This window comes from Cytobacillus sp. FSL M8-0252 (assembly GCF_038007345.1).
In the GTDB taxonomy this organism is placed as follows: Bacteria; Bacillota; Bacilli; order Bacillales; family Cytobacillaceae; genus Cytobacillus; species Cytobacillus kochii.
Window position 1 is genome coordinate 288,358 of the sequence record NZ_JBBOWZ010000001.1, and the last position, 115,343, is coordinate 403,700.

121 protein-coding genes, 3 pseudogenes, 5 riboswitches and 1 other annotated feature (2 of these 130 only partly in view) are annotated in these 115,343 nt (G+C 37.7%); of the genes and pseudogenes, 100 read left to right on the forward strand and 24 right to left on the reverse strand.

Going from position 1 to position 115,343, the window contains the following annotated elements:
* Both MKX83_RS01490 and MKX83_RS01495 read left to right on the forward strand, forming a co-directional pair.
* Positions 1-16: the 3' portion of a hypothetical protein gene (locus MKX83_RS01490; protein ID WP_307315807.1), read on the forward strand. It extends 350 nt beyond the left edge of the window; the window shows 16 of its 366 coding nt (coding positions 351-366); the start codon falls outside the window, past its left edge; its stop codon occupies positions 14-16.
* 508 nt (positions 17-524) lie between these two features.
* Positions 525-977: a helix-turn-helix domain-containing protein gene (locus tag MKX83_RS01495; RefSeq protein ID WP_307315870.1), complete on the forward strand. Its 453-nt coding sequence runs from the start codon at positions 525-527 to the stop codon at positions 975-977.
* A gap of 122 nt (positions 978-1,099) precedes the next feature.
* Here the strand turns inward: MKX83_RS01495 and MKX83_RS01500 are convergent, their stop codons facing one another.
* Positions 1,100-1,462, reverse strand: a complete 363-nt coding sequence (locus MKX83_RS01500) for a winged helix-turn-helix transcriptional regulator (RefSeq protein WP_095371054.1) — start codon at positions 1,460-1,462, stop codon at positions 1,100-1,102.
* A gap of 201 nt (positions 1,463-1,663) precedes the next feature.
* Between MKX83_RS01500 and MKX83_RS01505 the strand changes: the two genes are divergently transcribed.
* The 7 genes and pseudogenes from MKX83_RS01505 (at position 1,664) to MKX83_RS01535 (ending at position 8,170) form a co-directional block, all read left to right on the forward strand.
* Positions 1,664-2,875 (forward strand): MFS transporter, encoded by a 1,212-nt coding sequence (locus MKX83_RS01505; RefSeq protein ID WP_322910235.1) that lies wholly within the window; start codon positions 1,664-1,666, stop codon positions 2,873-2,875.
* Positions 2,875-3,703, forward strand: a pseudogene (locus tag MKX83_RS01510) (aldo/keto reductase). Before MKX83_RS01505 ends, MKX83_RS01510 begins: the two are co-directional and overlap by 1 nt.
* A 235-nt stretch (positions 3,704-3,938) precedes the next feature.
* Positions 3,939-4,634 carry a response regulator transcription factor gene (locus tag MKX83_RS01515; RefSeq protein ID WP_307315804.1) on the forward strand — a complete coding sequence of 232 codons (696 nt, stop codon included), beginning with the start codon at positions 3,939-3,941 and terminating at the stop codon, positions 4,632-4,634.
* A 3-nt stretch (positions 4,635-4,637) separates the two neighbouring features.
* On the forward strand, positions 4,638-5,573 hold the full coding sequence (locus MKX83_RS01520) for a sensor histidine kinase (RefSeq protein WP_322910236.1): 936 nt from the start codon (positions 4,638-4,640) through the stop codon (positions 5,571-5,573).
* 136 nt (positions 5,574-5,709) lie between these two features.
* Positions 5,710-6,633, forward strand: coding sequence for an ABC transporter ATP-binding protein (locus tag MKX83_RS01525; RefSeq protein WP_095371049.1), 924 nt, complete (start codon positions 5,710-5,712; stop codon positions 6,631-6,633).
* Positions 6,626-7,309, forward strand: coding sequence for an ABC transporter permease (locus tag MKX83_RS01530; protein ID WP_341053719.1), 684 nt, complete (start codon positions 6,626-6,628; stop codon positions 7,307-7,309). The genes MKX83_RS01525 and MKX83_RS01530 overlap by 8 nt, the downstream gene beginning before the upstream one ends.
* 372 nt (positions 7,310-7,681) lie before the next feature.
* Positions 7,682-8,170, forward strand: coding sequence for a GNAT family N-acetyltransferase (locus MKX83_RS01535; RefSeq protein ID WP_341053722.1), 489 nt, complete (start codon positions 7,682-7,684; stop codon positions 8,168-8,170).
* 229 nt (positions 8,171-8,399) lie between these two features.
* Here MKX83_RS01535 and MKX83_RS01540 read toward each other — a convergent pair whose 3' ends face one another.
* Positions 8,400-9,263: a LysR family transcriptional regulator gene (locus MKX83_RS01540; RefSeq protein ID WP_095371038.1), complete on the reverse strand. Its 864-nt coding sequence runs from the start codon at positions 9,261-9,263 to the stop codon at positions 8,400-8,402.
* Between the two features lie 199 nt (positions 9,264-9,462).
* Here MKX83_RS01540 and MKX83_RS01545 point away from each other — a divergent pair, with 199 nt between their 5' ends.
* The 6 genes from MKX83_RS01545 to MKX83_RS01570 all read left to right on the forward strand — a co-directional run bounded on the left by MKX83_RS01545 (position 9,463) and on the right by MKX83_RS01570 (position 16,090).
* Complete coding sequence (locus tag MKX83_RS01545) at positions 9,463-10,485, forward strand: AbrB family transcriptional regulator (RefSeq protein ID WP_095371037.1); 1,023 nt, start codon at positions 9,463-9,465, stop codon at positions 10,483-10,485.
* A 98-nt stretch (positions 10,486-10,583) separates the two neighbouring features.
* The gene (tcuA, locus tag MKX83_RS01550; protein WP_341053725.1) at positions 10,584-12,065 is read left to right on the forward strand and encodes an FAD-dependent tricarballylate dehydrogenase TcuA; all 1,482 of its coding nucleotides are present in this window, start codon (positions 10,584-10,586) and stop codon (positions 12,063-12,065) included.
* A gap of 424 nt (positions 12,066-12,489) precedes the next feature.
* Positions 12,490-14,127, forward strand: a complete 1,638-nt coding sequence (locus tag MKX83_RS01555; RefSeq protein WP_341053728.1) for an LXG domain-containing protein — start codon at positions 12,490-12,492, stop codon at positions 14,125-14,127.
* Positions 14,128-14,172: 45 nt separating this feature from the next.
* On the forward strand, positions 14,173-14,484 hold the full coding sequence (locus tag MKX83_RS01560; RefSeq protein WP_307315789.1) for a hypothetical protein: 312 nt from the start codon (positions 14,173-14,175) through the stop codon (positions 14,482-14,484).
* Positions 14,485-14,505: 21 nt separating this feature from the next.
* The gene (locus MKX83_RS01565) at positions 14,506-15,219 is read left to right on the forward strand and encodes a hypothetical protein (RefSeq protein WP_341053733.1); all 714 of its coding nucleotides are present in this window, start codon (positions 14,506-14,508) and stop codon (positions 15,217-15,219) included.
* A 580-nt stretch (positions 15,220-15,799) separates the two neighbouring features.
* Positions 15,800-16,090 carry a hypothetical protein gene (locus tag MKX83_RS01570; RefSeq protein WP_095371033.1) on the forward strand — a complete coding sequence of 97 codons (291 nt, stop codon included), beginning with the start codon at positions 15,800-15,802 and terminating at the stop codon, positions 16,088-16,090.
* Positions 16,091-16,110: 20 nt separating this feature from the next.
* Here the strand turns inward: MKX83_RS01570 and metE are convergent, their stop codons facing one another.
* Together metE and MKX83_RS01580 are read right to left on the reverse strand one after the other, a co-directional pair.
* Positions 16,111-18,411 carry a 5-methyltetrahydropteroyltriglutamate--homocysteine S-methyltransferase gene (gene metE / locus MKX83_RS01575; protein WP_341053735.1) on the reverse strand — a complete coding sequence of 767 codons (2,301 nt, stop codon included), beginning with the start codon at positions 18,409-18,411 and terminating at the stop codon, positions 16,111-16,113.
* Positions 18,412-18,559: 148 nt separating this feature from the next.
* Positions 18,560-18,739: riboswitch (cobalamin riboswitch) on the reverse strand.
* Positions 18,740-18,792: 53 nt separating this feature from the next.
* Positions 18,793-18,905, reverse strand: a riboswitch (SAM riboswitch).
* A 74-nt stretch (positions 18,906-18,979) separates the two neighbouring features.
* Entirely contained in the window at positions 18,980-19,267 is a 288-nt protein-coding gene (locus MKX83_RS01580; RefSeq protein ID WP_224938317.1) for a DNA-binding protein, read from the reverse strand.
* Positions 19,268-19,549: 282 nt separating this feature from the next.
* Between MKX83_RS01580 and MKX83_RS01585 the strand changes: the two are divergent.
* From MKX83_RS01585 to MKX83_RS01605, 5 genes and pseudogenes are all read left to right on the forward strand, one after another.
* Positions 19,550-21,061 (forward strand): annotated as a pseudogene (locus MKX83_RS01585) (glycosyltransferase family 2 protein); the annotation flags it as partial.
* Positions 21,053-22,294 (forward strand): nucleotide sugar dehydrogenase, encoded by a 1,242-nt coding sequence (locus MKX83_RS01590; RefSeq protein ID WP_341058536.1) that lies wholly within the window; start codon positions 21,053-21,055, stop codon positions 22,292-22,294. The pseudogene MKX83_RS01585 and the gene MKX83_RS01590, both read left to right, overlap by 9 nt.
* A gap of 65 nt (positions 22,295-22,359) precedes the next feature.
* A complete protein-coding gene (locus tag MKX83_RS01595) occupies positions 22,360-23,847 on the forward strand; it encodes a glycosyltransferase family 2 protein (protein ID WP_307315779.1) in 1,488 nt (495 codons plus the stop codon).
* Positions 23,837-24,076 (forward strand): hypothetical protein, encoded by a 240-nt coding sequence (locus MKX83_RS01600; RefSeq protein WP_095371029.1) that lies wholly within the window; start codon positions 23,837-23,839, stop codon positions 24,074-24,076. The genes MKX83_RS01595 and MKX83_RS01600 overlap by 11 nt, the downstream gene beginning before the upstream one ends.
* 19 nt (positions 24,077-24,095) lie before the next feature.
* On the forward strand, positions 24,096-24,335 hold the full coding sequence (locus MKX83_RS01605) for a hypothetical protein (protein ID WP_095371028.1): 240 nt from the start codon (positions 24,096-24,098) through the stop codon (positions 24,333-24,335).
* Between the two features lie 1,981 nt (positions 24,336-26,316).
* Here MKX83_RS01605 and MKX83_RS01610 read toward each other — a convergent pair.
* Both MKX83_RS01610 and MKX83_RS01615 read right to left on the reverse strand, forming a co-directional pair.
* Positions 26,317-27,003: a DUF1796 family putative cysteine peptidase gene (locus tag MKX83_RS01610; protein WP_322910241.1), complete on the reverse strand. Its 687-nt coding sequence runs from the start codon at positions 27,001-27,003 to the stop codon at positions 26,317-26,319.
* Positions 27,004-27,117: 114 nt separating this feature from the next.
* Positions 27,118-28,251 (reverse strand): CamS family sex pheromone protein, encoded by a 1,134-nt coding sequence (locus MKX83_RS01615; RefSeq protein WP_095371026.1) that lies wholly within the window; start codon positions 28,249-28,251, stop codon positions 27,118-27,120.
* Positions 28,252-28,418: 167 nt separating this feature from the next.
* Here MKX83_RS01615 and MKX83_RS01620 point away from each other — a divergent pair, with 167 nt between their 5' ends.
* On the forward strand, positions 28,419-29,183 hold the full coding sequence (locus MKX83_RS01620) for a hypothetical protein (RefSeq protein WP_180317028.1): 765 nt from the start codon (positions 28,419-28,421) through the stop codon (positions 29,181-29,183).
* Positions 29,184-29,304: 121 nt separating this feature from the next.
* Here the strand turns inward: MKX83_RS01620 and MKX83_RS01625 are convergent, their stop codons facing one another.
* Positions 29,305-29,691 carry a hypothetical protein gene (locus MKX83_RS01625; RefSeq protein WP_180317027.1) on the reverse strand — a complete coding sequence of 129 codons (387 nt, stop codon included), beginning with the start codon at positions 29,689-29,691 and terminating at the stop codon, positions 29,305-29,307.
* Between the two features lie 237 nt (positions 29,692-29,928).
* On the opposite strand from MKX83_RS01625, the gene MKX83_RS01630 reads away from it, so the two are divergent.
* A complete protein-coding gene (locus tag MKX83_RS01630) occupies positions 29,929-30,255 on the forward strand; it encodes a hypothetical protein (RefSeq protein WP_095371025.1) in 327 nt (108 codons plus the stop codon).
* A 17-nt stretch (positions 30,256-30,272) separates the two neighbouring features.
* Positions 30,273-31,028: a class I SAM-dependent methyltransferase gene (locus MKX83_RS01635; protein ID WP_095371024.1), complete on the forward strand. Its 756-nt coding sequence runs from the start codon at positions 30,273-30,275 to the stop codon at positions 31,026-31,028.
* Between the two features lie 50 nt (positions 31,029-31,078).
* Here MKX83_RS01635 and MKX83_RS01640 read toward each other — a convergent pair whose 3' ends face one another.
* Positions 31,079-31,792 carry a class I SAM-dependent methyltransferase gene (locus MKX83_RS01640; RefSeq protein ID WP_095371023.1) on the reverse strand — a complete coding sequence of 238 codons (714 nt, stop codon included), beginning with the start codon at positions 31,790-31,792 and terminating at the stop codon, positions 31,079-31,081.
* A 131-nt stretch (positions 31,793-31,923) separates the two neighbouring features.
* Between MKX83_RS01640 and MKX83_RS01645 the strand changes: the two genes are divergently transcribed.
* Genes MKX83_RS01645 through MKX83_RS01655 form a run of 3 tightly spaced genes read left to right on the forward strand, consistent with a single transcriptional unit; the run spans position 31,924 to position 33,511 of the window.
* The gene (locus tag MKX83_RS01645) at positions 31,924-32,400 is read left to right on the forward strand and encodes an NUDIX hydrolase (RefSeq protein ID WP_095371022.1); all 477 of its coding nucleotides are present in this window, start codon (positions 31,924-31,926) and stop codon (positions 32,398-32,400) included.
* Positions 32,393-32,938 (forward strand): hypothetical protein, encoded by a 546-nt coding sequence (locus MKX83_RS01650; protein ID WP_095371021.1) that lies wholly within the window; start codon positions 32,393-32,395, stop codon positions 32,936-32,938. The genes MKX83_RS01645 and MKX83_RS01650 overlap by 8 nt, the downstream gene beginning before the upstream one ends.
* A 15-nt stretch (positions 32,939-32,953) precedes the next feature.
* The gene (locus tag MKX83_RS01655; protein ID WP_095371020.1) at positions 32,954-33,511 is read left to right on the forward strand and encodes a DUF4256 domain-containing protein; all 558 of its coding nucleotides are present in this window, start codon (positions 32,954-32,956) and stop codon (positions 33,509-33,511) included.
* 5 nt (positions 33,512-33,516) lie between these two features.
* On the opposite strand, the gene MKX83_RS01660 is transcribed toward MKX83_RS01655, so the two are convergent.
* Positions 33,517-33,705: a hypothetical protein gene (locus MKX83_RS01660; RefSeq protein WP_224938304.1), complete on the reverse strand. Its 189-nt coding sequence runs from the start codon at positions 33,703-33,705 to the stop codon at positions 33,517-33,519.
* 60 nt (positions 33,706-33,765) lie between these two features.
* Here MKX83_RS01660 and MKX83_RS01665 point away from each other — a divergent pair, with 60 nt between their 5' ends.
* From MKX83_RS01665 to MKX83_RS01740, 16 genes are all read left to right on the forward strand, one after another.
* Positions 33,766-34,203, forward strand: a complete 438-nt coding sequence (locus MKX83_RS01665; RefSeq protein ID WP_328199829.1) for an HTH domain-containing protein — start codon at positions 33,766-33,768, stop codon at positions 34,201-34,203.
* 24 nt (positions 34,204-34,227) lie between these two features.
* Positions 34,228-34,542 (forward strand): antibiotic biosynthesis monooxygenase family protein, encoded by a 315-nt coding sequence (locus MKX83_RS01670; RefSeq protein ID WP_322910247.1) that lies wholly within the window; start codon positions 34,228-34,230, stop codon positions 34,540-34,542.
* An 82-nt stretch (positions 34,543-34,624) separates the two neighbouring features.
* Positions 34,625-35,323, forward strand: coding sequence for a hypothetical protein (locus MKX83_RS01675; protein WP_340977343.1), 699 nt, complete (start codon positions 34,625-34,627; stop codon positions 35,321-35,323).
* Positions 35,324-35,572: 249 nt separating this feature from the next.
* Positions 35,573-36,082, forward strand: a complete 510-nt coding sequence (locus MKX83_RS01680; RefSeq protein WP_341053748.1) for a phosphoribosylanthranilate isomerase — start codon at positions 35,573-35,575, stop codon at positions 36,080-36,082.
* Positions 36,069-36,266: a hypothetical protein gene (locus MKX83_RS01685; protein ID WP_322910250.1), complete on the forward strand. Its 198-nt coding sequence runs from the start codon at positions 36,069-36,071 to the stop codon at positions 36,264-36,266. The genes MKX83_RS01680 and MKX83_RS01685 overlap by 14 nt, the downstream gene beginning before the upstream one ends.
* Before the next feature lie 111 nt (positions 36,267-36,377).
* The gene (locus MKX83_RS01690; protein ID WP_191817413.1) at positions 36,378-37,733 is read left to right on the forward strand and encodes an IS1182 family transposase; all 1,356 of its coding nucleotides are present in this window, start codon (positions 36,378-36,380) and stop codon (positions 37,731-37,733) included.
* A gap of 210 nt (positions 37,734-37,943) precedes the next feature.
* Positions 37,944-38,327 carry a MerR family transcriptional regulator gene (locus MKX83_RS01695; RefSeq protein WP_340978640.1) on the forward strand — a complete coding sequence of 128 codons (384 nt, stop codon included), beginning with the start codon at positions 37,944-37,946 and terminating at the stop codon, positions 38,325-38,327.
* Complete coding sequence (locus MKX83_RS01700) at positions 38,320-39,825, forward strand: class I adenylate-forming enzyme family protein (protein ID WP_095371012.1); 1,506 nt, start codon at positions 38,320-38,322, stop codon at positions 39,823-39,825. The genes MKX83_RS01695 and MKX83_RS01700 overlap by 8 nt, the downstream gene beginning before the upstream one ends.
* Entirely contained in the window at positions 39,822-41,498 is a 1,677-nt protein-coding gene (locus MKX83_RS01705) for an acyl-CoA dehydrogenase family protein (RefSeq protein WP_322910252.1), read from the forward strand. Before MKX83_RS01700 ends, MKX83_RS01705 begins: the two co-directional genes overlap by 4 nt.
* A gap of 298 nt (positions 41,499-41,796) precedes the next feature.
* Positions 41,797-41,988, forward strand: coding sequence for a hypothetical protein (locus MKX83_RS01710; protein ID WP_340977348.1), 192 nt, complete (start codon positions 41,797-41,799; stop codon positions 41,986-41,988).
* 161 nt (positions 41,989-42,149) lie between these two features.
* Entirely contained in the window at positions 42,150-42,332 is a 183-nt protein-coding gene (locus MKX83_RS01715; RefSeq protein WP_095371010.1) for a hypothetical protein, read from the forward strand.
* Positions 42,333-42,342: 10 nt separating this feature from the next.
* Positions 42,343-42,663, forward strand: a complete 321-nt coding sequence (locus MKX83_RS01720) for a cytochrome C biogenesis protein (RefSeq protein WP_095371009.1) — start codon at positions 42,343-42,345, stop codon at positions 42,661-42,663.
* A gap of 218 nt (positions 42,664-42,881) precedes the next feature.
* Positions 42,882-43,127, forward strand: a complete 246-nt coding sequence (locus MKX83_RS01725) for a hypothetical protein (protein WP_095371008.1) — start codon at positions 42,882-42,884, stop codon at positions 43,125-43,127.
* A 133-nt stretch (positions 43,128-43,260) separates the two neighbouring features.
* Positions 43,261-44,688: an aspartate ammonia-lyase gene (gene aspA / locus MKX83_RS01730; protein ID WP_095371007.1), complete on the forward strand. Its 1,428-nt coding sequence runs from the start codon at positions 43,261-43,263 to the stop codon at positions 44,686-44,688.
* A 140-nt stretch (positions 44,689-44,828) separates the two neighbouring features.
* Positions 44,829-45,131: a hypothetical protein gene (locus tag MKX83_RS01735; protein WP_095371006.1), complete on the forward strand. Its 303-nt coding sequence runs from the start codon at positions 44,829-44,831 to the stop codon at positions 45,129-45,131.
* Between the two features lies 1 nt (position 45,132).
* A complete protein-coding gene (locus MKX83_RS01740) occupies positions 45,133-45,324 on the forward strand; it encodes a helix-turn-helix transcriptional regulator (RefSeq protein ID WP_095371005.1) in 192 nt (63 codons plus the stop codon).
* Positions 45,325-45,578: 254 nt separating this feature from the next.
* On the opposite strand, the gene MKX83_RS01745 is transcribed toward MKX83_RS01740, so the two are convergent.
* A complete protein-coding gene (locus tag MKX83_RS01745) occupies positions 45,579-46,835 on the reverse strand; it encodes a cytochrome P450 family protein (protein ID WP_095371004.1) in 1,257 nt (418 codons plus the stop codon).
* 181 nt (positions 46,836-47,016) lie between these two features.
* Between MKX83_RS01745 and MKX83_RS01750 the strand changes: the two genes are divergently transcribed.
* Complete coding sequence (locus tag MKX83_RS01750; RefSeq protein WP_095371003.1) at positions 47,017-47,550, forward strand: PadR family transcriptional regulator; 534 nt, start codon at positions 47,017-47,019, stop codon at positions 47,548-47,550.
* Positions 47,551-47,678: 128 nt separating this feature from the next.
* On the opposite strand, the gene MKX83_RS01755 is transcribed toward MKX83_RS01750, so the two are convergent.
* Genes MKX83_RS01755 through sigY form a run of 4 tightly spaced genes read right to left on the reverse strand, consistent with a single transcriptional unit; the run spans position 47,679 to position 49,049 of the window.
* A complete protein-coding gene (locus tag MKX83_RS01755; protein WP_340977359.1) occupies positions 47,679-47,993 on the reverse strand; it encodes a YbjQ family protein in 315 nt (104 codons plus the stop codon).
* A complete protein-coding gene (locus MKX83_RS01760) occupies positions 47,974-48,192 on the reverse strand; it encodes a hypothetical protein (protein ID WP_095371001.1) in 219 nt (72 codons plus the stop codon). The genes MKX83_RS01755 and MKX83_RS01760 overlap by 20 nt, the downstream gene beginning before the upstream one ends.
* Positions 48,179-48,538: a YxlC family protein gene (locus MKX83_RS01765; protein ID WP_307315724.1), complete on the reverse strand. Its 360-nt coding sequence runs from the start codon at positions 48,536-48,538 to the stop codon at positions 48,179-48,181. The genes MKX83_RS01760 and MKX83_RS01765 overlap by 14 nt, the downstream gene beginning before the upstream one ends.
* On the reverse strand, positions 48,492-49,049 hold the full coding sequence (gene sigY / locus MKX83_RS01770) for an RNA polymerase sigma factor SigY (RefSeq protein WP_322910257.1): 558 nt from the start codon (positions 49,047-49,049) through the stop codon (positions 48,492-48,494). Before sigY ends, MKX83_RS01765 begins: the two co-directional genes overlap by 47 nt.
* Positions 49,050-49,457: 408 nt before the next feature.
* Here sigY and MKX83_RS01775 point away from each other — a divergent pair, with 408 nt between their 5' ends.
* Positions 49,458-50,054 carry a hypothetical protein gene (locus tag MKX83_RS01775; protein ID WP_341053755.1) on the forward strand — a complete coding sequence of 199 codons (597 nt, stop codon included), beginning with the start codon at positions 49,458-49,460 and terminating at the stop codon, positions 50,052-50,054.
* Between the two features lie 410 nt (positions 50,055-50,464).
* On the opposite strand, the gene thiT is transcribed toward MKX83_RS01775, so the two are convergent.
* On the reverse strand, positions 50,465-51,043 hold the full coding sequence (gene thiT / locus MKX83_RS01780; RefSeq protein WP_095370997.1) for an energy-coupled thiamine transporter ThiT: 579 nt from the start codon (positions 51,041-51,043) through the stop codon (positions 50,465-50,467).
* A gap of 104 nt (positions 51,044-51,147) precedes the next feature.
* Positions 51,148-51,252, reverse strand: a riboswitch (TPP riboswitch).
* Positions 51,253-51,385: 133 nt separating this feature from the next.
* Between thiT and MKX83_RS01785 the strand changes: the two genes are divergently transcribed.
* Together MKX83_RS01785 and MKX83_RS01790 are read left to right on the forward strand one after the other, a co-directional pair.
* A complete protein-coding gene (locus MKX83_RS01785; protein ID WP_095370996.1) occupies positions 51,386-51,625 on the forward strand; it encodes a hypothetical protein in 240 nt (79 codons plus the stop codon).
* 23 nt (positions 51,626-51,648) lie between these two features.
* Complete coding sequence (locus MKX83_RS01790) at positions 51,649-52,623, forward strand: M23 family metallopeptidase (protein WP_341053757.1); 975 nt, start codon at positions 51,649-51,651, stop codon at positions 52,621-52,623.
* 898 nt (positions 52,624-53,521) lie between these two features.
* Here MKX83_RS01790 and MKX83_RS01795 read toward each other — a convergent pair.
* The 4 genes from MKX83_RS01795 to MKX83_RS01810 all read right to left on the reverse strand — a co-directional run bounded on the left by MKX83_RS01795 (position 53,522) and on the right by MKX83_RS01810 (position 59,039).
* Positions 53,522-54,493, reverse strand: a complete 972-nt coding sequence (locus tag MKX83_RS01795) for a phosphotransferase (protein ID WP_095370994.1) — start codon at positions 54,491-54,493, stop codon at positions 53,522-53,524.
* A 342-nt stretch (positions 54,494-54,835) separates the two neighbouring features.
* On the reverse strand, positions 54,836-56,890 hold the full coding sequence (locus tag MKX83_RS01800) for a HelD family protein (RefSeq protein WP_341053759.1): 2,055 nt from the start codon (positions 56,888-56,890) through the stop codon (positions 54,836-54,838).
* Between the two features lie 51 nt (positions 56,891-56,941).
* Positions 56,942-57,781: an AraC family transcriptional regulator gene (locus tag MKX83_RS01805; RefSeq protein ID WP_341058541.1), complete on the reverse strand. Its 840-nt coding sequence runs from the start codon at positions 57,779-57,781 to the stop codon at positions 56,942-56,944.
* 379 nt (positions 57,782-58,160) lie between these two features.
* On the reverse strand, positions 58,161-59,039 hold the full coding sequence (locus MKX83_RS01810) for a LysR family transcriptional regulator (RefSeq protein WP_095370991.1): 879 nt from the start codon (positions 59,037-59,039) through the stop codon (positions 58,161-58,163).
* A gap of 106 nt (positions 59,040-59,145) precedes the next feature.
* On the opposite strand from MKX83_RS01810, the gene MKX83_RS01815 reads away from it, so the two are divergent.
* The 10 genes from MKX83_RS01815 to MKX83_RS01860 all read left to right on the forward strand — a co-directional run bounded on the left by MKX83_RS01815 (position 59,146) and on the right by MKX83_RS01860 (position 65,606).
* Positions 59,146-60,147: a YeiH family protein gene (locus MKX83_RS01815; protein WP_095370990.1), complete on the forward strand. Its 1,002-nt coding sequence runs from the start codon at positions 59,146-59,148 to the stop codon at positions 60,145-60,147.
* 87 nt (positions 60,148-60,234) lie between these two features.
* The gene (locus MKX83_RS01820) at positions 60,235-60,648 is read left to right on the forward strand and encodes a hypothetical protein (RefSeq protein ID WP_095370989.1); all 414 of its coding nucleotides are present in this window, start codon (positions 60,235-60,237) and stop codon (positions 60,646-60,648) included.
* Entirely contained in the window at positions 60,645-61,922 is a 1,278-nt protein-coding gene (locus MKX83_RS01825) for a hypothetical protein (RefSeq protein WP_095370988.1), read from the forward strand. Before MKX83_RS01820 ends, MKX83_RS01825 begins: the two co-directional genes overlap by 4 nt.
* 7 nt (positions 61,923-61,929) lie before the next feature.
* Complete coding sequence (locus MKX83_RS01830) at positions 61,930-62,376, forward strand: DUF4275 family protein (RefSeq protein ID WP_341053762.1); 447 nt, start codon at positions 61,930-61,932, stop codon at positions 62,374-62,376.
* A complete protein-coding gene (locus MKX83_RS01835) occupies positions 62,373-63,146 on the forward strand; it encodes a Cof-type HAD-IIB family hydrolase (RefSeq protein WP_341053765.1) in 774 nt (257 codons plus the stop codon). The genes MKX83_RS01830 and MKX83_RS01835 overlap by 4 nt, the downstream gene beginning before the upstream one ends.
* Positions 63,147-63,160: 14 nt before the next feature.
* On the forward strand, positions 63,161-63,898 hold the full coding sequence (locus tag MKX83_RS01840) for a class I SAM-dependent methyltransferase (RefSeq protein WP_307315697.1): 738 nt from the start codon (positions 63,161-63,163) through the stop codon (positions 63,896-63,898).
* A 24-nt stretch (positions 63,899-63,922) separates the two neighbouring features.
* Entirely contained in the window at positions 63,923-64,045 is a 123-nt protein-coding gene (locus tag MKX83_RS01845) for a hypothetical protein (protein ID WP_307315695.1), read from the forward strand.
* Positions 64,042-64,611, forward strand: a complete 570-nt coding sequence (locus tag MKX83_RS01850) for a nucleotidyltransferase domain-containing protein (RefSeq protein ID WP_341053768.1) — start codon at positions 64,042-64,044, stop codon at positions 64,609-64,611. Before MKX83_RS01845 ends, MKX83_RS01850 begins: the two co-directional genes overlap by 4 nt.
* Positions 64,612-64,657: 46 nt before the next feature.
* Entirely contained in the window at positions 64,658-65,389 is a 732-nt protein-coding gene (locus tag MKX83_RS01855; protein ID WP_341058543.1) for a cytochrome c biogenesis CcdA family protein, read from the forward strand.
* 19 nt (positions 65,390-65,408) lie between these two features.
* A complete protein-coding gene (locus MKX83_RS01860; RefSeq protein ID WP_341053772.1) occupies positions 65,409-65,606 on the forward strand; it encodes a hypothetical protein in 198 nt (65 codons plus the stop codon).
* 90 nt (positions 65,607-65,696) lie between these two features.
* Here MKX83_RS01860 and MKX83_RS01865 read toward each other — a convergent pair whose 3' ends face one another.
* Positions 65,697-66,407: a hypothetical protein gene (locus MKX83_RS01865; protein WP_340977373.1), complete on the reverse strand. Its 711-nt coding sequence runs from the start codon at positions 66,405-66,407 to the stop codon at positions 65,697-65,699.
* A 1,310-nt stretch (positions 66,408-67,717) separates the two neighbouring features.
* Positions 67,718-67,993, forward strand: a binding site (T-box leader).
* A gap of 80 nt (positions 67,994-68,073) precedes the next feature.
* Here MKX83_RS01865 and metG point away from each other — a divergent pair.
* From metG to MKX83_RS01900, 7 genes are all read left to right on the forward strand, one after another.
* Complete coding sequence (gene metG / locus MKX83_RS01870; protein WP_341053774.1) at positions 68,074-69,714, forward strand: methionine--tRNA ligase; 1,641 nt, start codon at positions 68,074-68,076, stop codon at positions 69,712-69,714.
* Positions 69,715-69,775: 61 nt separating this feature from the next.
* The gene (locus tag MKX83_RS01875; RefSeq protein WP_341053777.1) at positions 69,776-70,639 is read left to right on the forward strand and encodes an aminoglycoside 6-adenylyltransferase; all 864 of its coding nucleotides are present in this window, start codon (positions 69,776-69,778) and stop codon (positions 70,637-70,639) included.
* Between the two features lie 112 nt (positions 70,640-70,751).
* Positions 70,752-71,000 carry a hypothetical protein gene (locus MKX83_RS01880; RefSeq protein ID WP_307315852.1) on the forward strand — a complete coding sequence of 83 codons (249 nt, stop codon included), beginning with the start codon at positions 70,752-70,754 and terminating at the stop codon, positions 70,998-71,000.
* Positions 71,001-71,025: 25 nt separating this feature from the next.
* Positions 71,026-71,487: a helix-hairpin-helix domain-containing protein gene (locus MKX83_RS01885; RefSeq protein ID WP_307315682.1), complete on the forward strand. Its 462-nt coding sequence runs from the start codon at positions 71,026-71,028 to the stop codon at positions 71,485-71,487.
* Positions 71,488-71,635: 148 nt separating this feature from the next.
* Positions 71,636-72,118 carry a VOC family protein gene (locus tag MKX83_RS01890; protein WP_307315680.1) on the forward strand — a complete coding sequence of 161 codons (483 nt, stop codon included), beginning with the start codon at positions 71,636-71,638 and terminating at the stop codon, positions 72,116-72,118.
* A 204-nt stretch (positions 72,119-72,322) separates the two neighbouring features.
* A complete protein-coding gene (locus MKX83_RS01895) occupies positions 72,323-74,803 on the forward strand; it encodes a peptidase G2 autoproteolytic cleavage domain-containing protein (protein WP_341053784.1) in 2,481 nt (826 codons plus the stop codon).
* Between the two features lie 77 nt (positions 74,804-74,880).
* Positions 74,881-75,270 (forward strand): DUF2283 domain-containing protein, encoded by a 390-nt coding sequence (locus MKX83_RS01900; RefSeq protein ID WP_341053787.1) that lies wholly within the window; start codon positions 74,881-74,883, stop codon positions 75,268-75,270.
* A gap of 20 nt (positions 75,271-75,290) precedes the next feature.
* Here MKX83_RS01900 and MKX83_RS01905 read toward each other — a convergent pair whose 3' ends face one another.
* Complete coding sequence (locus tag MKX83_RS01905) at positions 75,291-75,929, reverse strand: alpha/beta family hydrolase (RefSeq protein ID WP_341053789.1); 639 nt, start codon at positions 75,927-75,929, stop codon at positions 75,291-75,293.
* An 83-nt stretch (positions 75,930-76,012) separates the two neighbouring features.
* Here MKX83_RS01905 and MKX83_RS01910 point away from each other — a divergent pair, with 83 nt between their 5' ends.
* Positions 76,013-77,236: an MFS transporter gene (locus tag MKX83_RS01910; RefSeq protein ID WP_322910333.1), complete on the forward strand. Its 1,224-nt coding sequence runs from the start codon at positions 76,013-76,015 to the stop codon at positions 77,234-77,236.
* Between the two features lie 64 nt (positions 77,237-77,300).
* Entirely contained in the window at positions 77,301-77,696 is a 396-nt protein-coding gene (locus MKX83_RS01915; RefSeq protein WP_328198920.1) for a VOC family protein, read from the forward strand.
* 18 nt (positions 77,697-77,714) lie between these two features.
* On the opposite strand, the gene MKX83_RS01920 is transcribed toward MKX83_RS01915, so the two are convergent.
* The gene (locus MKX83_RS01920; protein ID WP_341053792.1) at positions 77,715-78,170 is read right to left on the reverse strand and encodes an SRPBCC family protein; all 456 of its coding nucleotides are present in this window, start codon (positions 78,168-78,170) and stop codon (positions 77,715-77,717) included.
* A 361-nt stretch (positions 78,171-78,531) separates the two neighbouring features.
* Positions 78,532-78,687: riboswitch (cyclic di-AMP (ydaO/yuaA leader) on the forward strand.
* A 130-nt stretch (positions 78,688-78,817) separates the two neighbouring features.
* Between MKX83_RS01920 and MKX83_RS01925 the strand changes: the two genes are divergently transcribed.
* The 32 genes from MKX83_RS01925 (at position 78,818) to MKX83_RS02080 (ending at position 110,940) form a co-directional block, all read left to right on the forward strand.
* On the forward strand, positions 78,818-80,080 hold the full coding sequence (locus MKX83_RS01925) for a cation:dicarboxylate symporter family transporter (RefSeq protein WP_095370971.1): 1,263 nt from the start codon (positions 78,818-78,820) through the stop codon (positions 80,078-80,080).
* A 119-nt stretch (positions 80,081-80,199) separates the two neighbouring features.
* Positions 80,200-80,388 carry a hypothetical protein gene (locus MKX83_RS01930; RefSeq protein ID WP_341053795.1) on the forward strand — a complete coding sequence of 63 codons (189 nt, stop codon included), beginning with the start codon at positions 80,200-80,202 and terminating at the stop codon, positions 80,386-80,388.
* Between the two features lie 168 nt (positions 80,389-80,556).
* On the forward strand, positions 80,557-80,697 hold the full coding sequence (locus tag MKX83_RS01935) for a hypothetical protein (protein WP_341053798.1): 141 nt from the start codon (positions 80,557-80,559) through the stop codon (positions 80,695-80,697).
* A 571-nt stretch (positions 80,698-81,268) separates the two neighbouring features.
* Positions 81,269-81,619 carry a GNAT family N-acetyltransferase gene (locus MKX83_RS01940; protein WP_341053801.1) on the forward strand — a complete coding sequence of 117 codons (351 nt, stop codon included), beginning with the start codon at positions 81,269-81,271 and terminating at the stop codon, positions 81,617-81,619.
* 15 nt (positions 81,620-81,634) lie between these two features.
* Entirely contained in the window at positions 81,635-82,636 is a 1,002-nt protein-coding gene (locus tag MKX83_RS01945; RefSeq protein WP_341053805.1) for a DUF1835 domain-containing protein, read from the forward strand.
* A 112-nt stretch (positions 82,637-82,748) separates the two neighbouring features.
* On the forward strand, positions 82,749-83,444 hold the full coding sequence (locus MKX83_RS01950) for a response regulator transcription factor (protein ID WP_095370967.1): 696 nt from the start codon (positions 82,749-82,751) through the stop codon (positions 83,442-83,444).
* Positions 83,441-84,793, forward strand: coding sequence for a sensor histidine kinase (locus MKX83_RS01955; protein WP_341053809.1), 1,353 nt, complete (start codon positions 83,441-83,443; stop codon positions 84,791-84,793). Before MKX83_RS01950 ends, MKX83_RS01955 begins: the two co-directional genes overlap by 4 nt.
* A 7-nt stretch (positions 84,794-84,800) precedes the next feature.
* Entirely contained in the window at positions 84,801-85,481 is a 681-nt protein-coding gene (locus tag MKX83_RS01960; RefSeq protein ID WP_095370965.1) for a PepSY domain-containing protein, read from the forward strand.
* Between the two features lie 106 nt (positions 85,482-85,587).
* Positions 85,588-86,151, forward strand: coding sequence for a PepSY domain-containing protein (locus MKX83_RS01965; protein ID WP_095370964.1), 564 nt, complete (start codon positions 85,588-85,590; stop codon positions 86,149-86,151).
* A gap of 219 nt (positions 86,152-86,370) precedes the next feature.
* Positions 86,371-87,267, forward strand: coding sequence for an NAD(P)/FAD-dependent oxidoreductase (locus MKX83_RS01970; protein ID WP_341053813.1), 897 nt, complete (start codon positions 86,371-86,373; stop codon positions 87,265-87,267).
* Between the two features lie 18 nt (positions 87,268-87,285).
* The gene (locus MKX83_RS01975; RefSeq protein ID WP_095370962.1) at positions 87,286-87,717 is read left to right on the forward strand and encodes an RrF2 family transcriptional regulator; all 432 of its coding nucleotides are present in this window, start codon (positions 87,286-87,288) and stop codon (positions 87,715-87,717) included.
* Positions 87,718-87,894: 177 nt separating this feature from the next.
* On the forward strand, positions 87,895-88,440 hold the full coding sequence (locus MKX83_RS01980; RefSeq protein ID WP_233435322.1) for a glycerol-3-phosphate acyltransferase: 546 nt from the start codon (positions 87,895-87,897) through the stop codon (positions 88,438-88,440).
* The gene (locus MKX83_RS01985; protein ID WP_341053816.1) at positions 88,437-90,038 is read left to right on the forward strand and encodes an aminotransferase class V-fold PLP-dependent enzyme; all 1,602 of its coding nucleotides are present in this window, start codon (positions 88,437-88,439) and stop codon (positions 90,036-90,038) included. The genes MKX83_RS01980 and MKX83_RS01985 overlap by 4 nt, the downstream gene beginning before the upstream one ends.
* A complete protein-coding gene (locus tag MKX83_RS01990; protein ID WP_322910273.1) occupies positions 90,035-91,876 on the forward strand; it encodes an LTA synthase family protein in 1,842 nt (613 codons plus the stop codon). The genes MKX83_RS01985 and MKX83_RS01990 overlap by 4 nt, the downstream gene beginning before the upstream one ends.
* Before the next feature lie 10 nt (positions 91,877-91,886).
* A complete protein-coding gene (locus MKX83_RS01995) occupies positions 91,887-92,174 on the forward strand; it encodes a DUF4190 domain-containing protein (protein ID WP_095370958.1) in 288 nt (95 codons plus the stop codon).
* 139 nt (positions 92,175-92,313) lie between these two features.
* Positions 92,314-93,129 carry a lipid II flippase Amj family protein gene (locus tag MKX83_RS02000; protein ID WP_095370957.1) on the forward strand — a complete coding sequence of 272 codons (816 nt, stop codon included), beginning with the start codon at positions 92,314-92,316 and terminating at the stop codon, positions 93,127-93,129.
* A gap of 17 nt (positions 93,130-93,146) precedes the next feature.
* Positions 93,147-94,178 (forward strand): S66 family peptidase, encoded by a 1,032-nt coding sequence (locus MKX83_RS02005; RefSeq protein ID WP_322910275.1) that lies wholly within the window; start codon positions 93,147-93,149, stop codon positions 94,176-94,178.
* Between the two features lie 576 nt (positions 94,179-94,754).
* Positions 94,755-95,024 carry a hypothetical protein gene (locus MKX83_RS02010; protein WP_340977411.1) on the forward strand — a complete coding sequence of 90 codons (270 nt, stop codon included), beginning with the start codon at positions 94,755-94,757 and terminating at the stop codon, positions 95,022-95,024.
* Positions 95,025-96,370: 1,346 nt separating this feature from the next.
* Entirely contained in the window at positions 96,371-97,549 is a 1,179-nt protein-coding gene (locus MKX83_RS02015) for an acyl-CoA dehydrogenase family protein (protein WP_251163015.1), read from the forward strand.
* 17 nt (positions 97,550-97,566) lie between these two features.
* Positions 97,567-98,046: a flavin reductase family protein gene (locus tag MKX83_RS02020; RefSeq protein ID WP_095370951.1), complete on the forward strand. Its 480-nt coding sequence runs from the start codon at positions 97,567-97,569 to the stop codon at positions 98,044-98,046.
* A 20-nt stretch (positions 98,047-98,066) separates the two neighbouring features.
* The gene (locus MKX83_RS02025; protein ID WP_340977412.1) at positions 98,067-98,855 is read left to right on the forward strand and encodes an FAD synthetase family protein; all 789 of its coding nucleotides are present in this window, start codon (positions 98,067-98,069) and stop codon (positions 98,853-98,855) included.
* A 34-nt stretch (positions 98,856-98,889) separates the two neighbouring features.
* On the forward strand, positions 98,890-99,846 hold the full coding sequence (gene hpaD, locus MKX83_RS02030; protein WP_224938239.1) for a 3,4-dihydroxyphenylacetate 2,3-dioxygenase: 957 nt from the start codon (positions 98,890-98,892) through the stop codon (positions 99,844-99,846).
* A gap of 20 nt (positions 99,847-99,866) precedes the next feature.
* Positions 99,867-100,724 carry an alpha/beta fold hydrolase gene (locus tag MKX83_RS02035; RefSeq protein ID WP_095370948.1) on the forward strand — a complete coding sequence of 286 codons (858 nt, stop codon included), beginning with the start codon at positions 99,867-99,869 and terminating at the stop codon, positions 100,722-100,724.
* Positions 100,725-100,784: 60 nt separating this feature from the next.
* Positions 100,785-101,579 (forward strand): 2-keto-4-pentenoate hydratase, encoded by a 795-nt coding sequence (locus tag MKX83_RS02040; protein WP_095370947.1) that lies wholly within the window; start codon positions 100,785-100,787, stop codon positions 101,577-101,579.
* Positions 101,580-101,644: 65 nt separating this feature from the next.
* On the forward strand, positions 101,645-102,934 hold the full coding sequence (locus tag MKX83_RS02045) for an MFS transporter (protein WP_095370946.1): 1,290 nt from the start codon (positions 101,645-101,647) through the stop codon (positions 102,932-102,934).
* Between the two features lie 142 nt (positions 102,935-103,076).
* Entirely contained in the window at positions 103,077-103,826 is a 750-nt protein-coding gene (locus tag MKX83_RS02050; protein ID WP_340977414.1) for an IclR family transcriptional regulator, read from the forward strand.
* A gap of 26 nt (positions 103,827-103,852) precedes the next feature.
* Positions 103,853-104,728, forward strand: a complete 876-nt coding sequence (locus MKX83_RS02055) for an acetaldehyde dehydrogenase (acetylating) (RefSeq protein WP_322910281.1) — start codon at positions 103,853-103,855, stop codon at positions 104,726-104,728.
* Between the two features lie 16 nt (positions 104,729-104,744).
* Positions 104,745-105,764: a 4-hydroxy-2-oxovalerate aldolase gene (gene dmpG, locus MKX83_RS02060; RefSeq protein ID WP_307315616.1), complete on the forward strand. Its 1,020-nt coding sequence runs from the start codon at positions 104,745-104,747 to the stop codon at positions 105,762-105,764.
* A 142-nt stretch (positions 105,765-105,906) separates the two neighbouring features.
* The gene (locus tag MKX83_RS02065) at positions 105,907-107,787 is read left to right on the forward strand and encodes a helix-turn-helix domain-containing protein (RefSeq protein ID WP_341053824.1); all 1,881 of its coding nucleotides are present in this window, start codon (positions 105,907-105,909) and stop codon (positions 107,785-107,787) included.
* A gap of 272 nt (positions 107,788-108,059) precedes the next feature.
* On the forward strand, positions 108,060-109,472 hold the full coding sequence (locus tag MKX83_RS02070; protein WP_341053826.1) for a catalase: 1,413 nt from the start codon (positions 108,060-108,062) through the stop codon (positions 109,470-109,472).
* Between the two features lie 75 nt (positions 109,473-109,547).
* Entirely contained in the window at positions 109,548-109,817 is a 270-nt protein-coding gene (locus tag MKX83_RS02075; protein ID WP_095370940.1) for a hypothetical protein, read from the forward strand.
* Positions 109,818-109,971: 154 nt separating this feature from the next.
* A complete protein-coding gene (locus MKX83_RS02080) occupies positions 109,972-110,940 on the forward strand; it encodes an LLM class flavin-dependent oxidoreductase (protein ID WP_341053828.1) in 969 nt (322 codons plus the stop codon).
* A gap of 358 nt (positions 110,941-111,298) precedes the next feature.
* Here MKX83_RS02080 and MKX83_RS02085 read toward each other — a convergent pair.
* A pseudogene (locus tag MKX83_RS02085) lies at positions 111,299-112,197 on the reverse strand (3-hydroxyacyl-CoA dehydrogenase).
* Between the two features lie 226 nt (positions 112,198-112,423).
* Positions 112,424-112,575: riboswitch (cyclic di-AMP (ydaO/yuaA leader) on the forward strand.
* 422 nt (positions 112,576-112,997) lie between these two features.
* Between MKX83_RS02085 and MKX83_RS02090 the strand changes: the two are divergent.
* Genes MKX83_RS02090 through MKX83_RS02095 form a run of 3 tightly spaced genes read left to right on the forward strand, consistent with a single transcriptional unit; the run spans position 112,998 to position 114,640 of the window.
* Entirely contained in the window at positions 112,998-113,228 is a 231-nt protein-coding gene (locus MKX83_RS02090) for a hypothetical protein (protein ID WP_322910286.1), read from the forward strand.
* On the forward strand, positions 113,182-113,313 hold the full coding sequence (locus MKX83_RS24565) for a hypothetical protein (RefSeq protein ID WP_416337107.1): 132 nt from the start codon (positions 113,182-113,184) through the stop codon (positions 113,311-113,313). Before MKX83_RS02090 ends, MKX83_RS24565 begins: the two co-directional genes overlap by 47 nt.
* Positions 113,294-114,640 carry a TrkH family potassium uptake protein gene (locus tag MKX83_RS02095; RefSeq protein ID WP_416337105.1) on the forward strand — a complete coding sequence of 449 codons (1,347 nt, stop codon included), beginning with the start codon at positions 113,294-113,296 and terminating at the stop codon, positions 114,638-114,640. The genes MKX83_RS24565 and MKX83_RS02095 overlap by 20 nt, the downstream gene beginning before the upstream one ends.
* An 11-nt stretch (positions 114,641-114,651) precedes the next feature.
* Here MKX83_RS02095 and MKX83_RS02100 read toward each other — a convergent pair whose 3' ends face one another.
* Positions 114,652-115,343, reverse strand: partial view of a MerR family transcriptional regulator gene (locus MKX83_RS02100; RefSeq protein WP_307315604.1) — the 3' portion only. The gene runs 22 nt beyond the window's last position; the window shows 692 of its 714 coding nt (coding positions 23-714); its start codon lies beyond the right edge, outside the window; it ends in the stop codon at positions 114,652-114,654.

A 115,343-nucleotide genomic window follows, 5' to 3' on the forward strand; every position in this document is an offset into this window, starting at 1 on the left:
CCGTCTTAAAAAGTAGTGACTTTCAACTTTTCTTAAGTTATTTATAATACACTTCAGATTAACTAATACTTTAAAAATCTTACTTAAGTAAATTATCCGAATGAAATAAAGTGTTAATTGATATTAAAGTTAATCAAGTGGTTTTAGTCATTTTAATTATTGCTGTGATTATGGTGCTTTATCATCTGCTCTATTGGTAAATATCAGGTGTGAGATGTTTGTAAAGATAAACTTATATAAAGCTATGATAGAAACGGTCACTTCCTTTTTTACTTTAGTGGTATAGGGGAATGGCCGTTTTCTTATACTGGAAATTTCCCCACGGGTATCTTCAAATAGAAAACAGCATAATAAGTATAAATGACAATGGGAAATGTAGGTAAAGTGATAGCTGATATAATATAACATGGTAAAATAACTACTCATTTTATCCCGCAACTATTCGTTTACATCGTTGCAACGACACGGTTCTTTACGTTTAGTTAGAGATGCAAATATACTGGAGTTGTTAGGAGATGAAGAAAATGGATTTCCCCCAAAAATTAAAAGAACAACGTTTAAAACATGAAATGTCTCAACAACAGCTCGGTGAATTACTTAAAATTAGTAGACAATCAGTATCAAAATGGGAACGTGGAGAAGGATATCCCAGCATTGAATCTCTCATTCAACTAAGTGAAATTTTTGATATTACCATTGATGAATTATTAAAAGGAGATGATCATTTGAAGGAGAGCATTATTGAAGATGGAAAGCAATTAGCGTATCCAAAGTTAAAGTTGTTTTTTGATCTTCTTCTGCTTGTTGGCTTATTTTTAGTTGTTTTCAAAATTCTTATCGCTGTGGGTAATAAATTTTTTGACTTGAATATAACGTTTTTCCAAGGTTCGATTCTTTATGCGTTTCTTCCATTCACTGCTTCAATCATTGGAGCGATTGGGAGTGAAACGTTGGCAAAAAAATATAAAACGGAGTAAGCAAATTTATTAAGAGAGGGAGAAGCTTCAGAGGGTATGCCATTGAAGCTTCCCTGCTATGTTTGGAGTTTAGCTATTACCTCTATAAAAATGTCCTGTTTTCAGCCAATTTATTACTTATCCTATTCGTTCAATATACTTTCTTCTAATACCGAGAATTTATCCCCATATAGCTTGGTCAAATGGTTCTCTCCCCAGGCACATAATGAAGTTAAGATCCCTTCTAAGCTTTGTCCGTATTCGCTGAGTTCGTATTCTACTTTTGGTGGAACTTGATTGTACACGATACGATTGATGACACCATCCTCTTCAAGCTCGCGTAGCTGTTGGGTAAGCATCTTTTGTGTGATGTTAGGCATGAGACGCTTTAATTCGCTTGTTCGCTTTTTGCCATGTGTGAGATGACAAAGGATTACACATTTCCACTTTCCTCCGATGACTTCTAAAGTTGCTTCAACAGAAATATTGTATTTCTTCTTCTCCATTCTTGTTTCCCTCCTTAGGAACTAAAAAGTACCTATATTACTTTTTTGTATCTATATTACTTTAAAGTGCGTACTTCTCTTTGTATTCTATATGTATCATAATAACATTTGCCGGCGGATTGAAACTATACTTTCCTTTAAAATTATTATGTTCGAAAAGGAAATTTTCCATTTATATAAAAGAAAAAAGGTGAAGAATATATGAATCTAAGCAGAAAGCAAAGCACAATGGCCTTGCTTACTTTGGCAGTAAGTGCCTTTGCAATCGGGACGACTGAATTTATCAGTGTTGGTTTATTACCCCTTATTGCAAATGATTTAAGTATTCCGGTAACTACTGCAGGGTTAACGGTTTCTTTATATGCCTTAGGGGTAACATTTGGTGCCCCTGTTTTGACATCTTTGACATCGCGAATGTCCCGCAAGACTTTATTACTTTGGATTATGATTGTTTTTATAATCGGGAATACGCTTGCTGCCTTTTCAACGACTATAGGGTTATTACTCGTTGCACGTGTGATCTCAGCATTTTCCCATGGGGTCTTCATGTCAATCGGGTCGACAATCGCTGCTGATTTAGTTCCTGAAAATCGAAGAGCGAGTGCGATTTCCATTATGTTTACGGGTCTGACGGTCGCTACTGTTACAGGTGTTCCATTTGGCACCTTTATCGGTCAACAATTAGGGTGGAGAGCAGCGTTTATGACGATTGTCATTATTGGTGTTATTGCTTTAATTGCTAATAGTATTCTCGTTCCATCACATTTACGAAAAGGGGTCAAAACATCCTTTCGTGATCAACTGAAACTTGTGAAAAATGGCCGGTTATTGCTCTTATTTATCATTACAGCACTAGGTTATGGTGGAACCTTCGTCGTGTTTACCTTCTTATCGCCATTGCTTCAAGATATCACTGGATTTGAAGAAGGAACTGTAGCAATCATTTTATTGGTTTATGGCATAGCGATTGCAATTGGGAATATGGTTGGCGGGAAGTTATCGAATCAAAATCCTATCCGCGCATTGTTCTATATGTTTATTGTACAGGCGGTTGTGTTATTTATTTTGATGTTTACAGCACCTTTTAAAGTGGCTGGATTGATAACGATTTTTCTAATGGGATTATTAGCATTTATGAATGTGCCGGGTTTACAAGTCTATGTGGTGATGTTGGCAGAGCGCTTTGTTCCGAGTGCAGTGGATGTCGCATCTGCCATCAATATTGCAGCATTTAATGCTGGTATCGCCATTGGCTCTTACTTAGGTGGTATGATTACGGACTCGATTGGACTGATTCATACATCTTGGATTGGAGCGCTTATGGTTTTAGTGGCAGCCGTTTTAACGGGGTTTAGCAGAGCTTTGGAACGAAAAGATCAAGAAAATAATATCACTTTGGAGGTTGAAAGATGATGGTCAAACATTTACAAGATACAACTACTTTGCATAACGGTGTAAAGATGCCTTGGTTTGGATTAGGTGTTTTTAAAGTGGAAGAAGGTTCTGAATTAGTAAACGCAGTAAAGTCAGCGATTAACCATGGATACCGCAGCAATTTATGAGAATGAAGTAGGTGTAGGTGAAGGTATCCGAAAAGGTATAAGAGATGCAGGGATTTCTAGAGAAGAGCTATTTGTCACTTCTAAAGTTTGGAATGCTGATTTAGGGTATGAATCAACAATCGCTGCTTATGAAGCAAGCTTAGAGAAGCTTGGTTTAGCGTATTTAGATTTATATTTGATCCATTGGCCGGTTGAAGGGAAATATAAGGATGCTTGGAGAGCTTTAGAAACGCTTTATAAAGAAGGTCGTGTAAAAGCCATTGGAGTGAGTAACTTTCAAACTCATCATCTGGAAGAACTAATGAAGGATGCTGAAATTAAACCGATGGTCAATCAAGTAGAATGCCATCCAAGGATATCGCAAAAAGAGTTACAAGTATTTTGTCAAGACAATGGGATTCAGCTGGAAGCATGGTCACCATTAATGCAAGGACAATTACTAGATAATAAAGTGTTACAGGAGATCGCAAACAAGCATCATAAGTCTGTTGCGCAAATTATTTTGCGTTGGGATTTACAGAACGGGATTGTCACCATTCCAAAATCAACAAAAGAGCATCGAATTGTAGAAAATGCAAATGTGTTTGATTTTGAATTAACGATAGAAGAGATGCAAATCATTGATGGATTAAATCAGAATCTTCGTGTAGGGCCAGACCCAGACAATTTTGATTTTTAATAAAGAACTTGTAGTGTAGGGATGCATACTTTCCCTACACTTTTTCATGTGTCCTGAATGAGAGAGGCAATCAGCTTTTATTTCAAATGAGACTAACGAATGAAAATCATCAGTCTTTTTTTATACCATCAGTTATATATTTTAGAAGGAATTATGCCCCCTTTATAGAAATAAAGGGAGAGTTAAAGGTGATTGATTCATTGCATGGTTAGTACAAAGGATTGGATGTGGAAGTATGCAAAAGCGTATTCTTCTTGTGGAAGACGACAGGGAGATTAGTGAATTAATAACAGATATTTTGAGACAGGAGAGTTTCGAGGTATTTACCGCATTTGATGGGGAGGAAGCTTTATCCCTTTTCCATAAGGAGGACTTTGACTTAATCTTGTTGGATTTAATGCTTCCGCAGTTAAGTGGTATGGATGTTTTAAAACGCATCAGAGAAGAGAGTTTAATGCCTGTGTTGATTATTTCAGCGAAGGATAGTGACTTAGACAAGGCGTTAGGATTAGGCTTTGGTGCCGATGATTATATAAGCAAACCGATTTCAATGATCGAACTAACGGCGAGGGTCCATGCGGCTATTCGTAGGGCAACGCAATATCGTCCTGCGGGGACTCCAGCTATATCTCATAACATTCATTTTAAGGAATTATCCCTCGATTTACATACCTTTTCTGTACAAATGAAAGATAAGGTTGTGCAGCTTACTTCTAAGGAATTCCATATTTTAAAGCTGTTTATGACCAATCAAAATCGAGTGTTTACAAAGGAACAAATATACCATTTTATTTGGGAAGATGATTATTACGGCAATGAAAATGTAATCAATGTTCATATAAGAAGGTTACGAGAAAAAATAGAAGAGAATCCGTCTCATCCAAAGTATATTCGAACCATTTGGGGAATCGGATATAAATTAGGTGAATAGTCTATGATGGTTACTTTAATTGTTATCATGGCCATTTTAATTGTAATGAATGGATGGCAATATTATTCTCTTAAAAAAACAAAGCAACATATAAATGAAATCAGTGATAAGTTAACAAATATTATCGAACAACAGACAGCTGAAAAAGTGTTACTCCAAACAGATCAAGAGGCCATTCAACTTTTACTTATTCAAATCAACCGAATGCTTGATAACAATCAAAAAGTATTTGCCGATTACGCCAAAACAAAAGATAGTTTAAGGAAAATGATAGCCAATATGTCACATGATTTGAAAACACCACTAACAGTTATTTTAGGTTATGTAGAAAAAATAAAGCTGGATAAAACGATGGCTAAGGACGAAAAAGAAATCGTCATTTTACGCTTGCACGAAAAAGTAATGAGTCTCGTTTCTTTACTTAATCAATCCTTTGATCTTGTTAAACTAGAATCCGATGATTACCTCATGCCGTTGAGTAAGGTTTCACTTAATGAGATTTGTAGAAAGAATGTATTAGAGTTTTATGATTTGCTTGTATCAAAAGGATTTCAGGTAGAGATAGACATTCCAGAGCGGAATTTTTATATTCTTGGTAATGAAGAGGCAATTAACCGGGTGCTAAGTAATCTTATCTCGAATGCGATTCGATATGGAAATGATGGGGGCGTATTAGGTCTCACCCTTCGAGGAGATGGGGAAACCATTGCCGTAGAGGTTTGGGATAAGGGGAAAGGGATTGCAGAGGTACACCAGGACCGGGTGTTTGAACGACTATATACATTAGATGATGCTAGAAACCCTCAATTTCAAGGCAGTGGATTGGGTTTAAGTATTTCGAAACGATTAACAGAAGCAATGAATGGTACGCTGCACGTGAGTAGCCAACCATTTGAGAAGACGACTTTTACTTGTAGGTTTAAACAAATGACATATTAAGACTTCGCGAAAAGGGGTGTTCTGTTGGAACGGCTCTTTTTTTATTCAAACTTAAGAAATATGTAAGAAATGAGAAAGAAAAAAGATACTTTCTTTGCTTAAGCTAGAAGTAACAATCATAAAGGAGGTTAAGACAATGGATTACGTCGTGCAAACCAATGGCTTAACGAAAAAGGTCAAAGGTAAGGTGCTTGTAACTAATGTAAATCTTCATATTAAAAAAGGAGAAATATACGGATTTCTCGGACAAAATGGGGCTGGGAAAACGACGATCATGAAAATGCTCACGGGATTAATTCATCCTTCTTCAGGAGAGATTGCGTTATTTGGTGAAAGGCTTACAGAAAATAAGAAGTCTGGGTTGAAGCGTGTGGGTAGTATTATTGAATATCCGCTCTTTTATGAGCATTTAACAGCGAGAGAGAATCTACAGCTTCACTGTGAATATTTAGGGTTTTATGATCAAAAAGCCATTACGCAAGCTTTAGATATGGTTCATTTAAAAGGAATTGAAGGGAAAAAAGTGAAGGATTTTTCCCTTGGGATGAAGCAGAGATTGGGGATTGGCAGAGCCATCATAACAAAGCCGGAACTGATTGTTCTCGATGAACCTACCAATGGTCTTGATCCCATTGGTATAAAAGATATGAGAGATTTAATTCGCATGTTAAATAAAGAATATGGCATGACTTTTCTCCTTTCTAGTCATATTTTAGGGGAAATGGAACAGGTTGTTGATAGAATAGGTGTGATTAGGGATGGTCAATTAGTGAATGAAGTCACTTTGGCTGATATTAGGAAGCAGCAAACGGAATATATTGAGATTGTGACATCGAATGTAGAAAAATCAGTGTATTTGCTAGAGTACGAACTTCGTATTACTAATATGAAGATTATAGAAGACAATAGAATTCGCATATATGATTTAACCTTGTCCCCAAGTGAGATCTCAAAGGCATTAATTCTTCATCAGATTGATATAGAAGAGATACAAAAACATACGAGTACACTGGAAGATTATTTCTATCAAATTATCCATGGAGGTGAACAGCATGTTTAAATTAATGGAGCTGGAGTGGAGGAAACTAAAGCAAAAAATGGTGATGGGTGAGATCATTATTTATGCGGGTATTCTTATGTTTATGCCGATTTTCTTTATTAAAATGGTAAGCGCTGACTTCGGGCGAAGTTATGCGACAATTATTCAATTGATTTTGGCCATACAGATGGGCTGGGTGCTATTTGGAGCTTCTCTTATTAATCAGGTGGTTATAGATGAGTATAAGAACAAAACGTTCTCTCTTTCATTCGGCTATCCAATTAGTCGGAAAAAGTTAATTATCGCAAAAGTGCTTTTTATCTCACTCGCAGTTTTTCTCTGTACACTCGTATCCTTTCTGTTGTCAGGTATCGTCACGTATCTTCTTGATCATCTGTTCCATATCATTAATGGACAACCAACCGTTGTAGATATTACTTCATATGCTAGTAAGATGATCATTCATTCTTTTTTCATTACACTAATTAGTTTAATTCCCCTCTTTTTCTTTGGGATTTGGAAAAGAGCAACGATTCCAACTGTCATTTGTGCCATGTTCCTTATGCAATTTCAAAACTTTTCTTCTCTTCTTAATATAAATCTCAATTCTGATTTTGTGAACGCAGGTCTATGTCTTTTGGGAGCGGTTAGCATTTTTCTTTCAATTAAGATGGTTGATAGAGTGGGGGATGTTTAATTTTTTTGATGGTATGGGAGATAACTAAATGATTTCAGGAAACGAACAATAACAAATGGTAATCTTTAAAACATCAGTTGCAAAAATGAGTCCGTTCCATTGCGCTCTTGTACACTCGCTTTCCGCGGGGAGGAAACCTTGAGCCTCCTCAGCATTGCTTGCGGGATCTCAGCTTTCCCTCTACTTCCCGCAAGAGTCGAGTGTCTTCCGCTCCATTACACTAGTCTTTTAATATTTGTATATAATCGATAAAGTAATCCCAATGAATAAAAGATAGATGTTCCTATTCATTCGATACAACTTTCGCTGAAGTATATATGTCCCAGTCCTAATGGGGGCTAATAGGTAGATTAAAAAGGAGGAGCTTATATAATGCCTGTGGCGCTTAGAGAAGTATTAAAATCAGAAAAGAATATCTTAAAAAACCTTTACTCCCTGTACCTTCATGACCTTTCAAGATACACATCAACACTGGATATTGGGCCAGACGGTATCTTTGAATACGATGGGGTTGATCAGTTTTGGGAAGTAGATGGGCTATCCCCATATTTCATCTTGATAGACGAGCGTATTATAGGGTTTATCCTCTTATTAGAGCGTCCGTTTCTAAGGAAAGAGTATGATTTTGCAGTGAATGATATTTTCTTGCTTAATAAATACAGAGGGAAAGGAAATAGTACGCGGGCTATTAAAGAGATATTTCATAAGAAACAAGGAAAGTATTACGTCATTGAACTGATTGAAAATAGAACTGCAGTATATTTCTGGAGAAAAATATATAAAGAGTTCAATATTCCATACGAAGAAAAGCAAGATATGATTGACGATGAGCTATGCTTGATTCAAACATTTAAAGTATAAATGTTAAGGTACAGACAGTTTGAAAACGAAAGATCAAACGATACAGCAGACGATAGCATTTTTCTTTAGGAAGGCGACTACGATCCTGAATTTTTATCTGACGTTAAAGAATGTGAATTCAGGGCAAAAGTAAATCAGTTTTTTAGTGGTCAAAAAAAGATTTTAATAGTATATATCAGACGCTTTAAAGACGAGCCAAACGCTAACGCTTGACTCCCTCCTCAGCAATTTACACATTATAATGACTCTTTAAAAAATCTATAAATAATTTAACATGACGTAAGTTTTCGACGAATGGGTTATAGAAGAGACTGGTTTCTCGGTAATAAATGTCTTCTCCAAAGTCATTTAATGAGATGGTGTATAAGTCTTCTTCACCTTCGATACTGATACCGGGTAGTACGGCGATACCAACGTTATACTTTACCATCTCTTTGCATGTAGCGGCTTGATCAGTTTCGATACTTGGATGTACAGGCTTTTGAAAATTGGTACGCCACCATTTATCAATTATGAGACTTAAGGGTGGATCTGTTTTATAAGTGATAAATGGTAGGTGAGGGATATCTTCTTTTTGAAACGGATTTTTTGATACGATAAATAATTCTTCATTACATAGTGTACATTTCTTTGCATTTAGGGAGTAATTACCGCGGATAATGGCTAAATGGATTTCTTCCGCATTGAGTGCTTCTTTCATTTCGCTGCTCCATCCCGTTTTCAGTTGTATATTTATATTAGGGTAAAGCTCTTTAAAGGCATTCAATATTCTGGGGAGGTGGTGTAGCGCGAACAAACCAGAAGCGCCGATTGAGATCGTGCCCTTTATTTCTTCAGCTAGATTAGCTAGTTGATCTACGAGTAATCTTTCGTTATGTAAGGTTTGTTCTGCATGTTCATAAAGAATCCGCCCCTCTTCTGTAAAGTCAATTCCTTTTGACCCTCGTACAATCAACTCAATTTCATATTTTTTTTCGAGCTGTTTAATACGATAGGTGAGAGCAGGCTGCGATGTATACAAATTATTAGCAGTGTGTGTAATATTTTTCGTCTTGTACAAATCAATTAATAGGTGGCAATCATTAAGGTTCATAGCAATTTCCTTCCGCATTGATATAAAAATTTTTTATCGGTGTCGCTGAAATTTATTTATTTTATTCATTGGAATATATCATATATTCTGTAAAAGGAAAAATAAATTTGAATCTGGAGAGTTTTTTTACGGCTGTTGTTTTTGATTTAGTAGGCGTAATTACTGGAGGTAGTAGTGTTTAATCTTTGGAGGGGATTTAATGCGCGCAATTCTTCCTATTGCCACAGTGGTGATTGTAGCGATAGTTGGTGTAGGCATTTTTCAATTACTCTCCTTTCCTATGCCGTGGATGCTAGGCTCGTTATTTGGCGTATTGCTCACACAACTGATATGGAAAATACCTATGAAGTGGCCTGTTATGATGCGAAATATTGGGCTACTTATAGTAGGGACGGCAATTGGTCAGCTTTTTACTCTTAATATATTAGTCTCGATGAAAGACACTTTACTTTTTATGCTCATGCTCAATATTTCTTTAAGTGTATGTTGCTTTGGATTAGCCTATCTTTTGAAAATATGGGCAAAAATACCATTTGCGACAGCGATAACAGCTAGTATTCCCGGTGGGTTATCTCAATTAGTTATTTTTGCAGAGGAACAAGAGAATATTAACGTAGCTATAGTAACGTTTTTTCATGTCATTCGTGTTCTGTTTGTTGTTGGGCTTATTCCGATTATTGTTTCCCTAACTGGAGAGGCGCCGGAATCAGTCATACAAAGTTCAAACAATGTTCTGCATAATATCGGTCTAATCCTATTGGGACTTCTGTTTTTGCCAATTGGGAAAAAATTAAGATTGCCGGTGCCACATTTTTTAACGCCTGTCCTTATGGGTTTGCTATTAAGTCTATTTAAAGTAGATTTAGCCCCAATGGATAGTCACCTGTTGCATATAGCACAGCTTTGTATCGGTGCGTACATTGGATTACTGTTACATCCGAAATCTTTACGATTACCCGTTCGCGTATTAATAGGAGGGATTAGTAGTGCAATATTACTGTTAATCATCACCTTTATAATTGCAGAGGGAATGGTTTTATTATTTGATATGGATTTTGCCACCAGCTATTTAAGCACAGCTCCAGGTGGAATGGATCAAATGGGGCTCATCGCTACCGCATTACAAGCAGATGCTACACAGGTAACGATTTTTCAATTATTCCGCATGCTATTCATTTATATAGTTATTCTACCTGTATTAAAGTGGAAGATATTCAAGTGATAAAAAATTTTTATGGATATGTTTAAAAATTATGTATTTTATTTATTTCTAATCATTTCTTATAGTTAATCTATCAACGAATAAAGGGGATATGTTTGATGGCTAAATATGACGTAGTAATTGTTGGGGCGGGAAATGCGGCATTATGTGCAGCGATATCTGCAAAAGAGCAAGGGAGTTCGGTACTCGTATTAGAGAAAGGACCAATTGAAAAACGTGGTGGTAATTCATTTTTTACTGACGGCGCCATTCGTGTAGCTTATCAAAACTTAGATGCTATTACGAAAGTGATTGATTTAGATCAGGACACGATTAATAAAATTGATATGCCTGAATACATCACAGAAGATTTCTATAATGATATTATGAGAGTTTCAAAAAATCAAAGTAAACCTGAGTTGATTCGTCAATTAGTTGATCAATCCTTACCAACGATTGAGTGGATGAAAACTCAAGGTGTCGTATTTGAGTTGAACTATGCGAACCAATCTTTTGAAAAAGAAGGAAAGGTTCATTTCTGGGGCGGTTTACCAGTTAAAACCGTTGATAAAGGAATCGGCTTAATGCGCAGCTTATTTCATCGCTGTGAAGAGTTGGGAATTGAAATTTGGTATGAAAGTGCAGCCACGAATATTGTCACGGAAAATGAGGCAGTGGTGGCGATTGAAGTGCAAACAAAAGAGCAACTGCAAACGATTCAATGTGAAAGTGTTGTTTTAGCATGTGGAAGTATAGAAGCGGACAAAAAGAAACGTGCGGAAGCATTAGGAATGGAGTGGAACGAAGCAATCGTTAGAGGGACTGAGTTTAACACGGGTGATGGGATTGATATGGCGGTATCAATCGGTGCGCAAACGTTTGGTCAACGGAATGGCTGTCATGCCATTGGAACAGATGCCAATGCCCCACGAGTAGGTGATTTCCAAAAACCAGGTGATATTTTCAAAAAGCATTCTTACCCTTATAGCGTGATGGTCAATGTGGAAGGTCACCGTTTTGTAGACGAGGGAGCCGATTTCCGTAACTACACCTATGCAAAATATGGTAAAGAAATATTAAAGCAACCGAAAAATATAGCCTACCAAATTTATGATGCTAAAGTTCGCCCAATCTTACGTGCGGAGTATGATTTAGAAGAAGCGACCGTCATTGAAGCAGCTACACTTGAAGTGCTTGCAGATCAATTAGATATAAATAAAGAACAATTCCTACAAACCATTTTTGACTATAATGCAGCGGTTCAAGAAGGTGAATTCAATCCTTCAGAAAAGGACGGTAAATCGACAAAAGGCATTACCCCAGCCAAATCTAACTGGGCACAAACCATAAGTGAAGGCCCATTCTATGCCTATCCTGTGACTTGCGGGATTACGTTCTCATTTTGGGGATTAGCGACAACAATCGAAGGAGAAGTAGTCAATCAAGTAAATGAACCAATCGAAGGTTTATATGCTGCTGGAGAAATGATTGGCGGTATCTTCTACGAGAATTATCCCGGTGGTTCAGGCTTGATGTCTGGCGCCGTCTTTGGTAAATTAGCTGGTGCAGCGGCTTCGCGCCATGCTCAGAAAGTAAAATAACTACTACAGCATAAGTACTTCAACGAAATTTTTTTTCCGAATGAATAGGAGCCTCTATCTGCTACTGAGACCGACAATTTTTCATTTTGCGACGGTCTCGCTCTGGCTTCCTTTTCGGAGACCCACGATTCCTTCTTTTACGAAGCTCTTTCTATCTGTTTAAGATTTCTGCTCATGAATGATATTTTCCTTTTTAAACAACCCTCTAATTCTTTCTATTAAATTTTCTTTTTGGTCCATCGTACAATCACAATTTAGTATGCTTATGAACGGGATAGTAAAAAAGTTATAAAATTTGACAATAACATCATACATTCCACCTATTCCAACAAATGGTTTATGTTGGTAAAATATAAATTAACACTTTTTGTATAAATATGCCGTGTAAAAATAGTTATTTAGGAATAGAAGGTGGAATTAGATAATGAAAATGTTAGATGTAGCTGAACTGGTCTCAGGACTGGATGCTACTTTACAAGAGTTAGAAAAACAGATAAATAATATTCAGAATATAAAAGCCAGTGTAAATGACATTATTAGTATAGGGGATTCTTTAAAGGGAGACGGTGGGGACGCTATCCGCTCTTTTTATGAGGAATGTCATATTCCTTTCTTGTCATTTTATCAATCGTTGTTGGAAGACTATCAACGTGTAATCAAAGATTTGTATAATACCTTATATTCATTTGAACCTGCAAGTAACGCTGTAATTCGTGAAAACTACCTGCAAAGCAATTTAAAGCAAGGGTTAAATAAGCTAAAAGCCCTTACCTCTGATTTGACAAGTGAATCTAACGAGTTGATTCACTCTGTCAGTGATATACTTCATTTACCCAATATATCGGAATATTCATTTCTAAGTAATGTGTCAATGGCAGAAAATGAGCTGGATAAAACTATTGAAAAATTAAATGAATTTGACAATGAACAATCAAAAGCTCTAAATGGTATAGTAGATGATAGTGAAACAGCATTAAGTTATGTAAAACAAGTAGAGTCTATGTTTCGTAGTAAAAATCTTAGTGTGGATGGTTATATTCCTGGTTCTTTATTCGAACAATTATCACAGCAGTCGACACATAGCAGTGTAGCATCAACTAATAGTAATATAGGAAGTTTGGGAGCATCACCAAGTTCACGAGCAATGAATTTATTATTAGCATACGAAGCAAATAAAGGGATCGAGGCAACTACTAACGAAGATGAATATGAAAGTCTTCTTCAAGCTATTAAAGATGGTGCGATGGGTTCGTTAGCACCTCTAGCCATATTTGCTGCTGTTCATAAAACTGGATTACTTCGAATTGAATACACGAAGAAGAAGAATCATTATACATTTAAATACAATCGTAAGGTGTTGCACTTTCTAAAAGGAAGAATTGGGCCAAAGTGGACGAAACAAATCATACAAAAAATGAATAGGACATCTAAGGCGAATCGTAATATAGATAAGAAATTTAAATCGGGGTCTTATAGAGGTGTAAGAATACCATCTCAAAAAGTAAAAGGTGCAATATGGAAATTAACTACGGGTAATCGTCCGCTTCATGAGAATGTGAAAAGCAAACTTATTAAGTACTCTTCTCGGGAGATGGTAATACCAAAGGAAGCATTTAAGAAAGTGGTGGCTAAAGCTTCTGCAATTGGTGCAGGAGTGGTAGGGTTTATTTCGGGAACTAAAAATATTGTAAGTAGGTTAGAAGAAAGTAGTCATTTAAAAGGTGAAGAAATATTTAAAGCAAGAGGTCGTATGATGGGAGAAGAAGTGAACAAAACAGCAGGTGGTGTGACAGGAGCAGTAGCAGGAGCTTATGTAGGAGCGGCTATTGGAGGGGCTTTGTCTGGACCATTTGCCCCTGTTGGAGCGGCGGTTGGCGGAATTGTAGGTAGTGCCATAGGTGGTTCTGTAGGTGAATGGGCAACAAAGTATACCAGTAAATTTATAGGGGATGCTGGCGAAAAAGTAGGCGAAGTTTTACATGCAGTGAAAGACAAGGCGAAAGAGGCACTAGATGGTGCGAAAAATGTATTTAATGGTGCAACGAATGCCCTGTTCGGGTGACTATAAATTAATATAAAGGTAGTGTAGTGAGGTGTTATATATTATATGATGGAATTTATCGCAGTATTGTTTGGAGTGCTAGGATTTTTTTTAATAGTTAATCTATTTTTTTCTTTTTTGTATTTGATTAGTCGAGCAGCAGGCGGTAAATTTTATAGCTGGATTGTGCACGATTTTGAATTCTTAATGATTTTATCATTACCTTTGTTTGGATTAACCGAATATGTTGCTAATGAATTTTATGAGAGATTCAACGGTTTGGTAACAAGAATGCTACTGCTCGTTTATGCATTATTAGTATTCATTCTTGCTATAATTTGTTTTATATTACTTTTTTATTTTGGAGATAAAGTATAACCATAATGAAAGGAATAAAAAATGAACTATACATTAACAGCTGAAGAATACATATTATCTCTTCTTTTACTAGATGGAGCTGAAGTTGCTCACTCTATTAAAGAAGAGGTGTTTGGAGAGATTTCGGAGAAAGAACTTGAAACTAGGCTTGATAGTGCAACTAGTGGGTTAATATCTAAAGGTTTATTAACTTTTGAAAATCAACAAGAAAGAATGGATGAAACGTTCAAAAGTTTCATGTTGGGTTTAACAAAAGTAAAAAGAGTTATTCGTTGCCAAATTGCTTCGGATGACGGAGTATTTAGCACTTCCCTATTTTGCCATAATTCGTTTTTTATCCAGAATGCTTTATACGATAATCGAATATATCACTTATATGAAAAAAGTGATCATACGGACTTGCCTGCCTTAATAGACCTTAACCCCTATGTTGAAAGCGGGGAGTCATTTTCTATTAAAGAACAACTTTTTGAGAGAGTAATAGATAAATTATTAGGTAATGAAGAATTAGCAAACGAAGAAATAGAGCAATTTTCACCAGTATTCTTCAAAGCTTTACAAGAAAAAAAGGGGAAATTAAATGCATTATATGATTATCATCTTGGGCAGCAAGTTTCAATCGGATCTTTACTATACATAACATATGAAGAGGAGTCATGGTCTATAGAAAATAAGGGGGATACTCTAATTATTTCTCCCTTTTCATTTCAGGATTTGTTAGAAGTTGAAAAATAAGAGTGCAGTTTTTATAGAAATTTGTAGAAGGGGCATTATAACTGGTTTATTGCTAGAGTAGTCCTTTTTGGCTAAAGTTTTATAGTAATGGTGTTGATAGTGGTTTGTTTTTTGTTTTTTGATTATTTTGCAGCGATGATGTAAAAGAAATGTGATAAGATTGCATTGCACCTACTATATAAAGATTTGAAGAGCCCAGACGAAGAGAATGTTAAAGAATGATCCCAGACTGAATCAAATGAGCGGTTCACTCTTTTTTCTATTCTGTTTATTAGTTTGAAAAATAAGAAAATAATACACAAAACAACTATTGTTTACTATTTTATAAATAGGTAAAAATGTAATATAATTACATTTATTTGAGGATGAGTTTGTTGGGATATCCATTAAATAAGATGAGAATGGTATGAACTAATTGCTATAACTCAAAAATGTATCAAAATATTATTTAGATGACGATGTTAAAACGAATGCTTTATATAATTTTTTTCGAAAGGAGAAATTGCCTCCATTGTGCAATTTAAACGTAAAGCAAGTAGACAGGCAACATATACCTATCACAAAAGAGGATGCACCCACTATGAAAAAGCTGTTCCTAAATATGATAAGTATTATTTCTTTCGCCCCTTTTATTACACAAGTCACGCAAGCAGATGTGACGAATAATCTGCGGAAGTTAAAGGATTATAGTTGGTTTAATGCTTATTTGCAGAATGAGATTTATCGCAACTTAATCATCCATAATGTCCGGGTACGGAATGTGATTGGTGAATTTAACGAAAAGAGATTTAACCATGGTTCTTATCAGAAGAAGATGGATAAGAAACTAAACACTGTACTATTAAACGAGGAAATCCGAACGAATGTATAATCGTTCGGATTTCTGTTTGTTTATTCGCCTTTTTTTACAAGTAATTTTTCCCGCGAGAGTTTGGCAGCTTGCACCATGACTGTTAGGGCTGCGACGGTTTCGTCAATGCCTCTTGTTTTGAGGCCGCAGTCAGGGTTAATCCAGAAAAGTTGTGGGTCTAGTACTTGTAAGGCACGATCGATGTTTTTCGATAGTTCGTCGAGTTGTGGCACCCGAGGGCTGTGAATGTCATATACACCTAAGCCGATACCTTGTTCGTAGGTGCTTTCTTCAAATGAGTGAATGAGTTCGCCGTGGCTTCTTGATGTTTCAATGGAGATGACATCAGCGTCGAGTGCTTGAATGCTTGAGATAATGTCTTCGAAATCAGAGTAGCACATATGCGTATGAATTTGTGTTTCATTTCTGACAGAAGTGGTGGCTAGTCTAAAAGCATAAACAGCAGCGTTCAGATAATCTTCCCACTTCTCTTGTTTGAGTGGTAATCCTTCACGAATGGCTGGTTCGTCTACTTGAATCATCCGGATACCATTTGCTTCTAGTGTTTCTACTTCTTCTCGAAGGGCAAGGGCAATTTGGTTTGCGACTTCGTAACGAGGGATATCGTCGCGGACAAATGACCAGTTTAAAATCGTAATCGGACCAGTGAGCATACCTTTTACCGGGTGATCTGTTAAGGACTGGGCATAGACTGTTTCTGTAACTGTCATTGGCTGTTCAAATGAGACATCTCCATAAATGAGTGGTGGTTTGACACAACGAGAGCCATAAGACTGCACCCAACCGAATTTTGTGAATTGGAATCCGGCTAATTTTTCACCGAAGTATTCGACCATATCTGTGCGCTCGAATTCGCCATGAACAAACACATCAAGGCCTAGCTCTTCTTGAATATCAATCCACTTTTTAATTTCCGTTTTGATATATGTTTGATAGTCAGTAGCAGTTAACTCTCCTTTACGCCATTTTAAACGATTTCTTCTCACTTCCTGTGTTTGTGGGAAGCTTCCAATCGTTGTTGTAGGTAGGAGTGGTAGTTGGAAGGATGTTTTTTGTGTTGCTTGACGAACAGAATAAGGTGCTTCGCGCTCTGCTAGTGATGATGGTAAGTTTTGAATGGCTGTTTGTACTTGTTGATTGTTTCTAATAGAAGATTGATTTAGTGCCTCGATAGCAGTTCGTCTCTCGTTTATCTCATCTTGGATTTCCTCTCTTCCTTCTCTTATTCCTTTCGTTAGCACTACGATTTCTTGTAATTTTTCATCAGCAAAGGCGAGTGCGGTCTTTAATGTATGATCAAGTGTTTCTTCAATTTTGACTGAAACGGGTACATGCAATAAGCTGGATGAAGGCTGGATGATTAAGCGATCTTTCGGAACTATTTCTGTAATTTCTTCTATAAGAGAGAGCTTATTATCAAGTTTGGCGCCCCATATATTACGGCCATCGATGACACCTGCAGCTAATACTTTATCACTTGGGAAGCCGAATTTTTGTAAGGAAGCGAGGTTTTGACCTGCATCATGGACGAAATCAAGGCCGATCGCTTGCACAGGTAAAGAGGTAACAGCTTCATAATAAGTGATGCTTTCAAAATACGTTTGTAAAATGATATTTATCTGTGGTGCTGCCTCGTGTAATGTTTGGTAAACTGCTTGATAGAGTGAGATGTCTTCTTCTGTGAGGGTAGTTGCTAAAATAGGTTCATCGATTTGTACCCACAAGGCACCTTCTTGCTGTAATTCTTTTAAAATTTGTGCATAAAGAGGAACGAATTGATTGACGATTGATTTGAATTCACTTTCTTTATAGCCTTTTGATAATTTCACAAACGTAATCGGGCCCAAGATAACCGGTTTCCCGTCGATTTCAAGCTTCTCTTTTCCTTCTTTATAAAAGGCAAGTGGCCGGTTTTCAGCAAGTGTTGGCGTGAGGTTGTTGAGTTCTGGCACGATGTAGTGATAGTTTGTGTTAAACCATTTGGTCATTTCAGCTGCCACGGCATCTTTGTTCCCTCTGGCAATATCAAAATACGTTTCGATATCAACTTTCCCACCTCTGTATGTAAAACGCTCAGGAACAAGTCCAAACATCACAGCTGTATCAAGGACATGATCATACAGTGTGAAATCGCCAACCGGGATGAGATCAACGCCAAGTTGTTTTTGCTTCTCGAGAGAGGATAAACGAATGACTTCCATTTGTTGCAGAAAAGTCTCTTTATTCAACTTACCACTCCAAAATTGTTCTAGAGCTTTCTTCCACTCCCGCTTCTCGCCAATTCTTGGATAACCTACATTTGAACTTTTTACTTCAGTCAATTTAAACACTCCTTTAGATTGTATTTTCTCAACAAAAAATCTCTCTATTTATTATTAAATGAGAGATTCATACGCAATATTAACTAGAGTTGAGACCATTTGATTTGCTCAACACGTATTCATCACTCCTCTCTATGCATCCGTAGAGTCTAAGTGCAAACAACAGACAGGTCTCCTGACTTCGGATTATCGCTCGTTATCCCTTCCCATTTCTATTATGAAATAGTGGTCAATGATAAGTCGCTCTCCTTCACAGTGGCGGGACCGTGCCGGCATTCCACCGGGCTTCCCTTTTAAGCAATCATGCATCTGTTGCCTTTGTTATTAAGTTTTGAAAATACAAAAGACCTCTCTAATTAAAAATAGAGAGGTCTTTATCCTCTCTTATTTGCCAAAGCTATTACACTTTGCAGGAATTAGCACCTTTTTAACAAATAATTGTTAAAGGTTGCTGGGTTTCATCGGGCCAGTCCCTCCACCTCTCTGAATAAGAGAATTACATATTTATAATATTTTGAATTTTACATATAGATTAGCATAATAAATGGAAGCTGTCAAAATAAATTCTTCATGAGTGATATATATCATCAGATTCAAGCCACTTGCGAAATTTATGTAGATGGTAATAATGCTTGCCATTAAGAATGACTTTTGGTGCGTGAGGATGCTTCTGTAATAGATCCTTCATGTCAGCTTCACTTAAATAAAAGTAAAGATGAAGGTGGCTTTGCTCCACAAGTAAATGATTCATATTACCTTCATTTTTACTACTAAATTGCTTCAACCCATTGCCTATGAAATAGCCAAGTAATGCTAAACCGACGGCAATCCAAATAAAATTCAACTCGAATTCCAATTTGTACTCCCCCTTAAATACATATATATCTACTTTAACATCTCCTAACGAATAGTAATAATATATTTTTTAGTGCCGAATCGGATCAATGCCCCCATAATTAAACCAATCTACCCTGTCTATCGCACCATCTTTCATAGATTGTATACTTGTCCGAGAACAAAATGAGCCAAGCTGTATATATTGATATTACTTAGTGTTTTTCTCGGGTTTGTGATGGAAAAGGCTATAGTTAGCACAAAGGAGACTATTAATTTTGCTGAAGGAGAGAAGTGAAGTGTTATGAATCTATCTGTTATTATTCCCATTCAGAATGAAGAATCTACGTTGTCAGCCGTTTTAGAAGAGTTAGTGAAGATTGAGCCATATGAAATCATCGCTGTTTTGAATGGTTCAACAGATGGATCGGAGAAAATAGCGGAAGCATTTGAATGTAGAAAGCTTGTTTATAAAGAACCTCTAGGGGTGGATATTGGACGAGCAATTGGTGCAAGGGAGGCAAAAGGGGATACGCTTCTTTTTATTGATGGTGATATTGTCGTTAGAGCTCAGGAGCTACAAGCACTGCTTGATGGCATTCGGGATGGGGCTGATATTGCCCTAAATGATTTAAGCTGGACAATGAAGCGCCCCATTAGACCACATCCGACAGCAGTATCAAAGTTCTCTCTTAATCATTTTTTAGGTAAAGGTGAGTTATCCGTTAATTCCTTAGTCGCTGTTCCTCATGTGATGAAAAAATCAGCGCTTGATACAATTGGTTGGGAGAATTTAGCTTGTCCGCCATTAGCTCATAGTATAGCTGTGATGAAAGAATTAAAGATGAGTGCACCAGTAGCCATTGATGTGATTGCTACAAATAAGATTCGACCGAAACATCAACAGAAGATTACGGGCTCCTCTTTTTCATTTTCAACAAGTTTAATAATTGGTGACCATTTACGTGCAGTGGCCCAACTGATTGAAGAGAGAGGATATCGCGGTGGTTTAAACGATGGCAGGCGAAATCGGCAACCTTTTAAGGAATATGTACAAGCCTTTTCGGTAAAGGAAGAGAAACGAGCGAAGTATAGTGCGATTATTCCTGTAGGGAAGGAGCCGGATACGATTGCTGAAGTGATTGCTGAGGTAAAGAAGGCAGGCATTGATGAAATCATTGTTGTGTTAAATGGAGCAGATGAACGAACAAAGGAAAAGGTAGAAAAGTCAGGTGTGAAAGTGATTGCGTTTGACCAGGCACTCGGACATAACATTCCAAGAGCGATTGGTGCGCTTCACAGTACAGGAGATATCTGTTTGTTCTTAGATAGTGATTTTGTTATCAAAGCAGAAGATTTAACCCCTTTTATACATGCTGTAGAAGAAGGGGCAGATATTGCTTTAAATGATTTAGAAATATTGCTCGACCGTGCCCATCCGTTGCATTCTGTGAGTGCTGCTAAGTACCTTCTGAATATGGCACTGAAAAGAGAGGACCTCACCGTTAATTCTCTCACTGCTATTCCACATGCAATGAGCAGGAAAGTGATTGACGAGATTGGTATCCTCACATTAATGTCTCCACCGTTATTTCAAGCAAAGGCAATTCTAAAAGGATTTAAAGTCGAATCCATTCATTATGTCGATGTCGTCAAGCCAAATAAAATTAGAAAACAGCATCACAGGCAAGCCGATGGTCGGGTCGAATCAACTGACCGGATTCTAGGTGACCACATTGAAGCATTTTCATATTTACTATCGTTCAATCAGAGATGCGGTTATACAGATGGCAATCGAAAATGGGACATGCTCCAAGGTCAAATAGATAGAGTTGCTGTTATTGGTCTCGGCTATGTTGGTCTCCCACTGGCTCTCCACTTAGCAAAAAAGGGCTGTCATGTAACGGGCATCGATCAAGATACTCATAAGATTGAGTTATTACAGCAAGGGAGCAGTTATATTCCTGATGTAAAAGATGAAGAGCTGCAAGCGGTTCTAAATTTCATTCCAAAACATACGGATGCAGCTATAGCTTTGCTTAAAGCCGCTGAGTATATCATCGTCACAGTTCCAACCCCAATTGACGAACATCATGAACCGGATTTAAGAGCGATGATTGCCGTTACTAACTATCTTTGCCAATATTTACAGACGGGACAAACGATTATTTATGAAAGCTCTACTTATCCGGGAACAGTAGAAGAGGTGATTGAGCCTATATTCACACGCCATCACTTTAAAGCTGGTGAAGACTACTACTTATGTTATTCACCCGAGAGAATTGATCCTGCAAATAAGCAATATACGTTAGCCTCTATCCCAAAAGTAATTAGTGGTCAAACAGAGAGCTCTCTTGCGAAAATTGATCAGTTTTATGCAAAGTATTTTGCTGAAGTTGTGCCAGTAAGCTCGCCGAAAGTTGCAGAGTTAGCTAAGTTATTTGAAAATACACAGCGATTAGTCAATATTTCACTAGTGAATGAGTTGGACGAGCTATGTGAACGATTAGACATTGATTTTTATGAAGCCCTGCAGGCAGCTGCGACAAAGCCATTTGGATTTACTCCTTATTGGCCTGGTCCGGGAATAGGTGGACATTGTATCCCTGTTGATCCGATATATTTACAATGGAAGCTCAATCAATACGGCTTAAGCAGTCAGCTCGTAGCAGCAGCAAGAGAAATTAATGATACGATGCCTCAAAAAATCGTCAAAAAAGTAGAAGCTGAATTAGCAGGGGAGACCGGGGTAATCCTTGTTGTTGGCCTAGCGTATAAAAGGGATGTGAACGATGTCCGTGAATCCCCAGCTTTAACAATTTTTAACGAACTCTTGCAAAAAGGTTATCAGGTAGACTATCACGATCCTTATGTACCAACAGTTGTTCTTGAAAATAAAAGCTATCAATCTGTTCCGTTAACAAACGAGACATTATCAAAGTATCAATTAACCCTGCTTCTTACGGACCATAGTAATTTGGATTATAAACTTTTATCGAAAGTAGAAAATATCATTGATACGAGGCATGTATTAAAAACAGGGAAATGAACAAGCGATACTATATTCCTTGTAAGGGGGTGATGCCACTTAAAGATGTAAGGAGACGATGCTTTTTGGATGGTTCGTGTTTATCTTTGATTGTTCCTATTAGTCGGGATGCGAGTAATCAGTATGTGAGTAAGTTAATCCAGACCTATCAATCTATCACAAATGTTGAGCTAATCTTTGTTGCCCATAAATTATTAAATGTTGATCCGTTTCGTCTCGTAGTAAATGATGCTTGGCAACATGTCTACGAAGCACATGTCATCGGGGCAAAAAAGGCAACAAGATCATGTATGTTATTTTTAGATCTCAACCAACATATTACGGTACCAACGCTCCAGCAATTTTTACAACCTCTGATGGACAATAGCGCGGACGCTGTTCTCAATAATATGGACTATGAATTTCAAAAAAAACACCGCCACATTCCTTCTACTATTTTCCCGCAAATAACCAATGCTTTTATCCATCGTTCGGATTTAAAAATAGACCAAATCGTGTTCGTCCCTTATGGACTCTCTAGAAAAGCAGTAGATACTATTGGTATCGATACGCTTAGCAATCCTGTTGAAGCACATGTGAAATTAGTTCAACAAGGCTATGTATTGTCACATCAGCTTCCTATTCGTAATATCTTTCAGCTGCAAAATCAAGTGTGGGATAGGAAAGATGACAGGAGAAGAATAGACGATTATTTACAAGCTTACACACAAAGGTTCCCGCCTAATAGCCGATCAAAGTTTTCTGATGGTGAAAGAAGATTAGATGTACTAGATTCTGTTATCCAGGGCCATCAGCCAACTATTAGAAAAAATGACCATGCCAACAATCCCTTATCCCAGTTATCAGTTATCATCCCAGCTCAAAATGAACAAGCACGAATTAAGGCAGTAATTGAGGAGTGTATGCGATTAGGTCCGTTAGAAATCATCGTTGTAGTGAATGGGTCAAATGATCAGACAGCGGTTCATGCATATGATGCAGGGGCAACGGTTATTCAGTTTGCTGAAAAACTAGGTTTAGATACTGGTAGAGCGATAGGTGCCCACTTTGCCACCGGAGAGATTTTGTTATTTGTTGATGGCGATTTTGTCATCGCGATGGAAGACTTACAGCCATTTGTACAGGCTGTAGAGAGGGGCGTTGATGTTGCAGTAAATGACCTCAATGCTAGCTTAAAACAGCACTGGCCACTTCACTTAGTTACTGCCTGTAAATACGCAATAAATGTAGCATGTAATCGAGCTGATTTAGGTGTGGGTTCCACTGTTGCTGTCCCCCATGCCTTGAGTAGGAAAAGTATTGAAAAAGTCGGTGTTGGGTCACTAGCTAATCCTGTATTAGCTTACGTAAAGTTACTTGTTAATCATTGTGTAGTCGAAAATGTACACCATGTTGAAGTGGATAAAATCAATCGCTTTCGCCCGCATACTCATTATGCTAATCGAAAAGGATGTCTAGCCCCCACTACTTCAGTCATCGTCGGTGATCATTTAGAGGCGATGATATATTTAGGGAATTTACAAAAAAAAGGAGAGAAAAAGAATGGCTTGTAAAGATGAAAGTTGTTTTGATGTGTGTCTAAAATTGGTGGTAAATACGAATAACAGAAGGGCAGAAACGTCCGTTGAGTGCGATGATGCTTGCGGTGGTATCGAGTTCGAATTTGAAAATGGTGTCATTCAAATCACTTTACCACTTGTAGCGTGTGTGGAGACGACATTAAAAGATGATTTAAGTGCAAGTGCAGAGCTAACAAGCTTATCTTTACCAGGCTATCAATAAACACAAGGAGTGAATGGAAATGGCATGTAGTCATAAAAGTTGTTTTGATATTTGTTTGAAGATCATAGTAAATACGAGAACAGGAAGAGCAGAAACGGAAGTGCAATGCGATGAGGTCTGCCCAGGTCTTGAGTTTGAATTCGAAAATGGCATCATTATCATCACGATTCCACTAGTTGCCTGTGTGGAAACAACCTTAAGAGACTCCCTGCGTGCAGATGCACAACTCGTCAGTTTATCTTTGCCAGGTTATTCTTGAACAAATAAGGAGTACGGAACCTGATACCATTTTGGTGTGAGGTTCTTTTTATACATAAAAAAGATGGATGTTGATGTGTTTAAGAGTGAGGAGGAATAGAGAGAAACTCTTGTCTAGTCGGTCAAAGTCGGTTTAAGAACTGCGGGAAAAAAGGAAAACAGTCGCTCTTGGGATACTAATATATGTTGATAACGGGAAAAAAGAGACACCGTCGAATAGGAGGGGATATCTCACCTTTAAGCCCTTCTCAATTGGAGAGAGATAAAAAAGGGAAAAATCAATTTTGTGCACCATCCTCAGAGATGTTGAATTTTTGCTCTTCATTCAGGCTGAAATTGGCTAACGAGAGCCAAGTATGCATAAATTACGAGTCATACAAACGGAAATGAGTTAACCAGAGGTAAGCAAACTGGAATTGCGAGTCCCTCAAGAGGGAATCTGTAAAGGAGAGGTGAGCAAACTGTGATTGCAAGTCTCTCAAGTGGAACCCCTGTTAATGAGAGGTGAGCAAACTGTGATTGCAAGTCTCTCAAGTGGAACCCCTGTTAATGAGAGGTGATCAAACTGTGATTGCAAGTCCCTCAAGTAGGAATCTGTTCACGAGAGGTAAGCAAACTGTAATTGCGAGTCCCTCAAGAGGGAATCTGTAAAGGAGAGGTGAGCAAACTGTGATTGCAAGTCTCTTAAGAGGGAATCTGTAAAGGAGAGGTGATCAAACTGTAATTGCGAGTCCCTCAAGAGGGAATCTGTTAAGGAGAGGTGATCAAACTGTAATTGCGAGTCCCTCAAGTAGGAATCTGTTCACGAGAGGTAAGCAAACTGTAATTGCGAGTCCCTCAAGTAGGAATCTGTTCACGAGAAGTGAGCAAACTGTGATTGCAAGTCTCTCAAGAGGGAATCTGTAAAGGAGAGGTGAGCAAACTGTGATTGCAAGTCCCTCAAGTAGGAATCTGTTCACGAGAGGTGAGCAAACAGTAATTGCGAGTCCCTCAAGTAGGAATCTGTTCACGAGAGGTGAGCAAACTGTGATTGCAAGTCTCTCAAGTGGAACCCCTGTTAATGAGAGGTGAGCAAACTGTGATTGCAAGTCCCTCAAGTAGGAATCTGTTCACGAGAGGTAAGCAAACTGTAATTGCGAGTCCCTCAAATGGGAATCTGTAAAGGAGAGGTGATCAAACTGTAATTGCAAGTCCCTCAAGAGGGAATCTGTAAAGGAGAGGTGATCAAACTGTAATTGCGAGTCTCTCAAGAGGGAATCTGTAAAGGAGAGGTGATCAAACTGTGATTGCAAGTCCCTCAAGAGGAAATCTGTAAAGGAGAGGTGAGCAAACTGTGATTGCAAGTCTCTCAAGTGGAACCCCTGTTAATGAGAGGTGATCAAACTGTGATTGCAAGTCCCTCAAGTGGAACCCCTGTTAATGAGAGGTGATCAAACTGTAATTGCGAGTCCCTCAAGTAGGAATCTGTTCACGAGAGGTGAGCAAACTGTGATTGCAAGTCTCTCAAGTGGAACCCCTGTTAATGAGAGGTGATCAAACTGTGATTGCGAGTCCCTCAAGTAGGAATCTGTTCACGAGAGGTAAGCAAACTGTAATTGCGAGTCTCTCAAATGGGAATCTGTAAAGGAGAGGTTAACAAACTGTAATTGCGAGTCTCTCAAGAGGGAATCTGTTCACGAGAGGTTAACAAACTGATTTGCGAGTAACTCAAACAGAAATTTCCCAACGAGAGGATAGCAAAATGAAATTGCGAATCACTCAAACCCAAACCCCTCAATGAAAGCTGAGCAAACTGGATTTGCACGTCACTTAAAGGAAAACCACTCACGAAAGCCGAACAAACGGAATTTACCATCATTTATAAGAAAATCAAACCAATTGGTCTAGGGATGAGAGACGCAGTGAGCAAAATATAGCTACACACTTAATTCCTTTCGATATCTAAGTACTAAATAAAAAAGACAGTGCATTATCGACTGTCTTTACTTCCTCAAACTCACATCAGTAAGGATTTCATTCCATATTTGTTTATCATAATGATGGTTAACGGGTATTTTAACGAAGCAGATTCGTTCATGTGGCCATTCCTCATCAATGAGTGGTCGTTCTAATGGTACATTTACTTGTTGGATGATAATGAGGTTGAAGGGGCCGCGGGTAATTTTGGAGAGAGTCGTTTGCAATTCAATAATGTCTTCGTATTTTGCAATTTCCCATTCATATCGAATGAATAAGGTTTTTTTGCTAGTTTGTATTTTTGTGAGAAAGTTTTGAATGCGCTTGTTGAGTTTTTGTTTGAATGCTGGGTACTGATCGGTCCACTGTTGGTTGGCAATCATAGGGAAATCGTGGACAGAATCAATTTGATATAGACGGTCATGAACAAAATGAGCCCTTGCAGGAGTGGTTCCTCCTTCTTCATAAATGACTTGTCCTTCATGGACGAAATGTGCGGTAATATTCTTTTCCTCCATGTGATCTTTTTCCATGTAATTTTTAAACTTGTTTTTAAGTAGCTGATTGACCATGTTAAGATGTGGCGACTGTATCCAATCAAAAGGGAATGAATTTTTTCTTAGATGATGCTCTTTTGTGTAGATGGCAGGACCACACCAACAGCCTAAACTTACAACGAGATCATATACGCCTTTTGTTTCTGATAGCTTCAAGTTATCACTCCTTTACTTATAATTATTTTATTGATAAAGGAGAGGAAGTGATTGGACAAACAGTTAAAAGCAGTAGAAAAGGCTCCTCCTTTTTTTAAAGAAGAAGCCCTACTTTTATAATATTTCCGTTAAGATCTCTTTGTTCTCTGTATCCCAAATCATGAGCCCAAGTTCTTCATCTACATTGATGATGCGAATGGAGACGGGCACATGGTCGCCTGCTATAGAATTAATTTTCGTACCGCAAAAGTTAAGAATGCTCGTTAACTCGGCCTTTGAAATACCTGGTGCATAGATTTTTAATTCTATATTCGTTAAATTATCATGCTCATAATTAATATCGCCGTTTAATCTCAAATCTAAATTTGTAAAGTAGGTAAGAAGGTCATCTGATAGATAATTGAGACTATCATGGAGACTTTTATCCACTTCATTTAATTCATCTGAAGGATAGACATATTGGTCTTTTTCAACCTCTTCCCAGCTGCCGATACCTTGTTTGCCTTTATCAATATAAGTATGAGCAAGAAATTGGCCAGGTGTAATTTCATTTTGGCCTGCCTCTTCATAGATAGATAAGATAATTGGTACATTAGGGACATTTTCAATCCCTCTGACGGCAGAAATAACATTTTTTGCGATGTTTTTCGCATATTTTTCGTTGTAACTCTTGTCTTTATAAACCTCATTCACTCTTACTTCACCTGTGTGAACTAATCCGGCATCATCCATTACTCGAATATGGTAGTAATCATTGATAGAAATAGCTAATGAAATCCCAACAACTTTACCTTTGTCATTTAAGTAATTTTGTTCGTGAATATGAGAGATGATTTTAGGGGTTTTTTCCTCATCTTCCAGTCGATCTTTTGTTTCTTTCATTTTAGGGTTCAGCCCATTAGGCGTATCATTAGACTCTCTAGCAAGTAATTCATTGAGCAAGTCACTATCTATGTATTGACCTGATTGATAAAGGTGGTCTTCTGGTGAAAAATATTCAGAAGTGATATCCATCAACCCTAGTTCAATCTCAGTGATATCGTAGTTATTAGAAACATTTGCTGTAATTGCACCTCGTGCCATAGCTGGCTCAAACGGTTGCTTGACTTTAAATATATTATTCTCAATTTGCGTTGGAATGACGATATCTTCGGGTTGATCTGTGGTTTCTTCCTCGTCCTTATTCATACATGCTGTTAGCGTAATAAGTAGTAATGTTGTAAGTGTAAGTAGTAGAAGCCTTCTCATGGTTAACTCCTTGTTTGTATGTTTTTGAACCAATTATCTTGCAAATAAAAGGTACCATATAATGACATTATGTACAAATGATATTTTCATAGCTTGCTTGAAAAAGGAGGATTATGAAAGGTGGAATAGAAAGGGTTAGAAAAGAAAGAAGATGGATGTGAATGATAATGAGAGCAAGCGAAAGTATTCAGTGTGTTTGGGATCAATTTAACACGTTCCCAATGGAAAATCTAACGAAAATATGGCATTACCAAAAGGGAAGTGAGAGAAAGCAAAGAGAACTATCCTTAATGAAGGAACATAGAGATCAATATGGCCTGGCGGGTAATTGTTTTGATTTAGCCATTTGGTTGTTGGATGCTTTTCGACAAGCAAAGATTCAAGCATTTCCAATCGGTCATAATCTAGGGACAGTAAATGCCCATGTAGCAGTAATTGCACTGGACGATAATGGTGGCCGCTACTTATGTGATTTGGGAGATCAATGGTTAAATCCGGTGTTAATAGATAAGAAACGAGAAAATTTTACAAGTGAGAAACTAGGCGGTTTTTTCCCAGGTGCTAAAATACAATTGATACCGAATGAATTTATGGTCGAGGTGCGCTATCATAGACCTAATGGGAAAGAGTCAAGACAAATATATGATACACGCCCGATTGATTGTGATGTTTTTCTCCAAGCAGCTGAACATTCACAAAATCTCCTTAAGCCCACTCCCTTACTCGAATGTAGAGTTCCTTATCAAACAGAAGTAGCGCACTGGGAATTTACGAATTGGATCAGCTTTTTGAGCACGAATCATGGACTAATGAAAGAAAGTCCATTAGTTGGTATCGATGAGTGGGTAATGAAAATTCATGAAAAAACGGGTTATAATAAAGAAATTCTGTTGGAGATGTTAAAGCTATATCACGCTTTTCAAAATAAATAATACGACTTGAGCCGTGGTTGTCGTGCTTTGGTTCAAATACACGCCTGTAAATAGGTTTTTTATCATCCCTCTCCTTTCGAGCTTTATAAAATTAGGTTATTTTGGATTGTAGTAATTTTTATTAGTCCGTATTTTGAAATGGAAGGCGCGGTTTTTCCTCTTCATAGATGGAATAACTTAAACCTCCTTTTTCCATACTCGAACATTGCTTATCGCTGCAATAAAATAGGTACGTTTGTTGCTCAGTTCTAACGCTGACTTCCATATAATACGGGAAGACGCCACCTTTAAACTTGTTAATATCTGATTCGATGGCAATGATTTTTTCTCTTTCCCTTAAAGCTAAGTAATCCTCACTTTCAACCGTTTTTAGTATCATTTCACTTAAAATAATAGCTTCTTCTCTTGTTGCAGCAGACCATTGTTCTAATAAGAACCATTTGCAGAAGTAATATATGTTCAGCAGTAGACTAATAGTTAATAAGAAAACTAACAGCTTGTTTTTCAATCAAAACACCTTCTTTTTTAGTGTAATTTTACATCTTTTATACTTTATTTACAATCATGCAATTGAAATGTTAACGGCAAATGGGGTTACCTATCTTAATAAAGACTAAGAAGGCTGAACCTAACGCGGGGGGTTCAGCCTCCTTATAATATTTAAACGACATCAGTACTCGTTGTTTAATTTTCTAAATATTAAGTAATGTATTATAATTTGTTAAAATGGCTAAGTGAGAGGGGTATGGGGTTGATTATTACACTTTGTGGTTCAACCAAATTTAAACAACAATTTATACATACAGAAGCGGCATTGACTTACCATGGTCATATCGTTTTAAGTCTTGGTTTATTTGAACATAGTGATGACATTTATTTATCGAATGAGAAGTTACATATGCTACAAGAGTTACATTTAAGAAAGATTGATTTGAGTGACGCCATTTATGTAATTGATGAGGATGAATACATTGGAGAGAGTACGCGAAAGGAAATACAATATGCAAAGAGTAAAGGTAAAGACATTCATTATTATTCATCTAGTAAAAATAAGTTAGACATGCTCCTTTAGGAAGGATGTGAGAGTCATTGTTAAGTTATTATAGTAAACTTTCTTCTGAAGTATATGATTTAGATAAATACATAGGTTCAACATTTGGAGACATTGCCTTTTACCGAGATAGATTAGCTACTTGTAAAGGCAGGATTCTTGAACCTGGAGTGGGTACGGGGAGGACGCTTATTCCCCTTTTGGAAGCTGGTTTTACAGTTGAAGGGTTTGATGTATCAGATGAGATGCTCCGTATATGTCGGCGTCATTGTGCAGAAAGAGGGCTTGAGACCAATGTATTTAGCGGGAAAATGGAGTCGTTTAGTTTACCAGCAAAATATGAAGCGATAATTATTCCAACAGGTACTTTTCTGTTGCTGCATGAGCGAGAGGACTCTATAAAGGCATTAAAGAATTTCCACCACCATCTCTCGCCAGGTGGAAAGTTGATCGTAGATATTTTTTTACAACCGGACGTTACTCTAAATCAAGCATCGACTAAGACATGGAGAACTGAAAATGGCGATATAATTACGCTGGAGAAAAAGGTGATTGAAGTCGATTATATAAAACAGTACACGGTTTCTCACCATCGTTATGAAAAGTGGAGAGATGGGCAGCTGATACAAACAGAATTGGAACATTTTCCCCTACGTTGGTACGGAGTCGAAGAGTTTAGGAACATTCTTGAGACAACAGGTTTCCACAGCATCATTATTTCAGCCGATTATGAACAAGGGCTATATCCTACTAATGCTCATCAATCGATTACATTTGAGGCAGTAGCGAAATAGAGCAAGCATGCTAAAAAAAGCCAGTGACCACACCACTGACTTTACTCACTTTATTTCTTACAGTGAAAAACAAAACTAACGGAATCATCATTCGCTTGTTTATCTTGATAATCTCCGTAACATGATTTGATTGTAAACCCGGCTCTTGTTAAAGAGCCTTCAATATCTTTGAGCGTGCGAAACCTTATTTGATGCTTTCTCCTAGTGAAGAGTTCACCGTTGTCACAATACTGAACGGTCTCATAGAAGGTGAAAACATCATCTTCCATTCCTTCATAGGAAGAAATAATGGTAAGTTTCTCTCCAGTATAGGGATGATTTGTATAGTCAGGTGTCTCATCTTCCATCCAGTTCTCCCATTCTTTTGCATGAAGGTTGCGGCAATCAAAAATAAGGGAGCCATTAGGTTGTAAAGCCTGATGGATATCAGAAAGCGTTTCTGACCAGCTTTCATCCGTTAAAAATACTTGGGCAACATTTGCTGTCATGATGACAGCATCGTATGTGTTTGCCTGCAAGAGTCGACTATCGCCTACGAGCCATTGGACATTTGTTAACCCTTTACCTTTAGCGACGTCGATCGCCTCATTATCGGGATCAATTGCTGTAATTTCATATCCCTTCGTATCTAAGTAACTCGTTAATCTCCCTGTACCACATCCTAAATCTGCTAAATGATGAGTCTGTAAATTGTTAATGATAGATAATAAAAATTTATCTCCCGGTCCAATTTTGTACATTTGGTCATATATCAAAGGTATCATCTTAGTGTCCAGTCTCCTTTGGAAGTAAATAAAGGTTTACAATTGTATATTTCAATTTCGACACTAGTAAAAGCAAACCCTTTAAAGGAAATGGCTTTATCTAATCGAATAAATAAGTGAGGTGTTTTTCTATGACGAATCTCCCCATTTACTGTAATGGCATAGCCGTAGTTTTATTAAAAAAGTATGAGAATGATACGTTGGTCCTGCATATGAAAAGGAATACAGAGCCTTTTCATGGCGAATGGTGCTATGTCGGTGGTGCTATTGAAGAGGATGAGAAGGCGTGGGAAGCAGCATTAAGAGAAGTGAGAGAAGAAACGGGCCTAACGGATATTCGTTTATATGTCAGCAATACATTTGAGCAGTACTATCATCCAAAAAGTGATTTTATCTATATGGCGCCGGTTTTTGTGGGCTTTGTTGGCGAAGAAGAGCAGGTGAAATTGAACGAAGAGCATAGCGATTATGCCTGGTTCACATTCAAGGAGGCACTTCAGCAAATAACTGTGCCTGGCAATGACTGCGTGCTTTCTTTTATTGAGAAGCATTTTGTAAAAGTAAAACCGTATACACAATTGGAGGTCAGGTGGTGGCTAGATGAATAAGGGATTCTATATCATGACTGAAGCCTGCCCTGCGTTGAATTTTTTTATCTATATTCAAAACATATATGGTAATCAGACGAAAAAGAGTGAGCACAGATTTCCATATATGATTAGAGAGTATGCTTTTAGTCAAAACTTTGAAGATAGCTATAAAGAGAAGTGGGCAGAAACGGTTCAGCTTGTGGCGGAGAATCGATTTAATGGAGAAAAATTATTTTATAATCATAAAAACTTCTTTTTTGAAGGCTTGTTTATGGATCATACAAGCTTTAATGAAGTTTATCAATCTTTTAAAGTATGGTGGCAGAGTCTAACGGGGGAACTGGCCGTCACAAAGACAGTAGATGAAGAGATAAGAAATATCTATCGTGATTTACCTGAGTCTTCCCCAAGGAAAACCTTGTTTGTGCAGGTTATATATGATGATTGCTTCCTAGGGGACTTGATGAGTCAACCATATTTTTGTATTGTAACGATGGAGCAATGCTTACATGGAAAAGAAAAACTACTACAATTCGTACGAAAAAGTATGAGATAAGGAAGGTTAAAAAGAATGACTAAAAAGTTATCAGCAGAAAACCAAGAAGAGTTATTATCCATTTTAAAATTGCGGTTTGAGAAGAATTTGGAAAGACATGAAGGTATTGAATGGGAGAACGTGCAAGAAAAACTAGTTGCACAGCCGGACAAGCTGTGGTCCCTTCATGAAATGGAGAGAACAGAAGGTGAACCTGATGTGGTGGGCTATGTTGAATCCACAGGCGAGTACCTCTTTTTCGATTGTTCAAAAGAAAGTCCAAAGGGGCGCCGCAGTGTTTGTTATGACAGAGAGGCACTTGAGGCAAGAAAAAAACATAAGCCAGAAACGAGCGCGATGGATTTAGCAAATGAGATGGGCATTACAATTCTTACTGAAGAACAGTATGAATCATTGCAGCAGCTAGGAAATTTTGACCTTAAAACATCTAGCTGGATACAGACCCCAGAGAATATTAGAAACCTCGGAGGTGCATTATTTTGTGACCGCCGCTATGATCATGTATTTGTCTACCATAACGGCGCCGATTCATACTACGGGGCTAGAGGTTTCCGTGGTGAATTAAGGGTTTGATTTTGTTAATGATTAATCGTTCGAGAAAAGCTGATATGACTCCAAACCCACGTTTGAAAAATGGCATCTACTCTGTTCTCTAGTTCTTCGGTTGACATCTGTTTATGTAGAGATAGTTCTTTAAGCGTAAAGGTTTCGGTAAGTGGTGAAGACATTCCTTTAACTTGCATGGAGAATGTAACAGTCTGATTCATAGAAAAACCTCCTCAAAATGGATAATTATAACCATTATATACAAATAGGTGGTGCTGTACTTGAAAGATCCACAAAGGCTTTTTTCCATTAATGACCCGAGGGATTTTATCACCGTGTTGATGAATGAGTTGAGAATGGATGCGCAAACACTAGAGAAAATTTCTGGCATTAATCAGATGGCTATAGAGAAGTATAGAAAAAAAGATAGTACTTGTGATTGGGGAGAGCTTCATGATGTAGATAGACGTATGGACTTCGATCACCTTTTAGCTTTATTAACTTCTGGCATGTTTGCTTGTGATGTGGATAGTCGTTTGCACGCGGTCATTGATGTTTTGCAAACAAATTATGGTATTAGTGTCAAAACGATTTCTATTTATACAAGAGTGAGCGAAGAAGACATCAAGAATTTTCTTGCTGATGGCAACTCGGTGTCTGTTGAAACGAAATATAAACTAGCTGTGCCTGTACTATTTTTACATTATATTTGTAAATAATATCTCATTTATTGGAGGTCAATCATGCAGGAGCTACCATCAACATATTATGCTGTGATCTTTACTTCCAAAAGGACAATTGGCGATAACGGGTATGAAAAAATGGCATTGGCCATGGAGGAGTTAGCGCAAAAGGAAGAAGGTTTCCTCGGGATCGAAAGTGCCAGAGACTCACAATTAGGAATTACAGTTTCATATTGGGCAACATTTGAGGATATTAAAAGGTGGAAAGACCATACGGCTCATAAAGTCGCACAGGAAAAAGGAAAATCGGACTGGTATGAGAACTATCAGGTGCGTATTTGCAAGGTGGAAGAGAGTTATGGTTTTGAACGATGAAGTCTACTTTAGAAGTAGGCTTTTTTATTTAGAATTGAAACTATTTACCATTTTTTTCGTATGTAAACGAAGGGGTGTTTGTTTGATTAAGTTAAATTTACTATTTGTTTTGCTATCGTTCATTTTGATTGTACACTTCATACTGTTTAATGCCTTTAACCTATGGCATTGGGCTACGATATTTTTATTCCCAACAACCGCGCTTATTATTTATTTAGTAAGTAAACGTATGGCTGGAAAAGAAGATAACTATCAACCTCCTGATAAAGACGGGTGGTCGTTTTATCATCTGCAACGAACATTGTTGAATAAAAAGCCGCTTTTTAAGGGTGAGGAAAAACGCGGTTTCATTCAGCAATATTTCACGCAGAGATGGCAATATGTTGTGAGTGATATCTTTGATTTACGCTGGTATTTATCTTTGCGCATATATATAGAAGAGGATTCCTTTGATGTACGTTGGAAAAGAAGTCGGGGGTTTTCTCAACAGGAGCAATGGCTGATTTACAAAAATGGTATCGTAATTGGCAAAGCTAACACAGTAATGAATGTGAAAAATATGTCCAAGCTGAAGGAAGTGATTTTTTTTGAAATAGAAGAGGAAACCTGGGCCACAAATGCATTGACGGTTACTTCATCGATCTCGCTAATGAGAGATAACAAGAAAGAAGGCTTACTGCGGCGTAATCATTTGATAAGTAATGTACAATCGATAAATGTAACCGATGATCGATCAGAGTATATCATGTCTCTCATCCTTCACTCTTATTATTTTAAGTAAGATGCTATGACAAATGAGGCAAATTGAAACTAATCGAGAGCCTGAATAAGAAATGAGTCGGGCAAAAGAGGAAATCAGGACTAATTGAGAGTCTCCACAAAATATGAGCAAAACAAAAAGAAAATCAAAGCCAACAGGAAAGAGCAAAGCGAAAGGCATACATCGCAGAAAATCGCAGCAAGATATGAGAGTAAAATGTACATAATCTAGTAATCTTAAATCATTATCAAAGGAAAAGGAGGGCCACATGTGAACAATCCTAAATTCAAAGAGTTTTTAAGAATAACAGAAGCGCTGAATCAAGTGAATATCATTCCTTTGTTAATGGGTTCGGTGGGGCTTGAGCTTTTGACAGGAGTGGATTGGCAAGCAAGAGATTTAGATATTCATGTGCCAGGTGATGACAGAGGGTGGGCAGTATCTCCGGATCAGAATGTTTTTGAGTGGCCAAAGATTGTTGATGTGATGGTATCGCTGGGATATCAATTAGTCGATTTGCATGAACATGAATTTATGAAAGAGGGTTTGTCGGTTGAGTTTGGAATTATCGATACGTTACCTAGCTTTGCTGGAATTCCCTTAGCAGAATTAATGCTACAACAAGTTGAAAATAGTAAGTACTATTTATTAAATCACGAGCAATATTTAAAGGTTTATCAAGCTTCTTCTAAAGATAGTTATCGTGCTGATCAAAATAATGATAAAGATAGGGAGAAAATAACTTATTTACATAAGGGGGGAAATCATGCTAAAGAATAGCCTTTCTTTTGCGGTGATCTTCTTTTTAACGGGAACGATATGGCAATTAATAAGTAGTCAGCCCATTTCTTGGTTTGAGAATATAATGGTAAGTTTGTTGGTGTTTCTTGGGTATCTATTTTTTGAATGGACCAACATTCCTTTTGATTGGAATAAAAAAAAGCATAAGAACAGAGAAGAATGATATCTAAGACAGATATCATTCCAGCTTGTAGACAAAGTCTAAGAATTAGACCAAGTCTACAAGCTTTTTTTGTATAATAGAATGGAATCGATTTTTTGTGGGGGATATAAAATGTTATCAAAACACGTTGAAGATGGAAGAAATCAAATTGAAATGGTTGCGTTGGATCAACTTGTTCCAGATGATCATCTGGTCAGGAAGGTTGAACAATCGATTGACTTTGAATTCATTTATGATCTGGTAAAAGATAAGTATTGCTTAGACAATGGTCGACCGAGTGTTGATCCCGTTGTTCTAATTAAAATGGTCTTCATACAATACCTTTTCGGCATACGCTCAATGCGTCAAACCATAAAGGAAATCGAAACCAACGTGGCTTATCGATGGTTTATTGGCTATGGGTTCACCGAGAAGATTCCTCATTTTTCAACCTTCGGTAAAAACTACGCACGACGCTTTCACGATACAGATCTATTTGAACAAATTTTCTATCGCATTCTAAAAGAAGCGATGACCAAGGGATTGGTCGATCCATCCATTGCTTTTATTGATTCTACTCATGTAAAAGCGAACGCTAATAAGAAGAAATTTGAAAAAAAAATAGCCCGAGTCGAAACGAGATCATATCAGAATCAGTTAGATGAAGAGATTAATATCGATCGTGAGAAACACGGAAAAAAGCCCTTCCCCCCGCAGAATAAAGAAGAGTCAAAAGAAATAAAAGTTAGCACGACAGATCCTGAAAGTGGTTATTACGTAAAAGATGAACGCGAAAAACTATTTGCGTATTCGTTTCATACGGCGAGCGACTCCCGTGGGTTTATCTTAGGGTCACTGGTCACCGGAGGGAATGTTCACGATAGTCGGATGTTGGACAAACTCGTCACTCAAGTCACAGATAAAGTCGGTAAGCCCCATTCTATCGCTGTTGATGCAGGATATAAAACACCACACATCGCTAAATTCTTAATGGACCAAGACATCAGACCTGTTATGCCTTATACACGTCCAAAAACGAAAGACGGATATCTTAGAAAATACGAATACGTTTACGATGAATATTTTGACGCCTATCTATGTCCCGAAGGACAAATTCTATCTTACCGTACGACGACAAGAGACGGGTACAAACAATACGCTTCAAATCCTTTGGAATGTAAAGACTGTCCTCTGTTAGAACGTTGTACGCAAAGTAAGAATCATACCAAAATGATTCATAGACATGTATGGCAGGAGTACATAGAGGAAGTAGATCATTTGAGACATACCGAACGTAATAAAACTCTATATGCGAAACGTAAAGAAACGATCGAACGAGTCTTTGCGGACGCAAAAGAAAAGCATGGCATGCGTTGGACGACCTTAAGAGGTATTAAAAAAGTTTCAATGCAGGCGATGCTTACGTTCGCTGCCATGAATCTTAAGAAATTGGCAAACTGGACATGGCGAGGGTCATGTCCAACCTAAAAAAGAAGAAAAATCTTTGACAACAATAGAAAACCCCACCTTCGCTTAATGCAAAGTTGGGGTTTGTCTACGGTCTGGAATGATATCTAAGACAGATATCATTCTTTTTTGTTTAAATATAAGAATTTTGATAATATACAAAAAACATTTGAAGTTAACGTTAACGTCAATTGTATACTAAGAAAAAGGAGGTGCTGATGACTGAAGACAATACGTGAAGTAGCTGCAAAATTTGATGTTTCTACAAGGACGATTCGCTATTATGAAGAGCTAGGGTTAATTAGCTCGACTCGTTCTGAAGGCAATCATCGTTTGTATACAAAAAAAGAGTGTGCCAAGTTAAAGTTGATTTTTCGTGGAAAGCGGTATGGTTTTTCATTGGAAGAAATTAAAGAAATGGTGTTGCTATTTGATTATGACAGAACGGGTATGGCCCAGTTAGAACGTACGATTACTTATGGTAATCAGCGGATCCAGCAAATTGATCAAGCCATTGAAGAACTGTTGGAAATGAAAGAAGAGTTGCTGTCTTTGAAGAAGAGCTTTAGTGAAAGGCTCGAAAAACTAGTAGAAGAGAGGGATCGTCATGAATAGTTCGCAATTAGTCGCAAGAAATGCCAGGAAGTATCCTCAAGCACAGGCAGTAATCGGTTTTGAAGGAAGTCTTACTTTTCAAGAGTTAAACGATAAAGTAAATGCGCTTTCAAACGGTTTATTGGAAAGAGGAATTGATAAAGGAGACAATGTCTGTTTGTTTATGCCTAATACATTTGAATTTATCATTACCTATTTTGCTGTGCAAAGAGTGGGTGCTGTTGTTATACCGATAAATGCCAAGTTCACATTGGATGAGGTGCAGTACATTGTCGATCATTGTGAAGCGAAAGCTATTTTCGCACATGAGATTATTTTTTCAGCAGTTGAGAGTATTGAAAAAGTACCATTGAAGATTAAAACGGGAGAGCATGCGCAGAATTGGGAAAGCTTTGAGCAGTTATTGGCCCTTTCTCCTGGAAAAGAAGTTGAGTGTAATCTAACGGAAGATGACTACAGTACCATTCTTTATACATCTGGAACGACAGGTGATCCTAAGGGTGTTCTTTTTAGCTATCGCAATATTTTAACAGTGGCGCAAATGATTGCTGTTGAAATGGAAGTAAAACCAGATAGTAAAATGCTTTTAATGATGCCTTTAACGCATTCAGCCCCTCTACATTTATTCCTCATGTCAGCAACCGTTGTCGGGGCAGCAGTTGTCATTACTCCTACCTTTACGCCAGACCTTCTTTTGAAAGCGGTTGCAACACATCGCACAACACACTTTTTTGGTGCACCGGTCGCTTATTTACTGACCGCACAACACCCAGAATTAAAAAACTACGACCTATCATCGATGAAATGGTGGGTTTACGGAGGAGCGCCGCTTGCCAAGGAACAAATTGATCTTATTGCTGAAAGATTTCACACGGATCGACTAACAAGTGTGTATGGCTTAACGGAAGCAGGACCAAGTGGCGCCATCATGTTACCTGAAGAGCATGGAGAAAAGACGGGTAGCATTGGTATGCGAGCACCCCTTCATACGGAGTTAAGAATTGTTGATGAACACGGTCAAGTGATCCCGGTAGGTGAAGTTGGAGAAATTGTCTTGCGTGGAGAAGGCAACATGGTTGGTTACTACAAAAATAAGGCATTAACAAAAGAAACATTTATCGGTGACTGGTTAAAGACTGGGGATTTAGCAAGACGGGATGAAGAAGGCTATATTTGGATAGTCGATCGTAAAAAGGATGTTATTATCTCAGGTGGTGTAAATATTTATCCGAAAGAAATCGAGGACGTTATGATGAAGTATCCCACTATTCAAGAGGTTGCGATTATCGGTCTCCCACACCGTGAATGGGGAGAAACAGTAACAGCCATCTTCTCAGCAACAGAAGATGTAAATAGTGAGGAGCTCAATCGATTCCTTGTTGACCATTTAGCAAAATATAAAATCCCACGTTCCTACCATCAAGTTGACATGTTGCCAAGAAATGCGTCAGGGAAAATATTAAAAAGAGTGTTAAAAGAAGGGGTGGAGCAAGTATGAAAGTATTGAAGGAACCGGAAAAGAAGAGCGGCTATGCAACTAATTTTTTCAAAGAAGACGAGACGTTACTTCATATTTTAAAAGAAAAGCTTCCTCCTGCGTTTTTTGATTACGCAGTTGAAAAATTAACAGCGTACGGCGCGCAATGTGCTGGTCCGATTGATGAACGTGCTAAATACACTGATCGAGAAGGACAACCAGTGCTAAAACAGTATGACCGCTATGGTGAAGAAGTTTCTGAAGTGTGGGTGAATAGCGGCTACAAACAAACAGTAAAAGAATCATACGGTACGGGTATGGTGGGCTATGTGCATAAGGAAATCCCTGAGCTTGGTAGAAAAGGCAACTATATTTACAGTTATGCGCAAGGGTATCTCCTTTCTCAAACAGAGCCAGGATTTTATTGTCCAGTTACTTTATCAATGGCGACCGCCTATCTATTGGATCATTATGGAAATGAAGAAATAAAGAAACGCTTCTTACCGCATGTGTGTGCAACAAATGCTGATGAGGAATTATACGAGGGAGCGACTTTTTTAACTGAACGGCAAGGCGGGTCAGATGTAGGTGCAAATGTCGTGAGAGCAGTAAAAGAAGAGGGACAATACCGGTTGTATGGTGAGAAATACTTTGCTTCCAATGCTGGCCAATGTGGTGTAGCAATGGTGTTAGCAAGAAAGGAAGGCGCCAAAGAAGGAACGCGGGGCTTAACATTGTTCGCTGTTCCGTGGAAACAAGACAATGGCGAGCTAAACCATCTTCGCATTAGAAGATTAAAAGATAAATTGGGTGTGCGTGCTGTCCCATCTGGAGAAGTAGAATTTGATGGTAGTGTTGCCTATGTAGTCGGCGATGAATCAAAAGGTTTTTACTATATGATGGAAGCATTAAACCTTTCTCGGATATGTAATGCTGTCGCATCAAGCGGCATCATGAAGCGAGCGTATGAGGAAGCAAAGCAGTATGCCATGGCAAGGGAAGCGTTCGGTCAAAAGTTGATTGATTTGCCAATGATTCAACAAACACTTTCTCAACTTAAGGCAAAGCTTGAGGTAGAGGTCGCCGCAATTTTCGATTTAGTAGAACTATACGACAAGGTTGTAGCGGGTGAGGCAAGCGATTCGGAGGTTATTCTACACCGTCTCTATATTGCCCTTTTGAAAAAAGAATCAGCAGAAAATGCGATTCATTTTGCCCATGAAGCAATAGAGTTGCATGGAGGGAACGGTTATATAGAGGATTTTATCACCCCAAGGCTTTTACGAGATGCCCAAGTGCTAACGGTATGGGAGGGCACGGCGAACATACTCGGTCAGGAATTAATCCGTCTCGTTAATAAATTCTCTGCCGACGAACTATTTATCAATCAAACGTTTGATCGAATTGCTTTACTAGCTAAAGGTGAACAGACCGCACTCGTTGAAGTAAAGTTTGCTGAAGTGAAACAACAGCTGCAACAATTCGCTAAAGCTGAGCCCCTCGTGCAGCAACTTCAAGCGAAACCATTAATGGAAAAAATGGCTCATCTTTATGAAAGTGTCATCGCATTAGAATATGCGCAGAAATTTAAGGGTAAATATGAAGCGATTGCCGAACTCTACTTAAAGCAAACTTGGGGGAATGCTGATGGAGAAGAAACAAGGGTTTTGGAGTTAAGTAAGATCGTTATATAATCAGTTGCATCCCTAGAGTGCTAGGGGTGTTTTTTTATTTGGGTGGGGGGATGAGATCTGAATCAGGTAGGGTTGTATATCGAGGGAGGGGATTAAAGGGTTAAATAATTCGCCAGTAAGTTTGCTCAAAAGAGAATGTCCACTCAAATGGGTGGAAGGAGGGCAAGAAGTGTTGGGAAATGGGGAATAAGAACACAAGAGTAAAGAAAAGCGCGAAGAAGTGTTGCCAAATCAGAAATAAGAACACAAGAGTAAAGAAAACCACAAGGATGTGTTTGTAATTCAGAAATAAGAACACATGAGTAAAGAAAAACGCGAAGAAGTGTTGCCAAATCAGAAATACGAGCACAAGAGTAAAGAAAAACGCGAAGAAGTGTTGTCAAATCAGAGATATGAACACAAGAGTAATGAAAACTACAAGGATGTGTTGTTAAATCAAAAATGCGAACATAGCAAGGCGGATAATACCAAGCCACCAGCGAAAAATTAAAATAACAGCTTGATTTAACAAAAACCTTAATGCAACTCATGCTAATGCCCTAACCCTGAATCAGACTTAAGACTAATTTTTACTTTTTGAAACTAAATGTCTCACAAAATCGTATAGAATAGTAGAGAAGAGTCTAAAAAAAATCCTGGGGGGGATGAAAGATGTCTACAGGAATGCTATCAATTATTGCAATCGCATCTATCGTTATTTGGCTTGCGGTATCGAATGAAGTTTTAAAAACGGAGAATAGTCGCTCGAAGTTGATTACTTTGATGACTGCTGGCACTTTAACAACAGTGATATTGACGATTTCACTTTTTCAAAGCGTGTCATTTAAATGGTAGGTGAAACTTCATGATATTTGAATTTGTAAAAGTCGAAGTATTAATACCAGGCGAATATATTGTGAGATTAAGAGATGAATTGAATGCAATAGGAACATTAACAGTGGGGAATTATGATCAGGTTATATCCTACTCAGAGGTAAAAGGTTACTATAGACCTTTAGAAGACGCTAATCCTTACTTAGGTCAAATTGGGAACATCTCGTTTGGGACAGAATGTAAGATGGAATTTCGTTGCCTATATAGCCGGATGGAAGAAGTGAAAACAATCATCAAACGCATTCACCCATATGAAGAGCCAGTGATCTATTTTCATCCGGTGTTCGTTTAATATAGAAGGGATTTAAACAAGGCCTGATTATAACCAACCTGGGTCTATTGATGATGGCTAGGTTGGTGAAGTTTTTACCTTGTTCATTCGAATCCACAAATTGTATCGAAAACCTCTTAGAATGAACCTCTCTCATCATTTAATCCATTTTTCCGTATATAAAGACTTATTGTGTAATATGATGAACTATAAGCTTACTTTTGAAAAGAGGCGTGCATTTGTCAAAAGTTCATCTCTCTCTTATTTTAGGAATACTTTCTATCATCACACCGTATATTGGACTTGTTATAGGTATCTTTGGAAGCATCTATGCATCAAAGTTATTGTGCAATATTAATGGACCTAAAGAAAGAAAGTTAATTTCTGCTGGAAAAGTATGCAGTGTGATTGGCATTTTCCTTCATACTATTCTGCTCATTTTATTAAGTTTTTCTCTTATTATTTTTTTCTTAACCAGTGTGTAAGCAGAAAAAATCTTTGTGGCTCCCCGCCTTTATAAAAGAATTAGACTGTGCTATTATTTAGGAGGTATATCGTCTTAAAGCAAGATGATATATCTATAGTTAAATGATGAAAATAGGCGAGGCGAAAATAAAAATGTCAAATGATAAAGTAAGGATTGAAAACGATTTCTTAGGTTCGAAAGAAGTGCCAATAGATGCATATTATGGTGTTCAAACCTTACGTGCAGTTGAAAACTTTCCAATTACCGGATATCGCATTCATGAAGAGCTGATCATCGCAATTGCTATGGTTAAAAAGGCAGCCGCGTTAGCAAATATGGACACAAAAAGATTATATGAGGGGCTTGGCAATGTTATTGTACAGGCTGCTGATGAAATTATTGAAGGTAAATGGCATGATCACTTTATTGTTGACCCGATTCAAGGTGGCGCTGGGACATCCATTAATATGAATGCCAATGAAGTGATTGCCAATCGTGCGCTAGAGTTACTAGGGAAGAATAAAGGAGACTATGCACTTCACTTAAGTCCGAATAGTCATGTCAACATGTCACAATCAACAAATGATGCTTTCCCAACAGCGATTCATATTGCTACATTGAATGCATTGGAAAAACTGACACAAACGATGGAGCATATGCTTGCGGCATTTAAGGAGAAAGCAAAGCAGTTTGATCATGTGATTAAAATGGGTAGAACACATCTGCAAGATGCGGTTCCGATTCGTCTTGGACAAGAGTTTGAAGCATACAGTCGTGTAGTCACAAGAGATATTAAACGGATCCAGCAATCTCGTCAGCATTTATATGAAATCAATATGGGGGCAACGGCTGTAGGAACGGGACTAAATGCAGACCCTATTTATATTGAAAGTGTTGTTAAACATATGGCTGAGATTACGGGCTTACCACTTGTTGGCGCCGATCATCTTGTCGATGCGACTCAAAATACAGATGCTTATACAGAAGTTTCTGCAGCGTTAAAAGTCTGTATGATGAATATGTCTAAGATTGCTAATGACATTCGTTTAATGGCATCAGGCCCACGCGCTGGTCTAGGCGAAATTTCATTGCCTGCGCGTCAACCAGGTTCTTCTATCATGCCAGGTAAAGTGAATCCTGTTATGCCTGAAATGATTAACCAAGTGGCATTCCAAGTCATCGGTAATGACCATACCATTTGCCTTGCATCCGAGGCAGGACAGCTAGAATTAAACGTAATGGAGCCGGTACTTGTTTTTAACTTATTACAATCAATCAGTATTATGAACAACGCTTTCCGTGCTTTTACAGATTACTGTTTATCAGGCATTGAAGCGAATGAAACACGTTTGAAAGAATATGTAGAAAACAGTGCAGGGATCATTACAGCAGTGAATCCACATATCGGATACGAAGTCGCAGCACGCATCGCGAGAGAAGCAATCATCAATGGCAAATCCGTTCGTGAACTGTGCTTAAAATACGATGTGCTTACTGAAGAAGAATTGGATCTTATCTTGAACCCATACGAAATGACGAACCCAGGTATCGCGGGTGTGTCTTTGTTAAATAGAGATTAATTTAAATGCTTAGAGTTGATAATGGCTCTAAGCATTTTTGTGTTGTTTTAGTAAAAAAATGTATAAAGTATTTTACATTTTTTAAAGGTGTTAGTATAATAAGTGTCAAATACTTTTTACATTTTGAAGGAGGAATCATTTTGAACGGGATTGTTATTATCTTTTTTTCACTGCTAGTTTTAAGTTTAATACTCATTTTTTTTACAATCAGTACGTTACCTCAACTCGGTGATGAAAGGAAAAAATTAATTAAAATGAAAGCACAATCTTATTCCTTTGCAGTAGTCATAGCCGTGTTAGTTTTAGAAATGGGGAAGAAGGTTTATTCAGCTTTTTGGGGAAGCAACACTTATGAAGGAATCTCACCATTTTCCTTTCTACTAAGTATTTGCATTATCTACTTGATTACATTACTTTTTTATAAGAGAAAATACGGTAATTAAGATGAAAAACCGAATACGTGAGTTAAGGAAGTCAATGAAACTATCGCAGGAGGATGTAGCGAAACGTTGCAAAGTAACGAGGCAAACGATTAATGCTATTGAAAATAATAAATATGATCCAACACTGCAGTTGGCGTTTAATTTAGCTGCAATATTGAATACAACTGTGGATGAATTGTTTATCAATGAGTAGTAGGAAATGAGAGAATACACTAGTAAAATTTTTATGGGAATTATTAAATTTAATTCTATCTATATTATTCATTTTCACCTCAACTTTCATTAAATACAATGAAGAGATTGAAGATAATAGGTGTAACTAACAATGGTACGAAGTCTTAGTGATTTAGGTATACTATTGGGATTGAATGTGGAAGTCACTGTGGTAGAGCATCACAGTGACTTTCGTAAAAACATTATCTAGATAATAATTATAGGATTTGTTGGTTAGAAAGTGACGGGTAATGAATCGATACTTTGTGAAGAAAGGTTAAATTGCCATTCCACTTTTTCTTTAGGGATTTTTAAAGATAAGTTAGGCATACGTCTTAATAGGGAAGTAAAAGCAATTTCTCCTTCCAAACGTGCGAGTGGTGACCCTAGACACATATGCATACCATGACCGAAAGCTAGATGTTGATTTATTTTTCTTGTAATATCTAAATCTTCAGAATCAGTAAAAATTTTTTCATCTCTATTCGCGGCTTTTACCATGACCAAAACCATATCGCCCTTTTTGATTTTATTACCAGATATCTCAACGTCTTCTTTTGCAAAGCGTGGTCCTACAGCAGTTGAAGGGCCGTTATATCTTAAAAGTTCCTCTACAGCAGATGGTATTAATCGAAGATCCTTTTTGAGTAACTCAAGTTGCTTAGGATTTTCAAATAACATCATACTACCTGTAGCTATTAAATTTGAGGTAGTTTCATGTCCTGCGAAAATTAATAAAGTAATCATGGAAATTAATTCTGATTCATCGAGGCGATCTCCTTCAGCCTCGATAGCAATTAACTGACTAATTAAGTCATCAGAGGGGTTCATTCGTTTTCTTTCAACTAATTGTTTCGTATATTCTCCGAATTCTTGAAGATTTTTTGCAACAGTAGCATCTTGCTTTCCCCATCCAAGCCCCGTAGCAATTGCAGAAGACCAATCTTTTAGTTTTTCACGATCTTCATAAGGAACGCCTAACATCTCAGATATTACATTAATAGGTAATGGATAGGCGTAGTCTTTTACAAGATCCATTTCACCTTTAGAGTGAACTTTATCTAGTAACTCATCTGCAATTTCTTGTACTCGAGGTCTCAACCCCTCCATGTATCGAGGAGTAAAAGCTTTTGATACCAACATACGTAATCGCCTATGATCTAATCCATCTAAAAAGAGCATTGATTTACCAGTAAAGAAGGTATCGGGAGCTGACGATTTTTCTTTACTATTAATTTTATCTCTAAAATTCTCTTTTTCTTCAATGGATGTTGGGTCTACTGTAAATTGCTTAGCGTTTTTAAGAATTTGAACAGCTTCTTCCATATGGACAACTATCCAAGTTTGATTATCTGTATCGCCAATAGGGTTAGATATTGGAATAATTGGCCCTATATCACGTGTCTTGGAAAATACGAAAAATGGATTCTCTTCACTTTTGCCACTTAATACACCTAGAACCTCGCTGGAAATATCTGATTTGTTCAGCATCTTAACTTCCTTCCGGTAATTAATTTTATACTCAAATTTGAGTATATTAATAAGCTTACTAAATATCTTTATTAATAGTAAATAAGAGTAAAGTACCTATTGGTGATAGGTCTTAAGTGGGGGAATAATTGCATTTTTCAATGTGTTATTATAAACGTATATGAGTATAAGGAGAAACAACATGTCTATTCAAATTTTTATTTTAAGTAAACTAATGAATGAAGATAATTATCCATACAACATAAAGAAATTGTTATCTGAACCCGTACCGTTAGATAAAATGCGGGCGATTACAGAAAGCAAATTATATTATCATTTCGATTCCTTAGCCAAGCAAGGCTTAATTGAGGTTGTAAAAGTGATTAAAGAAGTGCATCGACCAGATAAACAAGTTTATCGTATAACCGAAAAAGGACGTTTGGAACTTCCGAAAAAAATATATAAAGTCTTTGAAGATGCTGATACTATAAATGATATGATCTTAGGCATCGCGAATCTAAATTATGTTAATCCGGACAAGGTGATAGAGATAATAGAAAAAAAGATTATCGAAGCAAGAGAGTTACAAGAGACTAGGGCTCGTTTGGAAATATTGATAAATAATGATAAAGATCACCGCTATAATCGTTTCTTAAGTAATTATTTCTATGAAAGTATACAAAGCAATATCTATTGGTTAGAAAAACTACTGAGCGACTTAAAAAAGGATAATTAGCCCATATTGACAATATTAAAGTCTAGTTCTTGAAAATAGTAAAGAGATCTTGTTCTGCATAGGTTTAAGGTACTCAACAAAAAAGCTGTCGAGAAATCGACAGCCAACAAATATATATAACCCCTTGTTTACTCCACATACACCGCCGTACCATAAGCCAATATTTCACTGGCGTTTGCCATTATAGCTGACGTTTCTATACGTACACCGATAATCGCATTTGCCCCTTTTTCTTTGGCATGCTCTACCATTCGACCGATTGCTTTCTGGCGAGATTCCGTCATCATATCTGTATATTCCGAGACTTCTCCACCGACAATCGTACGTAATCCGGCAACGATATCTTTTCCAATATGTTTCGATTGGACTGAATTTCCCCTAACAAAACCTTTTAACTCTTTTATTTCTTTACCTGGTATTGTTTCAGTAGTCACGATAATCATTTAATTCATCCTCCTCTTTTCTACGAACGTTTCTTACGATGAAATAGAATATTAGTGGTACCGGTGCTTGAATTAAGGCGATAATACCCCAGAACCAATGATTCATTCCATTTTTCTTTGCATTAGTAAATAAAAAGATACTTTGTGATAATAAAATAATTGCTACTAAGAATAGTAAAAAGAAATCAATATTCGTCATGTCGCACCTTCTCTCTATGTTTTTGGATTTGCAGAAAGGTATAACAGATGACAAGAAGGACTGTAAGACCTTGTAATGTGATAAAGACAACTGGTATTTGGGTTAATGTTGTAAAAAATAAAACAAGAATAAGTGTTGCTATTCCGCTGAATAAGAGTAATTCTCTTCGCCATTTTTTGCTAGCTTCATCCTTTTCTGCGATGACCATTTTTTCAAACCAATCTTCACTAGGAGTAGAGATGGGGTTATTTTCCTCAAACTGTGCAAAAGAACGTTTCATTTCTTTTGAAAAATCTTCTTCATCCTTGTTTGATAGGATTTTCCATTGTTCCTGGGCCTTTCTCATCTTCACCCATCTCCTTTCGAATGGTTTTAATTCCGCGGTGAACTCTAGATTTTACTGTTCCTTCAGCAATTCCAAGCATTTTGCCAATCTCATCATACGCATAGCCATAATAATGTTTTAAAATAATCGGCACTCTTAATTCATCTTCTAATTCACCGAGAGAAGCTAATAAGAAATCCCAATCTTCATTTCGTGACTGTGCCTGCCATTTTAATTTCCGCATATGTTGTGCTTTAAAGGCATCAGCTCGCTTCTGGCGCCTTTTTTGATCGATATATAATTTTGTGCCAATGGATATGAGCCAAGTGGAGAATTTCGATTTCACCTGAAATTGATTTAGTTTTTCAATCGCTTTTGTCATTGTCTCTTGTGCCAAATCCTCAGCTTCTTCTCGATTAAGGGTGAGCTTCATTAAATAATGAACGAGAAGGGGATAACTCTCCTTAAATAAGTGAGCTAACGCCTGGTTATCGCCTTTTTTCGCTGCTTTAATCCATTTTTTCTCTTCCAAACCTTGCCCCCCTTTTCTTTGGATTTACTATTATGACGATTAGTGTTCTCCTTTCGTTCACGAAAAATAAAATTTTTTGAATGGAGATAGAGATTATTTCTTGTTATTGCATAGAAGTTATGCGAGTGGATAAATATGTAAATGATAATTACAATGTTCAATTATATCCTTATTTTCAATAACATGGACCCTCTGGTGGCATGACTACAGAGGAAAGAGCCAGCAGTATCTAGGCGTGTGTGCTATACAATCTCCACATAAACTTGGGCGGTGGTATCTTTTAAATATGTGTCAGCTTCATCCAATCAATACGGTAATTCTTAAATGAGCGTTTATAGTTAAGACTGAACGCAAATGATGTTTACGCGCAAAAGAGAGAAGAGGAAGTCAGAGAACTGCGCGTAAATCGTGTATACGCGCAAAAGAGAAAAGAGGAAGTCAGAGAACTGCGCGCAAATCGTGTATACGCGCAAAAGAGAGAAGAGGAAGTCAGGGAACTGCGCGCAAATTGTGTTTACGCGCAAAAGAGAGCAGGGGAAGTCAGGGAACTGCGCGCAAATCGTGTTTATGCGCAAAAGAGAGAAGAGGAAGTCAGGGAACTGCGCGCAAATTGTGTTTACGCGCAAAAGAGAGAAGGGGGAAGTCAGGGAACTGCGCGCAAATCGTGTATACGCGCAAAAGAGAAAAGAGGAAGTCAGAGAACTGCGCGCAAATCGTGTATACGCGCAAAAGAGAGCAGGGGAAGTCAGGGAACTGCGCGCAAATCGTGTTTATGCGCAAAAGAGAAAAGAGGAAGTCAGAGAACTGCGCGCAAATCGTGTATACGCGCAAAAGAGAGAAGAGGAAGTCAGAGAACTGCGCGCAAATCGTGTTTATGCGCAAAAGAGAGCAGGGGAAGTCAGGGAACTGCGCGTAAATCGTGTATACGCGCAAAAGAGAGAAGAGGAAGTCAGGGAACTGCGCGCAAATTGTGTTTACGCGCAAAAGAGAGAAGGGGAAGGTTGAGAACTGCGCACGATCGTGTTTACGTACAAAAATCACAAGAAAGAAAACAGATGATGTTGGTTTAAACTACCGTAGATAATAGTTGTTGCAAGTTCATAAATAATCAAGATTGTTCATCGTTAGATTGACATTGACGGAAGAAAAGTGCTGCTAAAAAAAGTAAGGATAAAGATGTGTCTACTCCCCCTCTCAGAAATCCAAAAAGAAAACTGCCGGTCTCAAGGAGAAAATAGAAGAGAAGATGTTGGTTTGTCTAGCTGCTTTTGGCGCTTTCATTTTGCATGGTTACCTTATGGATATCACGCCGATGTACATGTCACCCTGATTCCACAGTTCATTCATCGTGCGAAAATCCCCCAAAACGTTGACTTGAAAAAAAGGCCCTGCGTTCCCCCAGAGCCTTTAGATGATTAATATGCTTTTTTCAGAAGGACCTTATTGGCTGTTGTGTAAAGCATGACAACGACTAAGGCACATACGATAAAGGTAGGTAGCATATATGTTCCGTTATATACGAGTGAGTAAAGTGCGACAGGTTGATCTGCCGGAGCATAGGCACCAAATAGGATAATGCCTGATAAATAATGGCATAAGAAGCGTAAGAAACTTCCTAAGAAAACGCCACTAATAACATACATGTTTGCTTTGGCAAATTGGCCGTCTTGATAATTTTGCACAACTTTATTCATATAGATGCCTGCGAGTCCGACAACAGCAAAGGCTACGAAATAGTCAATGATCCAAGAGGCGAAATGAAAAGGAACAGCTCCTGTTAAGATTTGAAGTCCTCCTAATAGTAAGCCCGTTAAGACGCCGCCTTTAACACCCCAACGAAAGGCCATTAAGAAAACCGGTACCATAGCAAGTGAGATGGACCCACCTTGTGGCCAAAATCTCCCCATCAGTAAGCCTGATAAGAAATCAAGTAATAATGCCAAAGCTGCAAATATAGCAATTTCCACCATAAAAAGTGTTTTATTTTGTTTCATGTTTTTCCTCCTTCTCCGAAAAGAGAAGCGAACGAGTAAACCTGTATTACTTTTTTGTCATGAAAAAAAGCAATACATAGGCGGTGATGGATGCCTAGTATTGCTCATATCCAAAACCACGATCCCTACGCTAGCATTATCTAACAGGTTCTTAGGGTCAGAACGAACTCGCTCACTCTCAGCCATATTAGGCTCCCCTTGTGGAAGTATTAAATTTATCCTCGGTTAGAATATACTATGACTTTCATCAGAATTTAAGAATCTTTTTTTGGTAGTAAAAAAACAGATTATTTGTGAAACTTATTCCCTAGATAGTCGTAGAATAATCAAGGAGTGATTGATATGAAGAAGGTTTTTGAAGTAAACCATCATGGAAATCATATATTAATCGAAAATTATTGGATTAACGGAGAAAAGTTGTATGTAAATGGTGAATTACAGGATGAAAATTTAGGTCTAGCATTAAGAGGGGATTTGAAAGGTAAGTTAGAAGATTCAAGTGAAATTAAAGTAACTATTGGCGGTTTCTTTACTATTAATTGCAAAATATTTCTTGAGAATCGTTTAATTTTTTCATCTTAATAAAACTTACGGGGGTAGAGGGTATGGTAGGGTCAATAGATCCTGATAGGTTTATAGATCATTGGTTAAGAGAAGATTTTAAAACAATTTATGAAGCAACTTCAAAAGTGTTTCAAGGAATGGTTTCATTATCGGCATTTATTGAGATGAGCGCAGCTTTTAATGAAGGTGTGCGTAGTTATCATCTTACGTCACGGACGGATGTCTTAGGCATTGGTCAGTTCGTATGGGTAGATAACTCAAAAGCAAAAGCAGTTGTGGTTGGATTCGATGATAAATATACAATTGTCAGTTTCTATTTGAAACCCTACTTTGTCTTTCCAGAAACAGATAAGATTTATACAAAGAATGAATACATTATGCCAGTGATGGATGATTGGTTTGTTTTCTGGGGTGGCACAAATGAATTTATTAATTACCATTACGTATATGAACATCAAAGGTACGCGTATGATCTATTAAAGGTGAAGGATGGCTCTACATATAATGGTAGACCTGAAAAAAATGAGAGTTATTACGCATTTGCAGAGGAAGTTATCGCCCCTCAAAATGGCAAAGTAATAAAAGTGGTTGATGGTCTCGATGATAATATTCCAGGGCAGATGGATGAAGAACACCCCCCAGGCAACTATATTGTGATAGAGCATGCGCATAAGGAATATAGTATGATTGCTCATTTTAAAAAAGACAGTATCATTGTCCAAGAAGGAGAGGAAGTTCTTCAAAAACAATTACTTGGCAAATGTGGGAACTCGGGTAACTCTTCTGAAGCGCATATCCATTTTCAAATCATGGATTCAGAAGATCTTCATAAAGGAAAATCAGTTCGCATTCGTTTTAAAAATGGTGTAGAACCGATTCAAGGAGAAATCGTAACAAATCATTTAACAAAATACCTTAATCGATTCGAAGAGAAGTTCGACAAGGTTGAAAATACGATGACAATAGCAGACTATGTTTTTGCCGTTCCCAGAGCAATTATCCAGCTTTTTAAATAGAGAAATACAGTTAAATGGAGGTCGCTTGTGCCGGCCTCCTTGCCCACAATTCAATCAAACATTTATTTAAATCGCAAAAAAAGTGGTTTGATAATAATCGTTGCTCTTTTCGTAAGACTCAGTGCGGTTTTTTAACGTATCAACTAATAACTGGATACTGTAATCAAGTTCGTTCCTTTGATTAACACATAAGAGAAGGAATGTTCTTCTTAAAGCCTTCCAGCTTCTATAGGCCGTATGTCAACTCCTCTTTAATAGTTACCTCGGAAAATAAGGAGCTTCTAAGCTACTTTTTACACTCCTCTTTATTCCTTGTGTAGAGCTGATGAACGTCGATTTGACGCTAATTTGATGTAATTCAATCAAGTGCCTTTTTCGTGCCCTACTCTTGGTCATATAAATCCTCTATCGAATGAAAATGCCTTTCCATATGTGGGTGAACAGAAGGTCAATAAGCAATCTTCTGCAAAGGGGTTCTGGACAAACTCTTTCGCATTGGTTTGCCTTTCCACAAGCCAATATCTACTGCTATGGTGCCTGCCACTATCAATTACTTATTCGCTATTCCCAATTGTAACATGATAAGATAATTGCTCATGAGTGGCTCGTAATTGTGCGATAACACTTGGCAAAATAGCTTTACCAATCGTAAAGCTAGCTCCGATTCGTATGAACCCTGGGGCAACTTGTTTTTTTATGCTAATTATAGAATCGATCTTTCGACACCTCAAAACTGAATAAGTGTTAAACAGAAGGAGAATAAGCTCTAGGTAATGATGATTCTAAATTTAGTCATATGAAACTAAATAAACGTGTGCCGATTGAATATCGACACACGTTCAATGTTCAGCTTTTTATGTTGTCTACGTGACAGGGACAAGACAAAAGATTACGTTTTTTAAACTAACTTCATGGCTAAAGAATCAACATTCTTATTTAGCCATGCTAACTGCTTTGTTGTCAGCCTAGCAATTTTTAAATATTCTTTTGGTAACTTTCCATATGGTTCGTAAAAATTACTGACAGCTAGCTGAAAGAAATACAGATACGGCATATGGAACAAATCGTACTTAGTCAAGGTAAACCACTTTGAATAGTTATCTATATAACGTTTAAGAGCATTAGATTCAATTTTTCCACTCTTAGCAACAGGGTCCGCATAAGCGAAAGACATCATTACTTCCCAACATGCAGGTAAATGACAGGCGTCTGTCCAATCAATTGTATATAATTTTGTTTCCTTACATATGATTTGAGAAGTATAATAATCTCCATGTGAATTAGTACATGTAAACTTAGAATAATCAAACGTATAGTTATTAATTGTATCTAGATACTCTAATCGGTTAATAATATCTTTCATAGTTGTCGTATCGTTTGACTGTTGTGCTTTTTTAAAAGTCTTGAGGTAGGATTTTTTTGCCTTAATAATTTGACCGTTAGTAAATAATTCTTTATTAATCATTCCTGTTTTTAATTTGGGGGTTTGAGATAATACATGTTGAATTTTTCCTAAATTTTGAGCGGATACATCCTTAAACCAGTCAGTTCCATTATTTAAGTCATAAATTTCCCCATCTATATATTCTTGTAAGTGGTATTTTTCCCCGTTTATGGAGAATGAATAAGTTCCTTGATTAGATTTAATAACTTGTGCTACAGGAATTTCGTTTTCGTAAAGGTACTTAACCAATTTGCCTTCTATTTCGGTATCTTGAATATAGGAAGGAATACGTTTTAGAACGTAACTTCCTTTAGATGTATTTAAATAATAGGTTGCAGATATATTATGATCGGTAAGTTGTGTCATGTGAGTAATTTTTAAATCGAACTGTTCGTTCAGTATATCTTTCATTATATAAAAGTTCATTAATTACACTCTCCTCGATGAATTATTTTTGAGAAAAGCTATGAACCAGACTTAAACATAAGTTATTCAAACAAAAATCCTCCTTCATTAATCTGATTAATATTCTATAAAGCATATAGAGTAATATCAAGTAAAACAAAACGGTAATAACTAAGTTATTTCCTCTAGATAGTTTCTTTACACATAGTTAGTTTTTATATTAGTCTGCTCTGGTTGGTTGATAGTTACTTTATTTCTTTAAATAAAGGGAATTCTTCTAGTTATGTTGCTAAAGGGGTAGAATTGTGACAATTGATTGATAAAAAGAGAAGACCCCAATCTTTTATAGAATGGGGTCGATTTTTACTCGTTTTTAATTAAAGGAGTTAATTCGCTTTTTTTGTGCAGTATAGTCAACTTATGCATCGCTCTAGTTGCTGCGATATATAATAAGCCTTTGTCAAATTTAGATTTATATACATCAGCATTTGCAAAAGGAATGAGCACCTCATCAAATTCCAATCCTTTAGCTAATTGGATTGTTGTTACGGTTATCCCTTGCTCAAATGTTTCACTGGTATCACTTAGTTTATTAAGTGTAAAAAACTGTTTTAGTTCATCATAAATTTGATTTACTTGTGCTTCACTTTTACAGATGATACCTAAACGATTAAACGAGTTATTTTGGAACTGGATGATTAATCTTTGTAATTGATCAATCAAAAAATGCTGGTTTGTATACGATATAATTTCTGGTTTTTCTCCATGGCGATCAATTGCTTCGATGGAGTAATCCGGCATAAACTGCTTCGCAAAAGCGATAATTTCATAAGAGGATCGATAACTTTTTTTCAGTTCTACAAATTCCATTCTATCAAATATGTTACTGAAGGATTGATCGGAATTTAAACTAAAAGGATTCAACATTTGACCAAAATCACCTAAGATTGTTTTCTTGCACCTAAATATTTTATTGATTACAGCGTAATGAACGGGACTGTAATCTTGCATTTCATCAATAACTAAATGCTTAACTAAGTTAAACGACTCGATGCCCTCAAAATAGTAGATACAATATATATATGGAAAGACATCTTGATATTCTAGTCTTTCTTTATTCCAATTTAGTGCATCAGCATTATTTATCACATTAAAGAAATGTATATAAATAGATTGGGCATCACTAAATTTTAAATAGCTGCTAAGTCTTTTTTTTAAGTCTATTTTGGAAGGGATGTTTTTAATTTCTGCTGCTTTACTCTTCTTTAAAATGTCCAAGACATCATTAGATAACTCATCCAACCGTTGTTTTACTGGGAGGTTATTATAACTATGGAATCTTGATAAAAGGTATTCTTTTGTTATGATCGTATCACCAAAATGCATATTTTCATCCGGTTGGAAGATGTTTGAATCAATATTCTTTATATAATTGCTCAATTGCTTAAAAAAAGCTAATGAGGATTTTAGTTTTACTCGAAGCGTATAGTTAGAATGAGGTTCCTCTATGATTCTTTTGGTTTGTTCGTATAAAGATTCAGCTTTTATATTCTTTGGAAGAAGAGCTGTGGCAATATCATCAAATGTCTGTTCACGAACTGGGTCTTCACCCAGTTCAGGCAAAACATTTGCTATAAAATCAGCAAATATTTTATTCGGTGATATGATTGTGATCTGATCAGACGATAGCTTTTCTTTGTGCTTGTAAAGCAAGTAGGCAATGCGATGCAGAGCAATGGCTGATTTTCCTGAACCAGCAACTCCTTGAATGACGAGAGTATGAGCAGATTCATTTCGTACAATCTTATTTTGTTCTTTCTGTATGGTTGATATAATTGTTTTCATTCGATCATCAGACGTTGTACTCAATTCTCTTTGAAGGACATCATCTTGGATAGTCATAGAGCTCTCTAATGCATACTGCAATTGCTGATCCTTAATTTTATACTGTCTTTTTCGGCTGATTTCCCCATGTATCATACCAACCTGTGCTTCATAAGCAGCTTGCCCAAGTTCGTATTCATAATACATACTCGATATCGGTGCTCGCCAATCGTAAATTAATATATCGTTATCTCGATCAGCTAGGTTGAACTTTCCAATATAAAATTCTTCTACCTCATCGCCATCCTCAAATTTAAAATCGATACGACCAAAATAAGGTGATTCTAAAAGCTTTTTTACTTTATTTAATTGACTATAGTAAAAGTCAATTGTTTTATCAATATTAGTCATAGACCGATAATTTTGGTACATCTCCATCGGATCAGCAGTAAACTCGGATAAATAATGCTTTAAATCATGATAATCTGCATCGTCTTTTTTAATTTTATGATTGATGTAATCTTTTTCTTCTTCCAAATGACTAATCATTTCTTTTAATCGTATACTTTCTTCCTGGAATATATCAGATGTCATTATAGCACTCCTTTCTTATACTTAAGTTTTCATAAATATAGTGTAACTGGCTTAATCATGTATCTCTCCTTGTTGGTATAAAACCATTTCCTGAGTAGGATAACCAAATTCAGTCAGAAGTTCTGCTTCTCTAAAACCTAGTTGAATTAATGCATTTCGGTAGCCTAGGTCAGCTTTATCTCCTTTTCTAAAAGACGTGATGTGGACTTTTTTGTAATTTGCCAAATCGGTCATCTTTATAAAAAGATGTATAATCTCTGGTTTATCATATAAAGGATGAACCCCCAGGAAATCAATTCCCCCATTTATGTGGGAAATCAACATATTTCCAATGATTAATCCATTTTCTATCATGATGAAGGCACGTCTGTCAGCAATGTATGTTTGAAGTACCTTTCTATGCTCTGCTTCTTGCAAGTGAGGAAAGCCATCAATTACGAGGCTTACAAAAGCCATCCAAGATGGTACATCATCCTTGGTAGCTTCTTTAATTATTCGTAAGTTCTCTAATTCTTTATTGTTACTCGTCTGAGTCCATTCATGATTAAATTGGAATCGTAACTGTAATGGATAATAGTCTTTTTCCTCACGGTATTGAAGGGGTGATTTCTTATACATTGCTTTAAATATAGTGGTAAATGATTGCTGACTCTCGTAACCAGCAACCAATGCGATTTCTAGAATAGACTTATCGGAGAATACAAGCATCTTTGCTGCCTCAGTTAACTTTCTTCGCTGTACATAATCATGAATAGTCATACCTACTGTTTGTGAAAATACCCTATGCAGATAATACTTCGAATAATGCAAGGCATGTGCAACAAGTGCTAGGTTCATTTTCTCTGATAGATGAGCTTCGATATAATCAATGGTATCCATAATTAGATTCACTTTTTTCAAAGCTTGACCCTCCCTCACAAATAATAACAAGAAAACCTAAAGATCTTTTCATTATTCTTGCTCTTTTCTTACACATATACTAGCGGATGCCAGCAATATTATATTTAAATATGACAATGAAGGGAGAGTAATATACATTTAGTATTGGAAATGAGGGAATTTATACGGATAACAAACTATTTTTTTGTTGATAGCTCATACTATCATTACAATGTTAGGTGGAATTCAGAAGTTTACTTATATATTGAAATAACTATCACCTTAAAATGGACAATGCTTAAAAAGAGGTGGTTTGGTCGAGTAGAAAAGGAACGAATAGAACCTGTCACTTGTTCCATTCATCCCATTTAATCAAACGTTTGTTTAAATACTAAGCTTCAGTACCATATTTCAACGTATTGACCAATAATTGCGTATTGCGATTAAGGTTTGTCCCTTTGGTCAGGATATAAGAAAAGGCTCGTTTTGCATAAAGGCCATCTATCGGTACAATCTTCAATAGACCGTATGTTAATTCCTCTTGTATGGTTGCCTCGGATAGTAAGGCGAGTCCTAGTCCACTTTTTACGCTACTTTTTATTCCTTGGGTAGAGCTGATGATGAAGGTGGATTTGACTCTAATTTGATGAGATTCGATTAGATGGTCAAATGATTGCCTTGTCCCCGAACCTTCTTCACGGATAATCCATTCTTGATCATGCAAATCTTCTATCGAATGAAAATTTCCTTCATAGGCAGGTGAACAGACAATCACTAAACGATCTTCTGCGAAGGGTGTTTGGACCACCTCTCTTGCATAGGTTTGCCCTTCCACTAAACCGATATCTACTTCTAACCGCCTCACACTATTAATCATCTGATCTGAATTACCAATCGTCACATGGAAGGATAACTGCTCATGAGTTGCTTGTAATTGTGCGATCACGCTCGGCAAAATGTATTCACCAATTGTAAAACTAGCTCCGATTCGTATGAGTCCTGAGGCAACTTGTTTTTTCTCATATAATGTTTCTTTAAGCTGTTGATACACATCCCATATTTTTAAGCCTTGATTATAAAAAAGTTCCCCTTCTGCTGTTAAGTGGACTTTTTTTGTTGTGCGCTGAATGAGTGAGGTCGCAAATTCATTTTCCAGGTTTTTTATATGGACACTAACGGTTGGTTGAGATAACGCCCTTTGTTTAGCTGTTTTTGTAAAATTTTTCTCGCGTGCGAGGACAAGAAACGTCTCAAGTTCCTCCATATGCATGATAACCACCCCATTTATTAATAAAATGAATAAGTATTATTATATATATTTATTTCCAAAATAAAAAGGACAAAACTATACTGTAATAGAGAAAGGGGAGGCAGCAATGGATTTAAAGTCATCTTTGAGAACAGGCTCCTTTTATTTTGGAATAGGAACGACATTGATTATTGCAATTATGGCTGGCCTTCTCGCCAAACTACCTTACCTGACGATAATCGGTCATCTTGTTTTAGCCATTTTGCTAGGTATAATTTGGTCTCATACGATTGGTTGGAACCGTTCATATAAAGTCGGTGTTGATTTTTCTAGTAAAAAATTATTAAGACTAGGCATTATCTTGTTAGGTTTGCGCCTTAATTTATCCGATTTAGCTCATGCAGGTGTAAGTACTTTTCTTTATGCGGCATTCTTATTATGTGTCACCCTCATAGCAGTTTATAGCTTCGCTAGGATGCTTCGTGTGGATAAGACATTAAGTTTATTAACGGCATGTGGTACGGCGATTTGTGGGGCGGCTGCGATTGTGGCGATTGCATCTGTTGTCAGAGCGAAGGAAAGTGTGACTGCTGTCAGTGTCGGTGTGATTGCTGTGCTTGGTACGCTATTCACGTTACTTTATACATTTCTTTATCCGATTTTACCAATAACCGATTACCAATATGGTATGTTAACTGGAGGCACCTTGCATGAGATTGCGCACGTTGTTGCTGCTTCTTCTGTTGGTGGTGTGGAGGCAGAGAATATCGCCATCATCGTTAAACTAACAAGAGTCATTTTACTTGTACCAGTGGCCATTCTTATCGGCTATTATATGAAGAAGCGGGAAAGTCAAGAGAGCGCAACAAAGAACAAGTTACCTATTCCTTGGTTTATTTTCGGTTTTCTCGCAATGAGTGCCATCAATACGTTGGGGTGGTTGCCGACTGAACTTGTTCAATGGCTTATTAGTGGATCATATTTATTATTAGCAATGGCAATGGCGGGCTTAGGGCTAAATGTAGAACTCTCCGCTTTTAAGAAAATGGGCCTGCAGATTTTTTATGCGGCATTACTTGGTACGATACTGCTTGTTTTATTAGGATTTATCATTATTTTTATGATGTAAAGGGTCACATGAAGTGTGGCTCTTTTTTTTGTTCCATTGTATGATAATAAGAATATATTTCCATTTTATATGTATGAAGGAGTAAGTATGAAAAGTATATACCTCGCTATCGTTTTAAGCGTATTAGTTCTCATCGGTTGTGAAAAGGGAGAGCCGATGGTGTTATTGAACGAGCCAATTAAAGCTATTCATTTTTCACCATCAAAAGGCGTGGGTGAAATAAATGAAACCATCCTTTTTTCTATCAAAGAAGATGCAGACATAAAAACAGTGGAAAAAGTCATTTTAACAGCTGTAAAAGAGCCAACAGTAATAAATGAAAGACTGCCAGATTATGATGTAATGGTTGAGTATAAAAAGGGTTTGCCTACTCATGCCATTCATTTATGGGTAGGAGAACAAGATGAACCTAGTATTCTCATGTATATGGTTAATGATGGGGAGACGTATTTGACCACAGGCGACATGACGAATGTGTTAAGGGAGATGCTTAAGAAATGATTATAAACGAACAAGAGCAAAAAATAATAGAATGGACCAGATTCAAGTTCGGCTTAGCTCATTATGATTTATGTCGTAGTAGTTACAGTCGCCGTGTAACACTTTTTAATGAAACAGTTTACCAATATTGTATGGAGTGGTTTCCTAAAGAGGCAGGTATTGTTGAGGAAAATTTAAATCCTGAGGGAACGGCAGTAATTACGATCGATTTGCAAACAAATAAGGTAGAATCCGCTATTTTTGTGGAAGGGAAAACATATGCAAAGCATGGTGTTGTCTTTCAACAGCGGGATGTAGAAAGCATTATCAAATGGATAGAAGCGGAAACGAATTTAATATATGGTAGGCATTTTCAACTGGATTCCCATAATGAGGAGGAGTATTCTTTTAAAGGATCTTATAAAGGGATGGACGTTTCCCCGTCTGGTTATATTGAACTGAAAGTAAATAGAGATGGGGATTTGATTTTTTATAGCATTCATGGTTATTTTCCAACAGATGAATGGGTGGAAGAAGAGGAATATACATTGACCGTTGAGCAAGTGGAAAAAAACGCACAGGCGCAAATCAGGTTGATACATGATCCTTCCTTTGAAGAGGAAAAAATCCAAGCTATTTATGGTATAGAGGAAATTTATGTAACCAATGATCTTTCTAAAACGATTCCTTATGAAGGTTTTGCGACTGGGATTGGGCAGGTAGAAGTGCAAGAAGTATTGAATTGGACAGAGCCGTTACAAACACCCTTTGCTAGAAAAGAAATGGAATGGATAGAAGATATCTCAGCAAAACAGGCATTCACGAATGAACCTAGTGCTGATACTGAACTGATTAATGAAAGTGAAGTAACTGCTTATATTGACGTCGTTCAAACGTTTTTAAGACAAGTATACCCAGAGTATTCAGGGGAATGGTTATTAACTTCTTTCAATCGGGATATTGGTTATATTCACGCAAATTTAAAAGGAAGTAAGAGCCACTCGTTTGTTTTCCAGCGGAAACTGAAAGTCTTTATCGATCCCCGTTCGCTCGAGGTGATTAATTATATAGACAACCAGATATTAAGTGATCAATTTAAATCGTATGATGGCCCGGAAGAGGTTGTCCTTTCAAAAGAAGAAGCCTATGAAAAAATCAAAGAATTCATTGTGTTAAAACCTTGTTATGTGTATGACTTTGATAAACGAAAATATATTTTAAGTGCAATGATTGATAGTTTGTATGGGGTTGATGCCAATACCGGTGAAGTTTTCTTGTTGGCGGATAGGAAGTGAGGGAGGGGTGGATTTAGTAACAAGATTGCGAGATCGAGGAGTAAAAGTAACCGAGATACCGAAATGGGGTCCTTATTTACAATATCGCTGGGAGCAGTCATTTGCTAGTCACTTGAATAAGAGTGAAGAAGAAGAGATTCATTTATATGATAAAGGGAGAATTTGTGGGTTTCGATGGCACGTTTTTAGTTATGAGACAGTCGCTTGTCTAGAAGGAGAACAGGCTAGAGGTAGGTTAGATCAAATGAAAAATATGTCTTGTTATATATTTTACGAGATGGAGGATACTGCGTATATCATTGATCGGGTAACATCACTCAAGGCGATTGATTTCGAGAGAGAAAGTGATATTTATGTTTTGGATGTTGATTTTACTTGGACATATATAAGGACACATGAATCCCCGTGGTACGGTCCTTATTTTTATCATCATAAAGAGGTTGAGAGAAGATGACTTATAAACTGGTATTCTTTGATGTGGATGGTACGATAACGAGTGAAAAAGATGGGAGTATACCACCAACAACTAAGGTAGCGATTAGAAGACTGATGGAGAAAGGTATACACGTTGTTGCGGCTACTGGTAGACCATTATCCATGTGTGAAGAGTTGCGGGAAATAGGAATAGAGACATTTATAACAGCTAACGGAGGGTATGCCAAGCATCAACAGACGGTCATACATAAGATTCCATTTAATAAAGAGAGATTAATAGACGTGATGAACTTTGCAGAAAAAATGAAACATGGTTTAACTTTTTATACTGAATCCCTTTATATGAATGGTGTCAAAGAAGAAGCTATTCTTACAGCACTTAATGAGACTTTATCTCTTGCTGATTATCCGAGTACACAGCCTGCTATTCTTGAGGAGGAGGTCTATCTTTTATGTTTATTTGCGAATGATAGAGTAGTAGATATTTATCGGCAAACGTTTCCTTATTTAATCTTCAAGAGGTGGCGCCCTTATATCTTAAATGTAGTTGAAAAAGAAGTATCTAAGTATGTAGCAATAAAAGAAGTATTAGCCTATTTCAATGTGTACCCCCATGAAACAATTGCTTTTGGTGATGGCGACAATGACATTGATATGGTGAAACATGTTGGGCTAGGAATTGCGATGGGGAATGGTAGCCAAGGCGTTAAGACTGCTGCGGATTATGTGACTTCTAGGGCAAGTGAAGGAGGGATTTATGAGGCATTAAAGAAGTTCAATATTTTATAAGAAGGAGGTTCGTTATGAAGGAGAATATATATGATCACGAATCCTTTTTTGAAAAATATAGCCAAATGACACGATCGGTAAAAGGCTTAGAAGGAGCTGGAGAATGGCAAACATTAAAAGGTATGCTGCCGACCTTTCAGGATAAAACCGTCTTAGATTTAGGTTGTGGTTTCGGTTGGCATTGCCGATTCGCGGCAGAGCATGGAGCTAAATCAGTTGTGGGAGTAGACATTTCTGAAAAAATGATCTCGAAAGCAAAAACAATGTCACAAGACTATGAAAATGTTACATATATTCGATCCACAATAGAGGATATGCAAATAAAGGAGAGGCATTATGATGTGATAGTAAGTTCGCTTGCCCTACACTATGTACCTGACTTTGAAGAAGTGGCTAATAATGTTCATAAGGGATTGGTAAAAGGAGGACAATTTATTTTTTCTGTAGAACATCCTATTTTTACAGCACAAGGTAGTCAAGATTGGTTTTATGATGCACAGCAAGAGGTTTCTCATTTTCCTGTCGACCATTATTTCTTTGAAGGAGAAAGACAAACAACCTTTTTGGGAGAAAAAGTAACGAAATACCATAAAACTTTGACTACTTATCTTGATGGCTTACTAAAGCAAGGTTTTCAAATCACAAGAGTAGTGGAACCAAAGCCACCAGAACATATGATGCATACAGAGGAAATGAAGAATGAAATGAGAAGACCCATGATGATCATTATTTCGGCGACTAAATACGAGTAGCTTAATATCAATGATGGTTGGTTGTTGAAGAAAGGAGTAGATGAATTGGTCGTTTCAAGAGATTATTCTCTTAACCAGTTTTATGAGATTCCGCCATATACGTACAATCCGGTAGCAGGAGCTTTATATATGGGGTTGAAATTATGACGGAGTTCCAACTTTGTCATAGAATAAAGGAACTCATGTCGGGATTTGATAAACCGTGGTTTATTGCGGGTGGTTGGGCGATTGATTTGCATATCGGTCAAAAGACCAGAGAACATAAAGATATTGAAATCGCTGTATTTCGTCATGATCAAGCGCATGTGAAAAATCACCTTAAACAATGGAGGCTTCAGAAAGTGGTGAATGGTGAACTAGTTATTTGGGAAGGAGAAAACTTACAGCAACCGATTCATGAAATTCATTGCCAGAATGTGATAAATGGTACTTCTTTAGAAGTATTGTTAAATGAAATCCAACATAACGATTGGATCTTTAGAAGAGATGAGCGTATTCGTTATTCATTTGAAAAAATGAAGTCAGTACACATAGAAGATATTCCATATTTGAGCCCCGAAGTGGTGTTGTTATATAAAGCGAAAGATACGAGAGCGAAAGATCAAGAGGACTTTCTTCGAGTCGTCGATTTCCTATCTTCTGAAGAAAAGAAATGGCTACAAACGGCGATTCAATTACATATGCCACATCATAAGTGGTTAGAATTACTGTAAGATACTGAAATTCACTTACTTAAATGGATCAGGAGGATACCTAGTGATGGATATAATGAATATGACAGTAACCTTAGCATTATTAGGCGGGCTATTGGCATTTTTCTCTCCGTGTACGCTACCGTTATATCCGACTTTTATCTCTTATATTACCGGGGTATCAGTAAATGACCTGAAACAAAAGCAAGGTGCACAGTCGAAGGTAATCCTTCATGCGGTTGCGTTTTGTTTCGGATTAGCATCTTTAAACTATGTATTGGGTTATTCTGCGAGTTTTCTTGGGGAGTTTTTTAGAGAATATAATGATCTCATTCGCATGTTTGGTGGGATTTTCCTTGTTATGATGGGGATATTTTTAATGGGTTTTTTTCAGCCGAAACTTCTTATGAAGGAGATACGCCTCTTTAAATATAAACAAGCAGGAACTTTTTTGAGTTCATACTTAGTAGGCGTCATTTTTGCTGCCGCTTGGACCCCATGTATTGGCCCCATCTTAGGTGCTATTATTTACGCTAGTTTGGCTCAACCACCAGAACAAACTTTTATCCATATTACAGCTTATTCGTTAGGATTTTCTATACCGTTTATTTTACTAGGTTTTGCTATTGAGAAGGTGCGATTCTTTCATAAATATTCGAGTCATTTGATGAAAATGGGTGGTTTCATTTTGATTATTATTGGGGTAATGGTCTATTTTGATCAAGTGTATGTCATCAACATTTGGGGAGCGAAGGCGGAATTCTTTTTGAAAGGGTTGTGGGGGATGATTACTAGTTAGCACAAAGGGGGACAATTAGTTGAATCAGTTTAATATAAAGTGGCAAAACCCAATCATCCGTCTGTATATTTTAGGCATGCTACCTTTGATCGTGCTGTCTATCATATTTTTTAGTACTTTACCGAGTGAATTGTATTGGATCCCAAACAGTTTATTAATGAATGGTACAGTCGTTATGATTCTTACTAGTGCTATACTTTACAGAAAAAGTAAGTAGGAAGAGTTGAGTACAACTCCATAAAAAAGACATGAACAAATGTTTCTGGGAATTTGCTCATGTCATTTAAATTGGGTTTTCTCCTTTTATTTACCAATTAAAGACGGTTTTAAGAGTAAAGAGAATCAATGAGTACAAAAGGGAAGCCAATAAGAAAGTGGGCAGGTGGGCATAGTCTTCCTCCGGTAACTCTTTACTGATGACATTAAAGATCATTGCGCCTGAACTGAAAGCGATGATGGAGTGGACGAATAACCCTGTAGTAGGGCCCATTGATCCGGCAAGTGCCCCTATAAGCGTAGCTATCGCAAATAGAAAGCGTCCGTATTGATGGTGAATATCCTCGTTTTCTTTTCCAATATGATAGGATATGCCGATAAAGTGAAGACCGATGGCTAATCCATAAAATAAAGCTTCACCAGAGTGAACGTCAGATGAGAATACAATATAAGAAACCATAAATGTATAGATAGCGAAAAAAGTTGCTTGCACAAAATAGGCGGCGTTTTGGTTCATTTTTTGCGCTTTTGTAGATTTTGCGAATTTATACACACTATAGTAAACAATTAATCCGATCAACCCTAAGAAGTATAGTTCGGAATCGATCGCTAGTGTGCCACCTAACTTGTCTTGTTCTTCATGCATGGAAGGGAGAATATATACAAATACATAAGCGATCGCCACACCGCCGGAAAGTGAAAGTATTTTCTGCTCTTTCATTGGTAGCCATTTAATAATCCTTAGTGCAAAAAGTTGAATGAATATAAGAATAACGCCAATGATGATGGATTCAATGGTCATGGTGATTCCCCTCCTATTTCTCTACCCTTCTATATACCCGAAAATCATAAATGAGTCATCCTCCGCCAATTTTTATTTGTCTGGTTATTTAACCTGACGAGACGAGATAAAAGGCCAATAGTAGTAATAAGTAAGCTATGAGAGGGAAAAGAATAATCCATGGTCAGTGGTAGATGACGCCGCGTGCCTGCCCGATGAGCCCAGGCCTTTCATTGGTAATCGAAAGATAAATCGTCGGCAAATATTGTTTTCCCGTGCCGCCGAGAAATAGATAAAGACCCGTGATTTGGCCGAAATACACAACCAACAATGGTGAAAGTAAAAAAAGGAAGCATTAGCGAGTCACTCAGTCAGAAAATCCGCCACGAAAGCCGAGCAAATAGCATTAGCGAGTCATTCAACTAGAAAATCAGCCACGAAAGCCGAGCAAATAGCATTAGCAAGTCACTCAGCCAGAAAATCCGTCACGAAAGCCGAGCAAATAGCATTAGCAAGTCATTCAACTAGAAAACCGAGCAAATAGCATTAGCAAGTCATTCAACTAGAAAATCTGCCACGAAAGCCGAGCAAGTAGCATTAGCAAGTCATTCAGTCAGAAAATCCGTCACGAAAGCCGAGCAAATAGCATTAGCGATTCACTCAGACAGAAAATCCACTACGAAAGCCGAGCAAATAGCATTAGCAAGTCATTCAGCCAGAAAATCTGCCACGAAAGCCGAGCAAATAGCATTAGCAAGTCATTCAGTCAGAAATCCCGCCACGAAAGCCGAGCAAATAGCATTAGCGAGTCACTCAGTCAGAAAATCTGCCACGAAAGCCGAGCAAATAGCATTAGCAAGTCATACAGCCAGAAAATCCGTCACGAAAGCCGAGCAAATAGTATAGGCGAGTCATTCAGTTAGAAAATCCGCCACGAAAGCCGAGCAAATAGCATTAGCAAGTCATTCAGCCAGAAAATCCGTCACGAAAGCCGAGCAAATAGCATTAGCGATTCACTCAGACAGAAAATCCACTACGAAAGCCGAGCAAATAGCATTAGCGAGTCACTCAGTCAGAAAATCTGCCACGAAAGCCGAGCAAATAGCATTAGCAAGTCATACAGCCAGAAAATCCGTCACGAAAGCCGAGCAAATAGTATTAGCGATTCACTCAGTCAGAAAATTCGTCACGAAAGCCGAGCAAATAGGGCATTAGCGAGTCATTCAGTTAGAAAATCAGCCACGAAAGCCGAGCAAAACACATTTGCCTGTCACTTCTCCCATTGACTTTCAAAACCCAGTTGATTACAATTACATTTAAATATTTTCACTCTAAAAGCAATGAAGAGAAAAAGTAGAATGTGTCGTTTTTTAAGCAGAGAGCTTCGGTAGCTGAGAAGAAGCAAAAAGCAATCATTCGAAAATGGTCTCTGAGCTGTGTACTGAACATACTTGTTTATAAGTATAAGTAGGCTACACCGAGTTTTGGCACTCGTTATCAATGTCACAGTATAAAGGCCGATTGGGACTGGCGTACTTGATGAGGCAAGTAGGGTAACCTATTTGTGAAATAAGGTGGTAACGCGTGGTGTAAACCTCGCCCTTAGCTAGAAATAGCTATGGGGCGAGGTTTTTTGTTTGCAGTCATGTCTCAATCAATCAGGCTAACAATTTAGGGGGAATAGAAGATGAGTATTTTTATTGGTGGGGCGTGGGCTTATGCAAATGGATCTTTGCATCTCGGTCATGTTTCAAGTTTGCTACCTGGAGACATTTTGGCAAGATATTATCGTTTAAAAGGAGAAAAAGTGCTATATGTTTCAGGCAGTGATTGTAATGGTACACCGATTACTGTGAAGGCAAGACAGGCGGGGGTAGAGCCGCAGGCGATAGCGGATCACTATCACCAAGAGTTTGTTGATTGCTTTACGCAATTAGGTTTTTCTTATGATATTTATACAAGAACAGATACAGCTCATCATCATCATGTAGTACAAGAAATATTTTTAGCGCTTTTAGAAAAAGGCTTGATCTACAAGCGAAAGGTAGAGCAAACCTATTGTGACCATTGTCAGCAGTTCTTGCCAGACCGCTATGTGGAAGGATTATGTCCAGTTTGCAATGAACCTGCCAGAGGCGATCAATGTGATCATTGTGCAACCATCTTAGAGCCCCTTGAACTTCATAAACGCAGCTGTAAAATTTGTGGTCACACACCGACGACAAGGGAGACAGAACATTTTTATTTTGCACTAAGTGACTTACAAGCTGATTTGGAGAAATATACACAACGGGCTGAGGTGCAACATTTATGGAGAGAGAATGCACTGCATTTAACGAAAAGGTATTTAGGTGAAGGTTTGCACGACAGAGCCATTTCTCGAGATCTACCAATCGGTGTCAGTGTCCCTGTTTCTGGTTATGAAGATAAAAAGGTGTATGTATGGATTGAGGCGGTTTCAGGCTATTATTCAGCAAGTAAAAAGTGGGCCGAAGAAAACAATCAGGATGATCATCATTTTTGGTCAAATGAAACAACCTCGTATTATGTGCACGGAAAAGATAATATCCCGTTCCACACGGTCATTTGGCCCGCCATTTTACAAGGAATAGGAATTGCGGCATTGCCGACAAGGGTGATTTCCAACGAATATGTTACTTTAGAAAAAAAGAAGTTATCGACGAGTAAAAATTGGGCTGTTTGGGTGCCTGATTTCTTAGAAAGATATGAACCAGATTCGATTCGCTACTTTCTTACGATTAATGCACCGGAGAATCGCGATGCCGATTTTTCTTGGAAAGAGTTTATCTATAGCCATAATAGCGAATTGCTCGGTGCATATGGGAATTTTGTGAATCGTACGTTGAAGTTTATTGAAAAATCATTTGCCGGTGTCATTACAACGACGGATATTGATGAAAAGATAAAAGGAGAAATTAACTGCTTATATCAAGAAGTTGGAAACCTCATTGAACAAGGGAGCATGAAGCAAGCCCTAGAGAATATATTCGCCTATGTGCGAAAATCTAATAAATATTTTGATGAGCAAAAGCCATGGCAACAATGGCATGAGGATCAAGGGACTTGTGAAAAAACGTTAGCTAATTGTGTTTATCTTCTTGCCAACCTCGCGCAATTACTTTCTCCTTTTTTACCGTTTTCAAGTGAAAAGGTATTTGAATTACTCAATGTCCAAGAGCGGAGATGGCAAGAGGTTGTTTTGAATGGTGTGACACTCACTGCACCAGTTGAACCATTGTTTGCGCGCATTGATGTAGAGAACATTGAAAAAGAATTAACGAGATTACAAGCACAATCACTTATCTAATAATCGCCGGAAGCAGGACTTTACTTAGCAAACAAAGAACCAATACTTGGGTGGTGAAGTGATGAGGTCAGAAACAGAAATGATGGCTACGATTATAGACTTTGCAAAAAACGAAGAGAGGATTTTTGCTGTCTATATGAACGGTTCCAGAACAAATATAAATGTCCCAAGAGACCAGTTTCAAGATTATGATATTGTTTATGTCGTTGAAGATACCGAGCCTTTTATTAAAAATCAAAATTGGATCGCATCATTCGGCGAGTTGATTATGAAGCAAGAACCAGATAAAAATGATTTTGGTAAAGAAATAGTGCAAGACTTCAAGAGTTATGGTTTTCTGATGCTATTTACAGACGGCAATCGCATCGATCTTCGCTTTCAAACGAAGGAAGTGATGCGAAAAGAATATGGGGAAGATAAACTGACTGTTCCTTTATTAGATAAAGGTGAGTACTTGCCCATTATTCCTCCTCCGACAGATGTCGATTACCACGTGCAAACACCGAGTGAAGGTGAATATGATGCTTATACAAATAACTTCTGGTGGTGTCTACAAAATGTGGCGAAAGGCATTTGGCGAGATGAATGGCCATATGCTCAAGCAATGTTTAACTCTGACATAAGAGACGCATTAAACAAAATGGTCGATTGGTGGATCGGTATTCAATATGATTTTCGTATTTCTACTGGTAAGTTAGGAAAATATTATAAGTGTTATCTCCCTCCTTCCTATTGGGAGATGTACAGAAAAACTTATAGTGATGGAGATGAGGAAAATATGTGGGAAGCAGTTATGACCACATGCGAATTGTTTCGTGCGTTAGCTCAAGAAGTGGCTAATCACCTTCGATTCTCTTATCCTATCAATGATGATCGCCGCATGTTGGCGTATTTGGAGGGGGTTAGGCAATTACCGAAAGCGTGAAGGAGATAGGCAACTTAAAGAATGAGAGGAAAAAGCGGAAAAAGGGATTGAAGACCTTTCGTATAAGGGTAAAGAATTGTACGACTTAAAAGCAAAGGGATGGATTCACACAATGAATATTCTTTCCTATTCTTATAAAAAACGGGGAGCGATTGAATTTACTTTCGATGCTTTTCCCCATTCAAAAGTAGTCTTTCACCCAATTAAAACGTATTATTTCATTCGCACTGTGCGCTGGAATGCGGCGGATCCTGTTGTGACAAGAAGAGATTTAGAGAGAATGGAAATGGTAGCTAACTTAGAGATGGGTACACTTGAACATTATAAAAAAAGAAAAGGTTATAAACCACTAATACTATAAATGTAAGCAGGTAAGGAGGAAGCTGATGCCATCTTACCAACCTAAATTACCTTTAACAGCGGATGAAAGGTCTAGACTACGAGAGGCAAGATTGAAGATCAGCCAAATACATATACTTGGGATAAAAGAAATTAGTCAGCATTTAAATATATCAGATGAAAGGGCACGGAAGATTAAGGGATGGGCAGACTTCCAATTGGTGCCCTCAATTGGTTTTGAATTAGCGGATAAACTTGTTCGATATCTGCAAATCTATCGTTTAGAAGATATAAAGAATGAAAACCCTGGACAACTATTTGATCTGCTGGAAAAGGAAATGGGTGTGAGAACGGATGGCTGTGTGGAAGATCAAATTCGCTGTGTCATTCATTTTGCTAACAATAAGCAAATGTCTAAAAAATGGTTTGACTTCACGGAGGAGAGGAAGGCGTATCGCATAACAAATGGCTTTCCATCAGATCGACCAGAGAAATCGTGGAGGGACTAGGAGAAGTTGGCGATTGTGATTCAAGAGAGTAGCTTATTGCAAAGTCCGCTCTCCATCAAAAGTCGTAAGTAAGATACAGCTTTTATCGGTCGTGATGAGTTCTCTTTTGTATAAAAATATAAGTAGATAAAGGAGGACTGATGATGCAATGATAGAAGGCTTATATGAAGCTCATTTACCAGTCAAAAATTTAGATGATGCGATTGAATTTTATACGAATCTAGGGTTACAGGTGGCATTAAGGGATGAAGAGACAGTATTTCTCTGGATTGAAAAGGATAAAAGTTGGTTAGGTCTATGGCAAGGTGAAGAGTACAAGTTGCCTTATCATCCTTCTGTTAGACATGTTGCCTTTCGCGTTTCCTATGAAAATTTAAAGCGGTCATTAAATTGGTTAGAAACAAAGGGAATTGAAGCAGTGCCATTTGGCAACAGAAAGTCGGTGGCTCCATTTATTCGATCACATCAAAGTAATGCGTCAGTTTATTTTAAAGACCCGGACGGCAATAGTTTAGAGTTGATGTGTACGGTGGATACACCAGAGGAGTTGCAGAAAGTTTGCAAAAAGTGGTCTATCACTGAATGGGAAGAATCTTTGAAGGGACTTAAGCTACAAGATATATATAAATAGAGTAATTTTACGAAAAAATGTTGCTTCATATATCATTTTTTCGTTTTTTTTTGCCTTGTAAGAGTTGAGCGGTAATATGGTTACATTTAGAAAATGCCAAAGAGATAAAGTGATAAAAATAGGTTACTTGTCCACACGAAAATGATCTCTTCTTAATAAACTATCAGGATAAAGATTAAATTCTTGGGGAAAGGAGTGTTACATTTGGCTGATTGTAATAGAAATGCTTTAGGGACATGTTCCGATGCAGGTGGCTATAATACTACTGCAAGTGGTGTGGCTTCGCATGCGGAAGGTAGTACAACAGAAGCTGTTGGCACAGCGTCTCATGCGGAGGGCTATAATAGTATAGCAACTGGTGAGACATCACATGCCGAGGGTTATGCATCAACAGCAACAGGTGCAGCTTCTCAAGTGGAAGGATCAAGTACTAATGCGACGGAGGTCGCCGCACATAGTGAAGGGTTTAATACACTAGCGAGTGGGCAAGCCTCCCATGCGGAGGGGAATTCGACGGAAGCTTTAGGCACAGCATCCCATGTGGAAGGCTTTGGGAATACGGCGATTGCTGATAGCTCACATGCAGAAGGTTATGGAACAACAACAGAAGGAATTGGTTCACATGCAGAAGGGGCTCAATCGAATGCAGGTGGAGTCGCTGCACATGCAGAAGGCTTTAGTACAACTGCAAACGGTGATGGGTCTCATTCTGAGGGGAATTCTACGAATGCATTAGGGACAGCCTCCCATGCGGAGGGTTTTGAAAGTTTGGCCATCGGTGGAGTATCACACGCTGAGGGACATGGGACTGAAGCAAGTGGATATGCCTCTCATGCCGAGGGGATTAATACTTCGGCAATTGGAAATGAGGCACATGCTGAAGGAACAAATACGTCGGCGGTTGGAGATAATAGTCATGCCGAGGGTTATGCAACAACAGCTAGTGGAGAAACCTCTCATGCCGAAGGTTCTGAAACAAGTGCAAGTGGAGATGTTTCGCATGCAGAAGGTTCAGAATCAACAGCAAGTGGGGGTGCTTCGCATGCAGAAGGGTTAGGTACAACCGCGAGTGGAGATGCCTCTCATGCGGAAGGAGATGGTACGTTAGCTTCTGGTAGTGCTGCACATGCCGAGGGTTTATCTACTTCTGCTACCGCTACCGCCTCCCATGCAGAAGGTGGTTCAACAAATGCAACAGCTTATGGTGCTCATGCGGAGGGCATTCAAACAACTGCCTCCAATTCTGGCGCACATGCCGAGGGTTTTCTAAGTGTAGCAAGTAACTTTGGTACTCATGCCGAAGGGTACAATACTCAAGCGATAGGATCTTACTCTCATGCAGAAGGGGGGAGTACACAGGCACAAGGTGTGTATACTCATGCGGAAGGATATTTAACCGTTGCAAGTGGAGATGCGGCTCATGCAGAAGGTACTTCAACGGTTGCTTCTGGTACTTGGTCTCATGCGGAGGGTGATAATACAGAGGCATCTGGCTACAATTCCCATGCCGAAGGAAATTCCACAATTGCCTCAGGGGGGTTTGCACATGCCCAAGGGCAGAGTACAATAGCAGCAGGCACTGCTTCCCATGCCGAGGGCTACTTATCTAGTACAGCATTTGACGCACCTTATGCCCATGCCGAAGGGTTAGGAACAACCGCCAGTGGAAATGCGTCCCATGCGGAAGGAACTGAAAATACGGCCAGTGGTTTCTCAGCACACGCAGAAGGGGGATCAGATGGAGCAAACTTACCAGCACCTAACACTGCAAGTGGTAATAGTTCCCATGTTGAAGGTTTTAACAATGTGGCGAGTGGATTAGCAAGTCATGCAGAAGGCACAGATACGATCGCTTCAGGTGATTACTCTCATGCGGAGGGACTTGGAACAAGTACAAATGATCAAGCCGGCGCGCATATTATAGGTAGATACGGTGATGCCGAAGAACCTTTTTCATGGTTTATTGGCAACGGTACAGCTGCAGACACAAGAAGCCTCGGTGCTAAATGGTTAGCTAGTAATGGCGAAATGTATATTGATGGAGCCACATACAATACTGGTGGGGCAGATATAGCAGAGATGTTTGAAAGTATAGATGGCTTGGCAATTGATCCAGGATACTTTGTTACATTAGAAGGAGATAAGATGCGAAAGGCAACTGCATCTGATAGCTATATTCTTGGTGTAACAAGTGCTACTCCAAGTTTATTAGGTAATAGTGCAAGCTTGAATTGGCAGGGGAAATATGAATTAGATGAATGGGGACGTAGAATATACACCCATATTGAAGTACCTTTGCCAGCTACAAAAAATGGAGAAACTCGCTCATCGTTTACAGAAACCAAACCGATCATTAGTACGAAATGGGATCCATCGCAATCTTATGTTTCAAGACAAGATAGACAAGAGTGGTCTGCAGTAGGGTTATTGGGACAATTAAGAGTAAGAGATGATGGTAGTTGTCAAGTGAATGGCTATTGTTTACCAAATAATGAAGGAATAGCAACTACTTCACAGCAAGGGTATCGCGTGATCAAAAGAACGGCCGCTAATCAAGTCATTATTATGATAAAAGGCAATGAAAGTGAAATAATCGAGCTTTCTAACCGATATCAACAAGAGCAACAAGAAATGAAACAAATGCTTTCCCAGTTGGCTAATACAATTAATAATAAAAATAATTAAACCGTAAGAATGTAGGGTTTCTATAAAGAGGAACCCTATGTTTACATAATAAACTAAAAATCTGGGGGGGAAAACGATTGGAATCTAGAATTACATTTGATACAGAGGCGAAGGCTGGCTATATTTATTTACTGCCTGATTCAGAAACGTATACTATTCAAGCAACAGAAGATGTGGGTGATTCTCCATTACTAGTCGATATTGATGAGCATGATCGAATCGTTGGTATAGAATGTCTTGGAGAGATTGCGCAAAGATTATCCCCGATAGCAGGGTCAGAAAAAATATATCACAAAAATGGTGAAACCCTATCCTTCCGGCTATCTGGACAAGCTGTTAAGAAACATTATCTACTGAAAGGCATCCAATTTTATTTTGCTGATGAGCAGTGTAAATATTTTATCGGCTTCGACATTATTGATTTTCATAAATATAAGAAACAGACTTTAAAAAGCATAGTAAAGTAATTTTTAGTTTTTTAGCCTTATCAAGAAATAAATCTCTTCAATTCAGCCATTACTGTTTTTAACGCTTGAAGGGATTGGTCTGTATGATAGTCGATGTCGAGTGAGTGATTTGCGCCATCGATTATCTTTAGTTGAACGGTACGTCCTTTTATTTCTTCGATTGTTTCATGATGGAAATGTAAATCTTGATTACCAATGACGAGTAAGACCTCTTGCTTTATAAGTACTGTTGCCTTAGCGATTGATGGGAGTTTTAATAACGGTGTTAAAAGAATAATCTGTGCCTCACGGAAAATTTCTTCTTTCGCAAGGTGTAAAGTGATCGGTATCGTACCAAGAGATTTGCCCAACAGGATGGTTTTTTGATAGATATGTTTTTGAGATAGATCCGTAATAACTAGGTGAATATCTGCCATCATTAAGGATGAAATGTCTTCTACTCTATGTGTTTTTAATAAATTTGCTTCATATTGATAATGGATATGAACAACATCAATGCCCTGTTCAATCATCATCATCGTAGCGTAGTAAAACAATGGATGATTATAGTTGTATCCCGCTCCTGAAAACATAATACATACGGACGGAGCACCTGAATTTATATGAGTATATCTAACTACTTTTTCCTCTTTTTGTAAGTTTCTTTCGTGAATTTCCATCGATTTCCCCTTGTTATTTTTTATAAGTAGTGTAACATATTTCCTGTACTGTATTTTCTGAATCTTATATTTTTTTGTAAGGGGTGATACCTATCGGGTGGAGAAATCCTGCGCTGCTTATATTGGGTATAGGCGTTTCTTATTTAGGAAATTGGATTTATTTGATTGCGTTGAACGTATATATTATTGACTTAACCGGTTCTGCAGCTGCAGTTGCGGGTCTTTATATTATTAGACCTCTAGCAATGCTTATGACCAACCTTTGGTCAGGAAGCGTGATTGATAGAGTAAATAAAAGAAGGTTAATGATTTTTATCGATATTGTACGTGGTCTTTTAGTTGTCTGTTTACCATTTTTACATTCATTATGGTTAATTTACTTTTTATTGTTACTTATTAATTTGGCTGGTAGTTTCTTTGGACCAAGCTCACAAGTATACATAACCAAATTAATTCCAGAGTCAGAACGTAAGCGAGTTAACTCTCTTATCGGAATGGCAGGTAATGGGGCAATTATGATTGGTCCAGCTATTGCAGGTGTACTAATGACGACGGTTAGTTTGGCTGTCTGCTTCTATATTAATGCGGCTACTTTTATTATTTGTGCTTTCTTTATTTTCTTACTTCCTAATGTGGATGAGCAGAATAATCATGTTAGAGAGCGAATTCGCTTAAAAACATTAATAGAAGATTGGCGAACAATTATCCGGTTTTCAAAAGGAGCCAAATATTTTATATCTGTCTATTTGTTGTTCCAAACGACGATGCTCATATGTGTCGCCCTAGATTCTCAAGAAGTTACCTTTTTAACGAGAGATCTTGGCCTATCTAATGAAGCGTATGGCTATATTGTGGCTATGACAGGTATCGGTGCTATATTTGGCGGTTTATGTTCGAGTTTATTAGCGAAAAAATTATCATTAAAACTATATATTGGTGCGGGGATGTTATTGACATCCATCGGTTACATTGTCTTCTATGCATCTTCACATTATTTAACTGCAACCATAGCCTTTGTCATATTAGGGTTCTTCTTTACGTTTGCAAATGCAGGTTACGTTACTTTTTTCCAAAAACAAGTACCTGTCGACATAATGGGGAGGTTTGCAAGTGTAGCTGATCTATTGCAAGGAATCGTCCAAATTGGTTTGACATTACTACTGGGTCTCCTAGCTGAGTGGTTTACCCTACAAGAAGTAAGTGTTGTATTTGCAGTGATTAGTGGAATTGTTTCCATTGCGTTAGTCGCAACTATCTATCGTCCATCAAAGGCAAGTTATTTTGAAGATAAGGCTGTCTCTAGCTAATGATTTGCTCCTAACTTCCGATTGAAGTATGATGAATGAAAATGAGAGATAAAGGAGATTAGCGATGAAAAGTGTCATGCCTTTTCTTATGTTTCAAGATGGCCAAGCAGAGCAAGCGATGAATTATTATACGTCAATTATTGAAGACTCAAGCATTATAAATATTGTCCGCTATGGTGAAAATGAAGCGGGTGATGAAGGAACAGTAATGAATGCCATATTCAAGCTAAAGGACCAAGAAGTGATGTGCATTGATAGTAATATCGCCCATCAGTTCAATTTCACACCAAGCTTTTCCTTTTATTTGAATTGTGATACTGAGGAAGAACTTCGTGTTGTCTACGAAAAGCTAGTAGACGGTGGTACGGAATTAATGCCTTTAGGTGATTATGGTTTTAGTCAACAATTTGCCTGGATTAATGATCGCTTCGGTGTATCTTGGCAAATCAATCTACCTTAAGTAAAAAGATGGCGAGGGTTATGATTTCCCTTCTGCCATCTTTTTTAATGCTAACGCTCTTTTGGTTATAAATCGTTGCATATAAGCTTTTAAAAAGAGGAAGTCTGCTAACTTTCCAATCAATCCTAATGGTGAAATATAAGAAAATGAATCAATCATTTCTGTTCCTTCATCATGCTCGCGGAACTCATGAACATGGATAAATGATTGAAAAGCACCCTTTACCAATACATCTGTAAATTGATAGGGGCGTTCCATCTCCGTAACTTTTGCTGTTAGTCTCTGCTTTACACCAAAGTGTATAGCTTCCCATGTTACTGTGTCCCCACTCCTGAGTAAACCTGAAGTCACTCCGGCAACAGCTCGCTCCTGTGATTGTTTTGTTGTCTCCGTATGTACTTCCACATTTCTAGCTAAATCAAAACATAAGTGAATATCGGCATGAATCAATAAACGATGTTTAATGACAGGCATGTGTAAACCCCCTTATTTTAGTGATAACAAAAGCATTCGATGAAATCAACCACCATAAACAAGATCATTGCGGTAACCGTTGATTAATTATTTAGATAGACTAAATAATTAATATTTCAGAAAAATTAGTTTTGTAAAATTTGTGTATATTTTTCTTTAATTTTTATTTAAAAAAAGAGGAATAATCGGAAGAATTAAACTGAAGAATATTATAGTAAACAGGAGAAATGATAAGTATTTGCTAGAATTATAAAGGTTTTGCTAGATAGGTGCGCTATAGTGAACGCACAGCTTTAAATATCCTCGGTAATTCTTGCTATTTACAATTTCAATGTATTAATAATATAATAGAAAAGTATTTTGTAATATATTGCTTAATCTTTTTTCTAAGAACGGGGGACCCAATTTTTACAGCGGACATGTCCGTTTGGGGTGAATCTATGTATGTTAGAGGGGCTTACTGTTTCCCTTAGTCCTAACCCGAAAGCTAACCTCGTCAGCATTAAAGGAGACAAAAGGAGTTTATATGATTGCGGGAAAATGACTGAAAAGGCTTTTTTTTTTGGTTTATTTTCACCTTAAATTAATTAACCTTGTTTCCCTTGCCTAAGCACTAGATCAAATTTATAGAAGGTGAGGTTTTTTAAATGAAAAAAATATTTAAAATGAGTCTAGCTACTCAAATTTTGATTGGTCTTATTTTAGGTATTGTCATTGGTGGTATTTTCTACGGAAATGAAACCGCTCAAAGTTTTTTACAGCCATTTGGTGATTTATTTATCCGTTTAATTAAAATGATCGTCGTACCGATCGTTCTTTCAACAATCATCGTTGCTATTGCTGGTGTTGGTGACATTAAATCAGTCGGTAAGCTCGGCGGGAAATCACTGTTTTATTTCATTGGAATGACAATGGTAGCGATTGCAGTGGGACTTATTTCTGCTAATATATTCCAACCTGGAGCGGGTTTGGATATGGAGAGCTTAGAACAGAATGATATTTCTGGATATGTTGAAACGAATGAAGAGCAAGAAGGAAAATCAATAGCCGACACACTATTGCATATTGTACCGACAAATCCGGTTCAAGCAATGGTGGAAGGTGACATGCTTGCGATTATATTCTTTGCCGTTGTATTTGGACTAGGAGTCGCAGCAATAGGTGAAAAAGGGAAACCAGTATTAAGATTTTTTGAAGGCACAGCTAAGGCCATGTTTTATGTAACAAACTTATTTATGAAGTACGCACCAATAGGGGTGTTTGCGTTAATTGGTGTGACTATTTCAAAATATGGTTTTGCTTCATTGATTCCTTTGGGGAAATTAGCGTTAACAGTGTATGGTACAATGGCATTCTTCGTTATCGTTATTTTAGGAATTATGGCTAAAATTATCGGTGTGAATATCTTTAAATTACTTGGATCCATTAAAGAAGAATTACTGCTTGCTTTCTCAACAGCGAGTTCAGAAACGGTTCTTCCAAGAATTATGGACAAGATGGAACAAGCAGGAAGCCCGAAACATATCGCTTCTTTTGTTATTCCAACTGGTTACTCATTTAACCTCGATGGTTCCGTTTTATACCAAGCCATTGCAGCATTATTTATTGCACAAATGTTTGGTATTGAGTTAAGTATTGTTGAACAAATCACACTAATGCTTGTACTAATGATTACTTCTAAAGGTATGGCAGGTGTACCAGGCGTTTCGTTTGTTGTTCTACTAGCTACTTTCAGTACAATTGGACTACCTGCAGCAGGTCTTGCTTTTATCGCAGGTATCGACCGTATCCTAGATATGGGTCGTACAGCAGTAAACGTAGTTGGTAATTCCCTTGCTGCACTTGTTATCGCAAAGTGGGAAGGCCAATTTAACCCGCCAGCTGATAATAAAGTTCAAAAAGCTTCTTAAAAGTTATCATGGAATTTGTATGCCACAGAATTTAATTCTGTGGTATTTTTTTTGTTTGCGATTAATAGTCTAACTTGGCTGCATAACCTAAAATGCGAGGGAAGAGAATAAGAAACTATGTGGCAGGAATCAAATACACGCACAAGCTAAGGGAAAGAGAAGAAGAATTGCGCGAAAATGTCAGATACGCGCAAAAGCGGTATAGAGGAAGCCGAGGAAATGCGCGAAAGAGCCAAATATGCGCACAAGTTATGAGAAAGAGAAGAAGAATTGCGCGTAAATGCCAGATACGCGTAAAAGAGGTATAGAGAAGGGGAAGGAAATGCGCGCAAGAGCCAAAAACGCGCACAAGTTATGAGAAAGAGAAGGAGAATTGCGCGCAAAAGCCAGATACGCGCAAAAGAGGTATAGAGAAGGGGGAGGAAATGCGCGAAAGAGCCAAATATGCGCACAAGTTATGAGAGAGAGAAAAAGAATTGCGCGCATATACCGGATACGCGCAAAAGAGGTATAGAGGAAGCCGAGGAAATGCGCGCAAGAGCCAAAAACGCGCACAAGTTATGAGAAAGAGAAGAAGAATTGCGCGCAAAAGCCAGATACGCGCAAAAGAGGTATAGAGAAGGGGGAGGAAATGCGCGAAAGAGCCAAATATGCGCACAAGTTATGAGAGAGAGAAGAAGAATTTCGCGCAAAAGCCAGATACGCGCAAAAGAGGTATAGAGGAAGCCAAGGAAATGCGCGAAAGAGCCAAATATGCGCACAAGTTATGAGAAAGCGAAGAAGAATTGCGCGAAAGAGCAAAATATACGCACAAGTTATGAGAGAGAGAAAAAGAATTGCGCGCATATACCGGATACGCGCAAAAGTGGTATAGAGAAAGCCGAGGAAATGCGCGAAAGAGCCAAATACGCATACAAGTCTAAAAAAAAGTAGGAAACACTTTACTCCAAAAGTATCGCGCTCAATGCGGACTTCGCTGTCAAAAGCAGGGCCCTGCATATTAAATGGCTAGTTAGGGCCTTGAATAGATAGGAAGTGGTATAATTTACTAAAATAAGGAGGAGTCTATAATGCCGATTCATTTAAATGTCGCAACAGGAAGCTGAGGAAATTTCTTTAACTTGGCAGTATGATGCCCCCTATGATTTTTATAATATGGAAGAAGATGAGTAGGATTTAGTTGCATTTTTGGATGAAAAAGAACGGGGCGAGTTTGTTTTTTCTGTAAAGGATGAAGAAGAGCTTATCGCTTTTTTGATGATTGAGCAAATGGGTGACTCAATGGATATAGGCCTTGGAATGAGACTAGACTTAACTGGTCAAGGAAAAGGTGCCACTTTCTTAAAGGCTGCGATGTGTTTTTTAAGAAAGAATTATGAACCTAAACAGATGACATTATCTGTAGCTACTTTCAATAAAAGGGCGATTAAACTATATAAACGAATGGGGTTTCGCACGAGTCGCATATATATGCAAGAAACAAACGGAAGTACTTATGAGTTTATAAATATGGTAATTGATTGTTATAAAAGTGTATAGGGAGTGGATTAGCAGTTGCAAATTAAACAGCAAGTAGATAAATTATCGGATCATGAAGCAAGATCCTTACTGTTACAAATGTTATTACATACTGAAATGCTTCGTTCAGGAAATTACTCTGATGAGGATTATATGACTAGCATGAAGAAGTTTTATCAAGCAGTGTTAACATTTGATAAGGAAACTCCTCCTATTCAAGGAGGTAATATACATATTGTTTTTAGCGATTCGAGTGCGGGGAGTTTAAAACAAGCAATAAAGAAATTAAATATGAGTGATAGAGTCATTACTATTCCGATTAATTTTTCGATCGGGCCATTATGGCAATTGCATCAAATAGAGGGTCTTGAGAAGCGAAGGGACTGGTTGTTTGAACATATTAATTTAGAAGATGAATTTATTTTTGACTATATTCCACGGATAGAAGAAAGTTGGATGAAGTTACAGGCATTACCCGAACAATGTAAAATTTTTATTTGGGGATGTGAAAATGCGCATGAACAGGCAGGAATAGCCTATGCAGTCTACCTATTACGGGAGAAAAACAATCAAGTATATATAGGTTTAGATCAGGAGCACCAGCAAAGTTTAACACGTCAAGATATTCTACATACAGGTGAGCTTGCGCCCGAGCAGTGGATGGAATATATAAAAAATGTGGAAAATTATCTCCTCTTATCAATAGATGAACGTCAAAAATGGATAGAACTTTGGGTTACGCTTGCTCAATCGAAGGACGTCTTTTTAAGGACATGGAAAGAAGGAAGGTTGACTCCTGTCAGTGAACATTATTTAGATGAGATGATTATTGCTAAGGCAAGGGAGCTTCAAAAGGGAAAAGAATTTATGAAGTCTACCCGCCTAATTGGTGAGGTCATTGGACATTTAGACCAACCCATTGGGGATTTGTTTATTGAATACCGTTTAAGAACGCTAGCGTTCTTAGGTGTTTTTGAATTGAAGGGTGTGCCGAGGGCAATGAGATTTTATAGTGTACGCCTCAAGTCGAACGAATAATCAATATGGTGAGACCTCCTTCAAAAAAGGGAGGTTTATTTAATGAAAATTTTAATTTGTTTTTAATGTTCTTTTGGTAAGTTAATAATAACTGTAAAAGGAGGCGTGGTGGATGGCAGAGGAGATTTTGATTGTTGAGGATGAGGAAAAAATTGCGCGCTTATTAGAGCTTGAATTAACGTATGAAGGTTATCAAGTGACAAAGGTGTATGATGGCATGGAGGCGATGAATCATTACCGAGAAAAAGAGTGGGATCTTATCCTCTTAGATGTGATGCTACCAGGTTTAAGTGGGATGGAAATTCTGCGTAGAATTAGAGGGAATGATACGGTTACACCGGTTATATTACTAACAGCTAAAGGTGCAGTAGAAGATAAAGTAACTGGACTTGATTTTGGGGCGAATGACTATGTCACCAAGCCTTTTCAAATAGAAGAATTGCTAGCACGAGTGAGAGCAGCTTTGCGATTGAAACAAAAAGGCGGTAAGGAAGAAGGAGGAAAATGGTTAACTTGTAGCGATTTAAAAATGAATGAGCAGACGAGAGAAGTCATGCGAGGGGAACAATCCATTGAGTTGACTGCTAAGGAATTCGATTTATTGCTCTATTTAGCTGAGAATGAACGCCAAGTGCTGACAAGAGACCAAATATTGTCTAAAGTGTGGGGGTACGATTACAGCGGTGATACAAATGTGGTTGATGTGTATATTCGTTATTTAAGAAGGAAGTTAGAAGTATCTGATGATGTCAAACCGCTTATTCAAACAGTAAGAGGTGTGGGCTATACCCTCAGGCAACCAACATGAAGATCAAAAATAGAATTCATTTATATACTGCGGTCTTATTTATTGTTTTACTCATTGTAATGAACTTTACAATATACTTTATTTTTCAATCCATTACGCTAGAGGGTGAGAAGGAGCAGGCAAAAGAAGAATTAAATAGGGTTTTAACTGAGTTCCATCAATCCCTAGGCACTCTTCCTCAAGGAAGCTTATTAAGGGCGTATGTACCGGTTGATGGGTTTATAAGAATTATTCATGAAAATGGAGAAGCAACAACAACCACTTCGATGGATAATGAAAAGGTAGATAAGCTGCCTTTTCAGTTTGGAGCAAGTGATAAGACAGAAATTATTAAAGACGAACATATAGTTATTAGTTTAACACCAATGATTTTGCCCAGTGGAGAAGTGGCAAACTTACAAATAGGAAAAGATATTGAAGCAAGTTATCGAAATTTAAATATATTAAAGACCGTTCTCTTTATCGTAACGCTAGTTGCAACGATACCTGTATTCCTTTCAAGTAGGTTTGTCGGCAACGTGATTATTACGCCGATTCTTTCTTTAACTGCAACAATGAAGGAAATTAGAAATAGTGGCCAATTTAAACAGCTGGAGCTCCATCGAAATGCAGACATCGAATTGAGGGAAATGGGTGAAACCTTCAATCATATGATTACGTTGCTTGAGGAGAATGATGAGAAACAAAAGCAATTTATTGCTAATGCTTCTCATGAATTAAAAACACCATTAACAATCATAGAAAGTTATGCTAATTTGCTTAAGAGACGCGGGTACCAAGATAAAGATTTAGTCGATGAATCTGTTGAAGCTATCCACTCAGAGGCAATAAGAATGAGAGAACTAACTGAACAATTGCTTCTTTTGGCGAAGAATAACGAAGAATGGAATGTACAAAAACAGGAGATTACGCTCTCCCCGTTCCTTTCTGAAGTTAGTCGTTCATTTGAGAGGGCGTATCAGCGCCACATTACAATAAATGGCTTAAAAGAAACGACGGTCACTTCTGATGAGCAAAAGCTTAAGCAACTATTGTTTATCTTATTAGATAACGCTAGGAAATATAGTGAAAATGAGATTGAAATTATTATCGGGAAGGCAAATGAGCAAACATTTATTGAAGTAATTGATACAGGAGTTGGTATTTCTAAAGCTGATCAGGCGAGAGTGTTTGATCGCTTTTACCAAGTAGATCCCGCAAGGAAGCGGGGGAAAAATGGTAGCGGACTCGGTTTATCTTTGGCAAAAGAAATCTCAGAAGCGATTGATGTTCAGTTAACGCTTCAAAGCGAATTAGGAATAGGAACGAAAGTGAAAATACTTTTTGATAAAGGGCAAAGTCAGGAGTGATGAGAAAATGAAGAAGAAGGTAATTAGTAGCTTAGGATTCATTCTGTTTTTTTTCATCATGATCATTATTGTCTGGCTCTTGCTCAAACAGTTTGTGTTGCCATCGGATGAATTAGCTGAGAGCGAGGTAAAGCAGATAGTTGAGGAACGATATGGAGGCGTTATCCAAGAAACAGAGAATAAAGGTAAAGAGTTTATCGTTTCTTTCGATCGAGCAGGCCAAATGTATCAACTACACATTAATCGTGCAAGTGGTGAAATTGAAGAAATGTCAAGAATAGGAGAAGAAAAACAACGTTTAACGGAACAAGAAGTCAAGGAATTAGTGCAAACTGCTTCTTTAGGGGAAATTGATTCAGTAAATCTAAAAGAAAAGTCAGGCGAAGAAGTATTTGTCGCTCAAGTAGTTAAAGACGGAGAAGCGCGTGAAATTACCTTACATGCAGTAACTGGGAAAGTCCTTTCAAATGAGCTGGCCAATGAACAGCCTCCGAAAAATACGATTCTGACAGAAGAAGAAGCGATTGAAATTGCTCTCCAAGCTGTTCAAGGCGAAGTAGACGATGTTGACTTGGAAAATGAAGAGGATCATGTCTTCTATCTTATCGAAATTGAAACGGGTGATGAAAAAGAGGCTATAGTTGAAGTGAATGCCATTACAGGTGAATCAACTGTGACTTGGGATTAATGAAAAAGAAGTGAATTCTAATCTTATTTTAATCTTCCTCACAATTTTATCTCATGATAGCTGTTTAATATAGCAGTATAGACATAACAAACAGGAGGAAATTAAAATGAAAAAAGTAGGAGTAGGTTTATTAGCAGGAGCTATTACATTAGGAGGCGTTTTCGCTGCAACCACATTTGCCAATGATGATGCCCCAAAAGCAACGGTAACAAATGGTGAAGAAGTGAAACAAAAACAAACAAGCAATACAAATGAAGGAACCCTTTCAATTGAAGAAGCAATCAAGACAGCACAAGAGGAAGGGAAAGGAAAAGTAACTGATGTTGAATTAGAGTGGGAAAGAGGAAATCTCGTATATAATGTAGAGCTACAAGGGAATGGGACTGAAACAGATGTAGAGTTAAATGCAAATACTGGTGAAGTGCTTAAAGTGAAATCAGAGAAAGAAGATGAGCAGGACGAAGAAATTACACTGGATCAAAAGCTATTCTCTGCAAGTGAAGCCATTCAATTAGCTGAAAAAGAAGCAGGCGGAGAGTTCAGTGAACTGCAACTTGATCACGATAATGGGACACTTATTTACGATATTGAATTAGAAGGCAAACAAGAAGCAGAAATAAAAATTGATGCTTTAACGGGTAAAGTACTAAAAGTTGAATTAGATGATTAATAAAAATAATAAGAGAGTGCTCATCTTCTGGTGAGCACTTTTTATTATGAACATAAGTACAAATAATGAGAGTAATTCGCCAACTGCTGCTATTAATTTTTATCTAGAAAACGTCTTTACTCTAAAGTGCGAGTTGTTTTCCTTGTTTTTAATCGTTATACTTCTTATTATAGATATTAAAGGTCTATAATATATTTATATTGAGGAGTGAGTAATAAAATGTTAGATTGTGTGATTATTGGTGGCGGTCCAGCAGGTATGAATGCGGCGCTTGTATTAGGGAGAGCAAGAAAAAATATCATGCTTTTTGATGATGATAAACCGAGGAATAGTGTTACACATGAATCACATGGTTTTATTACACGAGATGGAATTGCACCAGTTGAATTTAAACGTTTAGCAAAAGAAGATCTTCAGAAATATCCAAGCATTTCATTAAAGAACGAAAAGGTGACGGGGCTTAAAAAAGAAAACAATATATTCCTCATTAAGACAAGCTCAGGTAATCTTATACAATCGAGAAAAGTGATTTTAGCAACGGGAGTGAAGGATCAATTACCTCCTATTAAAGGATTAAAAGAGTTATATGGCAAAAGTATCTTTCATTGTCCTTTTTGTGATGGTTGGGAGTTAAGGGAGAGAAAACTCGTGGTTGTTTCTGAGATGGAAGGTATTACCCATATGGTTAAATTACTAACGAATTGGAGTAATGATATTATTGTATGCTCTAATGGGAAAAAGCTTTTAACAGGAGAAGAAAAAGAAATGTTAGCCTCGAAAGGAATCCGTGTATTGGAGGAAGAAATTGCTTATTTACATGGTGAAGAGGGACAATTACAAGAAGTTGTCTTTACAAATGGGGATAGATTAGAAAGGAATGGTGGATTTGTTGGGATGATGTCAAAGCAAGCTTCTCCTTTAGCTGATATAATAGGTTGTAAAGTAAATGAAAATGGTGGCATTATCACAGACGAATTTGGTAGAACAAATATAGAAGGTGTTTATGCTAGTGGTGACACATCAACAATGCCAATGGCTCAACTTATATTTGCGGCTAGTGACGGAAGTAGGGCGGGCATTGCTGTTGTGAGTGATTTATTAGCCGAAGATTTTTAGAAAAAAGGAGTAGTAAAAATGAAATATTCAAGTGCGACGAATTATGGTTTACACACAATGGCTTACTTATACTTGGCTCCAAAAGGTGAATCTGTCGGGGTGGACGTGTTAGCAAAAGTGCAAGATCTATCGCCGACTTATTTATCAAAAATATTAACAAAGCTGGTAAAAGCGGGGTTAATCGAATCCACACCCGGAGCAAAAGGTGGTTACCGTATAGTGAAGCGTAATGGAGATATTTCATTTTTACAAGTGATCCAAGCGATAGAAGGAAGTAATCAACTGTTTCACTGTTCACTTGATCACGACCACCCACATAATGAAGGCTGTTTAATTGAGCAGGCAATGCTTAGAGCAGAAGAGCAAATGGTAAGACAGCTGGAGCAAACCTTCATTAGTGACATTGCTGAACAAATGAAAGCTTCTCAAAAAGCAGTTGATTTAAATTAAGTAAATGAAAATGGAATGAAAAGGCTCGAGACTCTATATGATTGGTGGCTTGAGCCTTTTTTTATATTTTAAAACCTATGTAAAAAATGACATTTAGGGTATTCCTACACATTGGATAATAATGTTAAGATATGAGGTATGTAGTTATGTTAAAAAGAGAGGTGACCCTTCCTGAATTTGGTTTTATGGGTTCTTTTTGCGTATGCTTGTGGTTGTTTAAATGGGGCCTATTATATTGGTCATTTTTTATATGGTGAGGATATAAGAGTAAAGGGAAGTGGTAATGCAGGTGCACGTAATGCCGGTAGAGTGATGGGTAGGAAAGCTTTTGTGTATACCGTGATTATTGATGCACTCAAAACCATTTTCCCTTTATTAGTAGTCATTTATTTGGGGGAAGCTAGTAATCTAGTACTCGCTTGCGTTGTGGTAGCAATCTTATGTGGTCATATCTGGCCAGTGCAATTACATTTCCATGGGGGAAAGGGAATTGTTGTCTATCTAGCTGTCTCATTGGTATTGTTGCCAATGGGTTTACTAATCGTCGGTGGACTCATTCTCCTGCTATATATCATCACAAAGAAGTTGACTATCCCTACACTAACTAGTTTTTTTATCATGCCTATTCTACTTATGATAAAAAGTAGTTGGATGTTAGCGGCGGCATACTTTTTTATGCTATTCATTATTGTAAGGCTGCATAGAAGTGGAGGAGTGGAATGATGACAGCAATTGTTTATAAACGTGCAGATCAAAGTTCTGAACTGGAGCAGATTCATCAATTAAACTATGAAACATTTGTAGAGGAAATACCGCAACATAGAGTGAATGAACAGAGAAAATTAATTGATCGCTTTCATGATGCTAATACATATATTATCGCTAAAAAAGAAGATGAAGTCGTTGGTATGATTGCTGTGAAAGGGACGAGACCATTTTCATTAGACGAAAAGCTTGATCAATTAGACGCGTACCTGCCACCAAACGAAACCTTATGTGAGATACGGTTATTATCTATCAAAGCACCTTATCGTGGGAGTCGCGTATTTTACGAGTTAAGCAAAGCTTTAGTTGATTTCTGTCTTAAAGAGCATTATACAATGGCTATCATTTCTGGAACATTAAGACAGACAAAGTTATATAGACATCTTGGATTCCGTCCCTTTGGTCCTTTAGTAGGTACAAAGGAAGCGCCATACCAACCAATGTATTTAACAAAAGAAAGTTTCGAGGCAGCATCTAAGCTTTTTCAAAAAATGCTGAGGCGGAACGCGAAAGAGAATGGACATTTTTTCCTTCCTGGTCCAGTTTCGATCGCAGATAAGGTAAAGGAGGCGTGGGGGAGAGAGCCAGTGTCCCACCGTTCTCATGAAGTAAGCTCTATGTTGAGCAAGCTAAAAAAGAAGCTTTGCGCATTAACTAATGCTAATGAAGTCGAAATAGCTGTTGGTACCGGAACAATGGCAAATGATATGGTTGCTGCCCATTTATCAATAGTAAATGAGAAGGGGCTTATTTTAGCAAACGGTGAATTTGGGTACCGGCTCATTGAGCATGGTAAGCGTTTCAAATTACCTTTTGCGACAGTTGAGAAACCATGGAACGCACCTATAGATATAAGCGAAGTAGAGAACATGTTACGGGACAATCGAGATATTGGCTGGATTTGGACTGTACACTGTGAAACATCTACAGGTTATCTTTTTCCATTAGAAGAATTGGAACAGCTTTGTCTGCAGTATAATGTGAAGCTATGTGTAGATGCTTGCAGTTCGCTAGGAATTGTTCCAGTTCATCTAAAGAATGTATATATCACGAGTGCGGTAAGTGGGAAAGGCTTAGGTTCATATCCTGGTTTAGCGCTGGTTTTTCATCAAACACAAATCAAGCCTCATCATCAATTACCGAAATATCTTGATATTGGTGTGTATCAGGCCAAGGCGAGTATTCCGTTTACACATTCATCAAATGGACTGTATGCACTATCTGTAGCGATAGAGAATCATCATTATGCAAGTCATGCTTTATATGAATTAGTACGTCAAAAATTAGTAGAGGCAGGCTTAAGAGTGTTTTATGGAGAAAATTATTCTCCGGGTATTTTGACTGTTCAATTAGAGATAGAAATTAGTTCAAGAGAGTTTGGCGATCAATTGAAGCACGTAGGGGTTTATGTCAGTTATGAAAGCAACTATTTGCTTGAGAGAAACTGGTTTCAGATTGCACTAATGGGGGAACAGAAAAAGGCAGATGTTGAGGATGCGATGATTCGCTTGCTTAAAGTCTATGACAGCTTTCATAGTAGGAAGGTAATGGGATGAAAAACTTTATAAATTGGGTTGGTAAGCATTATCTAGCTGCACTCTTTGTCATGTTATGGGTAAAGGTAGTGGTTGTTACATGGGTAGGCTTCAATTTAACCGTCGAGACATGGCTAGACTTTCTCGTCCTTCTCGTTAATCCAATTGGTATTAGCTTGCTACTTATGGGCCTTGCTTTTATATTCAAAAAAAGTTTTTCCATGATAGGCGTGTTAATTGCCTATGTGTTGCTTATTGGTTTATTATATGCGAACTTACTATATTATCGTTTCTATATTGATTTTGTAACAGTATCTGTCCTTATGCAGCTAAATAATGTTGGTGGACTTGGACCTAGTACGTTAGAGTTAATTTCGCCTTTAGATTTGCTATTATTCTTAGATATTATCTTTTTTGTTTATGTATGGCGAAAAACAAAACAAACAAAGTGGCAACCAGCTATGCCTCATAAAAAGAAGTATGTTGGCTTGACTATGGTCTTAATCATGATGACTGTTTCCCTCGCATTATTGAGAAATCCCTACGTGCTTCAAGCAAACTATGACAGGGAACAGCTTGTTGAGTCATTAGGGCTATATAATTATCAAGTGTTCAACATTATTAATAGTTTGCAATCACCAATGATGAAAGTATTAGCTAGTGATAAAAGTGTTGAGCCTGTAACTAACTATTTACAGGGGATGCCTGATACTAAATCAGACTATTTTGGTCTTGCTGAGGGAAAGAATTTAGTATTGATTAGCTTAGAGTCTACGCAGAATTTCGTCATTAACCGTAAAGTCAATGGAGAAGAAATTACCCCATTTCTTAACTCCTTAATAGAAGATAGTTATTATTTTTCAAATATATATGAGCAAGCAGCACAAGGAAAAACGTCAGATGCAGAGTTCATGATTCATACAGGCTTATACCCTTTATCCAGTGGTTCTGTCTTTGTTAGACGCCCTGAAAATGAGTTTATTTCTCTACCTAAATTATTGAAAGCAAAAAATAATTATAGCGCTGCCACTTTCCATGGTAACAGCATTAATTTTTGGAATCGAAAGCAAATGTATCCGAGCTTAGGGTATAATCAATATTTTTCTCAAGAGGACTATCATATTACAGAAGAGAATTCCGTAAACTATGGTATTAAAGATATTCCCTTTTTTGAACAATCAATCACACATCTTTCAACGCTAACTGAACCTTATATGGCTAGTTTCCTTACATTAACAAATCATTTTCCTTTTTTATTAGAAAGTGAGGACCAACGAATGCCTCCTGCTGATACGTCGGTTGACGTTGTTAATCGTTATGTGACAACGGTTAATTATGAAGATGCAGCGATTGAAAGATTCTTTGATTTGTTAAAAAAGGAAGGCATGTATGAAGACACCATTTTCGTTATCTATGGTGATCATTATGGGATTTCTCAAGAATTTGAAGAAGGCGTGCATGAGTTATTAGATCAACCGGAGACGCCGATTAATCATCTTCAATTGCAGCAAATTCCTCTTATTATTCATATACCTGGTGAAGAAGGTGCGATATTTGAAACAATCGGTGGCGAAATTGATATTCATGCGACTATCCTCGAACTAATGGGTATTGATGAGGAGCAAAGAACAAACTTTAGTGAAAACCTCTTTACGAGAGATCCTAATAAACCTGTTGTCTTTCGTGATGGCAGTATGGTAGCTAGTGAATATGCTTATCTTAACAATGCTTGTTACAGCATGAATACTGAATCACTAACTGAAGAAGAAAACTGTGAAACTTATCTAGAAACGGTACGTAAAGAACTTAAGTTATCTGATGAAATTATTTTAGGGGATTTATTTAGGTTTATAGAATAGGAGGGAAAGAATGGAACAACAAAAAACAAATACGAAAGCAGTGGTTTCCCTGACTCTAGGGATTCTCTCATTGCTCGTTCCATTTATCGGCTTCTTATTAGGGATTATTAGTATTGTATTTGGAAGGTTGTCAGCAAAAGAAATCCTGCAAACAGGAGAAAAAGGGAAATCGCTAGCAACGGCCGGCCTTATCTGCGGGATTATAGGTATCATTCTTACGGTCATATGGATATTATTTGCGTTACTTGGTTTCTTTGCTTATTCAACTTTTGAGACAGAAATACAGGAAATGCCTTAACGGAAATGCGCTTCTTCTAATGGAAGGAGCGTTTTTTTATGCCCAAATACCAAAGGAAAAGGATGGTATTTTTTATTGTTAATTTATCCCACTTGATTTATAATTGCTTTTAATATAAAGAGCTGGAGTGAACAAGTTAATGGCAGAATTGATCACAGCAAAATTACTTTTGATCGCATGTTTTCTATTAATCGTTACATTAATAGAGACTTTAGCTTACTCGACTAGGATTGCTGGAACAAGAGTAAGGTTGATTGCTACAGCAATCTCATTGTTCAGTACATTAGTGATTGTCTCGCGATTTTCGACGATGATTCAGCAACCGATGACGGCAAAGTTGATTAATGCAGCACCTGAAGGGAATGTCATGAAGTTCATTGAAGAACAGTATCGTCTGTTAATAGGTGTTACTTCAATAGGTGTATTGCTAGGCATGTTGCTCTTCCCTACATTTATTTTGATATTTTCAAAGGCAATCGTGCAAATGTCAGAACAACGGGGCTCAATCCCCGCATTAGTAAAGAAAAATATGAATTTACGAGGAATCAAGCGTATGCTTTCATGTATTAGAATCCCACGTTTCTATTATTTAAAAGGAATTACGTTACAAACCATTCCTAAGCGCTTATTTTGCTTGAATGTAATCGTCACAGCGGTGTTTACGACAGGGGTGCTATCATCTATCTATGCTTCCATTATTGCACCAGAGTATGCGCAAGCAGCGTTAATGTCGTCGGGTATCATAAACGGTGTAGCAACAATTATTCTGACATTATTTATTGACCCAAAAGCTTCAGTACTAGCTGATAGGGTGGTAACTAACCCAAGCAAATATATTTATTTGAAAAGTTATTCATTAACAATGGTCAGTTCTAAGTTTGTTGGCACATTGGCAGCGCAAATCATATTCTTGCCTGCTGCTTACTATGTAGCTTGGTTTGCACGTTGGATATAACAGATGGGGGGATATATATGTTGAAAAAACCACAAAGATTGCAAAGAGGTGACCGAGTAGCAACGGTGAGTCCTTCATGGGGAGGTGCAGGAGAAGAAGAAATTAAATGGCGTTACGAACAAGGGGTAAGGCGGCTTGAACAAGTATTTGGACTAGAAGTCGTCGCAATGCCGCACAGCCTGAAGGGGGCAGATTATTTATATCAACATCCCGAAGCGCGCGCTGAAGACTTAATGGCAGCTTTTTCTGATCATAGTATTAAAGCCATTATTGCCAATATTGGTGGAGAAGAGAGTATTCGCTTGCTGCCCTATATTGATTTTGATGTGATAAAAGAAAACCCTAAAATATTTATGGGCTATTCAGATGTCACGATTACTCATTTATTCTGTCACAAAGCAGGGCTATCGTCTTTCTATGGACCTGCGATTTTAACAGACTTTGCCGAGAATGTTGAGATGGATCCGTACACGGTTGAAAGCATCGAACGTACGCTATTTTCCTCTTCTCCAATTGGTGAACTGATGCCTGCTCCGCATTGGACGAGTGAGAGACTCGAGTGGATAGAAGTCAATAAAGAGAAGCGGCGAAAAATGAATAAGAATAACGGTTATGAGGTCCTGCAAGGAAGCGGTAAGGTACAAGGATCGTTAATTGGCGGCTGTATTGAAGTGCTGGAATTTGCTAAGCAAACCATTCTTTGGCCAGAGAAAGAGTATTGGGAAGGTAGTATTTTGTTTTTTGAAACGTCTGAAGATAAGACGGCCCCTGATTATGTGAAGTATTGGCTCAGAAATTATGCAGCGCAAGGAATATTGAAAGCAGCAAATGGAATCGTATTTGCTAAGCCTTATGATGAAGCATACTATGAAGAATACAAGATGGTGATATTAACCGTTTTACAGGAATACGGTTTAACTGATGTACCCGTTCTTTATAACTTAAATTTTGGACATACCGAACCAAAATTTATTTTGCCTTATGGGGCAACTGCTCAAATTGATGCTGATCTTGGCTCCTTTGCCATCTTAGAAAATGGTGTGGAGTAGTGTTAGTCTATAATTACTGGATGAGTTCATTCATTGGTTTTATATTATTGCAATGTATTGTAGGAATTTGGTTGTTAGCAAAAAGGGCAAATAAGACTATGAGAGGTCTGGTTTTTTCTATCCTTTTTACATTTTGGATGTTAGTGAATGCGGTGTTTTTCTATTTTTTCGCTGGTTTATCAAGGGGATTTTGGGGCTCACTCTTGTTTGTTTTTACTGGTAGTCTGCTTATTACCTTTTATTTTAAACGGCGAAGTAGGGAGAAAATCTTTGAAAGTAGATGAAAAAATGGGTTTGTTTTTTGAAAAAAGTAATGTAAAGCCAATTAAAATTTTTACTATACTTCGGTTCGTATTCATTTTCATGCTATTACTCTATTTAATTTTGGGTCTTCAAAACACTGACTTGTTATTACCGAGTAGATTATATCTCATTTTGGCCATGATGTTTCTAATGGATGCGGTAGAATCATGGATGCAAAAAAGTAAATATTTATTTCGATATTTGATGTTAAGTCTTCTCTTTTTGTTTTTATTGTTCATCTATTAATAAATGATCTAGAGGATGGTGATAGAGGTGGAGCAGTACAAAGCAGAGAAAATGCTTATTCCTTTATTGTTGTTGCTAGTAAATATCGTTCTTACTTCCTTAATTATTCAAGAGCTTTTAGACACAACCGGCAAGGTCTATGGCATCTTTGGATTACTTACCCCCATTTTAGCTATCATTTCTTTCTTTTATATTAGGAACAAAAATAGCATGAGCCCGCTCATTATCTTTTTACAAGGGTTAAATGGGTTTTTTGTTCTCTTTCCTATTATTGTTTTACTTGTTTCTTTCCTTTGATTGTAAATTTGGTATTTGGTCTCCTTGATATCAGAACCTGAGCTGTGAGCGTTGTCAAAGGAAGAATCACAAGGGGGGCAGAAAAGAAAAATCGTCTGCCTGCTTAAGAAGTTGAGTTTGCGGACAAAAACTAATAGGAAAAGAAAGAAAACTTGGGGCAAGTTGCGTATACGAGCAAAAGTCATCCAGAAAATCAAAGATAAGTAGGGTAAAAGGAGGAGTCGCGACTAATCAGAGTGGAAACTGAAAGATTAGTAGTGAAAAAGAGGAAATCGCGACTGATCAGAGCAAAAACACAAAGATAAGTAGAGAAAAAGAGGAAATTGCGACTGATCTGAACAAAAACACAAAGATAAGTAGTGAAAAAGGAGAAATCGCGACTGATCTGAACAAGGTCTAAAAGATAAGTAGAGAAAAAGAGGAAACCGCGACTGATCTGAGCAAAAACACAAAGATAAGTAGTGAAAAAGAGGAAATCGCGACTAATCTGAACAAAAACACAAAGATAAGTAACATAAAAGAGGAAATCGCGACTAATCTGAACAAAAACACAAAGATAAGTAGCATAAAAGAGGAAATCGCGACTGATCAGAGCAAAAACACAAAGATAAGTAGCGAAAAAGGAGAAATCGCGACTAATCAGAGCAAAAACACAAAGATAAGTAGCATAAAAGAGGAAATCGCGACTGATCTGAACAAGAACTAAAAGATAAGTAGAGAGAAAGAGGAAACCGCGACTGATCTGAACAAGAACTAAAAGATAAGTAGTGAAAAAGAGGAGATCGCGACTGATCTGAACAAAAACACAAAGATAAGTAGCATAAAAGGGAAAACCTCGACTGATATGGAGGTAAAAGGTAAAGAACTGCGTGCATGTTGTGTTTACGCGCAAAATGGTACAAGAAAAGCAAGTGAAATTGTGAGTTAAAATTTATTAGCAGATATTTTTTTTGTACATTGATTGCTGCTGCCAGGAAAGGTTCCAGAGTCGAGAGCATCACAAACAAGAATCCTCTACTATGGTGCCCAATGGAAATTAATAGTTGATTTTCACAGCAACTCCTCTCTGTATTATTAGACGATATTTTCATAAAATCACAAAAAAGAAGCGTTCTTCATTTGAACGCTTCTTTTTCATTTTACGCCAGTTATTTTGTAAAAAAGTTTTCCGGCATGAACAAATAAAGACGAAAAAATCAAAAATCATGAACAGTTTTTGTTCTAGTTTGAATTTTCATTTTTCACTACACTAACAGTAGAAACTTAATTAAAAGAAAATTTCGAATCAACAATGTAAGCGATATCAAATTAATTGTTTTTATATTTCATAAACGGGGTGAGTAACAATGAATGTTAATACGGTGGATAATATAACGGAAGAAGCGCTATTACAGGGAGCCGAAAAGATTGGTATGCTCGCTGAAGAAGAAGCACATGAGGCTGATAAGAATGCCACGGTTTCAGCAAATGTTGTGAATTTGATAAAAGAAACACAAATCTCAAGGATGATGTTACCGAGGGAATATGGTGGGCCACAAGCGAGTTTATCTACTTTTGCAAAAGTGATTCAAAAGGTGGCAAATTATAATCTTTCTGCTGCTTGGTTAACCTTCCTTTACCCTTTACACAATTCATTACCATCTTATTTACCGAAAGCAGGAAGAGATGAAGTAGTCAATCAAGGTGGATTGATTGCAGATATCTTTGCAGCATTAGGTACAGCAGAACCTGATGGAGATGGATTAAGAATTAGTGGGAAATGGAATTTTGTCAGTGGCATTCTTCATAGTGATTGGGTTGGCGTAGGGGTGAAAGTTCAATTACCAGGACGTGATAAACCAGTAGTCTGCCTACCCATTTTGAAAACATCTGAGGTTGAAATCGTTAAAAATTGGGATACTTTTGGATTAAGAGGGACGGGAAGTAACCAAATCATTGCAGATAATGTGTACGTACCGAAAGAGCGTATTCTCGATTTAGAAAAAGCGGAATCAACAAGAAGGCCACCAGAAGAAGATTATGATAAAAGTTATCCGTTTTATCATGTGCCATTTTATCCGGCATTTTATATTGGATTCCCAGCGATTGCTATCGGTGGTGCGGAAAGAGTGATTGAAGAGTTTAAAGTGTTAACGGAAAAGCGTGTTCGTTTGATGGATGGGATGAGAGAAAGTGAGTCCCCTCGAAGTCAACGTGTAATAGCAGAAATTTCTACTGATTTGCATGCAGCAAAAGGGTTGATGGCTCAATACATTTCTTTATTAGAAAATTACGAAAAGGATGGCGAAATGACACCGCTCGGGGAGTTTTTTGCCATTAGAACTAAAATTATAAAGCTTTGTACAGATATCGCTGTTCGTGCCATGTTAACACTTGGTGGTGCTGCACTGTATAAAGGTGGAACTTTAGAAATGTTTATCCGTGATATTTTATCCGTGGCTACACATAAAACATCACTTTATGAAGATTCTGTTGCTGCTTACGGGCAAGACTTATTTGGATTTGAGAGTGGCGTCAGAGGTTAATGAAAGGAGAGGTAAAGATGGATGATCGTTTATTTAGAAATGCAATGAGTAAATTTGCCACCGGTGTAACGGTGATTGCAACCGAAACAAATGGGAATGTTCATGGGATGACGGCTAATGCCTTTATGTCGGTATCACTTGATCCTAAATTAGTAGTTATCTCTATTGGGGAGCGAGCGAATATCCTTTCGAAAATTAAAGATAGTGGGATATTCACCGTCAATATTTTGGCTGATGATCAAAAAGAGCTGTCTATGAATTTTGCTGGACAGTTAAAGGAAACAAAGGAAGTGTCATTCGCGAGATTAAATGACATGCCGGTCATTGACGGGGCAGTGGCACAAATGGCATGTGAAGTATCGGCCACACATGTAGAAGGTGACCATACGTTATTTATTGGTCGGGTGAAGGATGTGTATTTAGAAGAAAAAGATCCATTATTATTCTTTAACGGCAAATACCGTTCAATGATAGCAGTAGAAGAGCCAATTTCTTAACAATAAAGGAGGGAAGTCAGATGAAAACCATCGTCTTAAATGAGGAAGAGCTCCATGGCGTATTAGGTAAAAACATAGAATCATGTGTGATGGCGCTCGGATTTTTCGATGGCCTTCACATTGGTCATCAAGAAGTCATTCGCCAAGCAAAGGTGGAAGCAAATAAACGCAACCTGCCACTAGCAATCATGAGTTTTTTTCCTCATCCGAAAACGGTGTTAATGAAGCGATCTGACTTTCCTTATTTAATGCCATTAGAGGAAAAGAAAAAGAGAATGAGTTCTCTTGGTGTCGATCTTTTCTATATCGTTCCATTTAATCATGCATTTGCTAGCCTCTCCCCAGAAGCATTTGTTGAGCAATATTTACTCACTCTCGGCGTTAAACATGCAGTTGCTGGTTTCGACTTTCATTATGGTAACAAGGGAGTCGGACATATGGCCAGATTAGCAACTGATTCAGGCTATCAAATAACGACAACATCTGTTTCAAAATTGAGCAGAAATGGGTTGAAAATTAGTTCCTCTTATATCCGCAGCTGTTTACAGCAGGGGGAAGTAGATTTAGCAAATGCGCTTCTTGGTAGGCCGTATCAAGTGAAGTTGCAAAGGAACGGTAGCACGTACTGGGTTAAACCTTTTTATACTCTACCTGCACTTGGTGAATATGAAGTGAATTGCCAAGGGGATATGCATACAGTCAAAGTCCTTAGCAAAGAAGAAGTAGAATGGCAATCGAACAAGACCTTACCAAAAGAATTAAGCATTCATTGGTTGAAAAAAACAGATGCAAAAGAACAAATCAGTTAAATCAATATATTGATAAATAGGAGAGTGAAGAGTAATGATTCTTCGTTTAGGGCAAATCGAGCTGTTTGTAACAGATTTAAATAAGTCTAAAGACTTTTATGTAGATGTACTAGGGTTTATTGAAGTGGAAAGAACAGAGTCAAGTCTATATTTGCGTGCGATTGATGAATTTGATCGATATTCTTTAATTTTAACGCAAAAGCCAAAAGCAGCTCTTGGTAGTTTTAGTCTACGTGTATCTAGTCCTGAGTATTTAAGAGAGTTAGAGAAGCAACATCAAGAAATGGGAGTTGCCACTCAATATGTCGAGAATAGTATCCACCCAGGAAAAGGGCCGGTACTTAAAGTAGCTGAGCCAAATGGTCATCCGGTTGAATTCTATCATGCAATGGAAGAGATGAATGTAGGGAACAAAAGTGGCGGAGTAGATGCCTTGCCAATGAGATACTCCCATTTACATCGTGGTATACCGCCAGTAGCAATCGATCATATGAATCTGCGTGTAACAAATGTAGATAAAGCGTTAGAATACTGGCAAGCAATTGGCTTTAGCATTTCAGAATATGTTCAAGGAGATGAGGGGAAATTTGCTGCATGGACAAGAGCGAAAACATCTACACATGACGTAGCCCTTGTCCAACATAAAGAAACATCTCTGCATCATATTGCTTATATTGTAGACGGTATTTCTTCCGTTGTGAAAACGGCTGACTTACTTGCAGACGCAGGCTACCGCGCAAATATCGATTATGGACCAGGTCGTCATGGGGTAACAAATGCCTTCTTCTTATATGTAAGAGACCCAGACGGTCATCGTATTGAGATTTATTCTGGTGATTATAAACGTGATACTGATTTACCACCAATTGGCTGGACCAAGGAAGAATATGATACAAAGGGTCGTTTATGGTGGGGACCATCAGTGCCGGATTCTTTCTTTGAAACAACACCAGTGAATGATGAGTGGATGAAAGAGAAAGTGACAAAATAAAGAGAATAGGAGAGGATTATATGTCTATTTGGAACGATTTAGCAGATATCGAATTTAAACTTCATTTTGTCGATGCAGATGGGGTGAAAACGAGAGTACTAGAATCGGGAACAGGAGAGCCTCTTTTACTTTTACATGGTACAGGGGGGCACATCGAGGCTTACGCAAGAAATATCAAAGGATTGGCTGAGCATTTCCGCGTGATATGTATCGATATGTTAGGTCATGGATATACAGAAAAGCCAGACTATCCGTACGGCATTGATAGTTACAGTGACCATTTATTAGCTGTAATCAAAGCGCTTGATTTAGAAAAAGTATATTTATCTGGCGAGTCTCTTGGTGGATGGGTGGCTGCCTGGTTTGCTGCTCACCATCCGTCCTATGTGGAATCCATGGTGCTCAATACTCCTGGTAATGTGAATAACAAACCTGAAGTTATGGCAGGGCTAAAAGCGTCAACATTAAAAGCTGTACTTGAAGCAAACTATGAAAATGTGAAAACGAGATTAGAATGGTTAATGTATGATAAATCACAAGTAACAGATGAGTTAATTGAATCTCGGTACAATATTTATACTCAACCTGCTTATCAGGAAGCTGTCCATCATATTGTCCATTTGCAAAACATCGAAGCAAGAAAACAATTTAGTTGGGACCCATCATGGTGTGGCAAAATCAATGTACCAACATTACTTGCTTGGACTGACCATGATCCAACTTCAACAGTAGAAGAAGCAGAACCGATCAAAGAGATGATTCCAGGGAGTGAACTGACAGTAATCAATGAGGCTGGCCACTGGCCACAATGGGAAAAACCGGAAGAATTCAATCAGGTGACTATTGATTTTTTAAAAAAACAAGTGGTATCTAAATAAATATTTATACACCCGTCTCTTAACAAAGTGGCGGGGTCTTTCCATATAGAAGGAGGTTCAATGATGACACTACAGTTAAATGATCAACTAAAAGAAGCTGCTCAAGCGCTTTTAGAAGCGGAGGAAACAAAGAAATCCCTCCAGCCATTAACAGATGAAATCGAGCAACTATCAGTTGATGAGGCGTATCAGATTCAGATGGAAAATATTGATGTGAAGTTGGCTCAAGGAGAAAAGATAGTTGGGAAGAAAATCGGTTTAACCTCTCTAGCTATGCAAAAGGCCTTAGGGGTTGATCAGCCAGACTATGGCCATTTATTAAGTAGCATGGATGTCACCATGCAAAAATCGGCCATTCCTATGGATAAATTATTTGAGCCGAAAATTGAGGGAGAAATTGCGTTTGTATTGAAGCATGATTTGCGGGGGCCCAACATAACAGAGGCCGATGTTGTAGCAGCCACTGATTATATTATCCCTGCTTTAGAAATTGTGGATAGTCGAATCGAAAATTGGCGAATTAAACTGGAAGATACTATTGCTGACAATGCCTCAAGTGCCCAATTTGTTTTAGGTGAAGAACGATATGCTGTTGATAGTGTGAAGCTAAAAGAAATGGAAATGAAGTTATACAAAAATAACAAATTGATTAATAAAGGCTATGGTGCGGATGTATTAGGTAATCCGATAACTTGTGTTGCTTGGTTAGCTAATAAGCTGTCTGACTATGGTGTTCACTTGAAGGCAGGAGAAGTCATTTTATCAGGTGCATTATCTGCAGCGATTCCTGTGGAGAGAGGCGATTCATTTAAAGCAGAATTTAGTGGACTTGTGAGTGTAGAAGTGAGTTTTTAAAAACATAGCGGAGCATAGTCCTTCGCTTACTTTATCTTAAAAATCTTGAGAGTGAGGTCATCTAAATGGCGAAAAATCCTCGTACGAAAGAAGGTAAAATCTCGCGTCAGGCTATTCTAATTATTATTTTATTATTTTTACTGACAGTGATTAGTAATGCAGATAAAGCGATTATTGGATTTGCATCTGTTCCTCTGATGGAAGAATTAGGGTTGAATGCTGAACAGTGGGGGATCATTGGAAGTGCCTTTTTCTTTTTATATTCTATTTTTGCTATTATCGGGGGAACGTTAGCTGACAGATTCGGTGCAAAAATTGTTATTGCTGGTATGGCAATTGTTTGGGCGACAGTGCAGTTTTCTACCCTATTTGTATCAAGCTTTACCTTTTTATTGATAACACGCATTATACTAGGCGCAGGGGAGGGACCATCTTATTCACTCGCTATGACTGCTGCAACAAAATATCTACCAAAAGAGAAGCTTGGGATAGGTTTAACACTTGTTTCTGTAGGTGGTCCTTTAGGGGTAGCTATGTCGGCACCTATACTTATTTCATTAATCACTCAATTTGGTTGGCGTTCGGCATTTCTAGCAACTTGTATTGTCGGTTTGATTTGGGTTGTATTTTGGCTAATGATTGCAGAAAATGATCGCAAAGAAGCAATAGCAAAATACAAGGCTAATCGCCAACAAGGCCAACAAACAGCAGTAAGTAAATTTGGACCAGTGCTAAGGTCAAAAAACTTTATTCTTATTGCCATTTGTGGTTTTGCAACGTATTGGTCTTTTACCATTGGTTTAAATTGGCTTCCTAATTACTTGGAAAATGTCCGTCAATTGAGTGCAGAAACCTTATCTATAGTAGCAGCACTCCCATGGATAATGATTACCATTTCTCAAATCACCTTCTCTACTGTCTCAGATCGATTATTTAAGAAAACGAAAAGTATCGTGAAGGGTCGAGTGTTTGTACTGGGTCCGGTGATGCTAGCGGGAGCAGTTAGTTACTTTATAGGAACATTACTAAATGCGAATATGTTGGTGATTGCCTTTCTTTCTTTAGGGCTTACTTTCGGTTGTATCACACTTGTGCTTGGTCCGACTATTCTTTCGAGTATGGTCTCAAAAGAGCATATAGGTAAAGTGCAAGGGTGGTTTATGGCGTTTACCTCTTTAGGAGGAATCGTTGGTCCTTATATTACTGGTCTTCTTATTGAAAGATCTGCAACACAAGCAGCGGGCTTTCATATGGCATTTCAATTATGCGGTATAATCCTCCTTATTTGCGGTGGACTTGTCTGGTTATTTGTCCGGCCAAATAAAGATGAGAATATTCAATCAAACGTAGCATAAAGAAAATGAATGCGGTTACAATTAGTTTTTGAAAAAAATAAAAAATCAGAATAATTATATTGACAAACAAAAGGAAAACATCCTACAATTTTAATATGATATTAATGAATACCATTCGATATTATCGAACGTTGGAGGATGTATGACGATACAATCAGTTTTGCGTGCAACAGACATTTTAGAATTATTCCTTAATGGTCAAAAAGAGTTAAGTGTAAAAGAAATAGCGGAAGCCATGGAACTCTCTAAAAGCACGGTACATGGTTTAATAAAAACTTTGGCCTCGAAAGGTTATCTTTATCAAAATGAGGAAAGTGGTAAGTATCGTTTAGGTATGAAGCTTTTTCAACTAGGTCATATTGTTGAGAACCAACTCGATTACGCTGAAGTTTCGAGGCCAATCATCAATAAGCTTGTTACTACTCTAAAAGAAACGGTGCATTTAGTATCTTTTGAGCAAGGTGAAGCGATTTACATTGAAAAGAAGGAAGGTACTCATTCTTTACGAATCTATTCGCAGATTGGTAGGAGGGCACCCTTTCACTGTACGGGAGTAGGGAAAGCGATATTGGCTTTTTTACCAAAAAAAGAACAAGAAGAAATCATCGAAACCCTTACTTTAGAGTCGTTCACTGAGAATACCATTGTTACTAAGCAAGCATTAGTAAAGGAATTAGCTGTAGTGAAAGAGCAGGGATTCGCTGTTGATAACGAGGAGATTGAACTCGGTCTTATATGTACAGCAAGCCCGATCTTTAATTATCAAGGAAGGGTAGTTGGTTCCATTAGTTGTGCGGTACCAACAGTACGATTAAATGAGGGACATCAACAAGAGGTTATTACTGGAATTAAAACTGCTGCCAATGAAATTTCAACTACACTTGGATATTAGAAGGAAATTAAGGAGGGAACTGAGGTTTGAGTAAAGTAAAAGTAGCGATTTTAGGATCAGGTAATATTGGAACAGATTTGATGATTAAATTAGGTCGATCAGACATTTTAGAACTTACAACGGTGATAGGTATTGATGCAAATTCTGATGGCTTAAGACGTGCGAAGGAATTAGGGTATGTCGCCATTGATACTGGGATTGATGGGTTTTTAGAACAGCCGGAACTTGCAGATATTGTTTTTGATGCGACATCAGCAAAAGCGCATATTCGTCATGCAAAAGCTTTAAAAGCAGCAGGTAAGAAGGTCATTGATATGACACCAGCAGCTGTAGGTAAGTTGATTGTTCCCCCGGTTAATTCAAAGGAACATTTAGATGCTGCGAATATCAATTTAATTACATGTGGCGGTCAGGCAACTATACCAATGGTACATGCGGTGAACCGAGTGAGTCCAGTTGCCTATGCTGAAATCGTTGCGACAATCTCAAGTAAAAGTGCCGGACCTGGTACGAGGGCTAATATCGACGAATTTACTGAAACAACTTCAAGGGCGATTCAAGAAGTGGGTGGAGCGAAAAAAGGGAAAGCTATTATTATATTAAACCCAGCAGAACCGCCAATACTCATGAGAGACACCGTCTACACGTTAGTGGAAGAGGGGACGATGAAGGAAGAAGAGATTAAGGCATCAATTGCTGATATGGAAAAAACTGTGCAGAGCTATGTGCCAGGCTACCGATTACGGACGGAGCCAATTATTGACGGTAATCAAGTAACTATCTTTATAGAAGTGGAAGGAGCCGGCGATTATTTACCTAAATATTCAGGAAATCTAGATATTATGACAGCGGCTGGCGTAAAGGTTGCTGAAGAGTTTGCAAAGAATTTAATTACACAGTAAAAGGAGAGAGATTCATATGACCGAACGTCAAAAGGTATTATTAACGGAAGTGGCATTGCGAGATGGGAGTCATGCGCTTTCACATCAATATACTGTTCAGCAAGTAGAGAAGATTGCCAAAGGCTTGAATGAGGCTAAGGTGCCTTATATTGAAGTAGCTCATGGAGACGGCCTAGCGGGATCTTCTTTGCAATATGGCAGGTCAAAAACAAATGAGTTTGAATTAATAGAAGCAGCTGTTGCTGTAACTGACTTTTCAAAGGTTGCTGTGTTGTTAATTCCTGGTATAGGGACAGTTAAAGAATTGAAACAAGCCCAGCAACTAGGGGCGAAGATGGCGCGTATCGCTACACATGTGACAGAAGCAGATGTGTCTGCCCAACATATTTACGCTGCCAAAGAGCTTGGAATGGAAACGGTTGGATTCTTAATGATGTCTCATATGGCAGAACCGGAGAAAATCGTGGAACAAGCAAAACTAATGGAAAGTTACGGTGCCGATATTGTTTATGTCGTTGATTCAGCTGGAGCTTTATTACCAAATCAAGTAACAACAAGAATCAAAGCAATGAAAGAAACCATTGGTGTGGAAATTGGTTTCCATGCTCATAATAATCTTTCATTAGCAATGGCAAATACGTTAGCTGCCATTGAAGCAGGCGCAACAAGAATCGATGGAAGTGTACGTTGTCTCGGAGCAGGTGCGGGTAATACGCAAACAGAAGTGTTAGTAGGTGTATTAGATCGGATGGGCATTGAAACAGGTGTGGACTTTTATAAAATGATGGATCTAGCAGAAGATGTTGTGGCACCGATCTTACCTGTTCCTCAAGAAATTACTAAAAATAGTTTAGTTCTTGGATATGCAGGCGTTTATTCTAGTTTTGCTTTACATGCCCAGCGTGCAGCAGAAAAGTTCAATTTAGATGCACGAGATATTTTAATTGAACTAGGTAACCGAAAAGTTGTCGGCGGGCAAGAAGATATGATTGTTGATGTGGCGGCAGAATTAGCAAAAGTAAAAACATTCGTCTAAAGTTCAAAGCAGCGAACCTTCGTTTCAAAACTCGCGAATGTTTCAATTTTCTAATAAAATAGACTGGAAGGGGCGAAATTTCCCCTTTTTTATAAAAATAGAAATGTTTGCGCTTTCAATCTTGCGCTTTAGGAGGTTATCTATGCATATTGTTGTTGATGAAGTTTCAATCAATCCTATTACAAAAGGACATGAAAGAGTTGTTTCGACACCATCGGCATCACTAGGTATTTTGCGTCATCAACTCGTTAAGCATATAGGTTTTGAACGCCTAAAAAGTTTCTTATTTTCTTTTGGATGGGAGAATGGTGTGAAGGATGCTAAAAAGGCAATGAAAGAGCATACTTCGGTTCCTTATTTAATCAAGCACGGCCCCCTGTATCATAAGGAAAATGGACAAATTACAGGTGTGAAGCATATATGCCATTTAACAATGTGTGAAGACAATCAGCATGTGAAATCTCTCTATTCGGAGGGTATTTGGTATGGTTCTTATGAGGCTGAAGAGCATATACGACTACATGGTTATAGTGATACACCTCAATGTCATACATTAGTAGGTTATGCAAGCGGCTATATGACTACTATCACAGGTGTGTCGTTGCTAGTAAAAGAAACGTGTTGTGTGGCGAAGGGTGATGCTGAATGCAAATGGACAATCCAATCGCAAGAACAATGGGAGATGGAGGGTGAAGATGCTCATTCTCCATATGAAGAAACCCCCATCGTTAAAGAGTTAGCTTATACATATGAACAATTATTAGATCAACGTAATTTTGTAACAAAACTGGCTGAATTTCAAAGTAAATTAACTGAAGAGATTTCTGGGGGCAGTAGTTTAGAAGAAATTACTGAACTTGTCTACGATCATATGAAAATACCAATTGTGATAGAGTCTATTGATTTTTATCAAATGTCTAGTGCAGGCTTATCTCCAGATGAATGCGGTGAACTGACGGATGATATGAAGCAATATTTTTCATTTCCTATGAATGATAAGGAAGAAAAGCCCCCTACCTATCCATTGTTTTTTCAAAAGAGAATCGTCCATACTGAAAAGCAAACAAGGCTGATGGCTCCAATTTTAGTGCAAAAGAAAATTCAAGGGTACTGCTCATTTGTTTATGAACCAATGATAGATAACAGTCATGAATCTGACTATTTATTACTGGAACGATTTGCTAATGCTGCCTCCCTTATATTATTAAATGAAAAAACTCGATTTGAATCGTTAGAAAGAATGAAGGGTAGTTTCCTTGAACGTATATTAGAAGGAGAAACGTCTAAAGCAGAGATTATTAAAAGGGGTAAATATACGGGTATCGATTTAACACAGTCCTATTTCTTAGTCATGATCGATTTTAGTATTGGTACAGAATCCTTTGAAGAAGAGTTTCAGTTGCAGGAAGATATATATGAATGGATGATTCAATACTTTAGTGAAAAAAAGAAAAGTGTATTAATTAATATGCGTGATCATCATCTAACCATTCTGATCCCTGATGCGGCACTTTCATATGAGCATCATGAAACATTCTTCCGCCCATTAATGAAGACCTTACGTGCGGACTTTCCTAATGGTGATTTTACAATTGGTCTTAGCAGTCAAGGAAATGAGATTACAAGTGCCCATCAACACTATGAAGAAGCCCTTGTTTCTTTAAGACTATCTTCAAAGGAAAATATGATGTCCTTTAAACAATTAGGAATCGTTGGTGTTCTGATTAATTCTAAAAATACAGCTGGGGTGAAAACAATTGCCAAGCAGGAATTAGGCTCACTATATGATTTATCGGATAGCAAGATGGTGGACTTATTGCAAACCTTATATGTGTTTTTACTAAACGGAGGAAAATTGGAACAAACGACAGCAGATCTGAATTTATCTATGAGCGGTCTTCGCCATCGCATTCGAAAGATTGAACATACATTAGATAAGGATTTGCGTAATCCTCAAGAAACACATCAACTATTCTTGATTATGCAATCTTTAATTGCTTTAGGAGAATTGAAAATGAACTAAGTAGATGATTATATTACCCCACCAGAGTTGGTTCTGGTAGTTGTTTAATGTAATTGAACGCCTGGTATTTCCATTAAACGGATAATATTAAGGGTCAAACTATTAATAAGTCATATCGAAGGCACTCCCTCCAATTTTTTTAATCTTCGTTGTAATGATCAGCTTGTATGCTTCGATAGAATTCTAAGAAAGTTGTTATAGAAAGTAACATAAAACGAAGTTGTCCTTCATATTAAATTAACAGGAAGACATAGAAGAATATGGAGGGAATTATGGACGAAAACAACGAAAAACACGAGCGACAAGCAAAGATTCATTTCAATAGTCGAGGAAGTCAAGCGCAAGAAAAAGTGGAAGAGAGGGATATAAATAAATGGAAAGGGGACGAACCTGCAAAGCTTCATTCACAAACTGTTGGCAAAAGAGGACCTATCTTAAAACAGGATAGTGTAGAACATGAAACACTGCAAGAATTTATCCATGAGAAAATCATTGAACGACCTGTTCATGTCAAAGGATTCGGTGCTTTTGGCTATTTTCAAACGGTGCATTCAATGAAAGAACATACACAGCTTAGTTTCCTACAGCGTCCTGGTCAACAAGTACCTGTAATGGTGCGGTTTTCATTAGCAGTGAGTACGAAAGGAACACCTGATACATCAAGGAATGTAAGAGGGTTTGCAACTAAGTTTTATACAGAAGAGGGGATATTTGATTTAATTTGTAATCATATTCCTGTTTTCTCTGTGCGTGATACGATTCGTTTCCCTGAGGCGATTAAAGCGTTTTTACCATCTCCAGTCAATAATTTAATTGATCCCAATCGCTTCTGGAGCTTTGTAGCACGAGCACCAGAGTCGTTAAATTTTGTTGTCCATCTATATTCAGATGCTGGAACAGTGAAAAGTTTGCGTCATATCCCAGGACATAGTGTGAATACATTTGTCTGGCGTAATGCGAAGGGAGAAAGGAAATATGTGAAATATCATTGGTATCCGTTTGCAGGTATTGAATATATTACGAGGCAGGAAGCGGGCAAACTAGCCGGTGAGAATCCAGATTATGCTGGGAAAGATCTTTTTGATACCATTGCATCTGGCAAAACAGTAGAGTACGGATTATACGTTCAATTAATGGATCCCATGGATGAGGGGAAATTATCGTATGATCCGCTTGATGATACGAAAGTGTGGGATGAAAGACAGTATCCATTGGTACCAGTTGGTCGAATGGTTTTAAATAGAAACCCCAAAAATTATATGGAAGAAGTAGAGAAGGTCTCTTTTTCACCTGTTAACCTGTTAGAGGGAGCGGAGTTATCCGATGATAAGATGCTTCAAGGTCGAGCGAATATTTATAGCGATTCACAAAGAAGAAGAATCGGACCTGGGTTTAGGAAGTTGCCAGTAAATGGCCAAGCAGATTGGACACCTGCCAACCAGGTGACAAGTGGAGATGGCCGATTTGTTGAAGGGAAATTACAAAGAAGTGATTTAATAAAACAAAATGATTATGCGCAGGCTGGAGAATTTTATCACGCTTTAAGTCCACAAGAGAAAGAACATTTAGTCGATAATATTGCTGCAGATTTAAAAGGGATTGATCAAGATATAAAAGAAGTGGTATTGTCATATTTTCACCGAGCTTCTTCAGAACTTGGGGAAGCGATTGCCAAGCATGTCTAAAATTCTCAGCATAACCTCCGTTTAAAATAATCTGTTACGAGGTAATTAATACGTAAGAGATGGAGGCGATATAAAATGGCAGAATTAACAGCTGTGAAAGTCGTATTACAGGATGAGATGGAAGAATATTTTACAGACGATAATGATCAGAAGGAAGCAGCAGACGCTTTATTAAGAGTCGATACCGTTTTGTTTTACGGGAAAAATATGGAGCTTCTAAATGATTATGAGCCAGCGAAAGAATGGGACCACTTTTATGATTTTGAATTCAATTCAGCTGATGATATTAAGAAAGAAATTGCTGAGAGGTTAGAAATCAGTCCTGATATAGTGGAAGTCGAATAAACCAGCTATCAGCTGGTTTTTTTTATGGATTGGAAAAGATTAGATAGATGCATGCCTATTTGGAGTCGATTATTCAAGCAACTCCGTTTGAAGTTGGTCAACAGACTGGTATACTTTTCTTTATTAAAACGATCGTTTAGAAAGGGTATGAAGCATGCATTTAGGAATTCTTGATCAAATGCCGAGACCACGTCACTTGTCAGTTGAGGAAACGGTAGAAGAAACAATCCATAAAGTACAGATGGCAGAAGAATGGGGATATGAGCGTTATTGGTTTGCTGAGCACCACGGGACAAAAGGGATGACTTCTAGTGCACCTGAAATCCTAATGGCAACAGCAGCGGCAAAAACAAAGACCATTCATGTAGGCAGTGGCGGGATTTTATTGTCTCAGTATAGTCCGTATAAAGTGGCTACACAAATGCTACAACTTCAATCAATTTTTCCAGGTAGGATTGAGGCAGGTGTAGGACGTTCACCAGGGGGACCGGAACGAATTCGTAAAGCCTTAGCTAATGGTGTGAAGAATGAAACGGGCATTTATCCTGAAAAGATAAAACAAATGCTGCATTATTTCGCAGGGGATCAGTCGGTGCAAGCGACACCTAGGCCGAGGGTATCGCCGCAGCTTTATAGTCTGGGTCTTGGGGAGAATAGTGCCCAGCTAGCAGCAGAGCTTGGAATTGGTTATGTCTTTGGTCACTTTATTCAATCTGGAAGAGGCGTGCAGGCCCACAAACAATATCGGGAGTATTTTCAGCCGGGCTTTTTAGTAAATCCGAAAGCGATTACTGCTGTATTTGTCATTTGTGGTGCGACAGATGAAGACGCAGAGGAAATGGCCATTACACAAGATATATGGTTATTAAGGACGGAAAAAGGAATTGATAGTCGGATTCCGACACTTGAGGAAGCAAAAGCAATGCGGTTAACAACAGAAGATAAAAAAAGAATCGCATTGAATAGAAAAAGAATGATTATCGGTGGGCCAGCAAAAGTAAAAGAAGAGCTCTGCAAATGGAGGGAACTTTATGAATGTGACCACTGGTTATTATTAAATAACACCTATCATTTTGCTGATCAACGCCAATCTTATGAACGCATTGCAGAAATGTTTTTCTGAAGATGTGGTTAACTCTCAAGTAGTACACGCATTAATAGAATTTAACTAACAAAAAATGTGTTGGCAAGTGTAAAGGTGGAGAAGAAGAGGAAGGGTTTTTCCACAAACCCGAACCAACTCAACTGGGATTAATAGTGACGAGTTTGTGCCTGCAAATAGTAAATACGAATACAAGCAGGATGAAAAGCGAGAAGAAGTGTTGGTAAAGCGGAAATGCGACCACAAGTTCCACCAAATATACAAAGTGGGCAAAACATTTACAATAGTAAGGGCATCCAGAAAGTCTCATTGCCGACTTTTTAGACGCCCTAAAATATACTAAGGTTCTAAGGATATCAATTTTTCAATTGCGCCCTCGTTACCTTTTCAGAAACTCAGGATCAGCAAAACTTGGATTCGGATAGTTATAGAAGCCTTCTCCTGTTTCTCGTCCGAGTTTACCTTTATCTATATACTCCGTTTTTAATAGGTGAGCTAATTTTTAAAGGCTTCATTGCCGGTTGCATCGGCTTTTGCTTGTGAGATATTGTAAGCTGTGCGGATTCCAACGACATCAAGTATAGCGAACGGGCCTAGTGGAGCACCAGTGCCAATCATCCATGTTTTATCAATGGTTTCTGGGTCAGCTACTTCATTCACTAATAACATTTGTCCTGCCTCTAATAATGGAACGAGTAAGGAATTTAAGATATACCCTGGTTGTTCTTTATGCAATTGTAGAGGGACCATCCCTATTTCTCTTGCAAATTCAACGATTTGGTTAAAAACATTCATGTCTGTACCGGGGTGTTTCATTACTTCAGCCGTATTGTTTTTCCAAATTTCATTTGCAAAATGCAATGCTAGAAATTGTGACGGTCTCCCTGTGAAAGCTACAAATTGGCTAGGAAGTAATGTGGATGAATTCGTTGCAAAGATTGTTTCTTTCGGTGCGACTGCACTTAATTTTGTATAAAAGTCTTCTTTAATGCTAACCACTTCTGGAACAGCTTCAATCACTAAATCAGCTTGCTCGACAGCTTTAGATAAATCAGTATAAAAAGACATCCGTTCGAATGCCGCATCGACTTGTTCATCGGTTGCCTGTAAATCATTTTTATAGCTTTCCTTCAGCTTCAATATTCTACCTTTTGCTGTTGCTAGTGCTTCCTCAGAAATGTCATACACACTTACTTGAAATCCACTATACGCTGTTTGGTAAGCAATCTGACTGCCAAGTACCCCACTACCTGCAACTGTGATATGTTTGAATCCCATTGTAATCCCCTCTTTATAAAAAGTTATTTTCACATTTTCATTATGGCATAGTCTTACCTTCTATGACTTTCGACTTATAGAAGGATTGTTAAGTAAAACTGAAACATCTTTATTCGTTAACATGGCTCTTCATTTAATGTAGGTAAATGGATGGTTTGGTAAACATTTTTTATTTTATCTTTACAGATAACAAAAAGGGGAGTAATATAACTTCATCAATTAAATATCATCTCAATCGCTGAATCCTTAATTGGAGCGGAGGAACCACTTTTGTAGAGGTAATCTACTTGGGGTGAATCCTTTAAAGAATGTAAAAAGGAAGGGTTATTCTTGACCCTAATCCGACAGCTAACTTCGTAAGCGTTAAGAAAAGATGGTAACTTGTGATCAAATAACGTGACCACGGGGGATCCCTCTGTGGTCTTTTTGCTGTTCCTTTTTTCTCATTGAAGTACTCACAAGTCGATAGTAAGGATGGGATAGCCTATAAAGAAAACCTTTGCTTTGTCTGGTTTGGGGCATTTTGAGCAACGATGCTACAAGAACTAAAAGAGATGAATGTTGAAGTTTTAGCAGTAGATAAGGATGAAATGAAAGTAATTAAACATCGCGACCTCTCTACAAATGTTGCTGTTTACATTCACTAGATGAGCACACGTTAAGGTAAGAAGGGGTGAATCATGTTTTTATTTCGTTTGGAGAAGATGTGCAATGAAGGATTTTAACAGCCTTTCTTCTGAAGGGTATGGGGGTAAAAGCGCATAACAATTTTCATGAGAAAGTGTTAGAAAGGATAGGTGTTGACCGAGTCATTCATTAAGAGAGATATGACTATAAGAGTTGCAGGAAATATTGTCACACTTTCAATGGTTGATTTTTTTGAATTTGCTCATGATTACACCATCGCTGAAATGCTTGTAGGAAAGAAATTTTGGGGGCGTAAATTAAAAGATTTACGAATTGCTAAGCGGTTTAATTGTCATATTGTCGGTATTCAGGCGAGAACAGAACTTTACCGTTTCTCCAAGTGAAGAAGGACCAATTCAGATGAATGATATTTTAATAGTAGTGGGTAAAAAAAGAGTCATTATACGCTTTGAAAAAGAAGGAGCATAGAAAGATGAACAACGCAATCGTTCGGTTAAATCCATCTCAGTTGTTATTGTTAGTGTTCTTGTTTTTCATTATATTAGGGACGATTTTTTTAAAACTTCCATTTGCAACGACAACACAGGTTACTTGGACAGATGCATTATTTACAGCAACTTCATCCATGACGGTAACAGGGTTAGCTGTTGTAGATACTGGTACGGTCTATACACTATTTGGGCAATTAGTCATCCTTGCATTAATACAAATTGGTGGATTAGGGATCATGTCATTTGCAGTGTTAATTTTTATGCTCCTTGGTAAAAGGATAGGGTTTAGGGAGCGGTTATTAGTTCAACAGTCATTAAACCATACATCTATTGGTGGAATCATTAAATTAGTAAAAAGTTTATTCATTTATTCCTTCACGATTGAATTAATTGCTATGTGTTTTTTAGCCATTACTTGGGTCCCTGAATTTGGTTGGGGAAGGGGTATGTACCTCAGCTTCTTTCACTCCATTTCCGCTTTCAATAATGCTGGCTTATCGCTGTTTCCTGATAATTTAATGGGATATGTGGGGGACCCTATTATTAATATTGTTATTTCATCTTTGTTCATTCTTGGCGGTATTGGTTTCACTGTTTTAGCGGATATTTGGTATAAACGTAAATTTAAGAAACTGAGCTTACATTCAAAACTGATGATTGTCGGCACTGTAGTTATCAATGCTTTTGCGATGTTAGTTATATTCGTGATGGAGTTCCATAATCCACATACATTAGGCGCTATGTCTGAAATGAGTGATAAACTTTGGGCAGCTTACTTTCAAGCGACATCACCGAGGACGGCAGGGTTCAATACAATCGATATAGGTAATATGCATGAAGCAACCATTACTTTCATGCTACTTCTCATGTTTGTTGGTGCGGGTAGCGGCTCTACTGGTGGTGGAATTAAGTTAACAACTTTTTTAGTCATCGTATTATCAGTTATCAGTTTTTTAAAGCAAAAGCAGCAAATTACCATTGCTAATAGAGCAATTAAAGAAACCATCATATTTAGATCATTGGCCATTTCTATGATTAGTTTCTTATTTATCTTCTTAGCTGTGTTTATTCTCAATATTACAGAACCAGAGCCGTTTTTAAAATTATTATTTGAAACGGTCTCAGCTTTTGGGACTGTTGGGCTTTCTATGGGGATTACGGCTGATCTATCTAACATTGGTAAGATTATTATAGTATTTATTATGTTTCTCGGAAAAATTGGGCCTTTAACATTTGCCTTTTCTCTAGCCAAACCAAGACAAGAGAAGATAAGATATCCGAGTGAAGATATCATGACAGGTTAAATATAATTGAGTCAGCTTTTATTGTTCATATAGGTAAGGGCTGACTCGAGAAACTCGATAACTTCTTGCTTAATAGGATATAAGTTTAATGATTTTGATTGCTCTTTTGATCTTCGTGCTTCCCAAAATTGTTCAGAGAGTGCTTGATTACCGTTGAACATTTCCATTGAGTAAATTTCCACATCACTCGCAATTAATTGGGCAACGTCAGAAGAAGGCGCTTCTCCGTTTTTTAAACAAAGTTCTATGCGCTTAATAATATTCATCCATTTCTTAATTTGACCATCATCATTCTCTAATTTGGGAAGTGATGTCTCCCATTCCTTTGTTAGCGGTGTATGATCCTCACTCTCTTTTAACGTTAAGGGAAGAAGTTGTTCCCAACCAATCTCTCCTTCTAAATCTACACTGTTCCTTAAAGTTTGTGTATATTTTTGTGCTTGTACGATATCGTCAATTGACGATTTCAATGTTTGAAGGTGGATATCTAGCACTGATGATACAGTCGTCTCGTCAATGAGCTTTTGTATATCTTCTAACGACATATTCGCTTTCTTTAATAGCAATACTTTTTGCAGACGAAGTAAGTCTAGTTGTGTATAGAAACGTTTGCCATAATCATCTTTATAAGTAGGTGTGACTAATTGAATTTCATCATAATATCGTAAAGTTCTAACAGAAATGGACCAATCTTTAGCAATTT

Bases quoted from the DNA above. Each gene is read 5' to 3' on its own strand.
- MKX83_RS01495 (WP_307315870.1), top strand. From the start codon at position 525: ATGGATTTCCCCCAAAAATTAAAAGAACAACGTTTAAAACATGAAATG.
- MKX83_RS01500 (WP_095371054.1), bottom strand. From the start codon at position 1,462: ATGGAGAAGAAGAAATACAATATTTCTGTTGAAGCAACTTTAGAAGTC.
- MKX83_RS01505 (WP_322910235.1), top strand. From the start codon at position 1,664: ATGAATCTAAGCAGAAAGCAAAGCACAATGGCCTTGCTTACTTTGGCA.
- MKX83_RS01515 (WP_307315804.1), top strand. From the start codon at position 3,939: ATGCAAAAGCGTATTCTTCTTGTGGAAGACGACAGGGAGATTAGTGAA.
- MKX83_RS01520 (WP_322910236.1), top strand. From the start codon at position 4,638: ATGATGGTTACTTTAATTGTTATCATGGCCATTTTAATTGTAATGAAT.
- MKX83_RS01525 (WP_095371049.1), top strand. From the start codon at position 5,710: ATGGATTACGTCGTGCAAACCAATGGCTTAACGAAAAAGGTCAAAGGT.
- MKX83_RS01530 (WP_341053719.1), top strand. From the start codon at position 6,626: ATGTTTAAATTAATGGAGCTGGAGTGGAGGAAACTAAAGCAAAAAATG.
- MKX83_RS01535 (WP_341053722.1), top strand. From the start codon at position 7,682: ATGCCTGTGGCGCTTAGAGAAGTATTAAAATCAGAAAAGAATATCTTA.
- MKX83_RS01540 (WP_095371038.1), bottom strand. From the start codon at position 9,263: ATGAACCTTAATGATTGCCACCTATTAATTGATTTGTACAAGACGAAA.
- MKX83_RS01545 (WP_095371037.1), top strand. From the start codon at position 9,463: ATGCGCGCAATTCTTCCTATTGCCACAGTGGTGATTGTAGCGATAGTT.
- tcuA (WP_341053725.1), top strand. From the start codon at position 10,584: ATGGCTAAATATGACGTAGTAATTGTTGGGGCGGGAAATGCGGCATTA.
- MKX83_RS01555 (WP_341053728.1), top strand. From the start codon at position 12,490: ATGAAAATGTTAGATGTAGCTGAACTGGTCTCAGGACTGGATGCTACT.
- MKX83_RS01560 (WP_307315789.1), top strand. From the start codon at position 14,173: ATGATGGAATTTATCGCAGTATTGTTTGGAGTGCTAGGATTTTTTTTA.
- MKX83_RS01565 (WP_341053733.1), top strand. From the start codon at position 14,506: ATGAACTATACATTAACAGCTGAAGAATACATATTATCTCTTCTTTTA.
- MKX83_RS01570 (WP_095371033.1), top strand. From the start codon at position 15,800: ATGAAAAAGCTGTTCCTAAATATGATAAGTATTATTTCTTTCGCCCCT.
- MKX83_RS01590 (WP_341058536.1), top strand. From the start codon at position 21,053: ATGCTCCAAGGTCAAATAGATAGAGTTGCTGTTATTGGTCTCGGCTAT.
- MKX83_RS01600 (WP_095371029.1), top strand. From the start codon at position 23,837: ATGGCTTGTAAAGATGAAAGTTGTTTTGATGTGTGTCTAAAATTGGTG.
- MKX83_RS01605 (WP_095371028.1), top strand. From the start codon at position 24,096: ATGGCATGTAGTCATAAAAGTTGTTTTGATATTTGTTTGAAGATCATA.
- MKX83_RS01615 (WP_095371026.1), bottom strand. From the start codon at position 28,251: ATGAGAAGGCTTCTACTACTTACACTTACAACATTACTACTTATTACG.
- MKX83_RS01620 (WP_180317028.1), top strand. From the start codon at position 28,419: ATGAGAGCAAGCGAAAGTATTCAGTGTGTTTGGGATCAATTTAACACG.
- MKX83_RS01630 (WP_095371025.1), top strand. From the start codon at position 29,929: ATGGGGTTGATTATTACACTTTGTGGTTCAACCAAATTTAAACAACAA.
- MKX83_RS01640 (WP_095371023.1), bottom strand. From the start codon at position 31,792: ATGATACCTTTGATATATGACCAAATGTACAAAATTGGACCGGGAGAT.
- MKX83_RS01645 (WP_095371022.1), top strand. From the start codon at position 31,924: ATGACGAATCTCCCCATTTACTGTAATGGCATAGCCGTAGTTTTATTA.
- MKX83_RS01650 (WP_095371021.1), top strand. From the start codon at position 32,393: ATGAATAAGGGATTCTATATCATGACTGAAGCCTGCCCTGCGTTGAAT.
- MKX83_RS01655 (WP_095371020.1), top strand. From the start codon at position 32,954: ATGACTAAAAAGTTATCAGCAGAAAACCAAGAAGAGTTATTATCCATT.
- MKX83_RS01660 (WP_224938304.1), bottom strand. From the start codon at position 33,705: ATGAATCAGACTGTTACATTCTCCATGCAAGTTAAAGGAATGTCTTCA.
- MKX83_RS01670 (WP_322910247.1), top strand. From the start codon at position 34,228: ATGCAGGAGCTACCATCAACATATTATGCTGTGATCTTTACTTCCAAA.
- MKX83_RS01685 (WP_322910250.1), top strand. From the start codon at position 36,069: ATGCTAAAGAATAGCCTTTCTTTTGCGGTGATCTTCTTTTTAACGGGA.
- MKX83_RS01690 (WP_191817413.1), top strand. From the start codon at position 36,378: ATGTTATCAAAACACGTTGAAGATGGAAGAAATCAAATTGAAATGGTT.
- MKX83_RS01700 (WP_095371012.1), top strand. From the start codon at position 38,320: ATGAATAGTTCGCAATTAGTCGCAAGAAATGCCAGGAAGTATCCTCAA.
- MKX83_RS01705 (WP_322910252.1), top strand. From the start codon at position 39,822: ATGAAAGTATTGAAGGAACCGGAAAAGAAGAGCGGCTATGCAACTAAT.
- MKX83_RS01710 (WP_340977348.1), top strand. From the start codon at position 41,797: ATGAGTAAAGAAAAACGCGAAGAAGTGTTGCCAAATCAGAAATACGAG.
- MKX83_RS01715 (WP_095371010.1), top strand. From the start codon at position 42,150: ATGTCTACAGGAATGCTATCAATTATTGCAATCGCATCTATCGTTATT.
- MKX83_RS01720 (WP_095371009.1), top strand. From the start codon at position 42,343: ATGATATTTGAATTTGTAAAAGTCGAAGTATTAATACCAGGCGAATAT.
- aspA (WP_095371007.1), top strand. From the start codon at position 43,261: ATGTCAAATGATAAAGTAAGGATTGAAAACGATTTCTTAGGTTCGAAA.
- MKX83_RS01740 (WP_095371005.1), top strand. From the start codon at position 45,133: ATGAAAAACCGAATACGTGAGTTAAGGAAGTCAATGAAACTATCGCAG.
- MKX83_RS01745 (WP_095371004.1), bottom strand. From the start codon at position 46,835: ATGCTGAACAAATCAGATATTTCCAGCGAGGTTCTAGGTGTATTAAGT.
- MKX83_RS01750 (WP_095371003.1), top strand. From the start codon at position 47,017: ATGTCTATTCAAATTTTTATTTTAAGTAAACTAATGAATGAAGATAAT.
- MKX83_RS01755 (WP_340977359.1), bottom strand. From the start codon at position 47,993: ATGATTATCGTGACTACTGAAACAATACCAGGTAAAGAAATAAAAGAG.
- MKX83_RS01760 (WP_095371001.1), bottom strand. From the start codon at position 48,192: ATGACGAATATTGATTTCTTTTTACTATTCTTAGTAGCAATTATTTTA.
- MKX83_RS01765 (WP_307315724.1), bottom strand. From the start codon at position 48,538: ATGAGAAAGGCCCAGGAACAATGGAAAATCCTATCAAACAAGGATGAA.
- thiT (WP_095370997.1), bottom strand. From the start codon at position 51,043: ATGAAACAAAATAAAACACTTTTTATGGTGGAAATTGCTATATTTGCA.
- MKX83_RS01785 (WP_095370996.1), top strand. From the start codon at position 51,386: ATGAAGAAGGTTTTTGAAGTAAACCATCATGGAAATCATATATTAATC.
- MKX83_RS01790 (WP_341053757.1), top strand. From the start codon at position 51,649: ATGGTAGGGTCAATAGATCCTGATAGGTTTATAGATCATTGGTTAAGA.
- MKX83_RS01795 (WP_095370994.1), bottom strand. From the start codon at position 54,493: ATGAACTTTTATATAATGAAAGATATACTGAACGAACAGTTCGATTTA.
- MKX83_RS01800 (WP_341053759.1), bottom strand. From the start codon at position 56,890: ATGACATCTGATATATTCCAGGAAGAAAGTATACGATTAAAAGAAATG.
- MKX83_RS01810 (WP_095370991.1), bottom strand. From the start codon at position 59,039: ATGCATATGGAGGAACTTGAGACGTTTCTTGTCCTCGCACGCGAGAAA.
- MKX83_RS01815 (WP_095370990.1), top strand. From the start codon at position 59,146: ATGGATTTAAAGTCATCTTTGAGAACAGGCTCCTTTTATTTTGGAATA.
- MKX83_RS01820 (WP_095370989.1), top strand. From the start codon at position 60,235: ATGAAAAGTATATACCTCGCTATCGTTTTAAGCGTATTAGTTCTCATC.
- MKX83_RS01825 (WP_095370988.1), top strand. From the start codon at position 60,645: ATGATTATAAACGAACAAGAGCAAAAAATAATAGAATGGACCAGATTC.
- MKX83_RS01835 (WP_341053765.1), top strand. From the start codon at position 62,373: ATGACTTATAAACTGGTATTCTTTGATGTGGATGGTACGATAACGAGT.
- MKX83_RS01840 (WP_307315697.1), top strand. From the start codon at position 63,161: ATGAAGGAGAATATATATGATCACGAATCCTTTTTTGAAAAATATAGC.
- MKX83_RS01850 (WP_341053768.1), top strand. From the start codon at position 64,042: ATGACGGAGTTCCAACTTTGTCATAGAATAAAGGAACTCATGTCGGGA.
- MKX83_RS01855 (WP_341058543.1), top strand. From the start codon at position 64,658: ATGGATATAATGAATATGACAGTAACCTTAGCATTATTAGGCGGGCTA.
- MKX83_RS01865 (WP_340977373.1), bottom strand. From the start codon at position 66,407: ATGACCATTGAATCCATCATCATTGGCGTTATTCTTATATTCATTCAA.
- metG (WP_341053774.1), top strand. From the start codon at position 68,074: ATGAGTATTTTTATTGGTGGGGCGTGGGCTTATGCAAATGGATCTTTG.
- MKX83_RS01875 (WP_341053777.1), top strand. From the start codon at position 69,776: ATGAGGTCAGAAACAGAAATGATGGCTACGATTATAGACTTTGCAAAA.
- MKX83_RS01880 (WP_307315852.1), top strand. From the start codon at position 70,752: ATGAATATTCTTTCCTATTCTTATAAAAAACGGGGAGCGATTGAATTT.
- MKX83_RS01885 (WP_307315682.1), top strand. From the start codon at position 71,026: ATGCCATCTTACCAACCTAAATTACCTTTAACAGCGGATGAAAGGTCT.
- MKX83_RS01890 (WP_307315680.1), top strand. From the start codon at position 71,636: ATGATAGAAGGCTTATATGAAGCTCATTTACCAGTCAAAAATTTAGAT.
- MKX83_RS01905 (WP_341053789.1), bottom strand. From the start codon at position 75,929: ATGGAAATTCACGAAAGAAACTTACAAAAAGAGGAAAAAGTAGTTAGA.
- MKX83_RS01915 (WP_328198920.1), top strand. From the start codon at position 77,301: ATGAAAAGTGTCATGCCTTTTCTTATGTTTCAAGATGGCCAAGCAGAG.
- MKX83_RS01920 (WP_341053792.1), bottom strand. From the start codon at position 78,170: ATGCCTGTCATTAAACATCGTTTATTGATTCATGCCGATATTCACTTA.
- MKX83_RS01925 (WP_095370971.1), top strand. From the start codon at position 78,818: ATGAAAAAAATATTTAAAATGAGTCTAGCTACTCAAATTTTGATTGGT.
- MKX83_RS01950 (WP_095370967.1), top strand. From the start codon at position 82,749: ATGGCAGAGGAGATTTTGATTGTTGAGGATGAGGAAAAAATTGCGCGC.
- MKX83_RS01955 (WP_341053809.1), top strand. From the start codon at position 83,441: ATGAAGATCAAAAATAGAATTCATTTATATACTGCGGTCTTATTTATT.
- MKX83_RS01960 (WP_095370965.1), top strand. From the start codon at position 84,801: ATGAAGAAGAAGGTAATTAGTAGCTTAGGATTCATTCTGTTTTTTTTC.
- MKX83_RS01965 (WP_095370964.1), top strand. From the start codon at position 85,588: ATGAAAAAAGTAGGAGTAGGTTTATTAGCAGGAGCTATTACATTAGGA.
- MKX83_RS01970 (WP_341053813.1), top strand. From the start codon at position 86,371: ATGTTAGATTGTGTGATTATTGGTGGCGGTCCAGCAGGTATGAATGCG.
- MKX83_RS01975 (WP_095370962.1), top strand. From the start codon at position 87,286: ATGAAATATTCAAGTGCGACGAATTATGGTTTACACACAATGGCTTAC.
- MKX83_RS01985 (WP_341053816.1), top strand. From the start codon at position 88,437: ATGATGACAGCAATTGTTTATAAACGTGCAGATCAAAGTTCTGAACTG.
- MKX83_RS01990 (WP_322910273.1), top strand. From the start codon at position 90,035: ATGAAAAACTTTATAAATTGGGTTGGTAAGCATTATCTAGCTGCACTC.
- MKX83_RS01995 (WP_095370958.1), top strand. From the start codon at position 91,887: ATGGAACAACAAAAAACAAATACGAAAGCAGTGGTTTCCCTGACTCTA.
- MKX83_RS02000 (WP_095370957.1), top strand. From the start codon at position 92,314: ATGGCAGAATTGATCACAGCAAAATTACTTTTGATCGCATGTTTTCTA.
- MKX83_RS02005 (WP_322910275.1), top strand. From the start codon at position 93,147: ATGTTGAAAAAACCACAAAGATTGCAAAGAGGTGACCGAGTAGCAACG.
- MKX83_RS02015 (WP_251163015.1), top strand. From the start codon at position 96,371: ATGAATGTTAATACGGTGGATAATATAACGGAAGAAGCGCTATTACAG.
- MKX83_RS02020 (WP_095370951.1), top strand. From the start codon at position 97,567: ATGGATGATCGTTTATTTAGAAATGCAATGAGTAAATTTGCCACCGGT.
- MKX83_RS02025 (WP_340977412.1), top strand. From the start codon at position 98,067: ATGAAAACCATCGTCTTAAATGAGGAAGAGCTCCATGGCGTATTAGGT.
- hpaD (WP_224938239.1), top strand. From the start codon at position 98,890: ATGATTCTTCGTTTAGGGCAAATCGAGCTGTTTGTAACAGATTTAAAT.
- MKX83_RS02035 (WP_095370948.1), top strand. From the start codon at position 99,867: ATGTCTATTTGGAACGATTTAGCAGATATCGAATTTAAACTTCATTTT.
- MKX83_RS02040 (WP_095370947.1), top strand. From the start codon at position 100,785: ATGATGACACTACAGTTAAATGATCAACTAAAAGAAGCTGCTCAAGCG.
- MKX83_RS02045 (WP_095370946.1), top strand. From the start codon at position 101,645: ATGGCGAAAAATCCTCGTACGAAAGAAGGTAAAATCTCGCGTCAGGCT.
- MKX83_RS02050 (WP_340977414.1), top strand. From the start codon at position 103,077: ATGACGATACAATCAGTTTTGCGTGCAACAGACATTTTAGAATTATTC.
- dmpG (WP_307315616.1), top strand. From the start codon at position 104,745: ATGACCGAACGTCAAAAGGTATTATTAACGGAAGTGGCATTGCGAGAT.
- MKX83_RS02065 (WP_341053824.1), top strand. From the start codon at position 105,907: ATGCATATTGTTGTTGATGAAGTTTCAATCAATCCTATTACAAAAGGA.
- MKX83_RS02070 (WP_341053826.1), top strand. From the start codon at position 108,060: ATGGACGAAAACAACGAAAAACACGAGCGACAAGCAAAGATTCATTTC.
- MKX83_RS02075 (WP_095370940.1), top strand. From the start codon at position 109,548: ATGGCAGAATTAACAGCTGTGAAAGTCGTATTACAGGATGAGATGGAA.
- MKX83_RS02080 (WP_341053828.1), top strand. From the start codon at position 109,972: ATGCATTTAGGAATTCTTGATCAAATGCCGAGACCACGTCACTTGTCA.